At 47.2% G+C, this 94,278-nt stretch carries 66 protein-coding genes (1 of these 66 cut by a window edge); 34 read left to right on the forward strand and 32 right to left on the reverse strand.

Annotated elements, in window-relative coordinates:
- The 3 genes from DW096_RS12795 to DW096_RS12810 form a co-directional block, all read right to left on the reverse strand.
- Positions 1-289, reverse strand: the beginning of a protein-coding gene (locus tag DW096_RS12795) for a DNA translocase FtsK (protein WP_120028710.1). It extends 2,216 nt beyond the left edge of the window; 289 of the gene's 2,505 nt are visible here — the first part of the coding sequence; the start codon lies at positions 287-289; the stop codon falls past the left edge of the window.
- Between the two features lie 271 nt (positions 290-560).
- Positions 561-1,172, reverse strand: coding sequence for a winged helix-turn-helix transcriptional regulator (locus DW096_RS12800; RefSeq protein ID WP_005832923.1), 612 nt, complete (start codon positions 1,170-1,172; stop codon positions 561-563).
- Positions 1,173-1,499: 327 nt separating this feature from the next.
- Positions 1,500-2,843: an ATP-binding protein gene (locus tag DW096_RS12810; protein WP_005832925.1), complete on the reverse strand. Its 1,344-nt coding sequence runs from the start codon at positions 2,841-2,843 to the stop codon at positions 1,500-1,502.
- A 427-nt stretch (positions 2,844-3,270) separates the two neighbouring features.
- Here DW096_RS12810 and DW096_RS12815 point away from each other — a divergent pair, with 427 nt between their 5' ends.
- The 13 genes from DW096_RS12815 to DW096_RS12875 all read left to right on the forward strand — a co-directional run bounded on the left by DW096_RS12815 (position 3,271) and on the right by DW096_RS12875 (position 21,844).
- Positions 3,271-6,090, forward strand: a complete 2,820-nt coding sequence (locus DW096_RS12815; RefSeq protein ID WP_118930901.1) for a glycoside hydrolase — start codon at positions 3,271-3,273, stop codon at positions 6,088-6,090.
- A gap of 89 nt (positions 6,091-6,179) precedes the next feature.
- Positions 6,180-8,270 carry a BT4734/BF3469 family protein gene (locus DW096_RS12820; RefSeq protein WP_016272917.1) on the forward strand — a complete coding sequence of 697 codons (2,091 nt, stop codon included), beginning with the start codon at positions 6,180-6,182 and terminating at the stop codon, positions 8,268-8,270.
- A gap of 64 nt (positions 8,271-8,334) precedes the next feature.
- The gene (locus DW096_RS12825; RefSeq protein WP_008665189.1) at positions 8,335-8,889 is read left to right on the forward strand and encodes a DUF5063 domain-containing protein; all 555 of its coding nucleotides are present in this window, start codon (positions 8,335-8,337) and stop codon (positions 8,887-8,889) included.
- Between the two features lie 3 nt (positions 8,890-8,892).
- The gene (locus tag DW096_RS12830) at positions 8,893-9,516 is read left to right on the forward strand and encodes a 3'-5' exonuclease (RefSeq protein ID WP_005826911.1); all 624 of its coding nucleotides are present in this window, start codon (positions 8,893-8,895) and stop codon (positions 9,514-9,516) included.
- A gap of 39 nt (positions 9,517-9,555) precedes the next feature.
- On the forward strand, positions 9,556-10,737 hold the full coding sequence (locus DW096_RS12835; protein ID WP_057097518.1) for a class I SAM-dependent rRNA methyltransferase: 1,182 nt from the start codon (positions 9,556-9,558) through the stop codon (positions 10,735-10,737).
- A 314-nt stretch (positions 10,738-11,051) separates the two neighbouring features.
- Complete coding sequence (locus DW096_RS12840; protein WP_117962711.1) at positions 11,052-12,308, forward strand: nucleoside permease; 1,257 nt, start codon at positions 11,052-11,054, stop codon at positions 12,306-12,308.
- A gap of 26 nt (positions 12,309-12,334) precedes the next feature.
- Positions 12,335-12,919 carry a bifunctional nuclease family protein gene (locus DW096_RS12845; RefSeq protein WP_098031961.1) on the forward strand — a complete coding sequence of 195 codons (585 nt, stop codon included), beginning with the start codon at positions 12,335-12,337 and terminating at the stop codon, positions 12,917-12,919.
- Position 12,920: 1 nt separating this feature from the next.
- The gene (locus DW096_RS12850) at positions 12,921-13,619 is read left to right on the forward strand and encodes a 16S rRNA (uracil(1498)-N(3))-methyltransferase (RefSeq protein WP_009038062.1); all 699 of its coding nucleotides are present in this window, start codon (positions 12,921-12,923) and stop codon (positions 13,617-13,619) included.
- A 22-nt stretch (positions 13,620-13,641) separates the two neighbouring features.
- Positions 13,642-15,195 (forward strand): DUF4836 family protein, encoded by a 1,554-nt coding sequence (locus DW096_RS12855; RefSeq protein WP_098031960.1) that lies wholly within the window; start codon positions 13,642-13,644, stop codon positions 15,193-15,195.
- Positions 15,196-15,236: 41 nt separating this feature from the next.
- Complete coding sequence (locus DW096_RS12860) at positions 15,237-15,881, forward strand: ATP-binding cassette domain-containing protein (protein WP_117962709.1); 645 nt, start codon at positions 15,237-15,239, stop codon at positions 15,879-15,881.
- Between the two features lie 11 nt (positions 15,882-15,892).
- A complete protein-coding gene (locus tag DW096_RS12865; RefSeq protein ID WP_061411322.1) occupies positions 15,893-17,098 on the forward strand; it encodes a hypothetical protein in 1,206 nt (401 codons plus the stop codon).
- A gap of 2 nt (positions 17,099-17,100) precedes the next feature.
- Complete coding sequence (locus tag DW096_RS12870; RefSeq protein ID WP_369904480.1) at positions 17,101-19,407, forward strand: helix-turn-helix domain-containing protein; 2,307 nt, start codon at positions 17,101-17,103, stop codon at positions 19,405-19,407.
- An 85-nt stretch (positions 19,408-19,492) separates the two neighbouring features.
- Positions 19,493-21,844, forward strand: a complete 2,352-nt coding sequence (locus DW096_RS12875; protein ID WP_199711489.1) for a TIM-barrel domain-containing protein — start codon at positions 19,493-19,495, stop codon at positions 21,842-21,844.
- Positions 21,845-21,991: 147 nt separating this feature from the next.
- Here the strand turns inward: DW096_RS12875 and DW096_RS12880 are convergent, their stop codons facing one another.
- Positions 21,992-23,851, reverse strand: a complete 1,860-nt coding sequence (locus DW096_RS12880) for an SLC13 family permease (protein WP_005832990.1) — start codon at positions 23,849-23,851, stop codon at positions 21,992-21,994.
- 163 nt (positions 23,852-24,014) lie between these two features.
- On the opposite strand from DW096_RS12880, the gene DW096_RS12885 reads away from it, so the two are divergent.
- Entirely contained in the window at positions 24,015-24,308 is a 294-nt protein-coding gene (locus DW096_RS12885) for a YtxH domain-containing protein (RefSeq protein ID WP_005826938.1), read from the forward strand.
- A 169-nt stretch (positions 24,309-24,477) separates the two neighbouring features.
- Here DW096_RS12885 and DW096_RS12890 read toward each other — a convergent pair whose 3' ends face one another.
- The gene (locus DW096_RS12890; RefSeq protein WP_005832992.1) at positions 24,478-24,828 is read right to left on the reverse strand and encodes a helix-turn-helix domain-containing protein; all 351 of its coding nucleotides are present in this window, start codon (positions 24,826-24,828) and stop codon (positions 24,478-24,480) included.
- A 213-nt stretch (positions 24,829-25,041) separates the two neighbouring features.
- Here DW096_RS12890 and ung point away from each other — a divergent pair, with 213 nt between their 5' ends.
- Entirely contained in the window at positions 25,042-25,704 is a 663-nt protein-coding gene (ung, locus tag DW096_RS12895; protein ID WP_005826944.1) for a uracil-DNA glycosylase, read from the forward strand.
- A 4-nt stretch (positions 25,705-25,708) separates the two neighbouring features.
- Here ung and DW096_RS12900 read toward each other — a convergent pair whose 3' ends face one another.
- The gene (locus tag DW096_RS12900; RefSeq protein ID WP_005826947.1) at positions 25,709-26,416 is read right to left on the reverse strand and encodes a TIGR02757 family protein; all 708 of its coding nucleotides are present in this window, start codon (positions 26,414-26,416) and stop codon (positions 25,709-25,711) included.
- A gap of 193 nt (positions 26,417-26,609) precedes the next feature.
- Here DW096_RS12900 and DW096_RS12910 point away from each other — a divergent pair, with 193 nt between their 5' ends.
- A complete protein-coding gene (locus DW096_RS12910) occupies positions 26,610-27,467 on the forward strand; it encodes a GyrI-like domain-containing protein (RefSeq protein ID WP_008665173.1) in 858 nt (285 codons plus the stop codon).
- A 342-nt stretch (positions 27,468-27,809) separates the two neighbouring features.
- On the forward strand, positions 27,810-28,706 hold the full coding sequence (locus DW096_RS12915; protein WP_005826953.1) for a DMT family transporter: 897 nt from the start codon (positions 27,810-27,812) through the stop codon (positions 28,704-28,706).
- A gap of 6 nt (positions 28,707-28,712) precedes the next feature.
- Here the strand turns inward: DW096_RS12915 and DW096_RS12920 are convergent, their stop codons facing one another.
- Positions 28,713-29,729, reverse strand: a complete 1,017-nt coding sequence (locus DW096_RS12920; protein WP_008665171.1) for an N-acetylmuramoyl-L-alanine amidase — start codon at positions 29,727-29,729, stop codon at positions 28,713-28,715.
- A gap of 137 nt (positions 29,730-29,866) precedes the next feature.
- On the opposite strand from DW096_RS12920, the gene DW096_RS12925 reads away from it, so the two are divergent.
- Positions 29,867-31,147, forward strand: coding sequence for an O-acetylhomoserine aminocarboxypropyltransferase/cysteine synthase family protein (locus DW096_RS12925; protein ID WP_005826957.1), 1,281 nt, complete (start codon positions 29,867-29,869; stop codon positions 31,145-31,147).
- 111 nt (positions 31,148-31,258) lie between these two features.
- On the opposite strand, the gene DW096_RS12930 is transcribed toward DW096_RS12925, so the two are convergent.
- Positions 31,259-33,763 (reverse strand): family 20 glycosylhydrolase, encoded by a 2,505-nt coding sequence (locus tag DW096_RS12930; protein WP_005826959.1) that lies wholly within the window; start codon positions 33,761-33,763, stop codon positions 31,259-31,261.
- 175 nt (positions 33,764-33,938) lie between these two features.
- Here DW096_RS12930 and DW096_RS12935 point away from each other — a divergent pair, with 175 nt between their 5' ends.
- The 3 genes from DW096_RS12935 to DW096_RS12955 all read left to right on the forward strand — a co-directional run bounded on the left by DW096_RS12935 (position 33,939) and on the right by DW096_RS12955 (position 39,296).
- Positions 33,939-36,227: an NADP-dependent malic enzyme gene (locus tag DW096_RS12935; protein WP_005826960.1), complete on the forward strand. Its 2,289-nt coding sequence runs from the start codon at positions 33,939-33,941 to the stop codon at positions 36,225-36,227.
- Positions 36,228-36,590: 363 nt separating this feature from the next.
- On the forward strand, positions 36,591-37,928 hold the full coding sequence (locus DW096_RS12950; protein ID WP_016272954.1) for an NADP-specific glutamate dehydrogenase: 1,338 nt from the start codon (positions 36,591-36,593) through the stop codon (positions 37,926-37,928).
- Positions 37,929-38,114: 186 nt separating this feature from the next.
- On the forward strand, positions 38,115-39,296 hold the full coding sequence (locus DW096_RS12955) for a GTP-binding protein (RefSeq protein WP_005826968.1): 1,182 nt from the start codon (positions 38,115-38,117) through the stop codon (positions 39,294-39,296).
- A gap of 95 nt (positions 39,297-39,391) precedes the next feature.
- On the opposite strand, the gene DW096_RS12960 is transcribed toward DW096_RS12955, so the two are convergent.
- From DW096_RS12960 to DW096_RS12980, 5 genes are all read right to left on the reverse strand, one after another.
- Positions 39,392-41,596, reverse strand: a complete 2,205-nt coding sequence (locus DW096_RS12960; protein WP_117865939.1) for a beta-N-acetylglucosaminidase — start codon at positions 41,594-41,596, stop codon at positions 39,392-39,394.
- A 120-nt stretch (positions 41,597-41,716) separates the two neighbouring features.
- The gene (gene nadD / locus DW096_RS12965) at positions 41,717-42,295 is read right to left on the reverse strand and encodes a nicotinate (nicotinamide) nucleotide adenylyltransferase (protein ID WP_117865940.1); all 579 of its coding nucleotides are present in this window, start codon (positions 42,293-42,295) and stop codon (positions 41,717-41,719) included.
- Positions 42,296-42,317: 22 nt separating this feature from the next.
- A complete protein-coding gene (locus DW096_RS12970; protein ID WP_005833018.1) occupies positions 42,318-42,554 on the reverse strand; it encodes a hypothetical protein in 237 nt (78 codons plus the stop codon).
- Positions 42,551-43,114: a guanylate kinase gene (gene gmk / locus DW096_RS12975; protein ID WP_005826973.1), complete on the reverse strand. Its 564-nt coding sequence runs from the start codon at positions 43,112-43,114 to the stop codon at positions 42,551-42,553. The genes DW096_RS12970 and gmk overlap by 4 nt, the downstream gene beginning before the upstream one ends.
- 36 nt (positions 43,115-43,150) lie before the next feature.
- On the reverse strand, positions 43,151-44,035 hold the full coding sequence (locus DW096_RS12980) for a YicC/YloC family endoribonuclease (RefSeq protein WP_005826974.1): 885 nt from the start codon (positions 44,033-44,035) through the stop codon (positions 43,151-43,153).
- Positions 44,036-44,126: 91 nt separating this feature from the next.
- Here DW096_RS12980 and tsaB point away from each other — a divergent pair, with 91 nt between their 5' ends.
- From tsaB to rseP, 7 genes are all read left to right on the forward strand, one after another.
- Positions 44,127-44,819 (forward strand): tRNA (adenosine(37)-N6)-threonylcarbamoyltransferase complex dimerization subunit type 1 TsaB, encoded by a 693-nt coding sequence (gene tsaB, locus DW096_RS12985; RefSeq protein ID WP_005833019.1) that lies wholly within the window; start codon positions 44,127-44,129, stop codon positions 44,817-44,819.
- A 121-nt stretch (positions 44,820-44,940) separates the two neighbouring features.
- Positions 44,941-45,561, forward strand: a complete 621-nt coding sequence (locus DW096_RS12990) for a DUF4290 domain-containing protein (RefSeq protein WP_005826977.1) — start codon at positions 44,941-44,943, stop codon at positions 45,559-45,561.
- A gap of 84 nt (positions 45,562-45,645) precedes the next feature.
- A complete protein-coding gene (gene murA / locus DW096_RS12995) occupies positions 45,646-46,953 on the forward strand; it encodes a UDP-N-acetylglucosamine 1-carboxyvinyltransferase (protein ID WP_117865941.1) in 1,308 nt (435 codons plus the stop codon).
- A 1-nt stretch (position 46,954) separates the two neighbouring features.
- Complete coding sequence (gene rimM, locus DW096_RS13000) at positions 46,955-47,491, forward strand: ribosome maturation factor RimM (protein WP_005826980.1); 537 nt, start codon at positions 46,955-46,957, stop codon at positions 47,489-47,491.
- Positions 47,488-48,345 (forward strand): M23 family metallopeptidase, encoded by an 858-nt coding sequence (locus DW096_RS13005; RefSeq protein WP_005826982.1) that lies wholly within the window; start codon positions 47,488-47,490, stop codon positions 48,343-48,345. Before rimM ends, DW096_RS13005 begins: the two co-directional genes overlap by 4 nt.
- Positions 48,346-48,381: 36 nt before the next feature.
- The gene (locus tag DW096_RS13010) at positions 48,382-49,527 is read left to right on the forward strand and encodes a 1-deoxy-D-xylulose-5-phosphate reductoisomerase (RefSeq protein WP_035449079.1); all 1,146 of its coding nucleotides are present in this window, start codon (positions 48,382-48,384) and stop codon (positions 49,525-49,527) included.
- Positions 49,528-49,639: 112 nt separating this feature from the next.
- Entirely contained in the window at positions 49,640-50,971 is a 1,332-nt protein-coding gene (gene rseP, locus DW096_RS13015; RefSeq protein ID WP_005826988.1) for an RIP metalloprotease RseP, read from the forward strand.
- 133 nt (positions 50,972-51,104) lie between these two features.
- Here rseP and DW096_RS13020 read toward each other — a convergent pair whose 3' ends face one another.
- Positions 51,105-52,004, reverse strand: coding sequence for a diaminopimelate dehydrogenase (locus DW096_RS13020; protein WP_005826990.1), 900 nt, complete (start codon positions 52,002-52,004; stop codon positions 51,105-51,107).
- 195 nt (positions 52,005-52,199) lie between these two features.
- Here DW096_RS13020 and ruvA point away from each other — a divergent pair, with 195 nt between their 5' ends.
- On the forward strand, positions 52,200-52,802 hold the full coding sequence (gene ruvA, locus DW096_RS13030; protein WP_005833022.1) for a Holliday junction branch migration protein RuvA: 603 nt from the start codon (positions 52,200-52,202) through the stop codon (positions 52,800-52,802).
- A gap of 23 nt (positions 52,803-52,825) precedes the next feature.
- Entirely contained in the window at positions 52,826-53,818 is a 993-nt protein-coding gene (locus DW096_RS13035) for a DUF3843 family protein (protein WP_005826997.1), read from the forward strand.
- Positions 53,819-54,013: 195 nt separating this feature from the next.
- Here the strand turns inward: DW096_RS13035 and DW096_RS13040 are convergent, their stop codons facing one another.
- From DW096_RS13040 to DW096_RS13075, 8 genes are all read right to left on the reverse strand, one after another.
- Entirely contained in the window at positions 54,014-55,177 is a 1,164-nt protein-coding gene (locus DW096_RS13040; RefSeq protein ID WP_005827001.1) for a Xaa-Pro peptidase family protein, read from the reverse strand.
- 137 nt (positions 55,178-55,314) lie between these two features.
- Positions 55,315-56,652 (reverse strand): NADP-specific glutamate dehydrogenase, encoded by a 1,338-nt coding sequence (gdhA, locus tag DW096_RS13045; protein WP_098031949.1) that lies wholly within the window; start codon positions 56,650-56,652, stop codon positions 55,315-55,317.
- A 377-nt stretch (positions 56,653-57,029) separates the two neighbouring features.
- Positions 57,030-59,177 carry a glycoside hydrolase family 97 protein gene (locus DW096_RS13050; protein WP_016272962.1) on the reverse strand — a complete coding sequence of 716 codons (2,148 nt, stop codon included), beginning with the start codon at positions 59,175-59,177 and terminating at the stop codon, positions 57,030-57,032.
- Positions 59,178-59,180: 3 nt separating this feature from the next.
- Entirely contained in the window at positions 59,181-60,518 is a 1,338-nt protein-coding gene (locus DW096_RS13055; RefSeq protein WP_117719932.1) for an alpha-amylase family glycosyl hydrolase, read from the reverse strand.
- 310 nt (positions 60,519-60,828) lie between these two features.
- A complete protein-coding gene (locus tag DW096_RS13060; protein WP_117703655.1) occupies positions 60,829-62,007 on the reverse strand; it encodes a hypothetical protein in 1,179 nt (392 codons plus the stop codon).
- 22 nt (positions 62,008-62,029) lie between these two features.
- Positions 62,030-63,823, reverse strand: a complete 1,794-nt coding sequence (locus DW096_RS13065) for a RagB/SusD family nutrient uptake outer membrane protein (RefSeq protein ID WP_005833034.1) — start codon at positions 63,821-63,823, stop codon at positions 62,030-62,032.
- A gap of 32 nt (positions 63,824-63,855) precedes the next feature.
- Positions 63,856-66,816: a SusC/RagA family TonB-linked outer membrane protein gene (locus DW096_RS13070; protein WP_005827017.1), complete on the reverse strand. Its 2,961-nt coding sequence runs from the start codon at positions 66,814-66,816 to the stop codon at positions 63,856-63,858.
- A gap of 206 nt (positions 66,817-67,022) precedes the next feature.
- Positions 67,023-68,687, reverse strand: a complete 1,665-nt coding sequence (locus tag DW096_RS13075) for a DUF6377 domain-containing protein (RefSeq protein ID WP_057252386.1) — start codon at positions 68,685-68,687, stop codon at positions 67,023-67,025.
- A 231-nt stretch (positions 68,688-68,918) separates the two neighbouring features.
- Here DW096_RS13075 and DW096_RS13080 point away from each other — a divergent pair, with 231 nt between their 5' ends.
- Positions 68,919-71,384, forward strand: a complete 2,466-nt coding sequence (locus DW096_RS13080; RefSeq protein ID WP_098031946.1) for a glycoside hydrolase family 9 protein — start codon at positions 68,919-68,921, stop codon at positions 71,382-71,384.
- Between the two features lie 42 nt (positions 71,385-71,426).
- The gene (locus DW096_RS13085; protein WP_022401156.1) at positions 71,427-72,230 is read left to right on the forward strand and encodes a ThuA domain-containing protein; all 804 of its coding nucleotides are present in this window, start codon (positions 71,427-71,429) and stop codon (positions 72,228-72,230) included.
- Between the two features lie 601 nt (positions 72,231-72,831).
- Here DW096_RS13085 and DW096_RS13090 read toward each other — a convergent pair.
- From DW096_RS13090 to DW096_RS13120, 7 genes are all read right to left on the reverse strand, one after another.
- On the reverse strand, positions 72,832-74,394 hold the full coding sequence (locus DW096_RS13090) for a RagB/SusD family nutrient uptake outer membrane protein (RefSeq protein ID WP_044468636.1): 1,563 nt from the start codon (positions 74,392-74,394) through the stop codon (positions 72,832-72,834).
- A 21-nt stretch (positions 74,395-74,415) separates the two neighbouring features.
- Complete coding sequence (locus DW096_RS13095; RefSeq protein WP_120028845.1) at positions 74,416-77,526, reverse strand: TonB-dependent receptor; 3,111 nt, start codon at positions 77,524-77,526, stop codon at positions 74,416-74,418.
- Positions 77,527-77,779: 253 nt separating this feature from the next.
- Positions 77,780-79,504, reverse strand: coding sequence for a glycosyl hydrolase family 18 protein (locus DW096_RS13100; protein ID WP_118930904.1), 1,725 nt, complete (start codon positions 79,502-79,504; stop codon positions 77,780-77,782).
- A gap of 15 nt (positions 79,505-79,519) precedes the next feature.
- Positions 79,520-80,785: an MFS transporter gene (locus DW096_RS13105; RefSeq protein WP_008665144.1), complete on the reverse strand. Its 1,266-nt coding sequence runs from the start codon at positions 80,783-80,785 to the stop codon at positions 79,520-79,522.
- A gap of 53 nt (positions 80,786-80,838) precedes the next feature.
- On the reverse strand, positions 80,839-81,570 hold the full coding sequence (locus DW096_RS13110; RefSeq protein ID WP_005833056.1) for a 6-phosphogluconolactonase: 732 nt from the start codon (positions 81,568-81,570) through the stop codon (positions 80,839-80,841).
- 22 nt (positions 81,571-81,592) lie between these two features.
- Positions 81,593-82,534 carry an ROK family protein gene (locus tag DW096_RS13115; protein ID WP_035449096.1) on the reverse strand — a complete coding sequence of 314 codons (942 nt, stop codon included), beginning with the start codon at positions 82,532-82,534 and terminating at the stop codon, positions 81,593-81,595.
- Positions 82,535-82,664: 130 nt separating this feature from the next.
- Positions 82,665-86,597, reverse strand: coding sequence for a hybrid sensor histidine kinase/response regulator transcription factor (locus DW096_RS13120; RefSeq protein ID WP_120028844.1), 3,933 nt, complete (start codon positions 86,595-86,597; stop codon positions 82,665-82,667).
- A gap of 125 nt (positions 86,598-86,722) precedes the next feature.
- On the opposite strand from DW096_RS13120, the gene DW096_RS13125 reads away from it, so the two are divergent.
- A complete protein-coding gene (locus DW096_RS13125; RefSeq protein ID WP_119957927.1) occupies positions 86,723-89,692 on the forward strand; it encodes a PEP/pyruvate-binding domain-containing protein in 2,970 nt (989 codons plus the stop codon).
- A gap of 1 nt (position 89,693) precedes the next feature.
- On the opposite strand, the gene DW096_RS13130 is transcribed toward DW096_RS13125, so the two are convergent.
- A complete protein-coding gene (locus tag DW096_RS13130) occupies positions 89,694-90,761 on the reverse strand; it encodes a metallophosphoesterase (protein WP_199711490.1) in 1,068 nt (355 codons plus the stop codon).
- A gap of 70 nt (positions 90,762-90,831) precedes the next feature.
- Between DW096_RS13130 and menA the strand changes: the two genes are divergently transcribed.
- A complete protein-coding gene (gene menA, locus DW096_RS13135) occupies positions 90,832-91,743 on the forward strand; it encodes a 1,4-dihydroxy-2-naphthoate octaprenyltransferase (RefSeq protein ID WP_005827044.1) in 912 nt (303 codons plus the stop codon).
- A 46-nt stretch (positions 91,744-91,789) separates the two neighbouring features.
- Here the strand turns inward: menA and rfbB are convergent, their stop codons facing one another.
- A complete protein-coding gene (rfbB, locus tag DW096_RS13140) occupies positions 91,790-92,932 on the reverse strand; it encodes a dTDP-glucose 4,6-dehydratase (protein ID WP_005827045.1) in 1,143 nt (380 codons plus the stop codon).
- An 87-nt stretch (positions 92,933-93,019) separates the two neighbouring features.
- Positions 93,020-93,892, reverse strand: a complete 873-nt coding sequence (gene rfbA, locus DW096_RS13145) for a glucose-1-phosphate thymidylyltransferase RfbA (RefSeq protein WP_005827046.1) — start codon at positions 93,890-93,892, stop codon at positions 93,020-93,022.
- Between the last annotated feature and the right edge of the window lie 386 nt (positions 93,893-94,278).

Raw genomic sequence — 94,278 nt, forward strand, 5'->3', positions numbered from 1 at the left:
AATCATTTATCAGATAGCTGGCCAACTGCGCACCGCGGCTACCGGCGTAGTTCTTCACCCCATTGTTGGTGGAAATCAGCTCCTGCGCACTGCCTCCGTCAATGATGCTCTGGTCTGCCGCTCCCGTGAAAAAGAATGATGTGAAAGCAAGCAACAAATAAACCGAAAAGATTACCAGCACCAAGCCGATAACGAAATGAACCGTTTCACTTCTAAATAACGCTGCCACTTTCCCCAAAAACGAGAGTGACAGCTCCGTATCTTTAGCTGTTGAATTTTTCTTTGCCATATTTTTTAAATAACTATTGAGAATTGATTGCAAAAATAATAAAAACTATCCTTCTGCCGCGTTGTTTTCATTCTTTAATTTCTCGTCTGCCGATTATAGGTATTCCTAATCTACAACTGTAGTTTTATCGCATGTTTTACTTACATGCTTGCATGAAATGACATATCGCACTAATTTACAACAAATTGCGCCATGCAAGCAGACCTCATGCAAGCATGCAGGCAGATTTTGCCTACATGACGCAATCCATGCAAGCCCTATACGCATCAACCTACTCTTTTTCCTTCAAAAAATAAATCGGCTGTTTCTGCAACCCTTTGTTCACCAACACATTCTCCTCACAAAGACGACGAATCTGCCGCGTCGCAGTCGTGCGGGTCATGCCGCAAATCGACTGTACAACACTGCGGGTGATGAACTCATTCTTACGTAGATAGTTCACCACTTTTTGCTTCACCTCATCATCCGTCAGCCTCTTTTTCGTGAGATTCCGCAATTTCAGCGGCTTTACCTTCAATACTCCTATCTCACTGCGCAGCGCCTTGTCCGGTCTGAAAGTGATGTTTTTCAACTTCACCTTAGTACTTTTCCGCTTTGTCTCCAGTGTCACCGGTTCCGTGCAGGTCAGCGTGGGAACAAAGTAACCGATGCCGTCCAAATGTACCTGCCTGCCCTCCCCCAGCTCGCGTCCCACAAAATGCGACAAAGCATCGAGTACCGCCAGTACATCCGTCTCGGTCAGCGAGCAGTATTCTTGTATATGCCTGCGCAGCTCATCGGTCGTCGTGGAGCCGTTCAGTTTAATCCGGGGATGCAGGGTCAGTTCTTCCCCTTGTTTATCCTTCGTTTTCGGGTTTTCGTACCAATCAAATAAAATTGCCATATTCTTTCCTCCATTTTTAGATTCATTTCTGTTGCTGTCTGCAGGTTTCGCTCATGCAAAGTACCGGCTTTCATTAGGCAGAGCATGGGTCTTCCTTACGCAAAGAAGCGTTCTTCCTTCTGCTGAAAGCTTATCAAAAAAAGATGCGCACAGCTGTGGTTTACCTTCTTCATATTTGTGATACACCTTCTTCACAACTATGAGAAAGACATTCCACGACTGTGCGCAACTACAAACTACAGAGGCAAAGATAATGAAAAGCAGGGGGCTTGGCAAAGGAATGCTAATCTTTTTCAATAGCAAGCATTATTTTCCGAATAGAACACTTTACAGTCCCGATAAATCCACTTTATAAAAAGTCGGAGCAACATTGCTTTTCTCGAAGAACATCGCCATATAGATCGGGGCATAGATAATCTTACCTGCGACGCGTAGATTACCGTTGTTGAACACAACTGCTTCGGAGAAGTCGTATTCCTCGCAATCCATGATGTTGGACAAAGCGCGGTGTGTCTCGTAATCTTTACCTGATTTTACCTCAATAGGCAGTACCTTACCCTCAAGCTCAATAACAAAATCCAATTCACCGCGCTTCTTGTTGTTGTAATAGTAGGGAACAATGCCGTGAGCCACCAACTCCTGCGCTACGGCATTCTCGTAAATTGAACCGAAATTGATGTCCTTATCACCTTTTATAATCCGCATCTGAATGCCCTCGGCATATTGGCTGGCCAGCAGTCCGATATCACTTTGGAAGAGTTTGAACAGATTGCGTGAACGTGCAAGCAGGAGCGGCATTTTCGGCTCCTCCACATTATAGACGGGTAGCGCCACGCCCGCGTTCGTCAGCCATAAAAAACTGTTCTCGACCCGGTCGAACTTTGCGTGCTCATTCAATCGTTTCAGTATGAAGCGTTTGTTTTTAGCGTTTAGCTCAGGGGGAATAAGATTAAAAATCTCCTCGATGTAGAGTTTGTTATTAGGATCATACTGGGCGATGTCACGTTTGTACAGACGAATGATATCCTGCTGCACAGTCATCACCTCTTGCAGGTTGTTACTCTCGAGATATTTGCTCACGACCGCAGGCATACCGCCCACAACAAGATAGAGCCGGAACAGCTCCATAATTTTGCCGTGGACAAACTCATCGACGGCAGTGCGATTCCGCCATGCCTCATGCAATGCCCCGATAACGGCGTCATTTATACCCACACACGAAATAAACTCCTCGAAATCGAGTGGGAACATATCCTTTACACCCATGTAGCCAACCGGTTCCGAGCGCAGGTCTTTCAATTCTACGCCCAGCAACGAACCGCTCAAGATGTAACGATACGAACCGTCATCCACCAGAAACTTAATTGCCGTAACAATATCGGGACATTGCTGTACTTCGTCGAAAAAGACGAGCGTTTCACCCTTGATGAGCGGCACGGAGGTGATTGCCGATAGACGGAGCAGAATATCACCGCTGCTCTTTGCTCCCTTGAACAAATCCACCGCTTCGGGCATCTCGACGAAATTGACTTCAATGAAACTTTTAAACGTCTTACCGAACTGACGAATGGAATATGTCTTACCTATTTGTCGTGCTCCGGTAATAAGCAGGGCGTTACGGTTAGTTTCGTAGTAATTGCGAATGTAATCATCTATCTTTCTTTTTATCATAACCTATTCTTGTTTATTCGATTATTAAATGCAATAATCACACTATGCCTCTTTTCCATTGCAAATATAAAGGATTTATGCCACTTTTCCAAGATTTACGCCTACACAAATTGCCGTTTTTCCAATTTAGTAACAGTATCCAAATGCATGCTTTATATGCCCACCGAAGAGGAACTGCAGAACAAGATTGAAAGACAGAAAAACTTTTACCGGTTGCAGCACACGGAAAAATCAATAGAGTAACGACGTATGGTGAAAAGATTGGTTATAATGACGAACACTCAACAACACTAATATCAAGCATGAAGATAGCAATAAAAAACATCCCGTCACATAATTGGAAACATTTTGTATACAGAGAGACGGGAGCAATGCCCTATATTTGCAACCGGTCAATCAATCACCGGCCATGAAAAACAGGTAGTTTATGAGAAATTTCATTGTATTATGCTTATTGGCATGTCTGGCATCATGTACAGACAAAAAAGAATTCCAGACAATAAGAGAACGAATCGATTTATCAGGAAATTGGAACAGTTCATTAGGGAACTGCACATTGCCCGGTACGACGGATGAAAACAAGTTGGGAGACGGCAGGCATCCCACCAATGTAACCTCCCAGTTGACACGGACTTATCCCTACTCCGGCATCGTAGAATATGAAAAAGATGTTGAAATTCCCGTACAGATGGAAGGGAAACGCCTGATACTCTTCATGGAACGTACAAAGCCCAGTACTCTCTGGATAGACGGGGACAGCGTCGGCACGTTGGGACATATCTATGCACCTCACTGCTATAGCCTGCCGGCCTTGGCACCCGGCAGCCACCATATAAAGATACGCATTGACAATTCCCCCAGCTCCGTACCAGCCGAAATCCAAAGCTCGCATGCCTGGACCGACGGCACACAAACCAACTGGAACGGCATTCTGGGCGATTTCTACATCGAAGCGACCCCGCACACCTATCTCAAGCAGGTACAAGTCTACCCGTCTGTAAAGGAGAAAAAGGCCCGCATCCATGTAAACATATACAGCGATTCGGAGCAATCGGGCATAGTGGCCCTTTCCGCCAAGACGTGGAACACCCAACAAGAACACCGGTTGCCGGACATGGAAAAACAAGTCGGCTTGAGCAAAGGCGAAAATAAGATAGAACTGGTGCTCGACATGGGGAACCGAATGCAGACATGGAGCGAATTCCACCCCACACTTTATGCACTGAACGTGTCCCTTGCCACAAACGAGGGCAAAGACAATATAATAACAGATTTCGGCATGCGCGACTTTGCCACCGAAGGTACTCAGTTCACCATAAACGGCTTCAAGACCTTCTTGCGCGGCAAACACGACGCTTGCGTATTCCCACTTACCGGATATGCGCCGATGGATGTAAAGTCCTGGCGAAAAGTTTTTCAAACAGCCAAGAGCTATGGCATCAACTACTACCGTTGCCATTCCTACACCCCGCCCCGCGCCGCTTTTGCCGCTGCCGACATCGAGGGTATCTATTTCCAAGCCGAGTTGCCTTTATGGGGAAGCATTTCACCGGACAACCATCGCCTGAATGACTTCTTGCTGAACGAAGCCTATATGACCCTCGACTACATGGGCAATCACCCCTCATTCACCATGTTGGGACTGGGCAACGAGTTGGGTGGCGACGTTGACCTGATGCGCAATTGGCTGGACGGATTCAGAAAACATGACAACCGCCATCTCTATTCGTTCGGTTCCAACAACTTCCTGGGTTGGGGAGGTGCCATAGACGGTGAAGATTATCTGACAACCTGCCGGGTAGGAGGAGGCGAAGGCTATACAACGCACGTACGCAGTTCGTTTGCCTTTGTCGATGCCGAAAAGGGAGGTATCTTGAACAACACCCGTCCCAATACCCGTGCGGATTATACTGCTGCCATAGCGAAATCTCCCCGACCGGTCATCAGTCACGAAACCGGACAGTTCCAAATTTATCCCGACTACAAGGAGTTGGAGAAATACACCGGCGTATTGCATCCATATAACTTGGAGATATTCCGTGACCGGCTCAATGAAAATGGACTGCAGAACCAGATTGACGCATTCCATCAGGCCACCGGCCGGTTTGCCGTCGAATGCTACAAGGCTGATATTGAATACGGCCTGCGCACTGCCGGTTTAGGCGGATTCCAGATGCTCGACCTTCAAGACTTTCCCGGACAAGGCTCGGCACTGGTAGGCATTCTGGATGCTTTCATGGACAGCAAAGGCATTGTCACTCCCGAAACATTCCGCGGCTTTTGTGCTCCGGTGGTACCGCTGGCGCTTATGGACACCTACTGTTACAGCAACAAAGAAGAGCTGAACATAGGACTCGCCCTGACAAATTACGAAGAGCAACCATGGTCTGATGCATTATGCTGGCGTCTGGAAAGCCTGAGTGACAGCGTAACTTTTGTTCGCGAAGGCAAAGTCCCCGCCCATGTAGAGCAAGGAAAAGTAATGCAGGTGGGCGAGTTGAAAAGCACCCTTACCGAAATAGACAAGCCTGCCCAATTGCGACTGACACTGACCACCGGGAATTATCATAACTATTATAACTTATGGGTATACCCCGACCGGACACTGGAAAGCGAAGCGGACATCTTCATCTGTCAGTCCTTGGATGACGAGGCGCGAAAGAGACTGAGCCAAGGAGGGAAGATACTGCTTATACCCGACCACAAAGCCATTGAAGAACAGAGTGTAGGTGGACTTTTTACTCCTGACTACTGGAACTATGCCATGTTCAAAAGCATTTCGGAAAACGCCGGCCGCGAAGTTTCGCCGGGCACCCTCTCCTTGCTGATGGACGAGAAACATCCCTTGTTCCGGCAGTTCCCCACCGAGTGCCATAGCAACTGGCAATGGTGGAGCATCGTACGCCATGCCCGCCCCTTTATTCTGAACGCTACACGCCACGAATACAAGCCGCTTATCCAAGTAGTAGACAATGTGGAACGGAACCACAAGTTAGGCTTGCTGTTCGAATTTGCCGTAGACAACGGTAAGGTATTGGTTTGTATGAGCAACCTCGAAGCAATTCGCCACACTCCGGAAGGAGGTCAGCTGCGCAATGCCATTTTAAACTATATGAAGTCGGCTGAGTTCTCTCCCACCGAGACGCTGACCTCACAGCAGTTGCAGCACATATTAACAACCGAGGTGAGGAAGCAAGACATTGTCGGCGTGAAAAACCAGTCGGATTACGACGTACAGCCGGAATAAATATGAGAAGTTTCATCATAATTCCACTTTTCCTCGGCTGTCCCGTCATTTTTCAGTAGCTTTGCGGACTTTAATACAGCAAGCACCCCATGAAACTTACCCTTATACGCACCGCTCGTGAAACCGGCAAAGAGACATTCAGCACATGGCCCAGCGACACCTTGATGGAGAAGATGAAAACCGAGAACAAAGCCGGACACATATCCGCCTTGCGCAGCCTCATTCCCCACATCACCGGAAGCAACGGACACTACCCCTGCATAGACAAACTACCACGCATCTGCCCTGCCGCAGAATATGCCCGCAGCAAAGAGGGGGAAAGATACCTGAAAACCTACAACGGACTGGTACAGATTGAAGTCAACCACCTGGCCAATGCCGTGGAAGTGGAGCAAGTAAAGCGCCAGGCGGCCCTGCTGCCGCAAACTTTTGCCGCCTTTTGCGGAAGCAGCGGACGAAGCGTAAAAATATGGGTACTGTTTGCCACCCCCGACGGTTCGCGCCCCAGGCAGGAAGAAAAAATCAGGCTGTTTCATACCGCTGCCTACCGGCTCGCCGTAAACTGTTACCAGCCCCTGCTCCCCTACCCCGTCACACTGAAAGAACCTGCCGTGGAGCAAAGCTGCCGCATGACGCTCGATGACCGTCCCTATTACAATCCGTCTGCCGTCCCTTTCTGTCTGGAACAGCCTTTGTCCGTGCCCGACGAGCCCACCTTCGGCCAACGGAAACAGACCGAAGCAAACCCGCTGATGCGCATTGCCCCCGGCTATCCGGCCTCCCAAACCTTCTCCATCCTCTTCGAAGCCGCCCTGAACCGTACCTTCGAAGAGCTGGAAAACTGGAAACGGGGCGATGACCTACGCCCCCTGCTCTACCTGCTTGCCGGGCATTGCTACAAAGCCGGCATTCCCGAAGAAGAGGCAGTACGTCAAGTCATGATGCACTACTACCGCGAAGCGGATGAACAACTGGTGCGCATGACCCTGCACAACCTCTACCGCGAATGCAAAGGCTTCGGCACCCGCAGCAGCATGACCCGCGACCAAATCACCGCCTTCCGCCTGGAAGAATTCATGAACAGACGCTATGAGTTCCGCTGGAACACCGTACTGGGAGAATTGGAATTCCGCCAACGGGACTCCATACACTTCCATTTCCGCCCTGCCGACCAGCGGGTAAGAAGCAGTATCGGACAGAATGCCCTGAAAGAAGGAATCAGCGTATGGGACAGAGATGTGGCACGCTACCTCAACTCGGACGCCATTCCCTTGTACAACCCCATCGAAGAATATCTGAACAGCACCGGACATTGGGACGGCAAGGACCGTATCCGCGCATTGGCCGACCTCGTCCCCTGCAACAATCCGTACTGGCGGGAACTCTTCTACCGCTGGTTTCTCAGCATGACGGCGCACTGGCAAAACATCGACCGTCAGCATGGAAACAACACGTCTCCCCTACTGGTCGGAGCCCAAGGCTATCGTAAAAGTACCTTCTGCCGCATCCTGCTGCCACCCGAACTGCGCTTCGGATATACCGACAGTATCGACTTCAAAAGCAAGCAGGACGCAGAGCGGAGCCTCGGCCGCTTTTTCCTGATAAACATCGACGAATTCGACCAAATCAGCGTCAATCAGCAAGGTTTTCTAAAGCATCTGCTGCAGAAACCCGTGGCAAACCTGCGCAAGCCTTACGGCACCGCCATCCAGGAAATAAGACGCTACGCCTCCTTTATAGCCACCAGCAACCAGAAAGACCTGCTGACAGACCCCAGCGGCAGCCGCCGTTTCATCTGCATCGAAGTCACCGGCCCCATCCATACCAATGTCACCATCAACTACCGGCAACTCTACGCACAAGCCATGGATGCCATAGCCAAAGGTGAACGCTACTGGCTGGACGATTCCGACGAAGCCATCTTGAAACAGACCAACCGGGAGTTTGAACAGCCCACACCGTTGGAACAGCTCTTCCTCTGCCACTTCCATCCCGCCGAAAATGAAGAGGAAGGAGACTGGATGACCCCTATGGAGATTCTCTCCTTCTTGCAAACCAAGACCAAAGACCGGCTGTCCATCAATAAAGTGGCTCTGTTCGGACGTGCACTCCACAAACTGGGCATCAGCAGCCGCCGGAAGACAAGAGGAACAGAATATCATGTAGTGAAAAAAGAATAATCCTGCCAATTAATTTGCTTCTACTTTCGGTTTGCGCTATCTTTGCGTTTCAAATCAAGAAGATATGAAAAAAGAAAGTCAAGTGATATTCGACCGGAATGCCGTAGAGTTTGTGACCGTAGCCGCCGAGTTTTGCAAGTTTCTGGAACAAGCGGAAGGGGTGAAACGTTCCGCGTTCGTCGATACCTCCTTAAAAATACTTCCGCTGCTCTACCTGAAGGCCTCCATGCTGCCCGAGTGCGAAACCATAGGAGACGAGGCGCCGGAAACATTCGTCACCGAAGAGACCTATGAGGTACTCCGCATGAACCTCGCCAATATCCTAGCCGAGAAAGACGACTACCTGGACGTATTCGTATCCGACATGAAGTATAGTGACCAGCCCATCACCAGGAACATTTCCGAAGACTTGGCCGACATATACCAGGACATCAAGGACTTTATCTTCGTATTCCAGCTGGGTTTCAACGAGACGATGAACGATTCGCTTGCCATCTGCCAGGAAAACTTCCGCCTCCATTGGGGACAAAAGCTTGTCAACACCCTGCGTGCCCTGCACGAGGTGAAGTATGCGCAAGGCGAGGATGAAGAGGAGGAAACCGCAGACTTTGAATATTAAATTATGGTTATCAAAAGAACAATAGATAAAGAAACAGTGAAAGACCTGCCCAAAGCCGCCTTTCCGGGACAGATACATGTCGTACAGACACCGTGGGAAGCGGAGAAGGCAGTCGCCTATCTGAAGTCCTGCCCGTTGCTGGGCATAGACAGCGAAACCCGTCCATCGTTCACAAAAGGACAGATACACAAGGTGGCCCTGCTGCAGATTTCCTCAGAGGAACATTGCTTTCTGTTCCGCCTCAACCTGACGGGACTGACTCTGCCGGTTATCACATTGCTGGAAAACCCAAGTGTAACGAAAGTAGGCCTTTCCTTGCGGGATGACTTCATGATGCTGCACAAGCGTGCTCCTTTCGAACAACATGCGTGCATTGAATTGCAGGAATACGTCCGCGCTTTCGGCATCCAGGATAAAAGCCTGCAAAAGATATATGCCATCCTCTTCGGGGAAAAGATTTCGAAAAGCCAGCGCCTTTCCAACTGGGAAGCCGAAACCTTGACCGAACCGCAGAAACTGTATGCCGCCACCGATGCCTGGGCATGCCTCAACATCTACAACAAGCTGCAAGAACTGAAACGGACAGGAGATTTTGAGATAGAAGCCAATAATAATGTGGTAATGTAATGCACATTATCACATTACCACATTAATCACATTATATATATGTACAAAGTATACCTTAAACCCAATAAAGAGGAGTCATTAAAGCGTTTTCACCCGTGGGTGTTTTCCGGCGCCATCGCACATTTCGACGGAGAGCCCGAAGAAGGGGAAGTAGTTGAAATCTATACATCCAAAAAGGAATTCATAGCCAAAGGGCATTTTCAGATTGGCAGTATCGCCGTACGCGTACTGACCTTCCGCCAAGACGAAGAAATCAATGCGGACTTCTGGAAACGCAAACTCAGCATAGCATACGACATGCGCCGCAGTATCGGCATAGCCGGAAACCCGACAAACAACACCTATCGCCTGGTGCACGGGGAGGGAGACAACCTGCCGGGGCTTGTTATCGACATTTATGCCCGCACCGCAGTGATGCAGGCACATTCTGCCGGCATGCACCTCGACCGCATGGCCATTGCCGATGCCCTTACCGAAGTGATGGGCAACCAGATTGACAATATCTATTACAAATCGGAGACGACCCTTCCCTTCAAGGCCGACCTCTATCCGGAGAATGGTTTCTTGAAAGGCGGTAGCACGGACAATGTAGCCATGGAGTACGGCCTGAAGTTCCACATCGACTGGCTGAAAGGCCAAAAGACCGGTTTCTTCGTAGACCAACGCGAGAACCGTTCGCTACTGGAACGTTATGCCAAAGGCCGCAGCGTACTGAATATGTTCTGCTATACCGGCGGCTTCTCCGTATATGCTATGCGTGGAGACGCCAAACTGGTGCATTCCGTGGACAGCTCCGCCAAAGCCATCGACTTGACCAACAAGAACATCGAACTGAACTTCCCGGGTGACACCCGCCATGCCGCCTATGCAGAAGATGCCTTCAAATACCTTGACCGCATGGGCGACCAATACGACCTGATAGTTCTTGACCCTCCTGCTTTTGCCAAGCACCGCGATGCTCTGCGCAATGCCCTGCAAGGCTACCGCAAACTCAATGTCAAGGCTTTCGAAAAAATCAAGCCCGGAGGTATTCTTTTCACTTTCTCGTGCTCGCAAGCCGTCAGCAAAGAAAACTTCCGCACCGCCGTGTTCACAGCCGCTGCCATGTCCGGCCGCAGCGTACGCATCCTGCACCAACTGACGCAACCTGCCGACCACCCGGTCAGCATCTATCATCCGGAAGGGGAATACCTGAAAGGACTGGTTCTATATGTAGAATAAAGGAAAAAGCAGGCTTTGTTAGCCTGCTTTTCTTAAATAGAGTTAATAAAAAGCAGAAATACGCCAAAACAGCATGTTATATAACATAAACCGTGTATATTTGCACTGTGTTTTTCATGGTATTAGATTTAAGGTTAATAAAGATTGGGTGTCTGGGATAGATACCCTTCTTTTTTTATAATACATTCCTTCCCAAAACCCATCCCTCATTAATCTCTTTCGTTGAAGAAAAAGCCGTACAGAACTTGTTTTTCTCCTAGTCTCATTGTACATTTGCATCTATTACATAATTCAAAACATAAAAAGCTAATATTATGAGCATCAAATTCCGACTCACTGCCATGCAATTCCTGCAATTCTTCGTTTGGGGAGCATGGCTGATTTCATTAGGTGGTTACATGGGCGGTACGTTACATTTTGAAGGCGGACAAATCGGAGCAATCTTTGCAACCATGGGTATAGCCTCACTGATAATGCCCGGACTGACCGGTATCATCGCTGACAAATGGATAAACGCCGAACGCCTTTACGGCATACTTCACCTCATCGGTGCCGGTGCTCTGATTTATGCTTCCACTGCCACTACGTACACTCACATGTACTGGGCCATGCTGCTCAACATGCTTGTTTACATGCCCACGCTATCCCTGGCTAACACCGTGTCCTACAATGCGCTGGAAAGATATAAAATGGATTTGGTGAAAGACTTCCCCCCCATCCGTGTATGGGGAACGGTAGGCTTTATCTGTGCCATGTGGGCTGTGGACCTCACCGGGTTCAAGGCAAGTTCGGCACAGCTCTATGTGGCAGCCATATCGGCAGCCATGCTGGGACTTTATGCTTTCACTTTGCCAGCCTGCCCCCCCATGCGCAGCGAAGGAAAAACGATGCTCTCTGCTTTCGGACTGGATGCACTGGTGTTGTTCAAGCGCAAGAAGATGGCTATCTTCTTCTTGTTCTCCATGCTGCTGGGAGCCGCCCTTCAAATAACAAACACATACGGCGACCTTTTCCTGGGTTCGTTTGCTTCCATACCCGAATATGCAGATTCGTTCGGTGTAAAACACTCCGTCATCCTGCTCTCCATCTCGCAAATGAGTGAGACGCTGTTTATCCTTGCCATCCCCTTCTTCCTGAAACATTTCGGAATCAAGCGTGTTATGTTAATAAGTATGTTTGCATGGGTATTCCGTTTCGGGCTCTTTGCCCTCGGAGACCCGGGAAGCGGACTCTGGATGCTCATTCTCTCGATGATTGTCTACGGCATGGCATTTGACTTTTTTAATGTATCGGGCTCGCTGTTTACAGAAATGGAAGCACATCCCAGTATCCGTGCCAGCGCACAAGGCTTGTTCTTCATGATGACGAACGGTGTGGGAGCCATCATCGGAGGTTATGCCAGCGGAGCCGTGGTGGATGCCTTCTCGGTATATGCCGAAGGCGGAGGACTGGTAAGCCGCGACTGGACACCGGTATGGTTTATCTTTGCAGGATATGCCTTAGTCATTGGTCTGTTATTTGGAATAGTATTCCGCTATAAGCATAATCCGGAGAAAATAGAGAAAAACTGATTGAGAATCAGGTTGATTTAATAGGTATGAATAAGAAGAAGATAGAACTACAAGTACTAAACATTTCCAACAGCCAGGCGCAAGTGGGCGCCTATGCCCTGGTACTGGGTGAAGCGGGCGGCGAGCGCCAGCTTCCGATTATTATAGGTGCCACCGAAGCACAAGCTATGGTCATCGAGATGAAAGGTATTGTACCGCCCCGTCCGCTGACGCATAACCTATTTGCTTCCGTTCTTGAGGTGCTGGGTGTAAAACTGATGCGTATTCTTATCTATAAAGTAGACAACGGAGTATTCTACTCCTACCTTTACATGAAAGCCGAAGAGACTATTCTCCGGATTGATGCCCGTACCAGCGATGCCGTCGCCCTGGCATTGCGCATGAATGCTCCTATCTTTGTCTACGAAGAGATTCTCGAAACAGAATGTCTGAAAACCGGCGAAAGCACCACCGACCCTATGGGAGGCAGCGAGCCGGACAAAGACGAACTGTTGCAGGAAGACACAATAGGCATATTGAAAACAGCCCTGCAGAAAGCAATCGAAGAAGAGGATTACGAACGAGCCGCACAGATAAGAGACCAAATCAACCAACTCAAAAACAATTTGTAACATGCACGTATTCTATACTCCCGACATACAGACCCACGCAGAACTGCCCGAAGAGGAAGCAGCACATGCCGTACGGGTCTTACGCCTGCAAGCAGGCGACGAGGTTATGCTGACAGACGGAAAGGGCTGCTTCTATCGCGCCGAAATCAGTACGGCTACCAACAAACGCTGCCTGGTGAATATTCTGGAAACCCTTCCGCAAGCCCCCTTGTGGAAAGGTCATCTGCACATTGCCATGGCACCTACCAAGAACATGGACCGTACTGAGTGGTTTGCCGAGAAAGCGACGGAAATAGGGTTTGATGAACTGACATTCCTGAACTGCCGTTTCTCGGAACGGAAAGTCATCAAGACGGAGCGCATCTCCAAAATTCTGGTTTCTGCCATCAAGCAGTCGCTCAAGGCACGCCTGCCCCAACTGAATGAAATGACAGACTTCAACAAGTTCATCACACAGCCTTTTCCGGGTCAGAAATTCATCGCCCACTGTTATGAAGGCGAAAAACCGCTTTTGAAGGATATGGTACATCCCGGAGAGGACGCTCTCGTACTAATCGGTCCTGAAGGAGACTTCAGCGAAGAGGAAGTCCGGAAGGCGACGGAAAACGATTTTATCCCCATCAGCTTGGGAAAATCAAGGTTGCGTACAGAGACGGCGGCACTGGTTGCCTGCCACATCCTCAATTTACAGAATCAATGATACTCACTAAAACAAAAACTATATGAAAAAGAACCTATTCTTCCACTTCTCAGTACTGGCAATGCTCATCGTGCTGATAAGCGCTTGTTCGTCCAAAAAGCCAGAATACACCAACGTTATTCCTTCCGATGCCTCGCAAGTCATCGCTGTCAATTTAAAATCATTGGCAGACAAGGCCGGTACCAAAGATAAAGAGACTAAAGAAGCACTGCAAAAGCTGACAGATGCCTTGAAAAGCGATATGAATACAGCTACTTTCCAACAATTGGAGGCTGTACTGAAAGACCCTGCCAAATCGGGAGTGGACGTCAATGCGCCGATTTATGTCTTCAATGCTCCCTCGTTCCCCTACACCACCATGGTAGCCAAGGTTCAAAGTGAGGATGATTTGCTGAAGCTTCTGGAAGTTACGGAGAAAGAACAGATAATCAGCCATGTGGCAGAAGCGGACGGTTACAGTTTTGCACAAATCAACAAGCGGGCATTGCTCGCTTTCACTCCTACCACGCTTATGGTGGTGAACTACACCGGCACATCGCAACTGGAAAAAGTCAAAGAAGGAATTCCCGCCTTGCTGAAACAGACCGGAGAAAACAGCATCAACAGTAACACCGCTTTCAAGAAAATGCAAAAGCAGGATGGAGACATCAATATGCTCATCTCTCCTTCCAGCCTGCTGAGTGCATACGCCAATCCGCTGAATTACGGAATATCCCACAATATCGACCTGAAAGACTTGAAGATGCTGGGAAGTCTCTCCTTCGAAAAAGGGAAAATAGAACTGAAAGTAGAGAGCTATACCGAGAACACAGAATTGAAAGCACTTTTCGAAAAGCAAATCAAAAGTACTTGTCCCATCGAAAACACGTTCTTGAAGTATTTCCCAAAATCTACCCTGGCGCTATTCAGCATAGGTATCAATGGAGAAGAGTTCTACAATGTGCTGCAAGAGAATGAGCAGTTCCGCAACGATTTCTCCATTACCAAAGCCGCTGAAGTAAAAGACTTGTTCAGTGCTTTCCACAACGACCTGACCATAGGCCTTATCAATGTAACCATGAACAGCAATCCTTCTTTCCTGGCCTATGCCAGCGTAAAGAACGACGCTCCCTTGAAAGCCCTTTATGAGAAAAAGTCCGAACTGGGACTGAAACGCGGCGAAGACATCGTGAAATTGAATGAGAATGAATATGTCTATAAATCACGCGCTATCAACATATTCTTCGGCATACGAGACAAACAGATGTACGCCACCAATGACGAACTGCTGTATAAGAATGCATGCAAGACCGCTGACCCGTCTGCCAAAGAGACGGACTTCGCTTCCAGTCTGAAAGGCAAGCGCACAGCCTTTGTCATCAATGCGGAAGCCGTACTTGACCTGCCCGTTGTAAAAATGCTAGCTGGATTTGGCGGACAAGAGTATAGCACCTATTACTCGCTGCTCGGCAATATCTCGTATCTGGAAGCTGTCGGCAACGAGGACAAGGCAACCGTCACCCTGCAGCTGAAGAACAAGAATGTTAATGCACTGAAACAGATTGTGGACTTTATCAAGCAGTTTGCAGGAATGTAATTTAAGGATTAAGGATTAGAGATTAAGGATTAATACCACTCATGAATAGGATTCACCTACGGCAAACACTACCTCAAGTGTTTGCCGACCGTGATGCCATTACCTCAGACGTATGGCATCGGGACATTACGTTCCACAAAGGGAAACGTTATCTCATAGAAGCCGCTTCGGGCACCGGAAAATCATCGCTTTGCAGCTATGTTTACGGTTACCGCAACGATTATCAGGGAATCATCAACTTTGATGAGCTCAATATCCGTTCACTCTCCGTCAATGACTGGACAGATATACGCAAACACTCCCTCAGCATTCTTTTTCAGGAGTTGCGTATCTTTCCCGAACTTACCGCCATCGAGAACATACAACTGAAGAACCGGCTTACCAACTTCAAAAAAAGGAAAGAAGTCCTTACCCTATTCGAGGCAATCGGCATTGCCGACAAGGTAAACGAAAAAGCCGGGAAGCTATCTTTCGGCCAGCAACAAAGAGTCGCCTTTATCCGCAGCCTCTGCCAGCCTTTCGACTTCATCTTCCTGGACGAACCCATCAGCCATCTGGATGACGAGAACGGAACAATCATGGGCAGGCTGCTGACAGAAGAAGCCAGCCGCCAAGGAGCGGGAATCATAGTGACTTCCATCGGCAAACATCTGGAATTGGATTATGATGAAATTTATCAATTATAAATGTGGCTAATATGAACCGACTTGTTTGGAAACTTCTCCGCCAGCACATCAGTGTCGGACAGTTGGCAGGCTTTTTCCTCGCCAATCTCTTCGGCATGATGATTGTATTGCTGAGCGTACAATTCTATCGTGATGTCCTTCCCGTTTTTACGGAAGGGGACAGTTTCATGAAGAAGGATTATATCATTGCTACCAAGAAAATCAGTACTTTGGGCAGCTTTGCCGGGAAAAGCAATACCTTCTCCAAAGATGAGATAAAAGACCTGAAAGCCCAACCTTTCACCAAAGGGGTAGGCGCGTTCACTCCTTCCTTGTTCAAAGTCTCTGCCGGACTCGGTATGCAGGAAGCCGGTATCCGCTTGTCGACAGAGATGTTTTTCGAGTCTGTACCCGACGAATATGTGGATGTCAGTCTGGACAAATGGCATTTTGATGAAGATACCCGGATAATTCCCATCATCGTTCCGCGCAATTATCTGAACCTCTATAACTTTGGCTTTGCACAAAGCCGGAGTCTGCCGAAACTCTCCGAAGGTTTGATGAGTCTGGTACAGATGGATATCATGATGCGGGGCAACGGACGTGTGGAACAATATAAAGGCAACATTGTAGGATTCTCCAACCGGCTGAATACCATTCTCGTCCCCCAATCCTTCATGGACTGGGCCAACAAGAATTTTGCACCGGAAAAAGAAGCTGAACCGTCCCGACTTATTGTGGAAGTGAAGAATCCTACCGACACAGCCATCACCGACTATTTCCAGCAAAAGAATTACGAAACCGAAGGCAACAATCTGGATGCCGGAAAGACAACTTATTTCCTGCGCCTCATTACAGCTATTGTCATGGGAGTAGGACTGTTCATCAGCATTCTGTCATTCTACATCCTGATGCTGAGTATCTTCCTGCTTCTCCAAAAGAATACGGTAAAACTGGAAAACCTGCTGCTGATAGGATATAGCCCGACGCGGGTAGCCACGCCTTATTATATACTGACAGTAGGGCTGAATGTACTGGTACTGCTCCTCGCCATCGGCTGCGTGGCATGGGTACGCAGTTACTATATAGAAGTAGTCCAAAACCTCTTCCCGCAACTGGAGAGCGGTTCACTGCTTCCATGCATATTGACCGGTTGCCTATTATTTTTTGCTGTATCACTGCTGAATATTTTGGCAATAGGCAAAAAAATTATCAGTATCTGGAAAGGGGGAAAATAAAGATGGGAAAAATCCATCCAACAGATATAAAGTTCATGGTAGTGTTGGTATTATGTCTCAGCATGGCATTTCCCAGCTCTGCCAATAACTTTCTATTCACTACCATTGACACCTCGCACGGTCTGAGTGATAACCAGATACGCTATATCCTCCAACTTCCGGACGGAAGAATGGTATTTACCACCACCCGGAACGTCAATCTGTATGATGGAGCCAACTTCACCTCCCTGCAGCCCACCCCCGAAGATATATATCCGCTGAAACAATACAAGGGCTTCTACCATGTCTATCTGAGCGGCGATTCCCTCTTGTGGATAAAGGATTACCAACGGCTGATGTGCATCAATCTCCATAACGAGCGATACATTGCCAACCTGGACTCCGTCTTTCAACAGAAAGGCATGCAGCATCCCATAGAGGATTTGTTTGCGGACGAACGGGGGCTTGTCTGGGTAATCAGCCATGGCGAGCTGTTACAGCCGGAACTTTCCTTCCGATTGAAACTGCCTGAAGACCGGGGAACGATACAAGACCTGACTGCAGACGAAGAATCTCTGTATCTGTTCCATGACACGGGAGAAATCGTGTGCTATGATGTAAAAAACGGAAAACAACAGTATGACATTGCCGCATATCCCCGGACGGAACAAGAGAAGTTCCAAAACACCTCCCTCATACTCAGAGGAAAAAACGGGTTCTATCAACTGCGCAACGGCTCTAAAGGAGGATTTTTCCATTTCGACCTCCATAAGCGAGCATGGGAGAAGCTGATGGAAACAGAGTATACCCTCAATACACTGATGATCTCCGCAGATGAGAAAGCATACATCAGCTGCATCCGTGGCTTTTGGATTATTGACCCCGAAAAGAGGACACGCCACTACATGCCCACCTTGAGGACCCGAAAGGGCAACGTCCTTGCTACAGAAATCAGTACGATTTTCCAGGACCGGCAAGGAGCTTTATGGCTCGGAACATTCAACAGAGGATTGCTGTACTACCATCCGGCCTTATATAAGCACATCCACATAGACAAGAAGGATTTCCCCCTATCACTTGAAAGAAATACAGCCGTAGCAAACTTTACGGAAGACCGGGACGGCAACATATTCATAAAGGACCGGACAGCTATCTATAAGCTCGACCCGCAGGAAGACGGCAACCGGATACTCATACCGGTAGAAGCATCCACCCTGCCCAAAGAGCTACAAGGGGAGTACGGTTCGGAAGCGGCATTCGTGTCACATGACGGAACGCTCTATTTCGGAGACGCCGACGGATGCAACATCTTTTCCCCCAATCCGGAGCCCCCATCTTCCAGTCTGCCCTATCCACCGGTTTTCACGGCAATCCATGTGCATGGAGAATGCATCCTCCCGGGCAGAAGCTATGAAAACCGGACTATACTACCCGAAGCCTCTCCTTATGTGAAAGAAATATCATTGAGCCACAACCAGAACTTCCTTACTCTCGAGTTCTCCGCATTGAATTACTTCAACCGCGAGCACACCCATTACCGCTATCAGCTGGAAGGTATCGACGCACAATGGGTAACCGCCGGCAACATGAAGCAGAGCAACGGCATTCTCCAAGCTCCCTATACCAACTTGCCACCGGGAAGCTACACCTTCAAGGTAATGGCCTCTAACGATGGAAAGCATTGGAATGAAGAGCAAACGGCCCGGATAAGCCTGACAGTCCATGCTCCCTGGTGGAAAACCGGCGTTGCATACGTCATCTATATAGTCTTGTCAATCGCCATCATTGCGGCAAGTATCCGCCTCTACATACACCGCACCCGGAAGGAGATGGAACGGAAACACAAAGAAGAAATCCTTTTGCTCCGCATCCGCAACTTGATAGAACAGTGCAACCGTTATGAAGCGGAACAAAAGAAATCACCGGAAGGAAAAAACATAACTTGTGTACATAGCCATACCGAACCTCACCAAACAGAAAACAAGCAAGACGCATCCGAATCTGTTTTCCTGACAAAAGCTATCGAACTGGTGGAAAAGAACCTGCATGTACCCGGCTACTCCGTAGAGCAGCTAAGCCGCGACTTGTGTATGGAACGCACCGGACTTTACCGGAAACTGGTAGCCATGCTCGACCAGTCCCCCAGCCTCTTCATCCGCAACATCCGCTTGCAACGTGCGGCACAACTCATCCTGGAAGGCAGCCTCAGCATTACGGAAATCGCAGAGCGTACCGGCTTCAGCAGTTCCAGCTATCTCAGCAAATGTTTCCAGGAAATGTACGGCTGCCGTCCCTCGGAATATGCGGAGAAAATGCAGAAATCAACCTGAGTATTGTTCCGTTTCAACAAGATTGTTGCCACCTAAAGGGGATTCAAGGCTACTTTTGCAGCATAATTTTAAAAGAACCATGAAAATGAATTTTATGAAAAGAGCCGGCTTCGTGCTGACTTGTGCAACCATGCTTGCAAACTTGTGTGCCGCCCAGAACACAGAGCGCACACCTCAAGGAATGAAATGCACCACACAAGGAATGGACATCCGTGTGGAATTCTATTCGCCTTCCATTGTGCGGGTTTACAAAACTCCCGAAGGCAAACCCTACAACAAAGAAAGTCTGGTAGTGGTCAAATCACCCGAAACGGTCAAAGTGGACTTTTCGGAGGAAGCAGGACAAACCGTGCTGAAATCTTCTATATTGAAAGTTCTTGTCAATCCGGCAACCGGAGGCATCAGTTTCCATACCATCGCCGGCAACGAGCTGCTGAAAGACAAGGACTACGGCACCTCTTTTGCCGATAAGAATGATGCCGGCACTCCCTCCTATCAAGTAAGGGGCTCTTTCCTATTGGATAAAGACGAACCCATCTACGGAGTAGGACAAGTGATGGACGGCAAATTCAACCGCCGCAACTCCATGCACCACATGCAGAACGAGAACATGTTCACCTATTCTCCTTATTTCATGTCGCCCGTGAAAGGCTATGCCGTATATTGGGACAACTACTCCATTTCAGAATTCATGGATACTCCGCAGGAACTCGCTTTCCAGAGCCTGGGACACTGTGCGGACTATTATTTCATGTATGGCGGAAACGCCGACGGCATCATCGCCCAGGTGCGCGACTTGACGGGACACTCCCCCATGCTTCCACTGTGGGCATACGGTTTCTTCCAAAGCAAGGAGCGCTATCATACGCAGGAAGAAAGCCTGAATGTCTTGAAGAAGCATCGCGAACTACAAATTCCCATTGACTGTATGATTCAAGACTGGCGCTACTGGCCCGAATATCAGAAGACGGACAGTGCGTGGAACTCACACAGCTTTGACCCTGAACGCTTTCCCAACCCCAAGAAGTGGGCCGACGAAATACACAAGCTGAATGCCAAGCTGATGATTGTGGCATGGCCCGGCTTTGGCACCCACACAGAGCAACGCAAGGAGCTGGATGCCAAAGGCATGATTATCAATTTTGATACCTGGCCTCCACAAAGTGGCGCACGCCCCTACGACGTCTACAATCCCGAAGCAAGGGATATTTATTGGAAATATCTGAATAAAGGCATTTTCAGTTACATCGGCAACGACGGCTGGTGGCTCGATTCTACAGAGCCCGACCATATCAACCGACAAGAATCGGACTATGATCTCCCCACTCACTTGGGATCTTACCGAAGTGTAAAGAACGCCTACTCACTGATGCACAACAGCGGAATAGCCTCGCATCAAAAGGCTTTGAGCAAAGACAAACGCGTTGTCATCCTAACCCGTTCCGGATTTATCGGACAACAACATTACGGCTGCAACACCTGGAGTGGTGACGTGACCTCCACTTGGGACATGCTGGAGAAACAGATTCCTGCCGCACTGAACTACACCTTAATGGGCATTCCGAACTGGAACAGTGACATAGGCGGCTTCTTTGCCGGACGCTGGAACAAGGAGGGAGGAGCCAAGAACCCCAAATACCAGGAACTGTATGTACGCTGGATGCAGTTCGGCACTTTCTGCCCGATGATGCGTTCACATGGTACGGAGTTGCCCCGTGAAATCTGGAACTTCGGCAAGCGTGGCGAGTGGTGTTTCGATGCCCAGGAGAAGATGATTAATCTGCGCTATCACCTTCTGCCCTACATTTACAGCACTTCCTGGGATGTGTCCCACAATGACGGTACATTCATGCGTCCTTTAGTGATGGATTTTGCAGCGGACTCTAAAACACATGAAGTTGGCGGCGAATTTCTTTTCGGACGCTCCCTACTGGTAGCACCGGTCACCCGGCCGGAAGTGACGGAATGGCCGGTTTACCTCCCTCAAGGCGCAGACTGGTGGGACTTCTGGAGTAACGAAAAACAGCAGGGCGGACAGACCTTGAACCGCAGTGTATCGAAAGAGATTCTGCCCGTCTATGTAAAAGCCGGCAGTATCCTGCCGTTCGGTCCCAAAGTACAGTATTCCACCGAAAAGAATTGGGACAATCTGGAGATACGCATCTATCCGGGTGCCGACGGCACATTCACCCTCTACGAGGACGAAAATGACAACTACAACTACGAAAAAGGAGCTTATTCCATCATCCGCTTCCATTGGGACGACAAGGCCCGTCGTCTGACAATAGAAGAGCGAGAAGGTAGTTTTCCGGGTATGCTGAAAAGCCGCAAGTTCAAGGTTGTCCTGGTCGGTCAGGACTCCGGTACGGGAGACCGGCCGATGAAAGGTGGAAAAACAATAAGCTATGCAGGAAAGAAAAAGAGTATAAAGCTGTAACAGTAAAAAGGAGGAACGTGTCAAAACTACCTTACTATTTTTTAGGCGCGGATTACGCAAATTTCAAGAATTCAATTTGCATAGTCCGCGTTATTCCGCGTAATCCGCGCCCAATATTACAGCATAATGAAGTGGTCATATACTTTGCTAAAAAGGAAACAGCAACGGCAACACAAATACCATCACCACTCCCATAATAATCTGCAACGGGAGCCCCACTTTTATATAATCCATGAATGTATATTGTCCTGCCGGCATCACCAGTGCATTGGGCGGTGTAGAGAACGGAGAAGCGAAACACATGCTTGCCGCAACCGTCACGGCAAACAAGAACGGAACGGGACTTACTCCAATCTGAATCGCACTTTGAAGAGCAATAGGGGCCATCAGCACTGCCGTCACCGTATTGCTGATGAACATGGTCATCAATGAAGTGGTGAAATAGATACCTGCCATCAACACAATAGGACCATAACTGCCCAATCCGCTCACAAGACTGTTGGATATATATTCCGAGGCACCGGTTTTTTCGAGTGCAAGAGACATGGGGAGCATGGCTGCAAAGAGTACAATTGTTTCCCAGTTTATCGTTTTATAGGCGGCTTCCACATTCCTGAAACATCCCGTCAGCACCATCAGCAAGCCGGCAATCATCACCGCTGTCACCGGGGCCACGGGAATAAAGTCGAAGACCATCATGGCAACCATCAGCACCATGATAGCGGCAGCTATGGGCGCTTTATAATCCAGCGTCACTTTGGCGGCTTCTGCCAAAGGCTGCCCCAATACCACCCAATCGGAATCTTCCCTGCTTATCCGTGCGATGTCCTGCCACGCACCCTGCACCAGCAAAACATCGCCACTATGCATACGCTCACGTCCCAATTCACGTAATATATATTCCTTCTTACGACGGATGCCCAATACATTTACATTAAATTTATCACGGAACCCCGCTTCCTTCACCGTCCGGTTCACAATATTGGAAGAGGGCATCAACACGATTTCGGCAATTCCGATGTCATAAAAGTCAAGGGACTTGTCGGCTTTGGAGGCTTCTTCAGTGGTATGCCCGTCGAGCATTTCCATTAAAAAGTCTTCAGCAAAACGATTTACGTTCGATACCTCTCCCGTAATATAAAGCACGTCGCCCACCCAAATAGTCGTATCGGGTGATGCCAATTTCTGGGTAATAGTTTTCAGGAATCTATGTTGGGAAGAGTCTACACGCCGTACTTCAATGATATTCAGACCATACTTGCGGCGTACATCCAGGTCTATGATGGTTTTTCCTATCAGACGGGAATCATTGACAGCCCTCAAACGGAACAGGTTGCTGGAAAGTCCGTACTCCTGTACCAGTTGGTCCAATGATTTACCCGACAATGTTCCGTCATTCTTTTTGCCTTTCTTGGAGAGAAACCATTTGGTCAGAGGCATTAAAACCAAAGTTCCCACTATCACGCACACAATGCCCACCGGCAAGAAGGAGAAGAAAGACAGCGGTTCAAAGCCCGCTCCCGTCAATGTATTCTGAATGACCAAGTTAGGAGGCGTACCGATAAGTGTCATCATACCGCCCATACTGCTGGCAAAAGCCAAAGGCATCAATAGACGGCTGGGATTCATTCCGGCACTCAGCGCCAAGCTCACCACGATAGGCAGCATCAAAGCCACCGTTCCCGTATTGCTCACAAAAGCACCAATGGCAGAGGTAACCAGCATCACCAGCAAGAAGAGTTTCAGTTCGCTCTTGCCCGCCAGCTTTAAAATGCGCGAACTTATCATTTTAGCCAGCCCGGTCTGAAAAATGGCGCCGCCCACAACGAACAAGCCCACCATCATAATCACCACCGAGTTGGAGAAGCCGGAAAGGGCCTCTTCAGGAGTAAGAATCTGAAATATCAATAAACCAATCAGCGCACAAAGCGCCACAATGTCCGAACGGACTTTGCCTGCTACAAAAAAGGCAGCGGAGAGAACAAGGATAATAAGGGTAATCAGCATAAATATGTATATTAAGAATGCACAAATTTAAGCAGAATAAATCTCTCCACCAACAAAAGTAAATTGTTATTAATTCCTTTCCCGCCGGATGAACCAATCTTTGGCTAGTATGTTGTCTCATCAGAATTGATTCTAACTTTAACTATTAAAAACTGACTTGATTATGAAATGTAAAGATTCTAATTTCTGGATCGGACTGGGAATAGGTTCGGTTGCCGGTGCATTGGCCTACCACTTCTCCCGTACGGAGAAAGCTAAAAAGCTGGAAGATGCCATATGCCGTGCCATCCACAAAGCAAATGGCGAAGCCAAGGAGTTCATCAACACTGCTGAAGAAGAAGCATTGCACGTTGGCACCAAAGTAGCAGACAAGATGGCCCATGAGGCCCATGAGGCCGCAGAGAAAGCTGACAATCTGAAAAACAAGGTTCACAATTTTGCCGATGCTAAGAAATAAAACAAGCACTTGGAAACTTCTGAAGGGGTGTGTCAAAATTCACCACAGATTACACGGATTAACACAGAATGAGCTTAATCTACTGATAATCAAAGATGCTTATCTGTGCAAATCTGTGTAATCTGTGGTGAATACCAGTTTCGACACACCCTCTTTGCATATCGACCCATCAGTTCTGCAGACTGCGCCGATTCAAAATATCATTCATATGCTCCAATGCCCATCCTACCAAAGATTCAATATGCGGCATCAGGCTACATCCGATTTCTGTAAGGTTATACTCCACACGGGGAGGAACTTCCGCATAGACTTTCCTAACAATCAGCCCGTCCGTCTCCAATGAACGCAATGTAACCGTCAGCATCCGCTGGGAAATATCCCCTATGGTTTTCTGTATATCGCAAAAACGCATCGTTCCATTCGCTTTCAGTGTGACCAGCACAAGCATTGTCCATTTGTCTCCCAACCTGCTCAGTACATCCCGTACCGGACAAGCATCCATACGATGAAAATTTTCCATTCCTTTATTTTACCAATCAGTTCAACCTCAGCAATGGCGACTCTATGCTTAGTGTCCGGCATTGCACCACAAAAGTAATAAACTTACTCAAAATAACTATCGTTTCATACGATAATTAAAACATTCTTTATACTCGTAAATGCATCTGCCTCATCCGGATTATTTGTATTTTTGCAACATCGTTTCCTATTCATATGTAACTGCAAGACTCTTATGAACGTAAAAATAGAAGAAAGCTGGAGAAAACGCCTACAAGAGGAGTTTGACAAACCTTATTTTGAGAAGCTGGTAGCATTTGTAAAAAGTGAGTATGGACATGCCAACGTGCTACCTCCCGGCCATCAAATTTTCCACGTCTTCAACTCTTGCCCGTTCGAGAAAGTGAAAGTCGTCATACTCGGACAAGACCCTTATCCTAATCCCGGTCAGTATTATGGAGTCTGCTTTTCCGTACCGAAAGGAGTAGCCATTCCCGGTTCTCTGGCAAACATATTCAAGGAAATACATCAGGACCTGGGAAAGCCCATTCCGACTTCCGGAAATCTGGACCGTTGGGTAGCGCAAGGCGTGTTTCCTATGAATTCCGTCCTCACAGTACGTGCCCACGAAACCGGCTCGCACCGGAACATGGGATGGGAAATCTTCACAGACGCTGTTATCAAGAAACTGAGTGATGAACGGGAGAATCTTGTATTCATGCTTTGGGGAGCGTACGCCAAAGAAAAAGCCGCTTTAATCAATAGCAGCAGACACTTGATTCTGACTACCGTCCATCCGTCCCCACGTTCTGCCGAATACGGATTCTTCGGTTGCAGGCACTTCAGTAAAGCCAACGATTTCTTACGGAGCAGAGGGATACAAGAAATTGACTGGTAACACGCTACAATACTCCGCTGACTCCGCTTCCAAACAAAGCAAAGTCCCCCAGGCACGGGTCGTCCGGAAAGGCCTCTGCCAGAGCTTCAGTAATCCGGCGGGCATTCTTCAAAGAAAATGTTTCTGTCTCGGTGAGTCCCAAAGCATAGGCCACACGGCAGACATGCGTGTCCAAAGGCACAATCAGGTCCCTGCAATCAAATCTCTCCCAAATACCAAAATCCACTTCCGGACCTTTCCTTATCATCCAGCGCAAAAACATGTTCAGTTTCTTTTGGGGGCTCTTTGCCGAGACTTCCAAAAATGCACATAACCTTTCCATCGGATTACCGGCATACGTACATAAGGCATCCTCCAGACTGTCAAAAGCAGAATAGGCAGCATGCAAACGCCTGAAATAGGAATGAAAGTCAGCATAAGAAAGCATTCGGTAAAAACAGCTTCTGTCCGTAGCAGGGAAGTCATTCTTCCATCGGCAGGACAACACGTATTGATGAGGTGATACCCCCATCAACCTATGCAACTCTTCAGCCTTTTTCAATATCTGTTTACGGTTGCCGAAACTCATGATGGCAGTCAGCAGCCCACTGATTTCAATATCCTGCTTCCGTTCATAGCGATGTGGAAACTGTACGGGGTCGTTCTGAATGAAGCCGGCGCAATGATAGGCCGCCGCCCACTCCCAAAGTTGTCTTTTAATCTCCTCGGTCATCTGCAAGCATTTGTTTTTTCATCTGAAATGCAAAGATATTGCAAATCGAATGCAAAACTTTCATGCTTGCACGAAAAAGTTGTGCCGGGATATAGCTTATCTTATTTAAAGATATTGCATTTATAGCAACATCGGACAAGTAACCTATTTCTTTTCCTCCTATTTTTGCAACATGAAAAAGCCCAATAGAGCCATGCAGCAGAAAAAGACAACCCAGGAGGAATACCAAAAGTGTGTGAACGCAGTAGTGGATTATATAAATCTGCACCTCGGAGAAGAAATTGACCTGAAATCTTTGGCCAGGATTTCCCATTTCTCTCCCTTCTACTTCCACCGCATCATGAAAGCTTTCCTGGGTGAACCCGTCGGTACGTTCATTGTCCGGACGCGTACCGAAGCCGCTGCCCGGTTGCTTCGTTACTCGGACATGCCGATAGCGGACATAGCCTACCGTATAGGCTACTCTTCGCCTTCGTCACTGTCGAAAGTATTCAAGCAGTTCTACGGCATTTCACCATTAGAATACCGTAACAATAAAAACTTTGTAATTATGAAACCAGCCATTATTCGTCCGGAACTGGAACTGAAACACGAAATCAAAGAAGTTCCTGCCAGAAATGTGATTTACATCCGCCTCTTTGGCGACTATAAACTGAACGACTATTGCAGCGCATGGATGCGCCTTTGCCAGTTCATCCAGGAAGAAAAACTGCCTATGGGAGAAGTGATGCCCTACTGTATCTATCACGATGACCCCAAAGTGACGCCCGCTGAAAAGCTGCGTACCGATGTATGTATAGTCCTACCCTCATCTGCAACGGCCAAAGGAGACATAGGATTTAAACAGCTCGCGGCAGGCCGCTATGCCATATTCCTATACAAAGGTCCATACGAACATCTGCAGGCCGTATACGATACCATCTACGGGAAGTATATCCCCGAAATGGAATGTAGCTTACGGGATGAGTCCAGTGCGGAACGTTACTTGAACAACCCCGCAGATACGGCGCCGGAGGAACTGTTGACAGAGATTTATATTCCGGTAGAGTAGGCAAACTGTTCTGCCGGAGCCATCAGGATTTCTCCCCGGAAGAGTTTAGGAACCGGGCAGCGAACAAGTATTCGTTCCTCCATGGAGTAAAAATCGTTCCACCATGGTGGAACGATTTTTACTCCGCGGTGGAATGATTTTTACCTCATGATGGAACGAATAAATATTAGGCAAGCCGGTCGATACTATATTAGATACCCATATCTATACTGTATTGTAAAAAAGGGACACTCCCTTGTCTGTATGCTTGTTTTTATTCATTAATTTTGCACGACGCAATGCGAATCAAGCAATTGACGCAAACAGATAATTTTAAAATCTCCATTAAAATCAAGATAAAAGATGCAAAATGTTTCCATAAAAGGGTTTATATATGCGGCTCTCTCCTCTGCCACCTTCGGGCTGGCTCCTTTTTTCACCATTTCATTACTCCTTGCGGGCTTCTCCTCTTTCGAAGTATTGGCCTACCGATGGGGAATAGCTTCACTTGCCTTGGTCGTTTTCGGCATTATGCTGGGCGAGACATTCCGCATCAGCAGGAAAGACTGGGGAACGGTGTTCATCCTCAGCCTGCTCCGGGCAGCTACCTCCTTCAGTCTGGTCATCGCCTATCAGAACATAGCCAGCGGAGTGGCATCCACCATTCATTTCATGTATCCGCTGGCCGTGGCACTGGCCATGATGGGCTTTTTCGGAGAAAAGAGGTCATTCGCCATTCTGTTTGCCGTGTTGGTGTCACTAAGCGGAGCTGGACTTTTGTCATCCGGCAAAATAGACTTTGAAGGAGGAAACACGACCATCGGGCTGATTGCTGCCGGTCTGTCCGTATTCTTTTATGGAGGATATATCGTAGGAGTAAGGAAGAGCCGTGCCGTGCAGATTCCCTCCACTGCATTGACATGCTACGTAATGGGGCTGGGAGCCTTGTTCTTTATTATAGGAGGATATCTGACCGGAGGCATCCGGCTGGCCAATGATACCCACACATGGCTGAATATTCTCGGACTGGCGCTGCCGGCAACAGCTATATCCAACATCACCCTGGTAAAAGCCATTAAATACATAGGGCCTACACTGACTTCCATTTTCGGGGCCTTGGAACCTCTGACAGCCGTAGTTATCGGTTGCCTGATATTCAATGAAAGCTTCACACCGGCCAGCGCCATCGGCATGGCGCTGATAATAACGGCCGTTACAGTCGTGGTGGTACACGAAAAGAAAAAGGAGAGTGAGAGTTGATTGTCCTTATTTCGCCTTTTTATAATCCGTGATGAAACCCTCCATCATCCACTTGGCCAAGGCCTGGCGGTTCGAACTGATTACAAAACGGCGCTGGTCAAAAGTGTTCTGGATATTTCCCAATTCCACGAATACGGAAGCGGGAGAAGTATTGGCTAACACATAAAGATTGCGTGCGCTGACAGTTCCGGTAAACCCACGGTTGGGCTGGTGCTTGTCATATTTCGATTCGAAAGTTTTCTTCATGGTCTTAGCCAGACGCTTGCTGTCGGGCTTGCTTTTAGAGTGGTAAAAGAACACATCGGTCTGATGGCTCTTACTGCGACTGTCCACATGAAGAAAAATGGCACGGCAATATTTATAGTTCTTGCGGTCCTTCTTGTAAAACTCATTGATTTTGGCGCAACGTTGCCGGAGACGTGCCACTTGGTTCAAGGGTATGGGAGCTCCCATGCACGTCTCACGTTTGCTGTTGGAAAGGTACTTGTCATCACGGATTCCGTCTTTAGCATCCTGGATAATGATACGGACTTCCGCCCCCTCTTGCATCAAGTTACGGGCAAGGCGCAAAGCCACATCATACGCATACTCATCTTCATGCAGTTCTATTTTGCCGATTCTGCCGATAGCTCCGGGGTCGGGGCCTCCATGCCCGCTCACTACATAAAAACAAGCGCCCTGCAAACGGTTGGATGTCACTTTTACACTGGCAAGCGCTTTCCCGAACAAAGGTTCATTGATTGTCTTCTTCCCATTGCCAACCGGCTTTGATAATGGGGGCAGTACATACTTCACTCCCAGCCGCAATTCCTCCTTCCCTTTAAGAAGTTTCTTGTTCAGCTCCAAAAACTCCTTATAATAGGCTCTCCCCGGGCGCTTGTTACGTTCCAGGAAAACAGAGATTCCTTCTCCACGTCTCGGACTATCCCGCTCTTCCTGAGCCGAAGCATTAAAAGCAAACAAAGTACAAAAGAGGATGGTCAGTAAACAAAATATGCGTTTCATATTCCAATTATTCATCATTTATTCGGTTCGCTACAAATTTCCAGCCGCTAATTTATAGCATTTTACCATACTTAAGCACAAAATTATAATTTTTTCCCTACTTTTGCGACAACTTACGCGATAATAGATAAGAAACTTTTAAAACAGATAACATTATGGCAAAGCAATTCAAGCCGGAGACGCTGTGCGTACAAGCCGGATGGACTCCTAAAAAGGGCGAGCCCCGTGTACTCCCCATCTATCAAAGTACAACTTTCAAATATGATACCAGCGAACAGATGGCACGCTTGTTCGACCTTGAAGACAGCGGCTATTTCTATACCCGCCTGCAGAACCCTACGAACGATGCTGTAGCCGCCAAGATTGCCGCCCTCGAAGGTGGTGTGGCCGCTATGCTGACATCCAGCGGACAAGCAGCCAACTTCTATGCCATTTTCAATATCTGCCAGGCAGGAGACCATTTTGTTTGCTCCTCTACCATCTATGGCGGAACATTCAACCTCTTCGGAGTAACTTTGAAGAAATTGGGCATCGACGTCACTTTCGTCAACCCGGATGCCAGCGAGGAAGAAATTTCCGCTGCTTTCCGCCCCAATACCAAGGCCCTATTCGGCGAAACCATCTCCAACCCTACGCTCGAAGTGCTCGATATAGAGAAGTTTGCCCGCATTGCCCACAGCCACGGCGTGCCCTTGATTGTGGACAACACCTTCCCTACCCCTATCAACTGCCGCCCGTTTGAGTGGGGTGCCGACATCGTAGTACACTCTACCACCAAATACATGGACGGACATGCCACCAGCGTAGGTGGAGCCATTGTAGACAGCGGTAACTTCGATTGGGATGCACACGCCGACAAATTCCCCGGACTGTGCACACCGGACGAGTCTTACCACGGACTGACTTATACGAAAGCCTTCGGCAAAATGGCTTACATCACCAAGGCTACAGCCCAACTGATGCGCGACCTGGGCAGCATCCAGTCTCCACAAAACGCATTCCTACTGAACCTGGGTCTGGAAACACTGCACCTGCGTATGCCCCAACATTGCAAGAATGCACAAGCGGTAGCCGAGTATCTTGCCCAGAACGACAAAGTGGCTTGGGTGAATTATTGTGGTCTGCCGGGCGACAAATACTACGAGCAGGCACAGAAGTACATGCCGAACGGCTCTTGCGGCGTTGTCACCTTCGGCTTGAAGGGCGGACGGGAAGAGTCTATCAAGTTTATGGATTCACTGAAACTGGCAGCCATCGTGACTCATGTGGCCGATGCACGTACTTGCGTGCTGCACCCAGCCAGCCATACACACCGCCAGTTGACAGACGAGCAACTGATGGAGGCAGGTGTACGCCCCGACCTGATTCGCTTCTCGGTAGGTATAGAGAATGCAGAGGATATTATTGCGGATATAGAACAAGCGCTGAACGCTTGATAAGGATAGAAATTTTAAAACTTTCTTGATATTTTTTTAGGTGCGAATTACGCGGATTTCACGGATTTAGTCCATTACATCCACGTAATTCGCGCCTAAATATTACAACAATTATTTTACCTGCCACGTTATCGGCAAACTTTCCTTTCCTTGATAGAATGTCTTTACCTTCAATACCGAAGCATCGCATTTCACCGGCTCCTGCCACAAAGCAGACTGGGCAGTAGGTTCCGACCCATCAGTCGTATAACGTATCTCAGCCCCATCAATGGCCACATTAGCAAACAGATTTCCCTCTTCTATCCATAAACCCGGCTGAGGCAAGCGGAAGTTAATCCCATGCTTTGCCCAATAAGGCATTTCACTCTTGCTGATTTTCTCATAATAAAGTGCCAAAGCCTGATTGAAAGCCTGCTCCTCCCGTATACCGGATAAATTTTCCCATGCCGGATGGGCATTCCAGCCACGTTCTGCCAGCCCTAATATTTTTGGGAAAAGAAGATATTCCACGCCATCAAAACTACGGATAGTTTCGGCAAACAATTGCCCTTGTACACCCATAATATGCTTCTTGCCTATCTCTGTCAAAGCAGTCTTCCCCTTTTCCGCATTATTCAAATCAATGGGATTGCCTGCCATATCCACACGCAGCGAACGATAAATGCTGAAAGGAAGCATAGAGAAAGAGACAGACTCATCCACATAACCTCCCCAATCGAGTCCACGCTCGTCCGGATGACCATTGTAAGCCATATCCATATAGAAATTGCCCACGTTGCAAAGGATGACCGGGTAACCGTTATTGGCTGTCTGATAAACCACTTCATCAGAGCCCGGTACAGTATTCCAGCAATACACACCGGCAGCCTGGCCCCTCAACTGTTGATGAGCCTCTTCAGTATGCCCCAAAGCAACTTCCTGCCAACCACTGAATTTCAGTCCGTTCTTCTGCATCACATCCGCCATTTGCGTAATGAAATACTCCGACAAATCATGAGCTTTCGTCATGCCTTTTTCCTTCATCAGTTCCTGGCATTTCGGGGAGCCCATCCACACACCGCGAGGCACTTCGTCACCACCCAAATGCACTGTGTACAGTGAAAGACCAGCTTCCTGATACATCGCATTAAGTTCCTGAATCACCTTCTCCATAAAACGGTAGGTAGAAGGCAAGGCGACATTCATCACATTGTCCGTATAATATTGTACAGAAACATAACGTGAAGTATCTTCCGGTTCACTCAATATATATTCTGTAGCTTTCCCCGGATCAGTTTCAAAATATTTGTTATAGCGTGCCTTCATGGAGACAATGGCAGCGCGGGCATGCCCCGGAGATTCTATTTCCGGAACAATGCGGACATGTCTTTCGGCAGCATACTTCAGCAAATCAATAAATTCCTCGCGGCTATAATATCCATTGCCTACAGTCTTTGCATCAGGGTCATAGCCACCGTCATAACATGGGTAGAGGCACTGGCTTTCGTCAGTGGTATGCCCGCGACGGCTACCCACAGCAGTCAGTTCCTCCAAACCGGGAATCTCCAAACGCCAGGCTTCATCATCACAAAAATGGAAATGCAGGACATTCAATTTATAAGATGCAAAAATATCCACCAGTTTCTTCAAGTTCTCCGGAGCGGTGAAATTACGGGCAATATCTATCATTTGTCCACGATATGCCAAGTCCGGATAATCCCGAATGGAGACTGCCTCCAGCAAATAAGGTGTCTGCTTGCCCTTCAACATTGACAAAAGTGTCTGTGTACCATTAAAAATGCCATGAGGAGTGGCAGCACTGATTTTTATCAGGTTGTCACCTATATTGATAGTATAATATTCATCATTTACGGCCTCCTTCCTATCAAGCAGTTCTTCCAGCACAATCTTCACGGAAGCATTTCCGACAACTTCCAAACCATACAAACCAGTCAGTTTCTCTTTCAGCAACTTGGCTTCACCGGCAAAGTTCTCCGGAAATGCCAAAGCTACCTTACCTTCCAATACGACATTATCGCCTTCAATGGCTACCACTTTCTTTACAGACGGAAGAATGTCTGACTGCACCAAAGCAGGAGCACCAGCCAAGCGAAGATTGGATTCATAAATCTTAGTCGCATCCGGATAGCCGCTCATTGACTCGGGAGAAGGAAGCGGCAGCGCCTTCAAAGCCACGGGCAACGGACTGCCCTCTTTACCATCCACAGTCTCCACCCAATAAGTTCCTTCCGGTACATGGGAGTTCCGGTCCAGCTTGTAAGTACAAAGGAAAGTGATCCGCATGGAATCACCGGGAGCCAGCGGAGCAAATTCGTCTGTCGGATACATTTTGAAAAAATTACCGTTCACTACCTCTACCTTCACTTCAGAGGCTCCTTCCTGCTTCACCCCTCGGGGAAGCTGTGAATAGTAAATCGTCCAGTTCTTTTTTAGAGGTTTTTGAGAGATATTCTTGAGAATAAAGGTATTCTCATAATATCCGGGTTCGATGTCACTTGCACCCATTTCCCAGGTCAGAGCAACCGGTGCCTTAGGTTCATTACTCGTTTTACATCCAGCAAATAGTGCCATTACACAAAATAATAATCCTGCCAGAGGAAGTTTCAAAATTCTCATGCAACTCATGTGTTAAGTTAATAAATGGGGGTAATTTCTAAAATCTGATGCCAAAAATAAGCATTTTAAGCTAATTAACTGATAAAAGTAATAGATTTTATTGACAGCGAGCTACAATTTAGAACTTTTATACCTACATTTGCAGCCAAATTATAACCAATTTAACTATTCTACCATGGCTAAAATAACCAAAGAAGCAGCCTTGCTCTACCATTCGCAAGGCAAACCGGGTAAGATTGAAGTAGTACCCACCAAGCCTTACAGTACACAAACCGATCTTTCTCTCGCCTACTCTCCGGGCGTTGCAGAACCGTGCCTCGAAATTGAGAAAAACCCGCAAGATGCATATAAATATACAGCAAAAGGCAATCTGGTAGCTGTCATCTCCAACGGAACCGCCGTGCTCGGCCTGGGCGATATTGGCGCCCTCAGCGGCAAACCCGTCATGGAGGGTAAAGGTCTGTTGTTCAAAATTTATGCAGGTATCGACGTATTCGACATCGAAGTAAATGAAAAAGACCCCGACAAGTTCATCGAAGCTGTCAAGGCTATTGCCCCAACATTCGGAGGTATCAACTTGGAAGACATCAAAGCACCCGAATGTTTCGAAATAGAACGCCGCCTGAAAGAGGAATTGGACATCCCCGTGATGCACGACGACCAGCACGGCACCGCCATCATCTCCAGCGCAGGATTGCTGAACGCCCTGGAAGTGGCAGGCAAGAAGATAGAGGAAGTGAAAATCGTCGTAAACGGTGCCGGGGCTTCCGCCACCTCATGTACCAAACTGTATGAAGCGCTCGGTGCACGCCGTGAGAATATCCTGATGCTGGACAGTAAGGGAGTCATCACCAGCGACCGCGAGAATCTGACCGAGCAGAAACGTTACTTTGCCACCGACCGTCGCGACGTACATACACTGGCAGAAGCCATCAAAGGTGCCGATGTATTCCTTGGACTGTCAAAAGGTAATGTGTTGACCCAGGACATGGTTCGCAGCATGGCAGACCATCCCATCGTGTTTGCCCTTGCCAACCCTACTCCGGAAATCTCTTACGAAGACGCCATGGCAGCACGTCCGGACGTACTGATGTCCACCGGTCGTTCCGACTATCCTAACCAGATTAATAATGTAATCGGTTTCCCCTACATCTTCCGCGGCGCCCTCGACACGCAGGCAAAAGCCATCAACGAAGCCATGAAAATTGCTGCCGTGCACGCCATTGCCAACCTTGCCAAGCAGCCCGTGCCCGATGTTGTGAATGAAGCATACCATGTAAACAACTTCACCTTCGGTCCCGAATACTTCATCCCGAAACCGGTTGACCCGCGCCTCATCACCGAAGTGTCCTGCGCTGTGGCCAAAGCTGCCATGGAAAGCGGTGTAGCTCGCAAAGACATCGAAGACTGGGATGCCTACCGCCTGCAACTGCGCGAGCTGATGGGTTACGAAAGCAAACTGACCCGCCAACTCTACGACACCGCCCGCCGCAACCCACAACGTGTGGTATTTGCCGAAGGCATCCACCCCAATATGCTGAAAGCTGCTGTGGAAGCCAAGGCTGAAGGTATCTGCCATCCTATTATATTGGGCAACGACGAAGCCATCGAGAAGCTGGCAAAAGAACTCGACCTTAGCCTTGAAGGTATCGAGATAGTAAATCTGCGTCATCCGGATGAAGCGCCGCGCCGTGAACGCTATGCCCGCATCCTATCTGAAAAACGTGCCCGCGAAGGAGCCACTTACGAAGAAGCCAACGACAAAATGTTCGAACGTAACTACTTCGGTATGATGATGGTGGAGACGGGTGAAGCAGACGCTTTCATCACAGGTCTTTACACCAAATACAGCAATACCATCAAGGTTGCCAAGGAAGTCATCGGCATCCGTCCGGAATACAAGCATTTCGGCACCATGCATATTCTGAACTCCAAGAAAGGCACATACTTCCTGGCAGATACGCTGATTAACCGTCATCCCAATGCCGAAACGCTGATTGACATTGCCAAGCTGTCGGAATATACCGTCCGCTTCTTCAATCATACACCGGTAATGGCCATGTTGAGTTACTCCAACTTCGGTGCGGATAAGGAAGGAAGTCCGGTAAGTGTACACGAAGCAGTGGATTATATGCAACAAAACTATCCTGACCTTGCCATTGACGGAGAAATGCAGGTGAATTTCGCCATGAACCGCGAAATGCGTGATGCCAAGTATCCGTTTACGCGCTTGAAAGGAAAAGACGTAAACACACTGATTTTCCCGAACTTGAGTTCTGCAAACTCTGCTTACAAGCTGCTGCAGGCGATGGATACGGACTCCGAACTGATTGGTCCTATCCAAATGGGGCTGAACAAGCCTATCCACTTCACCGATTTTGAAAGCTCCGTGCGAGATATCGTGAATATCACCGCAGTGGCAGTTATCGATGCTATCGTAGACAAAAAGAAAGCAGCCAAATGAAACGACCGTTATCAAAATTCCAAATAGTTTGCATTATGCTGCTTTGGGCAGCACTTTGCTACATTGTTTTGATATCTGTCGAACGAATTGACGGTCCAATCATCCTAACGCTTGCCATTTCGGCGGCTTTAGTATTTATTCCCGTCATAAAGTCTCTAAAAAGAGGATAAATAATATCTTTTTATTCCATTTTGCGGTATAAAACAATAAAATTGTTGTTTTATACCGCATTTTCTTTATAAAATGTTTGCCCGTTTCATTTTTATGTGTACTTTTGCAACCGCAATGAGAGGAAAAGGAAACAAACCGAAAATCGAATTGTTTTAGGTAACATATAGTAGCAACCAATAAAAGAAATAGATTATGAATGCAGCTAAGGTATTAGAAGACCTGAAAAGACGGTTCCCCAACGAACCGGAGTATCATCAAGCAGTAGAAGAAGTTCTTTCTACGATTGAAGAAGAGTATAACAAGCATCCGGAGTTTGACAAAGCCAATCTGATTGAACGTCTTTGCATCCCCGATCGCGTTTACCAATTCCGTGTTACTTGGGTAGACGATAAAGGTAACGTACAAACCAACATGGGCTATCGTGTGCAGCACAACAACGCTATCGGCCCATATAAAGGCGGTGTTCGTTTCCACTCTTCTGTAAACCTGAGCATCCTGAAATTCCTTGCTTTCGAGCAGACATTTAAAAACTCATTGACAACTCTGCCTATGGGTGGCGGTAAAGGCGGTTCGGACTTCTCTCCGCGCGGCAAGTCGAATGCTGAGGTTATGCGTTTCGTTCAGGCTTTCATGCTGGAGTTGTGGCGTCATATCGGTCCTGAAACAGACGTACCTGCCGGTGATATCGGTGTAGGTGGTCGCGAAGTAGGTTTCATGTTCGGTATGTATAAGAAGCTGGCTCATGAATTTACGGGTACTTTCACCGGTAAGGGCCGTGAGTTCGGCGGTTCGCTGATTCGTCCGGAAGCTACCGGCTACGGTAACATCTACTTCCTGATGGAAATGTTAAAGACTAAGGGTACTGACTTGAAAGGCAAAACTTGTCTGATTTCCGGTTCCGGTAACGTAGCTCAATATACGGCCGAGAAAGTATTGGAATTGGGTGGTAAGGTATTGACCATGTCTGATTCTGACGGTTATGTATACGATCCGGACGGCATTGACCGCGAAAAGTTGGATTACATCATGGAGCTGAAAAACCTCTATCGTGGACGTATCCGCGAATATGCTGAACAATATCCGGGTGTCAAGTACGTAGAAGGTGCACGTCCTTGGGGTGAAAAGGCAGACATCGCCCTGCCTTCTGCAACTCAGAATGAAATAAATGGAGATGATGCCAAAAAACTAATTGCTAATGGTGTCATGGCTGTGTCCGAAGGTGCAAACATGCCTTCTACCCCTGAAGCAATCCGCGTATTCCAAGATGCAAAGATTCTGTATGCTCCGGGTAAGGCAGCCAATGCCGGCGGTGTATCAGTATCCGGTCTCGAAATGACTCAGAACTCCATCAAGTTGAGCTGGAGTGCAGAGGAAGTGGACGAGAAATTGAAGAGCATCATGAAGAACATTCACGAAGCTTGCGTGCAATATGGTACGGAAGCCGACGGTTATGTAAATTACGTGAAGGGTGCCAATGTGGCCGGATTTATGAAGGTGGCAAAGGCGATGATGGCGCAAGGGATTCTGTAAGAACTAAAGCCATAGTACAACTACAACAGAAGAAAGGTGAGGGGCTCAATGCTTTTCACCTTTTTTCTGTTTAATAATATAGAAGAAACAAAATTTTGTTTTTTTCAATCCATTATCACATAAATCAGATAACTTTGCGGAAGTTAATAAAAGAAGACCATTATCATTGAAGCAAACCAAACGATTATGAATACAATAGAAATCCCCGTACTGCTGTTGACCGGTTATCTAGGCAGTGGCAAAACGACGTTGGTAAATCACATTCTTTCTAATAAACGTGGCATTAAGTTTGCCGTTATCGTCAATGACATAGGCGAAGTGAACATTGATGCAGACCTTATACAGAAAGGTGGCGTGGTGGGAAAGAAAGACGACAGCCTGGTAGCTCTGCAGAATGGCTGTATCTGCTGTACGCTGAAGACAGACTTGATAGAGCAGATGTTCGAAATCATGAAGATGCAACGCTTCGACTACATCGTGATTGAAGCGAGTGGCATCTGTGAACCGGAGCCTATTGCCCAAACACTCTGCTCCATTCCTCATATGGGAGGAGCGTATACTAAATACGGTATTTGCCGCTTAGACTGCATTACCACCGTGGTGGACGCCTTACGTCTGCAAAGTGAATTTTCTTGCGGAGATGATTTGACACGCAAAGGCATTGATGAGGAAGATATAGAAAACCTCATCATTCAGCAGATTGAGTTCTGCAATATTATCCTGCTGAACAAAGCAGCAGAAGTACAGCCCGAGGAATTAAAACGTATCAGGCAGATTATCCACACCTTGCAACCCGGTGCCCAAATTATAGAGTGCAACTATGCAGATGTAGACCTGGATAAGATTATCCATACCCACCTCTTTAACTTTGAACGTGCCGCAACTTCCGCCGGATGGATTCGTGGCATAGAGCAACAAGTAAGCGAAGAGGAGGAAAAAGAGGCGCATTACCATCATGAAGAGGGTCATCATCACCACCATCATGAAGGAGGTGAAGTAGAAGAATACGGTATTGGCACATTTGTCTACTACCGCCGTCCTGCATTCGACATTCATAAGTTCGACCACTATGTCGCTACCAAATGGCCCCGCAGCGTTATCCGCGCCAAGGGTGTCTGCTACTTCAGCCACAACCGCGACATGTCCTTCCTCTTTGAACAAGCAGGTATACAGAAGAAAATAACTGAAGCCGGACAATGGTATGCCACCGCTCCCGAAGAAGACATGATAGAACTGATGCGCCAAGAACCGGGATTGCTAAGAGACTGGGACGAACAATACGGCGACCGCATGCTGAAGATAGTATTCATCGGACAAAATATGGATAAAGAGCAAATCATCCGCGACTTGGACAAATGCCTTGAATAACTTCCTAAAAAAGTGCTCCCCGTCATTCCGATCTTAAGAACAACGGGGAGCATCGTCCCACGCGCGTAACTCTATTTTAAGAATCAGGAACCATATCAATTCTCCGTAAAACGGAACATTTTGAAATACACCTTCTGCTCTGTGTCGGATACATTCACCAGCCTCATCTTCGCAACGCTCAAATCCTTGAGAGATGCCTTCACCTGCGTTCTGTATCCCGGCTTCAAATCCACCGCCTGCCAGTTTGTGCCATCCGAAGTTACTTCCAGTTTAAACTTCGAATCAGCAACCTCCGCATCTCCCAAATCGATAAGCACCGAACTCAACTGGCGGGCATAATCCATCGAAATGGTCAGCACACCGCCTGCCTGCCAGTTGATGACTTCATTGGACGGAATAATTGTATTCACCTTTCCCTTCTGCTGAATAGGAAGCGAAGCCAACTGATTCACGTCGCTCTTCAACGTGTAGGGAGAATAAACAGCCTTTGTATCAAGCCCGGCATGGAACGCTGCATTATAGCCCGTTGTCGCCGCTTCGAACAAAGCATTGAAAGTAGGCATCAGATGCAGGCTGCCGCTCTTTATGCCCGCTTTATATTGGGCATCCGTCTCACCCATCAGCACCAGCAGGGCGCGGGCGTGTTCGTAGCTACCTATAAATGCATCCTTCTGCTGGCGCAGGCGTATCATGTTCAGCACCTCTGCACCATACTCTCCCACTTGTTTGAACTGAATGAGCCAAGGCCTTATTTCAGTTATCAACGGACGATTCTCATTTCCCGACGCAAGCAATCCATCAGCGGCAACGATTATCTTCCGGCATTCCTCAGCTACCTGCCGATAGGCATCTTCATCTATCTCGTTTTTCTCTTGATAGGCTTTCAACAAGGCAGAGAGAGCAGGCTGAATGGCAACGGACTCTTCACGACGGAAGCGATGTCCATTCTGTCCCGGGTCGGAATTATGAGTAGCGAAGATTTCCAAATATTCGGCATGAAGTGGCATAAGGTCTCTGACTGCATGTTTCCAAGAAGTTTCACTATCATAATTCTCCATATTCCAAGTATAATCAGCTACACTGTACAGAGAGATTTTGGAAGCCTCGGCATGTTCCATCGGATTGGAAACAAAAGCAGACATATCATCTTTTATATCAAGCCCGTTTCCATAAACCGGCCCTAGCAGCAAATGGTCTTGTACATAATCCGAAACGGGGAAATTCCACCAAATGTACGCCTTACGTTTCAGCAGCGGATTGACGAAGTCCAGCGTAGACTTATCTATAGTAGCAACTACCATATCACCGGTCCACATCACCTTGATACCCTCGTTCAACTTATCACCAAGCGTAGTGAGATAGCCTCCCTCCACATTGGCCCATGACTTGTTGTACTCTGTGGGACACAATATCAATGGTGCAACATCCCGCTTGACTTTTACAAAATGGTCGTCAATATAGTTCAACAGCTCAGCCTGCTTGTCCGCCTTTGTCCCCTCACCCGAAATATCATCAAAGAAAACGGCAAAACCACGCACACCCAACTGGTACATGCTTTCGAACTTCTGCAACAATAACGAGCGGTCTTCTTCATTCCAGCGAATATCCTGGCCCGGATGAATGGCCCAATAGAAAATGACATTGTTCTCCTTCGCCCTATTCACCAATACTTTCAACTCTTCTCCTTCTCGAGCAGGATAAGGCTTGCGCCAGTTGGGAGTCCGGTGATAAGGATCGTCTTTCGGTCCATAGATATAGACATTCATTTTGTTCCGACCATAAAAATCAAGCTGGCGTATACGCGCCTCCTGACTCCAAGGAGCACCGTAAAACCCTTCCACCACACCCCGATAGGGAACATCGGGATAGTCCGTCACTTCAGCCAAAGGCAGCTTGTCTAAAGCAAGCAACTGCGCAAGAGTCTGTACACCATAGTACGCTCCCCGTTCGTCAGCACCGGCTATGACGATGCAGTCTTTTTCTATTTTCAGGAAATAACCTTCGGATTTGCGTGGAATCCGATGTTGGTATTTCTTAATAATCTTATCTCCTTTCACTCCTATATATACACGGAAAGAAGCGCCAAGCACCTCTTCCGGCATCAATGAACGGAGTAAAGGCAACGCAGGTCCGTCCTGCACGGAATTGCCGGAAAGGATCTGGTATTGTCGGGGAATATCAACAGAATCTTTTTGCGTAATATATTCTTGGGGAGTAGGTTGCAAATGAAACTCTTGCGCACAAAGCGTCGCTGTCGTCAGCATACCGAATGCTCCCAGTAACAGTAGTTCTTTTCTCATAAGCGGATTATTAAATTAAGGAATATCTATGTATTAAGAAAACTCTTCCATGCATTCAAGGTTGATACGTTCAAAAATAAGAAATAAATATGAAAACACGTACAAATACAGACATTTATTTCAGTTTAAAGATTCATTCTGCATCCGTTTGAGTTCATCGCACACTGCCGGATGCAGGAAGTAGCGTACGTCTTTCCCCTCCTCTATGGCCCGACGGATAAAAGTGGAGCTGATTTCGAATACCGGAGAAGAAACTGTCCGCACATTTTGAGGTAAAGAGGCGGCCTCTACCGGATAGCCGGGGCGAGGATAGACCAGAAGATGATTTTCGGCAAGAATACGTTCCGACTTGTACCAACGGTGGAACAGCCTCCAGTTGTCCGAACCAATGACAAGATGGAAAGTGTGTTGAGGATAAGTTCGTTTCAGCGCATCCAACGTATGAACTGTATAAGAAGGCCGAGGCAGATGGAATTCAAAATCGGAAGCGCGAAATTTGGGATAACCCTCAGTGGCTAGCTGCACCAGCTTCAAACGTAACTTGTCATCCATCAGTTCGTTTTCTTCCTTCAGCGGATTGTGGGGGGTGACCATAAACCACACTTCGTCCAGGTCCCCGTATTCGCAAAGATAGTTGGCGAGGGCCAAATGTCCGATGTGTATCGGGTTGAACGAGCCGCTGAAGATTCCTATATTCATTTATTCTTATTCATATACAACCTTACAAAGGACGTCTTTGCAACGCACGCCAGGCAGCCCAAGCATTGAAAATCGTCACTACAGAGATAAGAAACATTGAAATACTGGAACGAGGCTCGCCATGCTGTATATACAATACACCCACAACAAGGGAGCAGACGAACAAAACGCTATTAATAATTAGCAATGCCTTGTTCAGCTTCGGGCTGTTCTTCCTCCTCGGTGCCAACTGGTTGTACACTCCTCCACGTTGTTTCATTCGTTCAAGAATTGAGAGATTACTTTCAATGCTTCCGCTTTGGCTGTCTCCAGGTCATCGTTCACAATCACGGTATCGAACTTCGGTGCAAAGCCCAGTTCGTATTCGGCTTTCGCCACGCGGCTCTCTATCACTTCGGGAGCATCTGTTCCGCGCCCCACCAAGCGTTTGCGCAATTCCTCCACTGAAGGTGGCTGAATGAAAACAGACAAAGCACGCTCACCATAGAATTTCTTGATATTGCAACCACCCACTACATCCACATCGAACACTACATTCTGTCCGGCAGCCAATTGCTTTTCCACCTGCTCCTTCAGTGTTCCGTAAAAACGGTCCTGATATACCTCTTCATACTCCAGGAATTCATCATTGGCTATGCGACGACGGAACTCGTCAGGAGTCAGAAAGAAGTACTCCACTCCATCTTTCTCCGTTCCGCGGGGCGGACGGCTGGTCGCTGAGATGGAAAATGCCAAGTTCAGATTTTGAGTCAGCAGATAGTTGATAATCGTTGACTTGCCGGAGCCCGAAGGGGCTGAAAATATGATAAGTTTTGCCATCAAATTATTTACGATTTGACGATTTACTATTTGATACTACATGACGTTCAATACTTGTTCCTTGATTTGCTCCAATTCATCTTTCATCTGAACGACAATCTTCTGCATCTCCGCATGATTGGACTTACTGCCCAAGGTATTGATTTCGCGTCCCATCTCCTGGGCGATGAACCCTAACTTCTTGCCTTGTCCGGTTCCGGTTTCCAGCGTATTGATAAAATATTTCAGATGATTGCCAAGACGCTGTTTCTCTTCGTTCACATCCAGTTTTTCGATGTAGTAGATGAGTTCCTGCTCCAGACGGTTCTTGTCATAATCCACGCTCAAGGTCTTTTCCAGTGCATCAGTAATACGCTCCTTCACTTTGGCCACACGCTCTTTCTCGTAGGGAGCGATAGTCTCCAACAAATGGGAGATATTGGCGATCTTCTCACGGAACTTCTTTTCAAGGGCAGCTCCTTCCTGCTTACGGAAGTCCACCAGCGCACCGACAGCCTTTTCCACAGCCGAATAGACCACAGCCCATTCCTCCTCACTCAGTTCCTGCGTATCATTCTTCGTCATCACATCCGGCATACGGAGTAACGTGGCAAACCAGTCCGTCGCATCCGGCACAGGTATTCCTAGATTTTCTGATATAGCACAAATCTGCTTGTAATATCCCTCAACCAATGTCTGGTTGATGGGAGTGGCGCTTTCCGCACTCTCTTTCTTTTCTATCCAAAGGCTGAAATCCACCTTTCCGCGCTCCAGTTTCCGTGATATTTCATTACGGATTTCCATCTCCTTCTCACGATAAAGCGGAGCAATGCGGGCAGATAGGTCCATTGCCTTACTATTGAGCGACTTTATTTCAACGTTGATTTTCTTATCAGGCAGTTCGACGGTTGCTTTGCCGTAGCCTGTCATAGATTGTATCATAATGTTATAGTTTTGCGCAAAATTACACGATTATTTTAATTAGTGAAAATAATCACGTAAATTTGCCACAATAAAATCAAGAATAAAAGTTATGTCATGTATCTTGCATATTGAAACGTCCACTTCTGCCTGCTCCGTAGCCGTGAGCGAGGATGGACAGAACGTTTTCAAGAAAGAGGACCTGAATGGCCCTTCACACGCCGTTTCATTGGGAATCTTTGTGGACGAGGCGCTATCCTTTGCCGATAGCCATGCCATGCCGTTGGATGCAGTCGCCGTGAGCTGCGGCCCTGGTTCGTATACCGGGTTGCGTATCGGCGTGTCGATGGCAAAAGGTGTCTGCTATGGACGTAACCTGCCACTTATCGGGCTGGAAACCCTGAAAGTCCAGTGTGTACCGGTATTGCTCTACCACGATGAGTTACCCGACGACGCATTACTCTGCCCGATGATTGACGCCCGCCGTATGGAAGTCTATGCTGCCATCTACGACCGTGCCTTGAAATCGGTGCGCGACATTGCAGCCGATATTGTGGACGAAAACTCCTACCTGGAATTTTTAGAGCAACATCCCGTCTATTTCTTCGGTGACGGTGCAGCCAAATGCAAAGAGAAAATCACGCATCCCAATGCACACTTCATCGACGGCATCCGCCCGCTTGCCGGCATGATGTTCCCGTTGGCAGAAAAGGCAATAGCCGAACAAGATTTCAAGGATGTGGCCTATTTCGAACCCTTCTATTTGAAGGAATTCGTAGCCGGCACGCCAAAGAAACTTATTTAGGGTTTAGCGATTAGGGATTAGGGATGAATACCATGCGGTATCACTACGTAGCCCATTAATCACTAACCACTAATCGCTAAACCCTAATCACTAATCGTTGAACATTAATCACTAATTAAAGATGCAATATAACACTCAACAAAAACGGATGCCCCTACCCGAATATGGTCGCAGCATCCAGAATATGGTAGACCACGCGCTGACAATCGAAGACCGTGCAGAACGCCAGCGTTGCGCAAACACAATCATCAACATCATGGGAAACATGTTTCCCCATCTGCGCGATGTGCCCGACTTCAAACATAAGCTATGGGACCACCTTGCCATCATGGCCAACTTCCAATTGGATATAGATTATCCGTACGAAATTATCCGCAAGGACAATCTGAATACCAAGCCGGAGAGCATCCCCTACCCCAGTACCAAAATCCGCTACCGCCACTATGGCCGTACACTGGAAGTACTGATAAAGAAAGCCATCGAATTTCCGGAAGGAGAAGAGAAGCAGAACTTGATAGCGCTCATTTGTAACCACATGAAGAAAGACTACATGGCATGGAACAAAGATACCGTCGATGACCGTAAGATTTCAGATGACCTCACCGAACTCTCTGACGGAAAACTGCAAATGACAGACAGTATCGTCCGTCTCATGGCCGAACGTATTGACCAGAACTACCGTCCGAAAGTGAACAACCAGAATAACCGGAACAACAACCGGAACAATAAACGGAAATACTAAAATTGAATGATTAGTGGTTAGTGATTAATGCCATGCGGCATCACCATGCTAATCACTAATCACTAACCCCTAATCACTAATTTCATGGCATCATTTGTAATCGAAGGAGGACACAGCCTTTCCGGTGACATCTACCCCCAAGGAGCGAAGAACGAAGTGTTGCAGATTATCTGCGCCACGCTGCTCACTGCCGAAGAGGTGACTGTGCACAATATCCCGGACATACTGGACGTCAACAACCTTATCCAATTGATGCGGGATATGGGAGTCAGCGTATCAAAAAAGGACATCGACACTTACAGCTTCCAAGCTGCCGATGTCGATTTCGCCTATTTGGAAAGTGACGCGTTTCTGAAGAGATGTTCCAGCCTGCGGGGTTCCGTCATGCTGGTGGGGCCGATGGTTGCGCGTTTCGGCAAGGCCATGATTTCCAAGCCGGGCGGAGACAAGATAGGACGCCGCCGTCTGGACACGCACTTCATCGGCATCCAGAATTTAGGAGCCGACTTCATCTATAATGAGGAGCGTGGCATCTACGAAATATCAGCCAAACAACTGCATGACAGTTATATGCTGCTCGATGAGGCATCTGTAACGGGAACCGCCAATATCGTAATGGCAGCCGTCCTTGCCAAAGGCAAGACCACCATCTACAATGCCGCCTGCGAACCCTATGTACAGCAACTTTGCAGAATGCTGAACCGAATGGGAGCCAAGATAACGGGTATCGCCTCCAACCTCCTAACCATCGAAGGAGTGGACGAGTTGCACGGTACCGAGCATACCATCCTCCCCGACATGATTGAAGTGGGCAGTTTCATCGGTATGGCAGCCATGACCCGTAGTGAACTGACCATCAAGAACGTCTCCTACGAGAACTTGGGAATTATCCCCGACAGTTTCCGCCGCCTCGGCATCAAAATGGAGCAGCGGGGAGACGACATTTACGTGCCGGCACAAGAAACATACCAGATAGAGTCCTTTATCGACGGCTCCATCATGACCATTGCAGATGCACCCTGGCCCGGACTGACGCCGGACTTGCTCAGTGTACTGCTGGTCGTTGCCACTCAGGCAAAAGGCAGTGTGCTCATTCACCAGAAAATGTTCGAAAGCCGCTTGTTCTTTGTGGACAAGCTGATAGATATGGGAGCGCAAATCATCCTCTGCGACCCGCACCGTGCCGTTGTCATCGGACATGACCACGGCTTCAAACTACGCGGCGGCAACATGACCTCGCCCGATATCCGTGCCGGTATCGCCCTGCTGATAGCTGCCATGAGTGCGGACGGCATCAGCCGCATCCATAATATAGAGCAGATAGACCGGGGGTATCAGAATATTGAAGGACGACTGAATGCGCTCGGAGCAAGAATAACAAGAATAGAATAAGATGATAAAGAGAGAAGAAGTATATAAGATAGGTATATTCAACAAGCCCCACGGCATTCACGGAGAACTATCGTTCACTTTTACGGATGACATCTTCGACCGGGTGGAAGCCGAATACCTAATCTGCCTGCTGGATGGTATACTGGTGCCTTTCTTCTTGGAAGAATACCGTTTCCGCTCCGACACCACCGCCCTTGTCAAACTGGAAGGCGTGGACACGGCAGAACGCGCCCGCATGTTCACTAATATTGAGGTCTACTTCCCCGTAAAGCATGCAGAAGAGGCAGGACCAGGTGAACTGAGTTGGGACTTCTTCGTCGGTTTTCGTATGGAGGAAGTACATCACGGCACGCTGGGAGAAGTGACGGACGTGGACACATCGACCATCAACACACTGTTTGTGGTAGATTATCAGGGAGAAGAACTACTGGTGCCGGCACAAGAAGAGTTTATCATAGACATTGACCAGAAGCACAAGGTCATCACCGTAGACCTGCCGGAAGGTTTGATAGCTTTGGACGAAACAGAAGAGGTATGAAAAAGAAACGAAGAAAAGCATTTTGGAGTAACATCAAGTTCAAGTACAGACTGACGATTACGAACGAGAATACCCTTGAGGATATCATCACGTTGCGCGTATCCAAGCTGAACGGACTGTCCGTATTGCTCTCCGTGCTGTTCGTATTGTTTCTCATCGCCTCCCTGATCGTAGCCTTCACCCCGCTGCGCAACTACCTGCCGGGATATATGAACAGTGAAATCCGCGCCCAGGTAGTGGAGAATGCCTTACGCGTAGATTCCCTCCAGCAACTGGTGAACAGACAGAACCTCTATATCATGAATATCCAGGACATCTTCCAGGGCAAGATAAAGGCAGATACCATACATTCCATCGACTCGTTGACCCACCTGCGCGAAGATTCGCTCATGGAACGTACACAACGGGAAGCCGAATTCCGCAAACAGTACGAGGAGACAGAAAAGTACAACCTGACGAGCATCACCGCTCGCCCCGAAATAGACGGACTGATTTTCTACCGCCCCACACGCGGCATGATTTCATCTCCCTTCAATGCCGAAACAAAACACTTCGGCACGGACATTGCCGCCAATCCGGGCGAAAGCGTATTGGCCACCTTAGACGGTACCGTCATACTGAGTACCTACACTGCCGAGACGGGTTATCTGATAGAAATACAGCACAACCAGGACTTCGTGTCAGTCTACAAGCATTGCGGCTCTCTGCTGAAACGGGAAGGAGATGCGGTGAAAGGGGGTGAAGCCATCGCACTGGTAGGAAACACCGGCGAGCTGTCCACCGGTCCCCACCTTCACTTCGAGCTGTGGCATAAGGGCAGGGCCGTAAATCCCGAGCTTTACATCGTATTTTAGTCTCCAAATAGTAAATTGTAAATAGCATAATAGTAAATGAAACAGATTGCCATACTCGGTTCTACCGGTTCCATCGGTACACAAGCGTTGCAGGTCATCGAAGAACATCCCGACCAGTACGAAGCATACGTATTGACCGCCAATAACCGCGTAGAGGAACTCATAGCCCAGGCACGCAGATTCAAGCCTGAGGCAGTGGTAATAGCCAACGAATCGAAATACACGCAACTGAAAGAAGCGCTTGCCGACCTACCTATCAAGGTATATGCCGGCGCAGATGCCCTCTGCCAGATTGTGACCGAAAATCCCATTGATATGGTATTGACCGCCATGGTGGGATATGCAGGGCTGAAGCCCACCATGAATGCCATCCGAGCCCGTAAGCCGATAGCCCTTGCCAACAAAGAGACGCTGGTGGTGGCGGGAGAGCTCATCAATAACCTGGCACGCTTCAGCGGTGTCCCCATCCTACCCGTCGACTCCGAGCACTCCGCCGTTTTCCAGTGCCTGGCCGGTGAGATAGGCAACCAAATAGAAAAAGTGATACTGACTGCCTCCGGAGGTCCGTTCCGCACCTGCACTATGGAGCAACTAACAACCGTCACCAAAGCGCAAGCACTGAAACACCCCAACTGGGACATGGGCGCCAAAATCACGATAGACTCTGCTTCCATGATGAACAAAGGGTTCGAGGTAATCGAAGCCAAATGGCTGTTCGGTGTACGTCCCGACCAGATAGAAGTCGTGGTACACCCGCAATCCGTCATCCACTCCATGGTACAGTTTGAGGACGGTGCCGTGAAAGCACAACTGGGAATGCCGGACATGCGCCTGCCCATCCAATATGCCTTCTCCTATCCCGACCGGTTGAAAGCCTCTTTCCCGCGCCTGGACTTCAAGCTGTGCACGGAACTGACGTTCGAGCAACCGGACACCACCCGTTTCCGTAACCTCGCCCTGGCCTACGAAGCGCTACATCGTGCAGGCAATATGCCTTGCATTGTCAATGCCGCCAATGAAGTGGTGGTAGCTGCCTTCCTGCAGGACAAAATTTCGTTCCTTGGCATGAGTGAAGTAATAGAAAAGACCATGTCGCGCGTATCCTACTTACAGAAGCCCACCTATGAAGACTATGTGGCTACGGATGCCGAAGCCCGACGGATAGCAGAAGAGCTGATTTGATAGATACACCGGAATGAAAAGAATTATAAAAAACATCTACTCATTTGATACGTTAAATAAGAAAACGTACCTTTGCGAAAATTATAAAAATCGTAAAACAGCAAATAATTAGATGGAAACATTCTTGATTCGTGCCCTGCAACTCATTATGAGCCTCTCGTTGCTCGTTATTGTTCATGAGGGGGGGCACTTCCTTTTTGCGCGTCTGTTCAAGACGCGGGTAGAAAAGTTCTGCTTATTCTTTGACCCTTGGTTCACATTATTCAAGTTCAAGCCCAAACACAGTGACACGGAATATGGTATCGGGTGGCTACCCTTAGGTGGTTATGTAAAAATAGCAGGTATGATAGACGAATCTATGGATACCGAACAGATGAAGCAACCCATGCAGCCATGGGAGTTCCGTGCCAAGCCGGCATGGCAGCGCCTGCTAATTATGGTAGGCGGTGTATTGTTCAACTTCCTGCTCGCATTGTTCATCTATTCCATGATACTTTTTACTTGGGGCGACGAATATATACCAGTACAAAAAGCCCCATTGGGTATGGATTTTAACGAAACAGCCAAAGCCATAGGCTTCCGCGACGGCGATATCCTAATATCTGCCGACGGGGTACCATTCGAACGCTATGACGGCGACCTGCTGACCAGTATTGTCGATGCCCGCCAGGTAAGCGTATTGCGTGACGGGGAAGCTGCTTCAGTCTACATCCCCGAAGACATGATGAACCGCTTGCTGGCAGACAGCGTGCGTTTCGCCAGTTTCCGTTTCCCTTATGTAGTCGACAGCCTGATTGTAGGATACCCTGCCGCTTCCGCCGGTCTGCAAGTAGGTGACAGCATCACCCACTTGGATGGAAAGTCAATAGCCTACTACGACTTCAAAGAAGAGATGCTGAAGCGCAAGAAAGCCAATGCATCCCATGAGGTAACCTTGACATACGTCCGTAACGGTGTGACAGACACCTTGAGCATGATGACCAATGCCGACTATGAAATAGGCGTAGCAGCACGTACGGCAACCGACAAACTGCTGCCCGTTGTCCGCAAGGAATACAGTTTCCTTTCCTCTTTCCCTGCCGGCGTATCTTTGGGGGTAAAGACTCTGAAAGGCTACGTAGGCCAGATGAAATATCTCTTCTCCAAGGAAGGAGCCAAGCAACTCGGAGGTTTCGGAACCATCGGCAGTATTTTCCCCGCCACGTGGGACTGGCACCAGTTCTGGTACATGACGGCATTCCTCTCCATCATCCTTGCCTTTATGAATATTCTGCCCATCCCTGCACTGGACGGCGGACACGTGTTATTCCTCATTTACGAAATCATTGCACGCCGCAAGCCCAGCGACAAGTTTATGGAACGTGCGCAGATGGTGGGCATGTTCCTCTTGTTCGGTTTGCTGATTTGGGCAAACTTCAATGATATACTGAGGTATTTCTTTTAAAGAACAAGACATATAAAAAACGCATCATCCATTCGCGGTAGAACGGATGATGCGTTTGCATCAAACAGATGATGTATTCGGGGCAAGCAGACGATGCGTTTGAACCAAACACATCATCTGTTTTTTCTGTGTCTTATACCAAATGGCCAATCCACTCTTCGCGGTCGCCTGGAAGCAAGTCTATTACCGGAACTTCAACCATTGTATAGCAACCCGGCTGCTGACGCATAGCGGCACGCGCCACACATACCAGCACTTGTGCCGTGAGGGCAGGATTGTTGATACGCATGTTGAACTCAAATAGCTGGTTCTGCGTCTTGCCGGACACACCTTTACGGGTCAGGTTTACCCCATGACCCATATCGAGCAGTGCATCCACACTCGGAACCAATTTTACATGTGTTTCGTCATTCACAAAGTACGGGTCGGCTTTGATGGCTGCAGTCACCTTGTCAAATTCGTAGCCATCCTTCAACTCGATGTACACCATACGACGGTGAATGCCGGTTCCTGTAGGAATAGTCATGGAAAGGGCGGCTTTCACACCTTCGATGGCCTTTACAGCCACGGTATGTCCCATGCTCATGCCCGGACCAAAATTAGTATAGGTAATGCCTTTCGGAGCAATGGCTTCCAGCATGGTGCGGACAATGGAGTCACTACCCGGGTCCCAGCCGGCAGAAATGATGGATACCGTATTATGCTTTTTAGCCTCTGCATCCAGTGTGCGGCGCAAGGCAGTGATACCCGTATGGATATCGAAACTGTCCACAGTATGAATGCCTAAAGCAAGGATCTCCTTTGCATACTCTTCCACTTTGCGGGTAGGCGTACAAAGGATAGCAACATCCACGCCTTTCAGTTCCTTGATATTCTTCACAACGGGATATGCACTCAGTTCCGCAGGACAGTTTTCAGCTCCGGCACGGCGTACTACACCGGCAATTTCGAAATCGGGAGCTGCTTGCAGGGCTTCGAGCACATAATGCCCGATATTACCATAGCCAACGATGGCTGCTCTTACTTTTTTCATTCTTTTTATGAATTTATTTATCAGTTTTCTACTTTATCGGCGCAAAAGTAAGCATTTTAATTTATTATATCGGCAGAACTCCCTGCTGTTTCACACAGTTTTTCTTTTTTTAGTGAGTGAAAGTCCAATAATAATTCATACATTCGCAGATGATATGTACGCAAGGCACATTTGGGGCCAACAAGCAAAAGAATTATGATAGAATACATCAGAGGCGGAATTGCCGAACTAAGTCCGGCAACCGCAATAATAGACTGCAACGGACTGGGATACGGCGTCAATATTTCATTGAATACGTATGCCGCCATCCAGGGCAAGAAAGAATGCAAACTATATATATACGAAGCTATCCGTGAAGACGCCTATGTCCTCTACGGGTTCGCTGACAAGCAGGAACGCGAACTATTCCTGTTGCTCATCTCCGTTTCAGGCATCGGCGGAAATACAGCTCGCATGATTCTCTCGGCACTCTCGCCATCCGAACTGATAAATGTCATCAGCACGGAAAACGCCACTCTACTGAAAACAGTCAAGGGTATCGGGCTGAAAACAGCCCAACGGATAATTGTGGATTTAAAAGACAAAATCAAGACCGGCAGCGTTGTAGCCGGCAACGCAGGGACCATAGGTACACTGGTATCGGCAGCCAACGCACAAGTACAAGAAGAAGCCGTAGCCGCCCTTACCATGCTGGGCTTTGCACAAGCCCCCTCACAAAAAGTAGTGCTTGCCATTTTGAAGGAAGAACCAAGCGCACCGGTGGAACAAGTCATCAAATTGGCATTAAAAAGACTATAATATTTATCTAAAACAAACAAATCATGACAACAATCAACATGCAATATTGGTTGGGGGCCAATGAACGCACCCACGTACTGCCAACGGACAAATGGTACCTCGACTTTGCCACAAGCATCCTGCCCCTCGTCAAGACCTCTCCCTTGTTCAACAAGGAAGACCTGCGTACCCAAATTGACGCAGCCATCTCCCTCGGCATGTACTTTCAAGATGCCATTGCCCAAAGCGGAGGCTGGAAACTTTTCTCCGAAGCCTTTCAGGGAGTATACGGAACTTACCTGCCGTTCTATCCACTGGGTGACGATTATACGCCCGATGAAATAAATCAGGAAGACATTGCATTCGTACTGTGGACATTGAAATCACAATTCAGTATTTTTGACAAGGAATACACCTTGTTCAGTCCTTATGACAAAGACCTGCTTGCATTAAGCCAAAGCGCCTATGAACTGATGGATGCACGTTTCGAAGAAGCTCCCATCAGCGAGGGAGAATCTTCCTTCCTTTGGGTAATGGGACTTGATTTACTGGATATGCCCATTACTCCGCTGCCGGAAGTCACTCCGGAAACCAAACTGAGCAAAGATGCCGCCCGCTGTCTGGAATACAGCCAGGGGAAACCGCTGCTATACTTCACCGATTACAAGGAGCTTTGCACTTTCTTTGTCGATGTCTTGGGATGGGAAAACAAACGGTCCGCATTATTGCCCGACCTGGAATACCAAAAAGAGTTCGTGATTTATGCCAACGCCAAAGGTATGCTTGTAGCCCACAACGTGGCCGCCTATTTCTGTGAAGAACATAACCCGATGTACGATGCCAAACGCGCTGCTGCAGAGGGTTACAAGATGTTCTGCCAACCCGGAGAGTGTCCGTTCGACCTGCTGAAATACGGAATGACCAAAGGAATTCTACCCGATGTGGAACTTCCCTTCTTGAAAGGAAAAGAAACACTGCATCAATATTGGGACTTTATAGCCCGCTACTACTTATGTGAATATTATGAAGGCGAGTAACCATTCCGGCATAAAGCCCAAACGGAGCAACAAGGCCAAGCCAACCGGAAAACGGATTGGTAAATCCAAACCTTCGAAAGCGAATAATCAGCTTAACAGAAGGGTAAAATAATTGAAAATGGATAATGGAAAAATAAACAGTGCAGCGTATTTATTGAAACCGCATGGCAATTTTCCATTATCCATTATCAATTTTCAAAGTTCCACAATCTCTTCCTTACACAACGTCAGTTTCTCCACTCCTTCCGCTGTTACAACCCAAGAGTTTTCGATACCGACGGGACCAATGCCTGGCAAAACAATCTTCGGTTCCAAAGCAAAGACCATGCCCGGTTCCAGCTCCTGCTTCATGCGTGGAGCCAGCACCGGCATTTCATTGATTTCCAGTCCGATGCCATGACCGATAAACTTGGCTTTTTGAGTGGCTCCCATAAAGTTGTCGGCAAAGCCCGCTTTGGTGACAATATCGATAGCGAGATTGTAAAGGTCCTCACAAACAGCACCCGGTTTCGCTTTTTCTACAACAGCCTCTTGTATGTCCAGGCAAACCTGATGGGCAACATATGCCTTTTCCGGCAACTTTCCGATAGAGAATACACGGCTCATGTCTCCCATATAGCCATAGAAGTTACCCCCCATATCGACCATAAAGCTCTGGCCGGGCTGCAACAGTGCACCGTTCACACTGATAGGCAGTGACGGATCAAGTCCCTCGCCTCCCAGAGCAAAATCATAGGGGGCAGGCGCAGTAGCATTATCTCCTGCCAGCAGACTTCCCATAAAAATCTCCATACTTTGTCCGAAGGTACGGAAAATACCCAGACAACCTTCCAAACGCATCAGGCGCTCTATTTCGATGGATAACTGGCGGTCTGTCATTCCTGGTCTATAAACCGAGGGTATTTGTTCGTAAGCTTTAGCATGTGCAATGCCGGAACGGCGGAACATCTCAATCTCTATTTCAGTCTTGACACTTCGGGCCTTCCGGATAAGTGCCGTACCACAAGGAAGCACCTCCGTTTCAGGGAAACACGCAGCCAAACGGTTATATTCCGTAAAAGACAACTCATCCCCCTCCAGCATCAACCTCGCAGGTATGGGCAAACCACATTCCTTTAGTAAGTCAGGCAGTTGTTCCGGTTTACGGATAGGATGAATATGTTCCCCTTCAATATTGTTGGGACGTTTGATGAATAAACGAGCGGGAGCATTCAACGGCAGATACAAGTAACCGCTGACGACACGTCCGTACGTATAGATTAAATTTACATTGCAAGCGATAAGAGCGGCATCAATCTCTTGTTGAGCCATGAGAGAGCGTATTTTATCACGTCTCAGTTTCAATTCAGGTAGTAACATCTCTTTGTCATTTATGGTTTCTCGGATACAAAGATACAACTTTTTTAATTGAGAATAAAAAAGTACTGCCCCATACCTTCACAGGCGTAGGGCAGCACAAACCACAAATACAAATACAACTAAACAAAGTTTCTCTCTTAGATAATTCCCTGACCCATCATGGCATGAGCCACCTTCATGAAGCCGGCGATATTCGCTCCCTTCACGTAGTTGATGTAGCCATCAGGTTCTGTCCCATATTTTACGCATTGAGCATGAATTCCGTGCATGATGGCGTGGAGTTTTTCATCCACTTCGGCTGCACTCCAGCTGAGGTGCATGGCGTTCTGCGACATTTCCAGTCCGCTGGTAGCCACACCACCTGCATTGACAGCCTTACCCGGTGCATACATAATCTTATTTTCAATAAAAAGGTCGATAGCTTCGGGCGTACATCCCATATTGGAGATTTCGCCTACACATGTCACCTTGTTGTCAATGAGGTGTTGTGCATCTTCGCCGTTCAGCTCGTTCTGGGTAGCGCAAGGCAGAGCGATGTCCGCTTTCACTTCCCACGGGCGTTTGCCTGCTACGAAAGTAGAGCCGGGGAATTCGTCGGCATACGGTGCTACGATATCGTTGCCCGATGACCGGAGTTCCAGCATATAATCTATCTTTTCGCCACTGATACCGTTCGGGTCGTAGATGTAACCGTCGGGACCGGAGATGGTAACCACCTTGGCACCCAATTCGGTAGCCTTGGTAGCAGCACCCCAAGCCACATTTCCAAAACCGGAGATAGCCACGGTCTTGCCCTTGATGTCAATGCCTTTTGTTTGTAACATTTGGTTTACGAAATACAAGCCGCCGAATCCTGTTGCTTCGGGACGAATCAGCGAACCGCCAAATTCCAATCCTTTACCGGTAAATGTGCCCGTAAATTCGCGAGTCAACTTCTTATACATACCGAACATATAGCCCACTTCGCGACCGCCTACACCGATATCACCGGCAGGAACATCCATATCCGGACCGAGGTGACGCCACAATTCCAGCATGAAGGCCTGACAGAAACGCATGATTTCAGCATCGCTCTTTCCGCGCGGAGAGAAGTCGGAACCACCCTTACCACCGCCCATAGGCAATGTAGTCAAAGCATTCTTGAAAGTCTGCTCAAATCCCAGGAATTTGAGGATAGAAAGATTTACGGAAGCATGGAAACGAATACCGCCTTTGTACGGGCCAATGGCATTGTTGAACTGCACACGATAGCCGAGGTTCGTCTGAACTTCACCCTTATCATCCACCCACGTTACACGGAAAGTAAAGATACGGTCAGGTTCAACCAGACGTTCTATAATTTTCGCTTTCTCGAACTCGGGATGTTGGTTATAGATATCTTCGATGGAAAGAAGAACTTCCTTTACGGCTTGAAGATACTCAGACTCGCCGGGGTGCTTTGCCTCTAAAGAGGTCATGATACGTTCGATATTCATAATATTACGTTTTAAAGGTTATTACCTTGTTGACTTTACGCTATTCAAACAAAATGTCAATGAATAACACCGCAAATATAAGAAAACTTTTCAAAACAGCTAAATTTTACGGTTATATTTTGATTAAAGAATGATAAAATGTCAAATCCCCGGCATTCTCTATTCATACCTAAATGGTCTATTCTTTTCCTATTCTGTCAACAATTCGCCATAACGGCATAAATATAGAAAAATTATAATAAAGAAAATAAGAAATGACGAATAATTTACGAAAAAAGACACAATCCTCACGGACTATGCCTTTCCAATTGCTAACTTTAATTCTTAAATGCTTGTATTAAATCCGCAACATAATAATTACTATGTACGGACAAGCTTCATAATTTCTTCAATCCTTTTACCTCTTCTTTTGTTGCTTCTCGAACACTGATAGCCACCCCTCCACTACTTGCCAAAGGTTGACGCAGCACACTCTTTGACGTTACTATGCCACGACGGATGTCATAGCTCTGCGGATTATCTTTCCAGTCCGCATCCCGACCATCTGCATAAACGGTAACAATATATTTCCTTCCTTCGGGTAAGAAAGAGAAAGGAATAGTTGCCGTACGAGGATGTTCGTCGGTAATAGCACCTACATACCACTCTTGTTTTCCTTTGGCTTGACGAGCCACTGTGATATAATCACCCGGTTCGGCTTCCAGATACCAAGAATTGCTCCAATCCACCGCTACATCCTTAATAAATTGAAACGCATCGGGAAAACGGCGATAATTATCCGGCAGGTCTGCTGCCATCTGTAACGGAGAGGGCATCGTTACATATAGAGCCAATTGTTTTACCAATGTAGTACCCGCCTGACCTTTAGGTTTCGAACTATTATAATACGAAAGTTTTGTCTGGAAAATACCAGGAGTGTAATCCATCGGACCACCCTTCAACCGAGTAAACGGCAAGATACAAGTATGATCCGGATCATTGCCCCCCATAGATTCAAACTCACCACCACGGGCAGATTCTTGCGCTACCCAGTTGGGCCAGGTCCGACACAAGCCGGTGGGACGAACAGCCTCGTGACTATCTACCATAATCTTATAATCAGCAGCACGCTTCACCACATGTATATAATGATTGTTCATCCATTGTGAGGAATGATATTCACTACGGGGAATGATTGAGCCCACATATCCTGTCTTTACAGAATTATAGCCATTATCTACCATAAATTGAAAGGCTACATCCAGCTGCCGCTCATAATCGGCAGCATTAGCAGCCGTCTCATGATGCATGATAATCTTTACCCCCTTTGATTTGGCATAGGCATGTAGTACCGCAACATCAAAGTCCGGATAAGGTTTGTCAAAAAGGAACTGACGATCCTTACGATAGGATGCCCAATCTTCCCAACCTTCATTCCAACCCTCAACCAATACCGCATCAATACCATTCTCCGCCGCAAAGTCTATGTACTCTTTCACATGTTCAGTATTGGCCGGATGATGTCCATTAGGAGTTAACTTTGAATAGTCGGTTATGCCGGGTTTAGCCTTATAATAGTCGCTATATGCCCATGTACCTCCTCCACCAGTAAACATCTCCCACCAGACACCGATAAATTTCTGTGGCTTAATCCAAGAAGTATCTTCCAGCTTACAAGGTTCATTCAGATTAAGAATCAACTGAGAAGCAAGGATGCTACGTGCATCGTCACTAACCATAATTGTACGCCACGGGGTATGCAACGGTAATTGCAGATATCCTTTCTTTCCTAATTTATCGGGAGTAAGATGAGCAGAAAAGTTAAACTCTTTATCATCCACATTCAGCAACATGGCAGAATAATCTACCAAGGCAGCTTCATGAATATTGATATAAAGTCCTTCGGTAGTCTTTATCATAAGGGGTGTTTGTACTGTGAATGAAGTCGCTTTAGCTTCATATCCTTTTTTACGTAGATTACGTTCCATAGCTTCGCGCACTTCGGAAATGGCCGCAGTAGTATAGGCAAACTCATTCGTATCATAATCACCGGGAATGCAATAGAGTGTATGATTACCGGTCAGATTGAATTCCGTCAGTTCGTCTTTTACCGTCAGATAATTCATGGTTTTCTGCTCCGGCAACTCATAACGGAATCCGAGTCCATCGTCAAACAATCGAAAACGTACAATCATCGTACGGTCGTGCTTTGCCGGTTGTGAGAAAGTGACAGTAAGTTCATTGTAATGGTTACGGACTTTTTCATACTCTCCCCATACAGGCATCCAAGTTTCATCAAAAGTAGAATTTGTTGCATCAAGAATCCGGAAGCCATTTGACAAATCCGCTTCTTCCATAAGTATTCCCAAGGCAGAAGGTTCTACAACCGGCTCTCCTTTGTAATATAAGCTATAGACCGGCCCCCCCTCGGAATCAAGCACAACATTGAGTTTCAGATTCCCATTGGGAGATAACAATTCGTGTGCCATCGCCACACAAGCAATTCCCAGAAATACAACTGTTAATAATACATGTTTCATATACATCCGTTATTGTTGATATATAAAATATTGATAAGGTTCCATCGTCATTACTGTAGGCAACTCCACATCCACACCGGCAATCACATCGGTCATGGTCTTGCCAGCATGCTCCATAGGTACTTTCACTTGTACAGACTCATTGGCGGTATTCACCATGACCAACATGCCATGACTGCCTGCTGCCCGATAAAATGAAGCGGCATCTCCGGTAGTATAAACTTCCAGTTCACCACCACGTACACTGCTCGTAGCTTTATAGGCTCTGATGATTTCTGCCATCTCTTGCGCAAAGACTTCATTGGACTTCAAGTCTATAACTCCGTAATTGAAAAAGTTAAGTGACCGCGGATAGGCTACTTCCTGCGAACTATAAATAAGAGGTATCCCCTCGAGCATAGTCGTCAATACAAAAGCAGACATGGCACCACGCTCACCGCCATAACATTCTATCGGTGAAGCCTCACTTGCCTGGTCATGATTAGTAGAATAGCGTAACCGTAACGTACCCTTCGGCATTCCCTCCAATTCGGAAGTATTCATAGCATAAAGGTCAGTAAGTGAGCATTTACCGGCATAATAGTCTTTCAGTTTACTATGGAAGTTCCAGCCGTAGAGCAGATTGAAACCATTGTTCATTAAAGACGTTTTTCCGCCTTCGGCAAGCATCAGCAAATTATTGTCAAGTGTACGGAGCTCGGCGATTGCTTTCTTCCAGAAAGCATCTGGTACCCCCTCGGCATAATCACAACGGTATCCATCAATACCAATTTCTGTTACCCAATACTTCATGGCATCAATCATGGCTTGCTGCATGGTTTCGTTGTCAAAATTCAAGTCAGCAACATCCGCCCAAGGCTGTTCTTGAGGTTGTACCACATTGCCATTTGCATCCTGTGTATACCAATCCGGATGCTCAGTCACCCAAGCATTGTCCCACGAAGTATGGTTGGCAACCCAGTCAAGAATCACTTTCATTCCTTTGGCATGGGCAGCATCTACCAGTTCTTTCAAGTCTTTTTTTGTTCCGTAACGTGTATTCAGCTTTTTATAATCCTTTATACAATAAGGTGAATTCACACTTTTCAGTACTCCCGGCTCATTTACAGGCATCAGCCAAAGCACGGTAGTTCCCAGGCTTTGAATACGGTCAAGCTCTGCTTTGATGGCAGAGAACGCATTTTCTTCGGCAAAAATGCGGGGATTTGCCTCATAAATCACCATATCCGAAGCCATGTATTCTTCCTGTGGGACGGGAATCGGTTCCATGTCACTCTGACTATCACTACACCCCATACAAGAATGTAGCATCGTAAAGAGCAGTGTCGCAATTATTACTTTTTTCATATTTCTACTTTTTATCTATACTTATACTCATTGGCGGAACTGATATCTGCAAAAGGAGCATCCAAACTCTCCAGTGATGGGCATTGGCAGAAAAGATACTAAGACTTAATACTAAAAATCCCGGAAGCCAATACTAAAAAACAAAAGAGCTAAGAGATAACTTCTTCCCAAGGCTTGGGTTTTTTATCCCCAGAATTGGGGTAGAAAAAACAAGACCTGGGACATATATCCGCAAGATTGAAAAGAGATATCCTATCCCCAATCTCATTCCACCAATAGGTCATTTAACATCTTCATTACTATACAAAACTCATTTCAAGAAATTATTCTGATTAGAAACAAAAGCCGCTTCAGATTCCGGTTCAGAGTCTCCGTCCGGATTGTTAGGGTCAATCTCCTCACCAGCTATGTCCGTAATACGGAAATAATAATCTCGATCAAGCGTCACTGCTGCGAGGTCAAATTGTGAGCCTCCATTGTTATTATTCATTATCAGATTGTAAGTCAATCCCTTATTTGCTTCACCTGTATCGTAATAATTATACGTGACACCTTTTATCTCAACACTACCGGTTGGTAATATTCCTGGCCAACTGCCAAAGAGTTCCGGTATATCATTTCCCCACGCATATATGGTTGTTTCTGCCCATCCGGACTGGTCTTCAATAAATATGGCATAACCATCATGGATAACCACTGCATCCGGATCTATTTCCGTCCAACCGCTTTCTGTGATTTCCAAATATATGTCACGGTCAAGAGTAAAGTTCTGTGGTCCATCAAATTGTGAACCTACTCCATTATCGTTAAATATCAAATTGTAAACCAATCCCTTATTTGCTTCACCTGTATCGAAGTATTTATAGGTAATTCCTTTTATCTCAACGCTACCAGTAGGTGAAATACCGGGCCAACCTCCAAAAAGTTCCGGCAAATCATTTCCCCACGCATAAAGTGTCAGTGCATCCCAACCTGTATTGTCCATCACGAACACAGCATAACCGTCATGAATCACTTCACTTGGGTCTTCCGGCTCCTCAAAATAAGCATTCCAGCGGGTTACCGTTATATCAGTGCGAGTACCTACCTTAGCCGAAATTTGATGTAAAGCATCCCCATTCTGCAAAGTACGCTCTATACCTTGTGTCTTAGAAACGAAATAAAAGCCATCGGCAAGTGTCTTTCCATTAACAAAATCTTCCGGATAGAGGTATATGCCCCATTTAACATCATTGTTTGCAGCTTTCTCCATCTGCCACTTAAGGTCTCCGGAAGCAGCATCCTGACCTCCATTGAAATCGCCTGCAATATAAATTATTTCATCGGCACCAGTTCCTTGGGGCATAATCACCTCCAGCAAGATAGCATCGCTACGAAGTTCAAATTGCGGCAACTCATGGTCAAACACAATTTCCTCCTTGTCACAACTACTGATGAAAGCTACAAAAAGCAACAAAAGCCATAGCGGATTACATATATATTTTTTCATTGTTACTATTATTATAGGATGATTAATAATTAGGATTCTGTACCAGTCCCGGATTTACCATAAGGGCAGACTGGGGCAAGGGATACCACTCGTATTTGCGGTCACGTTTAGCCGGATAGCTTAAACCGTCGTCCGTGGCACGGCCAAAGAACCACCATTGCCCTTGCGTAAACTTATCGAAACGACGCAAGTCTGTACGACGACGACGCCCCTCTCCCAAGAATTCAAGTCCCCATTCACTCAACATCCAATCCATATCAAAGGATGTAAAACCAGGACCGGGCTGCTCGAGAGCCGATTTATCTGTAAAATAGCGTGTTTTAACTCTATATACCAGTTCTTTAGCACCTTCCGTATCACCTGCACGCATTTTACATTCAGCAAGAGTATAGACCACTTCACTCAAACGGAATTCCACCTCATCGATGTTTTGGAAATCAATGCCTGCACTCTCCGGATAAACCGGATATCTTACCAAACGGACACCTGAATTCGTTTCACCCCAGCGAGGTGACATGACAGTCTCCAGATTACGTCCTAAATTAAGGAATGTACCCACCTGATCCACATAAACCAAATCCTGACCGTCACGGTCGGCATCTGCTTTCAAAGCCGCACCCTTACCATAGTTGGCTTTAATAGCCCCTTTCAAAAAAATGCCTTGATAGTTTCCTGTTGTTTCATTATACACATAGTTCTGCTTACGGATATCTTTATCGTGGAAACGTTCATAAACTGCTCCTAACTTATCACCGTAGTCAGTAAGAAAGCTCTTAGGATTGTCAGTACCACCATACGGCTGTACATTTCCAGAATTATCCCATGAAGGTGCCAAGCATACACAATTCCATCCGCTCTGGCTGTATGTACCTCCAAAGTAATCCCAACAATTGTAAGGCATGAAAGGCATGTTACGCATCCAACCGGTATTGACCTGACCGACTTCCATCGCCAATGCCATTACAACTTCCGGACATTCTACATTGTTTATCGAATAAATATCGCGATAGTCATCGGTAATGCTGTAAGTACCATAATCGCCATTCAGAATTTTTTGGCAAAGAGTGGCACACTCATTATAACTGTTTTGTTTGATAAACACCTCAGAATTCAGCAACAAGCGCATCTTAATCATACGATTGGCAGCTTGGTTCATGCGGTTGCGAGTCTTTCCAGAACCATCTTCTTTCATAAGATCTGTAACTGACTCATCTAATTCCTGACTGATAAAATCGTAGATAATCTTGCACCCCTTATCAAAATCAGTATCTGCAGAACCAGGGATTTCCGCACCCGAAGAAATGTTCAAGGGAAGTGCTCCACCCCAAATCTCAAAGATATTGTAGTATGCCCAAGCACGCAGGGTACGTACTTCGGCAATATAACTATTCAAAGCATCCTCAGTCATGCGTATAGATGCGGGGCTGATTGCCTGCAAATCTGTAATAAGCGTATTGCAAAGCCCAATAGTGGTCCACGCATTCTCCCAAGTTTGGCGAATAATGGTTGATTCTGACGTCCAGGTATGTGAAGACAAAGCAAACTTCAATGCCTCATCCCATCCCCAAAGTCCACCGTTCCAACTGCGCCATGCCACCTGGTCGGCAGAAAACTCCTGCAAATACCAGAAGTATTCCAAATAACTATATGCAGCTTTCGAATAGATGGCTGCCACTGCCCCCTGAACACTCGTCTCATCTTGATAATAAATTCCGGCATCCACACGATCGAACACTTCCTCGTCCAAATTAGTACAAGAGAAAAGTGAACATGACATAATCATCGCCAATAACCAACGACATTTTATATATTTCATATCTTTCATATTTTTAATAATTTGTTTCTCATTTATTTGAAGCGAAGAGTCACACCTAAACTCAATTGAGTTGCTGTAGGATAAGCACTATTACTATCTACTCCCGGCTGGATACCATTCACGTCTATAATTGAAGGGTCATTACCAGAATATCCGGTCAAGGTAAACAGATTCTTGGCAGACAGATATATGCGCATATTATCCAGTAACTTACGGTTCTTAGGAGTAAAATTATATCCCAAGGTTACATTTTCCAGTTTTATGAAGCTACCATCCTCCAGGAAATAGGAAGATATTACTCCACCACCGGTACGGATATTCTTATCTTCCAGATACGCAGAGCGAAGAACATTATCTGTACCACATCCCTGAAGCCCCATACCATATTTACGCATATTGAATACATCAAAACCGAATGTACCGCGGAAGAATACACTCAAATCAAAATTTCTCCAAGTCAGGTTGTTACTCCAAGACAAGAAGTGCTTGGGAGCACCATTGCCAATATAACGTTTATACTTGGCATCAGCCTGAGAAATCGGTATTTGCTCATCTTTATCATTCAAAATAAGCATATTGCCATTTTCGTCAACACCTGCATATTCATAACCGTAGAACTGCCCTATCTCTCCCCCTTCCTGCACACGGAAGAAATATTCGCTGGAACCAGTACCCGGTTTTAAGTAAAGGTCGAGATAAGATGCCTTGTAAATATCGTTAGAAAGTTTGGTCAACTTAGTCTTCCCATAAGAATAATTGATTCCGCTCGTCCACTTCACTGCTGTTTTAGTAAGGATATCACCATCCAAAGATACTTCTATACCGGTATTTTTCGTTGTTCCAACGTTAACCAAAATAGTGGAATAGACAAAAGGCGGTTGAGGTGCCGTGTACGTATAAAGTAAGTCTTTAGAACTACGGTCAAAATACTCCACTGAACCACGTAAACGATTCCATAGAACAAAATCAACACCCAGATTAATCGCAACGCTCTTTTCCCAAGCCAAATCAGGATTAGCATTACTAGAGGGAGCATAGCCCGTTACCCAACGCCCGTCAAAGAGATAACTACCATTGGTATTGTAAGTAGAAAGTGATTTATAAGCATCAAAATCCGAACGACCGGTAATTCCGAAAGAAACACGCGGTTTCAAACTGGTCAACACTTTCCGGGTATTCTTCATAAAGCCCATCTCCATCATTTCCCAAGCCAAAGAAGCTGCTGGGAAGTACCCCCACTTTTGGTTAGCACCAAATTTGGAAGAGCCTTCATAGCGCAACGAAGCCGATGCAAAAAGCATATCCTTCCAATTATAGTTCAACCGACCAAAGAAGCCAATAAGTGTCGATTCAGAGCGACCGCTATATAAACTTGCCAAACCATCCTTCAGATAAGAGCCACTGCCCAAATCCCAATATTTCGTATTATCAAAAGAGAAGTCGTTGTTACTACCACCAATCTGTTCCCAGATAGACTTCTCATAAGTATAGCCCACTACAGCCTTAATATTGTGGTCGCCCAAGTTCAGTGCATAATTTCCCAACCACTCCAATCGATTGGTGTACCATTTCTGATACTTCATTTCCGCACGTCCTTTATAACCATTCCAATAGGACTCCGAACCGGCAGACGAAGCATAATATTGTTGCTTCATGTCATTGTAATGCAATGAGTAACTTAATGTTGTATTCAACAAATGCTTTTCTGTCTGCAAAATATTCAGTTTAGCCTCAGCCGTACCCAACAAATACATACGCTGGCCGTTGTTATCTCTCAAAGCAAGCTCCGCAACCGGATTGGTTGCACCCGTAGGAGAAGTAGGCTGATAATACGAACCGTCTGCATTATATACCGGCATTGTAGGATTCATTGTGAGTGCCCTATCGAAGAAACCATCATTTCCCCAGGTTTCATTTACACGACGTGCACTCAACGAACCGTTGAATTGTAAGCGATTCTCCAGTACACGCTGTTCCATAGAAAAACGACCTCCAAATTCTTCACGACCACTCACGATGTCAAGTCCATTGGCACTTTTGTAATTGAAGGAAGCACCATAGAAACCATTCTTTGTGCTACCATCAATAGATATATATTGGTTTGTGTCGTATGCTACATCACGAGTAATCAGTCCATACCAGTCAGTGTCGGCTCCATAGTCTGTACCTCGTCTCGAACGACGGAATTCATCAGCCGACAGAATATCCGGAGAGGGCTTAGCTACATTAAAAGCGATGTAACTGTCATATGTGACTACCGTTTTTCCAGCTTCACCCGAGCCACGTTTCGTTGTAACTAAAATCACACCATTAGCACCTCGCGTTCCGTAAATAGCAGCTGAACCCGCATCTTTCAATACCGTAATAGATTCAATATCCTGTGCAGCGATGTTACGGATATCGCCACCTGCCACACCATCTATAACAATCAAAGGACTATTACTTGCTGAAACAGATGTTGCACCACGTACTTGTAATGAAGAACTGGAGTTAGGATTGGCAGCTGCCTGCGTATTGACATTCAAGCCCGCGACTTTTCCCGATACCATTTCCATCGGGTTATTCATAGCCCCCAAATTAAAATTTTTCTTATCCACTTGTACAATGGAACTGGAAACTTCTTTTTTACTCAATGAACCGTAACCCACTACTACAACTTCTTCCAACACCTGCTGGTCATCATGCAAGACAACATCAATCTTGTTTCTACCGGATACGTTCAGTTCCTGCGTTTGGTAACCTACATAAGAAAAAATAAGTATTGCATCAGGATTGACATTCAATAACACATAGTTACCGTCAATGTCAGTTATCACCCCCGAAGTTGTACCCTTTACCAATACACTTGCACCGATAAGACCTTCACCCGTTGCATCGGTCACCTTTCCTTGTACCTGAAGTTGTTGCGCAACAGCAACACCAGTCATCATAAGAAAACCCAGTAAAAGGATCATGCGCTTTTTAAGGCATCTCTTTAGACTTTTCTTTTTCATCTTATTAGAAATTAGTTAAACAATAAATAGATTGATGCAAATGTATTATCAAAACAAACGCACGATTTGGGCTGAGATAAAAATCTAAAGTCCTACAACAGGCAATCAACTATAATACAACGCATTACAAAAATGCTATTGCTACTAATTTCTAAATCATTTCTAAACTTTTTAAGGCAGAAGAAAGCCTCAAAAGGAGGATAAAATCAAAAAGAAGTTATTTTCATCACTCGTTCTTCAAAGTCCTCTTTACAAAGAGACTTGTTTTTTAGCTTGGAACGATAAGTATAGATGGTAGTTATGGAATAACGCAAAAATTCTGCAATACGCGCACTGTCTGTAATACCTAAACGAATCAGTGCAAATATGCGCAGTTCGGTAACAAGCAATTCTTCATTTTTAGGATGCAATTGTTCTTCAACTGGCAACAAACGATTAAATTCTTCTACAAAGTTAGGGAATATCTTAAGAAAAGATACATCGAAATTGTGATAGAACTCTTTCAACTCTTGATTTATGAAACGGCCGGACTTCAATGTACGATATAACTCCTCAAGTTTACCGGCAGCAGCCTGCTTGTTCAACATGCGGCGATATTCTTCCATCTTACTTATATAGGAGGAACTTAAACTGAGGAAACGTCCCAAATACTCTTCCTTAATGTGGTTGGCTTCCGTAAGAGTCTGATTAGTATGCAATAATCGTTCATTAGCCTCATGTTGAGACTTGTTCAGCTTCTTCAATTCACTATTCAATATACTCAATTGGGAATTGGCAGCAACAACTTTTTTACGGGCATAAGACAATTTTTTCATTTGCCATAGCACACACAGTACTGTCAATAGAAGGAAAACAGAAAGGATACATATGCCTGTAATAAACATTCTCTGCCGCTGTTGCTGTATTTCCTTTTCTTGCTGATAAGCACGATCTATGAGCGGAAGCATCTTGGAATTCTGCGAACTACGCAACCGAGTAGTATAATAATTAGCATCTTCCATACTAATCTTGATATAGTGATTAGCACGTTCCAAATCGCCCATTCCATAAAGTAATTCCGCTAATGCGCACAAAGAATAATTTTCTTTCACCACTGCCCTAATGTCAGCAATGGCACTGCTAATACGTGCTTCCATTTCTTTCTGCTTGTTCCCCACGACATGATAAGCAAAAGCCAGAATTGAAGTAGCTACTGCATACTCACGCGTATTGGATTTCAACCGAGGTAAAAAATTCTTCAATAAACATATAGCCTCCTGACTTTTTCCCTGGTCAATGAGCTGAGGTGCATGCACGACTACATATCTATAAGTATCTTCCGGTACTAGGCTGATTATAGAATCCCTATACAAATTTGCTATCCGAAGATAATTGTTCACGTAGTTCCGATCAGTGGCGTACTCTGCCTGATAGAGATATAGGTTTTCAAAACATACATAATAGTCCACTATATTTTCACCCTCCAACGTGTTACGAGGAAGCGATTTCAGCAATTCCATTGCTTCAACAAAAAGGCCCGAAGTATTTAGAATATGTACTTTATTTAATATAGAACTATTTATCCATTGCCTATTATTTAGCCGTGTGGCAATAAGAATATTTTCATTTATATAATGTAATGCAGAATCACTAATATAAGAATTATATTCGGCAAAAAGACGATTTTGTATCAGATAACGCTCCATGTCAGTAAGCCTCCCTTGCTTCAACTCATCCTTTATCAAAGAAATATACCGTTCTTTTTCTTCCTCGTATTGTCTACGCATCACGATAGTCTTATCCAGAACAGACAAAAGGCTATCTATTGCAGATGCATACATACCAAGCGAACATGGCAACAGCATTATTATTAAAATCAAGATACGCATCATAGGTTAACATTGTGACATAACTTCGCAAAGTTACAATTTTCTTCTGTTATGAAAATACGATTTTAGTATTTTCTTTGGCATTATAAGTCGTACATCATAGGGATTATACATCTACCGAAATTCATATTTCCTCTACTTCGGATAGCTTTTAAAGCTTTTATGGCAGTTTTCAAACCTCCTTCTGCCTAATAATGGCTAACATTGCAACCGAAACCAAAGGTTGACATCAACATGAGAAAGACATTATTATTTTTATACCTTTTATCTCTCGGCAGTATTGCCGCATACGGTCAGACACGTCTGACCCAAGACCCCAAACTGGAACGACAACTCCACGAAAGCGGACTGATACATCAACCCCTCCCCCTGGATATTGAAAACTCTTTCGAAACCAACGGATGGAAAAAGGAGGTCTTGCAAAGCGCTCCTCTCACCCGCTCGGCAGGTACAGAGGGATGGAGTCATTCCGGCGCAGGAAGCATGTCCTTCAGTACGGAAAAGACCGTTTCCGGCAAAGGCAGCATCAAACTGCAATTCCCCACATTCACCGGGAAAAGGGCGACCGGCTCTCCTTCCGACCCAGACTATGCCACCTACGGAAACAGCAGTGTTACCTATCATCTAGACGGCGCCAATCTGGAGAAGTACAACCGCATCGTATTCTCCATCTATCCCGATTGCGACGGCGCGCGCATCGTCAACATGAACCTCACGTTTCGCAATGCAGATACTCCTGCCAAGAAAGGATATAATCAGCCTTCGGGTTCACACCTCATTAACCTTATTAATAAGGAGTGGAACCAATGCTTCCTCGAAATAGACGAGTATCAGCGCGACAAGGTGATATCCATCACCTTCAGCACAGCCCTCAAAGGCAAAGACCGGACTACAGGAGATTCAGCTATCTACTACCTGGACAATCTACAACTGCAAACGGTGAAAGCCCCTGAGAAAGTCAGCGGATGGATACCTGCCGATGGAAAAATCTCCTACTCGACAACCGGCTATGCCGTCAACCACCCCAAAACCGCCCTCATCAACACAAACCTCACCATAGACGCCGGAAAGCGCTTCCAACTGCTTACCCCAACCGGAGAAATAGCTTACGAAGGAGACATCCGAAAAGAGAAAACCACTCTCGGAGAATTTGGCCTTATTGATTTCACCTCCTTCAATAATCCCGGAGAGTATCAGCTGAAGGTCGGAACATCGCTAACTCCCACCTTCCGGATTGGAGAAAGACTTTGGGAAGATTCACAATGGAAAGTGCTGAACTTCATCTTCTGCCAGCGCTGTGGACATCCGGTTCCCGGCAAGCATTCCACCTGCCACGTAGACCTCATGTCCCGACATGACGGACGCAGCATCTCCTACTCCGGCGGATGGCACGATGCAGGAGACTTGTCCCAGCAAACCTTGCAGACGGGAGACGTGACCTTTGCTCTGCTCGAAGCCTATAATAAACAAAGAAATATCAACCCAGCCCTCGCCGCCCGCCTGCGTGAAGAGGCGGAATGGGGAGTAGAGTTCATCCTAAAGAACCGCTACGGCGATGGTTACCGCGCCAGCAGCATGGGATTGCTTATCTGGCAAGACGGTGTGTTCAATACATTGGACGACATATCTTCCGTACGTGTACAGAACATGGCATTTGACAACTTTCTCTATGCCGGATACGAAGCTTACGCCTCCATGACGCTGGACAACGACCCGATGCTGCAGGAATACCTATTGCGCGTGGCCGAAGAAGATTTCGCTTTTGCTATGGAGAAGTTCAAAAAAGATGGCTTCGACCAGTTCGTCCAGCCTTACGAACACAGTTACAACACTTCGAAAAGTCAGTATATGGCTACCATCTCCTGGTCGGCAAGCCAATTATACAAGCTGACCGGAAAACCTTCTTATGCGGACATCGCCGCCGAATACATCCGCTACACCCTCGACTGCCAGCGCACGGAACCGCTGAAAGACAAAGACGGGACACGCGGATTCTTCTACCGGGACAAATCCCGCAAATCCATCGTACATTACATACACCAGTCGCGCGAGCAGGTCTATATGCAGGCCATGGTGATGCTTTGCGAAACCCAGAAGGAGCACCCCGATTATCCTAAATGGGTGAATTCCATACAACTATATGGAGAGTATCTGAAAGGAATGATGAAGTATACCCATCCCTACGGTATGATTCCAAGCGGTGTTTACCATGCAGAGGAATATAAGGATACCACCAACTTCTACGCCCTCCATCTGTTTCCCCCTGCCAATGCCAAGGAACTGTACACGGAACAGATTAAACGAGGAGTACAACTGGACAAAGAGCACTACATGAAACGTTTCCCCGTGTGGTTCAACATTTTCAACGGCAATACCGCCATCCATCTTTCCAACGGAAAGTCCGCCGCCATCTGCGGAAACTTCCTGAAGGACAAGGAACTGCTCAACATCGGTCTGGAACAGTTGTACTGGACCGTAGGCAAGAATCCTTTCGGACAATCCTTGATTTATGGAGAAGGACACAACTATCCGCAACTGAATACCTTCTCTTCGGGAGAAATGACAGGAGAGATGCCCGTTGGTATCCGTACCCTGGGTAACGACGATGTCCCCTATTGGCCGCAAACCAACAATGCCTGTTATAAAGAGGTATGGATTACCTCGGCAGGCAAATGGCTGTCTCTGATTGCGGAATATTAGATAATGGAGAATTAATAACTTATAAATTATAAATTACAAATTATGAAACATCTGTTTATTTTATTGTTTACGGCTTGCACCCTGCTGACGTACGCACAAGTCCCCGAAGGTTATCCGGCAAACTATGCCAAAGCTCCTCGCTTCAAGGCCTTGATTTATTACACGCAACATGCGGAAGAAGCACACGTACAATTTGCAGAACAAGCAACCACTTTCTTCAAGAAGCTCAATTACGGTGACGGCTTTGTTCTGGATATTACTACCGATTTTTCAAAATACCCATACGAGAAACTGAAAGAATACAATGTCATTATCATGCTTAACACATCCCCCAACACCAAGGCCGAACGCGATGCTTTTGAGCAATACATGGAAAACGGAGGCGGTTGGGTAGGTTTCCACGCAGCTGCCTACAACGACAAAAACACGCATTGGCCCTGGTTCGTTAAGTTTCTTGGTGGTGGGGTGTTCTATTGCAACAACTGGCCTCCCCAGCCGGTATTGGTCGAAGTCGACAACGAAGAACATCCCGTTACCAAGAATCTGCCTGCATCATTCGTGGCTCCCGCCAGCGAATGGTACCAATGGACTCCCAGCCCCCGCCAGAACAAGGACGTAGAAGTACTCTTGTCCCTATCTCCCAAGAACTATCCACTGGGTATCAAGGATGTAGTGAATTTTGGCGACTTCCCCATCGTATGGTCCAACAAGAATTACAGAATGATTTACCTGAATATGGGACATGGTGACGAAGAGTTTATCGACGGTACACAGAACCTGCTATTGGTTAATGCTTTCCGCTGGGTAGTGAGCAAAGACAAGAACGGTGACCCGTTCCTCAAATGAAACAACTCCCATAACAGTAATCAAAAGAATAAAATAGGATAGTATTCTTCAAATCTTCTCCAAAATACAACACTTTTATGCCGAAACAGATACTTTTCGAAGGAAAAGGTATCTGTTTCGGTTGTTTCATATAGATACCCTTGCTGGTCCCGACAAGTTGGAATGATAGTTTCCTATAGTCGAAACCAAGAGTTTTAACCTTTGAAACGAATGGTTTTATCGAAAGAAACTTTTGGTTTTGCTTGTTGAAACCAATAGTCTTACTTGTCGAAACTTTTCGTATTTAGTCTTGAAACTAAAAGTTTCATGCTGAGAACTAAGATTATAACTATTTCAACGACCCACGAAACAAGTATGCATACCATCTTTTACAAAAATTGGAAAGCGTGATGGATGGTTGTAATGTTTTTTATCTATCACAGGTATCCATCACATTCTAATTAACTTATAATCAAAAGAATAATCTCTTCGCGTGACAGCATGACAGATGTTTTGCCGAAATAAACTTTAGTGAGAGATACCGCCACTGCCTACACATAAAAATCCCCAGTATTTCAAAAGGAAATACCGGGGACTCTTCAGAAAGAAAACCAATCTAAACTTATAACCAGCCAGGGTTCTGTGTCAAGCCACCTTTAGCTCTATCCATTTCCGACTGGTCAATCGGGAAGTACCTAAACTTCTCCGTCCAACCTTTGTTACCTAAAATCTCTGTTCCTTTATCGAAACGCAGAATGTCAAACCAACGCTGCATTTCATCCATAAACTCATACCCACGCTCTTCAAAAAGAATATCCAACAACTCCTGCTTGCTCTTTCCCGCCAAGTTGATACGATGCTCTTTGTCTTTGAAAGCGCGGTCTCTGACCTGGTCAAACCAGCCTTGCGCATCGGCACTGGCAGTTCCGTTGATGCGTACATCAAGCTCCACAGCCAGCAGCAAAACATCGGCATAACGGTAAATACGCCAAGAGTTATAATAGTTATCCGTAGGGTTCACCGTAGACGTCGTCTCCTTTCTCGGATGAATCTTATAGTGCCCCAGGCCTTCGTAATTTTCCTGCTGGTCACTGACTTGGAAAGCACTTCCTGCCGGCAGTTCACCTTTGGCCACCATTTCTGCCACTTTCTTAGCCTCGTCCGCATAGACAATGACTGTTCCTTCTCGGCGCGTATCGCCTTCCTTAAACATGTTGTAAACGGAACTCGGCATGGTATTCTGCCCATAACCTTCGCCCAAGCCGCCCTGCTCGGCACTTCTCGGGTCAACAATGTTACGACCACCCAAAGAACGTGCAAGACCAAACCCTTCACCGGAGTTATTGCCGGCATAACATACCTCAAAGATAGATTCCGCACACCATTCTCCGTCTTTCACCCATAAGCTTTGATAATCAGGGTTCAACTGGTATCTTCCACTGGTGATTATTTCTTTCATGTCATTCAATGCCACCTGATATTTAGTCTCATCACGATGGAACAAAATAATTTTAGCACGAAGCAGCTTGGCAGCATCCCGGCAAACGCGTCCCTGCTGTGTAGCACTGCGCTGGGGCAGATACTTAGTCACTTCGTCATCCAAGTCACCCATCATAAACTCATAAATTTCTTCACGGGTTCCTTTGGCAACGCTATACATTTCACTGGCTGCCAGATAATGTTTGATAAGCGGGAATTGCTCATACCCCATAAACAGATGGTAATAGAAAATGGCACGGTAAAAGCGCGCTTCGGCAGAAATGGAATTGACAAAGTCTGCACTGAGGTTGCATCCAGCCAATTTGTCAATCAACAGATTGGCAGCAATGACTCCATTGAACAAGCCAAAATCCCACTCATTCCACCAAGAACCATATCCCCATGCACCGAAACAAGAAGTCGCGTCATAGGTAAAAGTATCCCATTTCGTCTTGTAAGACCCCTCACCGATACCACCGCCGGTTTCGGACTCATCACCCAGCAAAGAAGAGTAAGACCAAACCTCCGGCATACGGGTCTGCATTTCATTCATCACGGCATACAAGCCCTTCATCATATCGTCTTCCGTCTTATAGAATTCGGTTTCCGACACCTGAGTTCTCGGATTCACTTCCAGAAAATCTGAACAAGCTGTGGTCGACAAAGCCATCGCACCCAAAGCCAATACCTTTAATATCTTATTCATTGTATCTAATTTTTAGGTTAATCAAAATGTAATATTCGCACCGATAGTATAAGTACGTGCTTGCGGATATGTTCCCCCGTCAAATCCATCACGTGTTCCCACTTCAGGATCATAACCGCTATAATTGGTGATTGTAAACAGATTCTCGCCCTGCACAAAGAAACGCAGCCCCTTGATGCCGACACGCTGCAACATCTGTCCGGGCAGACTGTAACCTATCTGCAACACTTTCAAACGCATATACGATCCATCTTCTACAAAGAAGTTTGAAACCTGATAGTTATTGTTGTCACCATCTATGATACGTGGTACCCAATTGGAAGTTCCTTCACCGTGCCAACGGTTCAACCAGGATTTGTCGTAGTTACCAAAAGTCACGTTGGAACGTCTGTACAGTTTATAAATATCGTTTCCGATACTTCCTTGAAAGAATGCACTGAAATCCAGCCCCTTCCAATCGGCAGAGAGCGTAAATCCATATGTCCAGTCGGGATTCGGCTTACCTATCATAGTACGGTCATCGCCATTAAGACCATTTTTACCGTCCAAATCTTTAAAACGGATATCTCCGGGCTTGGCATTCGGTTGTATCAACTGAGTCTTTCCGTTAGAATCTACGTAAGTATAGCTGTCTATCTCCTGCTGATTCTGGAAAATGCCATCATGCAAGTAACCGTAGAAGAAGCCGTACGGACGCCCGTTCTCTCTCCAACTGACCTGACCGCCCATACCACCACCGATATTATTGAGACCGACGCGGTCGGGGCCTTGGTCTGTTACGGTATTCTTCACATAAGAAGCATTTCCATTGATACCCAGATTCACTTCACCCACCTTAAAGCGATAGGACGCTTCGAACTCGATACCTTCGTTCTTCACTGTACCCGAATTGACCGTCATACTGCCATAACTGGTATAAAGAGGAATTGGCATGGAAAGCAGCATGTCCTTCGTCTTCTTCACGAAATAGTCGGCAGAGAATGTCAATGCACTGTTGAAGAAACGCAAGTCAATACCCAAGTCGGTCTGTTCGGAGGTCTCCCATTTCAAATCAGCATTGGCATAGCCACTGGGCAGCATGCCCGTATATACCTTTCCATTTATGACTGCATTCTTACCCTGACTCATCATACTTGTATAGGCAAAGGAGCCGATGCGTTCGTTACCGTTCTGTCCCCAGCTCAGACGTATCTTGGCAAAATCCAACCAGGAAGGTCTGTTCTCCATGAACTTCTCACGGGTCAACACCCAACCCAAAGAAACCGAAGGGAATGTAGCATACTGGTGGTCACGACTGAAGTTTGACGAACCGTCCCGTCTCACTACCGCTTCGAACAAATACTTTTCATCATAATTATAATTGATACGTCCGAATATGGATGCAATACGGTGATCTTCCGCCCCACCCCATACTTTGGACTGTTCTTCGGGCGCTGTGGCCGTGTCTATATATCCCTTGTCTATATCCACCACCAGCAGATTATAATCTTCCGCTTCCAAATTGGAGTAATGGTAGGAAGACATACTTGTACCGAACAGTGCACCTATATTATGACGGCCGAAAGACTTTGTATACGACAGTACATTTTCCCACTGCCAATAGGAAGACTCCCTTTTCTTATCCTCTACCTTGGAAGTGGCATTCTTACTGGTAGCATTTAGCTCGTAGACCGGAGTTACATTCTTGATGGAATTGAACACCCATTCCGCACCATAGGTAGTCTTGAACTTCAAGCCTGGCAACAAGTCGACATCAAGGTTAAAGTTCGCACCGAAATTCTGAGGCATAGTCCTCTGGTTATGACTGACCTGCATGGCTGCCAGCGGATTGGTTATTTCACGCATCTCGATGATATTGTATGCCAGGCCGTTGGGAGCAATGACATGATTTGGATAAGTTACGGCATATTGCTCCAGTATAGCAGGGTCGGTCTGATAAACCGGCTCGGTAGGAGGCAACATATTCATGGAAGTAATCAAGCCCGCTGCTTCACTATTGCCAATAGTATTACCAGTCTGGATTGACTTGGAATAGCTTGCAATTGCACCAAAACTAATCTTATTCAACCAATTTCGTGATTTCGTGTCCAGTAATACATTATTGTAATTCAAGCGTACATTGTAGCGTTCATAATCAGTATGTCCTTTGGCATAAATACCTTCTTGCTTTACATAACCGAAAGAAGCATAATAGGTAGAGTTGTCCGTACCTCCACTCAACGAAACCTTGTGGTTCATAATAGGAGCATTCTTGTTCTGCAGTTCCTTTTGCCAGTCGGTATTGACGCTGGAAACAGTCGGGAAATAAGGGTCTTTACCTGCATTGGCAGCCATTTCATTCATCAACATCTGATAATCCGCACTACCCAGCAAATCCACCTTCTTGGAAGGATTCTGAATACCATACGTAAATTCATAGTTCAAAGTAGCCTTCCCTTTAGTACCCTTCTTCGTAGTTATTAGCACAACACCGTTAGCACCACGGGCTCCGTAAATAGCGGCGGAAGCTGCGTCTTTCAGCACTTCAATAGACTCAATATCAGAAGGATTCAAATGACTGATACCACTTTCAGACGGCATGCCGTCTACTATATAAAGCGGATCGGAGTTGTTGACCGTACCGGTACCCCGAATACGAATCTTTGATTCCGCACCGGGCTGACCTGAATTAGAGATAATCTGTACACCGGAAACTTTACCTTTCAAAGCATTCTGAATATTTGTAGGATTACCTTTATCCAACTCTTCACTGGTAACACGGCTCACAGCAGACGAAAGTACACTCTTCTTTTGTACACCATAGCCTACTACAACTACCTCGTCCAGCAACTCAGAAGAATCAGTAAAACGGACTTTCAGATTTGTATCTGCAGCAGTCAGTTTATACTCAATAGGCTCATAACCGATAAAGGTGAAGACCAACACATCACCCACAGAAGCTTTCAGACTGAAATTCCCATCAATATCCGTCACAGTACCCACAGCCGGATTACTTTTCATACTGACATTAGCACCCGGAACCGTTTCTCCGGAAGGGTCATAAACGACACCCTGCACATTAATTTGTTGTGCGAAGAGCTGCAAAGTGCAACTGAGAATGCAAAGCAGCAAAAGGACTCTTTTTCTTTTCATGATAATAGTATTAGTTTATAAAATAGGAAGTTATTCATATTGTATTGATACAAATTCCAATACTTCGATAAGCGAAATTACGTACTAAACAAGAAATGGAAGTTGAATATTTCTCATAAGGAGTTCATTTACTAACACATCCATAAAAAACGTTTTATTTTAAACTTAAAGTGATAAAGTTTAAACCCATAAAAAAACGGATACGTTTCTGTACGTACCCGTTTTCTTCCAAATCCATTGATTATAAAAAGTATTACCTTTCTAAAGTCCAGTTAATGGCATTTCTGAACATGGTCGTAAACCCTTCCGTTTCGTACAACTTACTACTATGCCCTATCTGGAAATAAACATTGCGTGCCTTTTTGTTTTCATTGACCCAAACCACCGGATGATCGCCCATCTTGATGTCCGACGCAGGCGTGTAGCTCGACTCATCCACATTGGCCAGTACATGTACATTGGGACGCGGACTCTTGTCATAAATATACCACTCGTCATCGGGCACAACGAAAGAGGCCGGAACACCCTTCATTACCGGATGCTGCTCATCTTCTACAATCAGCGTACCGTCGGCCAGCGGAGCTATGTAATTCTTGAAACGCACGCCACCCATAAAATCAGAGAACCATTGCCACATGGGATAACCGTCAAACTCGCCCAGCAAAGTGGCATGATGGAAACCAATCCAGCCGCCATGCCCTTCTTCTATATACTTGACGAACGCATCTTCCGCTTCCTTCGGCCAAGTATAAGGCGGGAAATCCAATTGAATAACCAGGCTGAACTGCGACAAGTAAGCCTCCGTTATGTTCCTGGCATTGTTTATCTCGGTAATACTGAAATTCCCCTTTGCACCTTCGGCCGCCAACCACCTCAAACCGGCATCCGTAAATCCTCCGTGCTGTCCGCCACGTTCCGTCAACACCAGTACCTTCGCCTTGTGCGGCTTGCCCAACAGGTTTTCTGCTACCGTACGGCGCAAATCACCCTGCTCATTGTCTCCGCTATAATCCCAATACATGCCTCCCAGCAAATCTTTATCCAGAATATACTGACACTTGATGGCAAGTGAACGGGGATTCTCAAAACCAAATACCAACGTATCATTCTTATCGGCCAGATAAGGCACTTGAGCCACCTCATCCCACTTTTCAGTATATTGGGTATCCGTATTCCCTACCTTATTATAGTCTTGGAAGCTGGGATAACCGTCACCTCCACGACCATAGAAGGGCATACCCATCACCAGCTTGGAAGGCGGTACGCCCGCTTTCAAGTGTGCAGTAACGGCACCGTCCGAAGTAATGTCACCGCTATGTCCCGACGGATAAAGCGCCGAATGGTGCTTGGGAGCAGAAGCCATGTCATAAGCCATGATATTCACAAAATCGACGGAAGGCAAGATAGCCTTGAAGTCAATGTAACGGGCAGAAGCTACGGTGGCAAGTGTCAGTTCCTTTTCATTGCCGATGGCAGCTCTGATATCCTGCATCAGAAGTGTAAAATTCTCCGTATCGTCCGGTGACGAAGATATATTTGCCATAGAGCTGGTGGGATATTCCCAATCGATGTCAATGCCATCCAAAGCGAACTCCTTCACCACACGGGCACAGTCCGCGACAAAAGCACGGCGATATTCATCATTGGCAGCCATCTCACTGAAACGTCCGCTTCCCCAGCCGCCGATGGAAAGCAGCACTTTCAGTTCCGGCTTCTGTTTCCTCAAATCAACAATCTGTCTCAAACGTTCCTCATTATCAATCTTGACACCGTTAAAGCTCTCGTTTACATGACCGAACGCATAGTTGATATGCGTCATGTACTGCGGGTCGGGCATCACCTCACTCCACGAAGTGACATAAGCAACCACAACCTTTGAATCGCGGGAAGCCGCAACGACCTCTTCTCCCGACTTAACGCTACCGCATGAAACCAATACGCCCAAAGCGGCAGCCATCATCATTCTAATTTTTTTCATAAGTACTATCTTTAATTACAAATTATCGCAGGTCTGACGGACCCGTGAACCTATCAATGCATAATACAGCATAAACGCTTCTCCAAAAAGAACGATGAGCCATGACCATCTCCAGCCTCCAAGAACATCGGCAAGCACTCCTTGCAACAAGGGCAATATGGCACCGCCTACCACTCCAATCATGAACACACCCGAAGCCACCGAAGTGTATTTTCCCAAATGGGCAACGGACAAAGTAAAGATAGCTCCCCACATGATGGAATGGAACAGACCTACTGCCGTGAGCAGCCACGGATTATTCAGAAGAATGGCCAGTAGGGCGAGTAGTCCTGCCGATACCGTAGTAACCGTCAACTGCACGCGGGGAGAAATCCTGCTCAGGCTGCTCCCCACCAGGCGGCCCACAAGCATACCACCCCAATAGAGCGTAGCCATCAGTGCCGGAGAAGCATAATCCATCTCGATGGCATACAGATTGATATTGGCCCCGATACAGACTTCCACTCCTACATAAAAGAAGATAGCCACCACGCCCAATGTCAGATGACGGAAGGACCATACACTTTTTTCCAGCTTTTCTCCCTTCTCTACCCTGGTTCCTTGGATATCGGGCAAAGACAATTTCATCAACAACAATACAATCAAAGAAATAACAGCCATCAATGCCAGGAACGGAACCATCAGCTGGTCAATCTGAATGTCCTCCATAGACAGACCGCCGAACACGACACCGGTCACGAAATAAGGAGCAAGCGTAGTTCCCACAGAATTGGCGGAACCGCCTATAGCCAAACGCTGAATGGACTGGGTACCCTTGACATGGCAAGCCGTCAGATAAGGATTTATAACCACTTGCAGAATGGTGGCCGAAGCCCCTACCACGAAAGAACCCAGTAAGAAAATCAAGAACCCTCCAGGGATAACATTATTTCCTGCATGCCAATTCGCTTCAGGAAAGTGTACTGTGAAATAGGAAGAGGCAAAGAACAAACCAAGTCCCACAATCATCACCAGCAATCCACGCATCAATGTTCCTTTATATCCGTATTTGCTAATCCACGACGAGCCTACCCCTCCACAAACCGGATAAGCAAGGAACCAGGAGAAAGTAATCAAAGTAGCAAAAGTATTTTTCAACCCGCCCACTTCCGAAAGAAAAGTTTCTTTCAGAGGACCCTGAAACTGAGTATTGGCAGTCGTAAGGAAACCTACAATAAAGAACAAGAACACCATCGTGATGAATGGCCCCATATAGTTTATTTGTTTTTCTTGTTGTGTCATAGTATTTTGATTATTAATTCAAATAATTAGTTATCAGCCGCCTGCAAGGCGACTTAGCAGTTAAGCATGCTTGCCGCCGCCTCATCCAGCAGAAATTCACAGTTGGGATGAAGCTGAAGGATGGAAGCAGGAACATCTGTTGTCACAGGCCCTTCAAGCATCCGCTTGACAATATCCGCTTTATTAGTCCCTTTGGCAACCAGTACAATCCGGCGTGCCTGCATAATGTTCTTTATTCCCAAAGTAGCCCCTCCCAACTCTTTATCGGGAGGAGTACCCGTTTCTCTACGGATGCGTTCTTCCAGTTCCACATTCATCCGGGTCACCCATGCTTCACCGCCAAAGGGAGATTCCGGCTGGTTGAATCCCAGATGTCCGTTCTCACCCAACCCTAAAATCAGCAAATCAATGCCGCCACGGTTCGCAATTTCCTGCTGGAAATCCCTGCATGACTGTTCAAAATCACCAGAAATGGTAGGCAGCATCAAGAAATTCTCTTCCTTGATGCCCAATGTATCCATCAACTCCGTTTTCAGCATCGTGTAGCATGCTCCGGCATATTCGCGCGGCACATTCGTTACCTCATCCAATCCGAAGAAAGTAACGGTATCCACCTTAAACGGATATTTAGTATAGATTTCTCCCACCAACCGATGAAGATTGCCGGTAGTACGTCCCGTCGAAAGTCCTATCACACTCTCCGGTTCATTCAACATCTGCCCGATGATGCGCCATGCAGCCGTGCAGTCAAACTCCTTTTCATTCTTTGTTATTGTTATTTTCATATTCTTAATCATTAATTCCTAATCACATATTCATCGCCACCGCGCCGGCCCCCAGAAGCCCGATAAATCCGGGATTCAGTTTCGTAATGACAACCCCGTTGCTGACAAAACGCATGGTCGTAGGATGAAGTTTCTCCAGAATCTTCTCGTGCATATACCCGTCGGCCACAATGCCTCCACCCAACACCACCGTGTCCGGGTCAATCACACGTACCAGATTCATGATAAGATTGGCAAGCGCCTCAGCTGCATTCTCCACCAGCACCGTACAGAGAGGGTCACCTTTCTGACTAAGTGCAAACACCTCACTCACAATCACCCGTTCCCCTTTTTCAGCCGGAATATGCAGGCCGGTCTCATACTGGTTGCGGAGCAGACGGGCACAATTGTCAAAACCTATGCCGGCAGCAATCGCCTCCACACAGTCCATCCGTCCACAACCGCATTTAATGCCTATGTTCACACCTACACGCACGTGTCCCACTTCGCCGGCATTGAAATGGCTGCCACGGATTTGTCTCCCATTTATCACCGTACCCACGGCAATGCCTGTACCTACATTTACGTATATAAAGTTTTTGGAAATTTGTCCGAATCCCCAGACGCGCTCGGCTCTTGTAGCGCTCTTCACATCATTGTCTATATGGCAAGGCATGCCATATATGTCCGACAGTTCCTTTGCCAACTCAATCCGCTGTGTCCTGCTCGGGTCAATCTGCAGCCAGACACCTTCGTTGGAATCTACACGCCCTATCAGGCCAACACCCATCGCTACCGGTTTCTGGTCATACCAGCCCACGGTACGGATATAATCATCGAGCGACGACTTGATGATTTCCAGCGCAGCCTGCTGATTAAAGTAACCGGAGTCATATTTCTTATACCTCAAAATGTTGCCACGGCTATCCATTTCGCCAATCAGCAACTTCGTGCCTCCTAAATCAAGACCTAAATACGTTTCCATTTTTTATATGCGTTTTTTAATATTGTTTACTGTCCACAATATTACGCACTATCAGGGAGACAAGGGTTTATTCTCTGACAAAAAAGGTTTAATACTTGTCAGCGGTGGTTCAAAAGCAGTCTTCATGGCTCTAAATTTTGCTGGGACTGGTACCAAACTGCTTTTTGAAGCATGTACTGAAATATTTCGGGTCAGAAAATCCGACCATATTCGCCACTTCCCCTATCGAATATTTCCGGGAAACCAGCAGCTCTTTTGCCTTGTTCAAACGGACAATGCGGATGAAGTCATTCGGTCCCTGCCCGGTCAGCGTCTTTATCTTATTGTAGACAGAAGTGCGGCTCATGCCCAGCATCCGGCAGAAGTCATTGATGGAGAATTCCGAATCGGACAACTCCTCCTCAATCACTTTCATAACCTTGTCCAGGAACTCCTTGTCCAACTGGCTGGTATAGTCTGTCTCTTCGGGCTGCGCATCCATCGCCAACACGGTTTCGCGCAAATGCTGCCTATTCTGAAGAATATTCCTGATACGCACTTTCAGCACAGACAAGTCGAAAGGCTTGATGATGTAGTCATTGGCACCGGCCTCCAGTCCGAAGATGATATTTTCCCTCTCACTCAGTGCGGTCAGTAATATAATAGGTATATGGCTTGTATCTACCGATGATTTCAGAATCCGGCACAATTCATCACCTTCCAGTACCGGCATCACAATGTCCGAGATAATGATATCAGGATTGATTTCCCTTGCCGTCTCCAATGCCTTTCCGCCGTCGGGCACGGCAACTACCTTATATTCGGAAGACAAGCTGTCCACCAGATACTCCCTCATATCCGCATCGTCCTCCGCCAGAAGAAGGACATTCTTCCTGGCACGTTCCGTTTCTTCATGCACAGCCCCGGTAGCGGCCTGAGCTTCTTCCTGGCCGTCAGCCTTCGCTTCCACCGCCACGCTCGCCTTTATCCTCTGCGGGAAAGTTACCGTAAACGTAGTTCCCTGCCCTTCCACGCTACTGAAAGAGATGGTGCCGTGATGCTGTTTCACAATGCGGCGCGTAATCATCAGACCGATACCCGAACCGGTTTCCTCAAAGTTCATGGCATTCTGGGCTCTATAATATTCGTGAAAAATATTGCCCTGCTCCTCTTTCGGAATGCCGATACCCGTATCCTTCACTTCAATAGTCCACTTCTTTCTTGCAGTCTTCACCAGTATGTGAATGACCCCCTTCTCTGTATACTTCAAGGCATTGGAGAGCAGATTGTCTATGATATGATCCATCTTCTCCCGGTCAATCCAAACCTTGGGCATATCCGGCTCCACCTCCAACTCTATCCCGACGCTCTTCTGCATGGCAGCTAAGTGAAACTCCGCCATTTTTTCCTCCAGATAAGCCTTAATGTCGTATGGAGAAACCTTCAGACACTCCTCGGCATGCAGTTCCGTTTTCTGCAACTCAAGCAGTTGAGTAATCATTCCCATCAGTTTTTCCACATTCTTCATAGCCACCGCAACGGTTTTCTTACCCTGCTCCGGAAGTCCCTCCTGCGCTTCGAGCTCGCTCAGCGGAGCCTTTATTAAAGTAACCGGTGTACGGATATCATGGGCTATACTGATAAAGGAACGTATCTTGTCCCTTATACGCCCCTCGTTCACCTTATGCCTCCTATACTGCACAAACATGTACACAAAGACAGACAACAAGATGAAATAGATGAGCAGCGCCCACCACGAAACCCAGTAAGGGTTATGAATGACAATGTCCAGACTTCTTTCTCCCACCTGCTGCCCGGTGTATTTATCAAATGCCCGCAAGCGGAATACATACTTACCGGACGAGAGATTCATATAGCTCACGTTCCGCACTGAATTGGAGTGTTCCCACTCTTCATTGTGATTTTCGAGCCTATACTCATACCTAATACGATGCGGGACTGCAAAGTTGATGGCAGAGAAGGAAATTGAGAAGGAGTTTTGATTATACTTCAAATCTATTTTCCGGGTATCATTGATATTCGTTTGCAAAAGAGAGCCTTTCATTCCCGCTTTGACCGATTCATAAAGCAGTTTAAAGTCTGTCAGAATCAGCTCAACGGGTGCATGAGTCCCCAAGTCCAAAGACGGGAGAAAGGAAAGAACCCCTTCTGCGGTGCCGAAAGCAAGACATCCATTCTTCAACTTAAGGGCAGCATTCGGATTGTAATATCCCCAGCTGACATCCAAAAAATCATTGGCACTGATGATAATATCCCGGGAGCAGTCCAAGCAATACAATTCCTTCTCCGTACTGAACCAGATACGCCCTTCGTTATCCTCCAGCAGGCTGTTGATGGAATTGGAAACCAGATTGTCATCTACGGTATAGGCATGCGCCTCTTTCCCATCCGGCCCAACACGTATAAGGCCTTCCCCGTCTGTAGCCAGCCAGGTATCGCCGGATGAGGACTGCATCAGGCAACGGACAGGATAATGCAGAGAGATGTCTCCAAACGTCTGATGCCACTGCGTGTCTCCCGACTTCTTATCAAAGACGGCCAACCCGCTGCAACCGGCAATCAGTAATGAGCCCCCCTTACCCGGCTTTATGTCACCTATGCAATCAATCGGGTAATATGTATAAGTATCCGTCCGTATATCGTAACGGGTAAACTCTCCTTCAATACCACCGAACCAGACATAATCCCCTTCCGCATAAATGGCATAAACATAGTCGGTGGCCATTCCCTTCTCCGGATGTGCATTTCTTTTCTCTTTCTTCTGTACCCGTCCGGTCTGTTTATGAATACAATAGACACCGATACCATAGCCACCTACCCAGATGTTTCCCCCGGAGTCTTCGGCAAGTGCCAATACCACTTTGCCACTATATTCCGTACCGTCCAGATAGTGGGTCCATTTGCGTGACCGAGGTTGATAGAGGCTGACGCCGTTGTTTGTACCATACCAATAATCTCCCTCCGAGTCCTGAAACATCACATTTACATGGTCCGACTTCAGGGAATTATCATTATTGCGTTCGTGCCTGATTCTATAGACATCCGGCATCTCCGGATCCAGATAGCTGATGCCATTCGTAGAAGTGCCAATCCATACAACTCCGGATTCATCCACACAAATATCGGATACCGTATTACCACTCAAGCTTTTGTCATCATCCCCGTTATTCATATAATGGTTCAAAAGTTCTCCGGTAGCGACATCCATGCAAAAAACACCTGCACCGTCGGCTCCCACCAGCAGCAAATTATCCTTTGTCCTTGCAAACGAACGGATAGGTACATGAGGAATCCGGTCATTCAAGGAATGTATTTGCCCTTCGGGACCGTCAAGCACAAATACGCCGTTTGAAAAGGTACCGATGAACAGCTTCGCTCCGAAGACATAGAGCGATTCCACATGCATCTCTGTATGCAGGTCAACCGGCCTCGTCTCAAAAGACGAAGAACCTGCCGCTCCTGCCTTCGTCAGCCGGAAGACACCCTTGTCGGTGCCTGCAAAAAACACTTCATCTTCCATTTGGACTATGCAACGGACAGATTGCCCCTTCAATCCGGCAAAAGACAGCCCTGCACTTTCTTCCCAAGAATAAATCCCCTTTGACATACACAACCACAAACGGTTTTCGTCATCAAACAGCATATTATACAATACCGGAGAAGGCAGGTAATCGGCCAAGTCCACACGCAATTGGAAAGAGTCCGTCAGTTTGTTGTATGCATAGATTTTTCCATTCTTCAATGCAACCCAGACAATACCCTCCTTATCACACATCATGGTAGTGGAAGACTGGATATTGTCCCTGGAATCAACCATTCCGTCCAGCTTGTAATGCTTGATTTCATTCCCGTCATAACGATCTATCCCGACATGAGTATACACCCAGACAAATCCGGCTGAATCCTTGTTTATCTGGAATACTTGCCGACTGCCCAATCCCTCCTTGATACCCAAGGTGCGGAATGAACCGGCAAACAAGTCAGCGGACAAAAAAACGAACACCCATAACAGCAGAAATGTACATGCAACGGATTTATATGGAAACGGATATGGAGCAGACATAGGTCATATATTGTTTTTCGGATGCAATATTACGCATAAATATAAAAAAAACGGTCGAAAAACTATCCGAATAGGTTCGATTTCTATTACTTTTGCCTTCCGAAACCAACAAATCATGAGAAGCCATGCTCAGTAAGTTCAAATTAAACCAGCTCTATTTCAAGGACACACAGTTTGCCAACCTCATGACACGGCGCATTTTCAACGTCCTTCTGATAGCCAATCCTTACGATGCTTTCATGCTGGAAGATGACGGCCGCATCGACGAAAAGATATTCAATGAATACACTTCGCTCTCCTTGCGCTACCCTCCCCGTTTCACGCAGGTTTCCACTTGCGAGGAGGCGCTGACACAGCTGTCCTCCATCTCTTTCGACCTCATCATCTGCATGCCGGGCACGGGAGACAACGACAGCTTCGACGTGGCACGATACATCAAAAACCTGTATGAACAGATTCCGATGGTGATACTTACCCCTTTCAGCCACGGCATCACCAAGCGTATTGCCAATGAAGACCTCAGTCCCTTTGAGTATGTGTTCTGCTGGCTGGGAAACACCGACTTGCTGGTTTCCATCATCAAGCTGATAGAGGACAAGATGAACCTGGAGCACGACGTCAACGAAGTGGGTGTGCAGCTCATCCTGCTGGTGGAAGACGGCATCCGCTTTTACTCCTCCATCCTGCCCAATCTGTATAAATTCGTATTGAAGCAGAGCCAGGAATTCTCTACTGAAGCACTGAATGCCCACCAGCGCACACTGCGCATGAGGGGACGTCCCAAAATTGTACTGGCACGTACCTATGAAGAAGCCTTTGGCATCTACCAAAAATATAAGAATAATATATTAGGTGTCATCACCGACGTACGCTTCCCCCGCGTAGAACGGGGCGAGAAGGACGGACTGGCCGGTATCAAGCTCTGTGCCGCCATCCGCAAGGAAGACCCGTTTGTACCCCTTATCATACAGTCCAGCGAATCGGACAACGTAGCGTATGCAGCCAAATACGATGCCGCCTTCATCGACAAGAATTCCAAAAAGATGGATGTGGACCTGCGCCGTATTGTATCAGACAATTTCGGCTTCGGCGACTTTATCTTCCGCAACCCGGACACGCTGGAAGAGATTGCCCGCGTAAAGAATCTCAAAGAGCTGCAGAACATTCTTTTTGCTGTTCCGGCAGAATCATTCCTTTACCACATCAGCCGCAACCACGTCAGCCGCTGGCTCTACTCGCGTGCCATGTTTCCCGTGGCAGAGTTCCTGCGGCCCATCACCTGGAATAGCTTGCAAGACGTGGATGCCCACCGTAAAATTATCTTCGAGGCTATCGTGAAATACCGCAAGATGAAAAACCAGGGAGTAGTGGCAGTCTTCAGGCGCGACCGCTTTGACCGATACTCCAACTTTGCCCGTATTGGAGACGGTTCGCTGGGAGGCAAGGGGCGCGGACTGGCTTTCATCGACAACCTGGTGAAGCATCACCCCGAGTTCGAAGAGTTTGAGAATGCCCGTGTCGCCATCCCCAAGACCATCGTGCTCTGTACCGATGTGTTCGACGAGTTTATGGATACCAACAATCTGTATCAGATAGCCTTGTCCGATGCCGACGATGACGTCATCCTGCGCTACTTCCTCAAAGCAAAGCTGCCCGACCGCCTGGTGGAGGACTTCTTCACCTTCTTCGACGTGGTGAAGTCGCCCCTTGCCATCCGTTCGTCCTCGTTGTTGGAAGACTCGCACTACCAACCCTTCGCCGGCATCTACAACACCTACATGATTCCCTATCTGGACGACAAGTACGAGATGCTGCGCATGCTGAGCGATGCCATCAAGGGAGTATATGCTTCGGTCTACTTCCGCGACTCGAAGGCATACATGCAGGCAACGAGCAACGTTATCGACCAGGAAAAGATGGCTGTCATCCTGCAAGAGGTAGTGGGCAACCAGTATGGTGACCGCTACTACCCCAGCATGTCCGGCGTGGCACGTTCGCTCAACTACTACCCCATCGGCGACGAGAAGGCAGAAGAAGGTATCGTCAATCTGGCGCTCGGTTTAGGTAAATACATCGTGGACGGTGGCATGACGCTCCGCTTCTCGCCCTATCACCCCAACCAGGTGCTGCAAACCAGCGAAATGGAGATTGCCCTCAAAGAGACTCAGACCCGCTTCTATGCCCTCGACCTGCGCAATGCCGGTCACGACTTCTCCATCGACGACGGCTTCAACCTGCTGAAACTGCACGTCAAAGAAGCGGAAAAGGACGGAGCACTGAACTACATAGCCTCCACCTACGACCCTTACGACCAGATTATCCGCGACGGGCTTTATCCCGGCGGACGCAAAGTCATCACCTTTGCCAACATCCTGCAACACGACGTATTCCCCCTGCCACGCATCCTGCAACTGGCTTTGAAATACGGAGAGCAGGAGATGCGCCGTCCCGTAGAGATAGAGTTTGCCGCCACCATGAGCCGCGAGAAGGACAAAACCGGCACCTTCTACCTGCTGCAAATCCGCCCGATAGTCGACACCAAGGAGATGCTGGATGAAGACCTTACCGCGATTCCAGACAACCAGGTACTACTCCGTTCCAACAACTCATTGGGACATGGCATCATGAACGAGATACATGACATTATCTATGTGAAGACAGACGACTATAGTGCCTCCCACAACCAGGAGATTGCCTGGGAGATAGAGAAGCTGAACCAGCAGTTCCTGGACGAAGGCCGCAACTATGTCCTTGTAGGTCCCGGACGCTGGGGTAGCAGTGACACCTGGCTCGGCATCCCCGTGAAGTGGCCGCACATCAGCGCCGCCCGCGTGATAGTGGAAGCCGGACTGACCAACTACCGGGTAGACCCCAGCCAGGGAACCCACTTCTTCCAGAACCTGACCTCCTTTGGAGTGGGATACTTTACCATCAACGCCTTTATGAATGACGGCGTATACAACCAGGAATTCCTGAATGCACAGCCTGCCGTACACGAGACGAAGTACCTGCGGCATGTACATTTCCACCAGCCAATGGTGGTAAAGATGGATGGCAAGAAGAAACTGGGAGTGGTGCTGATGCCCGAAGAATAAATCAGTCCGTCAGCCGGTGCAGCACAATCATCACCACCTCTGCGGGAGCAAACATGCGGATGGCTTTCTGCGAAGTGCCGATGCCGTTGGTGACAATCATCGGGATGTTCTTTGAGTTGTACTTCAGCCCGGAGAGGAACCGCTGCCCGTAGTGCGAGGGGACTATCGGTGCATAAAGCCCGAACAGCGTCACCTGCCCGCCATGCGTGTGTCCGGCCAGGATGAGATCGGAGTTTGTCACCGGGACGTCCTCGGCATAGTCTGGCGTATGCGTCAGCAGGATTACGAAATCGTCGGGCGAAAGGCCGAGTGTGGGCGATGTGCCGTTCTTGCCCAAGTCGAAAGGATTGCGCACGCCCGCCACAAGAATCCGCTCGCCGCCACGCCGCAGGGTGTCCACCTTATGCTCCAGCAGATGCATGCCATAATGCCTCATTTCGCGCACGATGTCGTCATAGCAAGCCTCGTAGTCATTGTTGCCAAGCACGGCATAGGTGCCCAACGGCGTCTTCACTTGCGCCAGGGCAGCCATGACGGGCGGCACGTACTGGCAGCCTTCGTGAAAGTCGCCGCCAATCAGCAGCACGTCGGCCTTCTGGTCTATGAGCAGGCGGACCAGGTCCTTCAATCCCTCCTCCTTCAGCAGGCTTTTGTAGTGCAGGTCGGAGACAAAGGCGATGCAGAAGCCCTCGAAGGCGGCAGGCACGTCGCGATGCGTGAAGTCGTACGTCTTAATGCGGCTGACGCCCTTATAGGCCGAGCCTACGTGGGTGGTTTTCGATGTGATTCTTGTACCTCGCTGCACAATTACCTTTTGTACCGGTGCCGTTTTCTTTATCTGCTGTTTCTTTACCTCGCCCTTCGCCGGCTGGCGGCGGACATTACGCAAATCAGACTGGTCAAAGGTGAACATCGGCGAAAGGCGGGCGGGCAACCCGATAGTATCGCCAAGCTGCGTGCTGTCTGCCTGCATGACTGACTGCGGCAACGACACGGTAATCATCCGCTTGGAACGGCAGGAAGACAAGAGCAGCAGAGAAAGAATGGATATGTAGACTAACTTCTTCATCATAAGTGGGTACAAATATAGGGATTTTCAGTATTTTTGCTGGCAGATGCCGAACTAAATTGGAACTACGATGAACGAGATTAAACAGAATTCACCCTACGCATGGTTTCTCGCCGCCCGCCCCAAGACGTTGACGGGAGCCATCATCCCGGTATTGCTGGGCAGTGCCCTTGCCTTCAGCGACGGACAGTTCAAGACCGCACCCGCCCTGCTGTGCGCCCTCTTTGCCTGCGGCATGCAGATTGCCGCCAACTTTATCAACGACCTCTTCGACTTCCAGAAAGGGACCGACCGTCGGGAAGACCGGCTGGGGCCGCAGCGCGCCTGCGCCGAAGGTTGGATTACGCCGGCAGCCATGAAAACCGGCATCGGCATCGCACTGACACTGTCGTGCCTGGCAGGGCTGGCAGTGCTGTTCACCGTCTGGGGGCAGCTGCCCCACGGAGGCTGGGAACTGGTGGTGCTGGGCGTGGTGTGCATACTGTTTGCTTTCCTCTATACCACGCTGCTCTCCTATCGGGGCTGGGGCGACGTACTGGTGCTGGTGTTCTTCGGCTTCGTGCCCGTATGCGGCACCTACTACGTGCAGGCCTATACGCTGAATATGGATGTGGTGGTGCTGTCGCTCGTCAGTGGCCTCGCCATAGACACCTTGCTGATGGTGAACAACTATCGCGACCGCGAGCAGGATGCCGTGAGCGGCAAGTGTACGCTGGTGGTACGCTACGGCAAGAAGTTCGGTGAGAATATGTATCTGGCACTGGGCATCGCCGCCGTGCTGCTCTGCTTCTGGTTTGTCTACACGGGCAAGCTGACTCCGCTGGAATTTATCTGGGCTCCCTGCGTCTATCTCTATATGCACGCACTGACGTGGCGCAAAATGATACAGATAGGTAGCGGTAAAAAGCTGAACAGCATACTGGGCGAGACGTCGCGCAATATGCTGTTCTTAGGATTACTGTTAGCGGTGGCGCTGAATTGAGGGGTTAGAGGTTAAGGATTAGCGGTTAGACCCTAATCCCTAAACCTTAACCTCTACCTCCATACATCTGTTCGTAATACTTCTGATAATCACCGCTGGTCACTTCTTCCACCCACGGCTGGTTGTTCAGGTACCATTCAATGGTCTTGACGATGCCGACCTCGAACTTCGTCTCCGGATACCAGCCCAGGGCATTGGTAATCTTTGTGGGGTCGATGGCATAACGCTGGTCGTGACCTAGGCGGTCTTTGACGAAGGTGATAAGGTCTTCGTTTATCCAGCTGATGTCAATCGTGCCGTCGGCGGCTTTTACTTGTTTCTTCAGCACTGCACGGTAACGGGGTTCTTCCTCCATCAAGCGGCGGACGGTGGCAATAGTCAGCTTCACGATTTCAAGATTGGTCTTTTCGTTGTGACCGCCTACGTTGTAGACTTCGCCTTCCACACCCTCGCGGACAACCAGGTCGATAGCTTTGCAGTGGTCTTCCACGTAGAGCCAGTCACGCACGTTACTGCCGTCGCCATAGACGGGGAGGTTCTTGCCTTCGAGAATATTCTTGATGATAAGCGGAATCAGCTTTTCGGGGAAGTGATAAGGACCGTAGTTGTTGGAACAGCGGGTGATAGTGACGGGCATCTTATAGGTATCGTGATAGGCCATCACTACCATATCGGCACTCGTCTTGCTGGCGCTGTAAGGGCTGTGCGGGCAGAGCGGGGTTTGCTCTGTGAAGTAGCCTTCGGCACCAAGTGAGCCGTAAACTTCGTCGGTAGACACTTGATGGTAACGAACGCCTTTGCGCCAAGTGGGATAACCGGACTCGTCCTTACCCGTGACCCAGGCACGGCGGGCGGCATCGAGCAAGTTTTGTGTACCCAGGATGTTGGTCATCAGGAAAAGCTGGGGATTCTCTATGCTACGGTCTACGTGGCTCTCGGCAGCAAAATTCACTACGTAATCGAATTTATACTTGGCAAACAGTTCGTCGGCAAGCACGCGGTCGCAGATGTCACCTTTTACAAAAAAGCAACGTTCATCGTCAATGTCATTGGCAATGGTGCCCAGATTGCCTGCGTAGGTCAAGGCATCCAGTATCACCACTTTAATATCATTATGTTTTGCCAGGATATATTTAATATAGTTGGCGCCGATAAAACCGGCGGCACCGGTTACGAGATAAGTCTTCATGAGAATTAAAAATTATAAATTAAAAATTAAAGTCAGCGGGCCTTTATAGGAGAACTATTCTCCTTCTCTTTTTGGGGAACAAAGAGTTCATCGCTTCGATTCAGCCAGTTCCATCAGGTATTTGCCATATTCGGTCTTGCCAAGCTGTTCACCCAAGCGATACAGCTGGTCTACATCTATCCAGCCCTTGCGCCAGGCAATCTCTTCGATACAGCTCACGCGGAAGCCTTGACGGTTCTGGATGGTGGCGACAAAATTGCTGGCTTCCAGCAGGCTGTCGCAATTGCCGGTGTCGAGCCAGGCAAAGCCACGGCCGAAGAGCTCCACTTTCAGCGTGCCCTCGTCCAGATAGAGACGGTTGAGGTCGGTAATTTCGTATTCGCCGCGAGCAGAGGGCTTCAAGGAGGCGGCTTTCTCTGTCACGGTGGAGTCGTAGAAGTACAGTCCGGGGACGGCATAGTTGCTTTTAGGATTGGCAGGCTTTTCTTCCAGCGAGACGGCTTTGCCGTTGGCATCAAACTCCACTACACCGTAGGCACGGGGGTCCTTGACGTAATAACCAAAGATGCAGGCACCCTTGTCTATGGAAGCGGCACGCTTCAGCATGGCGGAGAAGCCTTGACCGTAGAACATGTTGTCGCCCAGGATGAGGCAGCCCGGTCCGCCGTCCAAGAACTCTGCACCCAGCACAAAGGCTTGTGCCAATCCGTTGGGATTCTCTTGTATCTTATAGGAAAAGGACATGCCGAGTTCTTCGCCGGTTCCCAGCAGTTCGCGGAACATGGGTAAGTCACGTGGAGTAGAGATAATAAGCACTTCGCGAATTCCCGCCAACATCAGTGTAGAGAGCGGGTAGTATATCATCGGCTTGTCGTAGACGGGCATTATCTGCTTGGAGATAGCCTTGGACAACGGATAGAGACGAGTGGCACTGCCACCTGCAAGAATAATTCCTTTCATATTTCAGTTCTTTTTCGGTGATACTTCAAAATGGAGAATAAAATAAGAAGGAGGACGATGCCCCACGGCTCTACTTGCTATTCGGGCACAAAGATAATGGAAAAATTCGATTAAGTGAAGGCTTGGTTTCATCTTTTTACTTCATTGCTTTGCTTACTCCGGTACATTGTTTTGCTTACTTCAGTGCGTAACGGCCGTCACCCCTTGATGAAACGGTCTTTACCTCAGCGTGTAACGACCTTTACCAAATAGTGTAACGACCTTTACCCAATAGCGTAACGACCTTTACATTAGCATGTAACGGCTTTTACACTATAGCGTAAACAATCGGTAAATACAATCCATTGTCTTTTCCTGATTTAGCTAGACGCTTTTTCTTTTTATAA

This window comes from Bacteroides sp. AM07-18 (genome assembly GCF_003602695.1).
In the GTDB taxonomy this organism is placed as follows: domain Bacteria; phylum Bacteroidota; class Bacteroidia; order Bacteroidales; family Bacteroidaceae; genus Bacteroides; species Bacteroides uniformis.

Bases quoted from the DNA above. Each gene is read 5' to 3' on its own strand.
- DW096_RS12800 (WP_005832923.1), bottom strand. From the start codon at position 1,172: ATGGCAATTTTATTTGATTGGTACGAAAACCCGAAAACGAAGGATAAA.
- DW096_RS12810 (WP_005832925.1), bottom strand. From the start codon at position 2,843: ATGATAAAAAGAAAGATAGATGATTACATTCGCAATTACTACGAAACT.
- DW096_RS12815 (WP_118930901.1), top strand. From the start codon at position 3,271: ATGAGAAATTTCATTGTATTATGCTTATTGGCATGTCTGGCATCATGT.
- DW096_RS12820 (WP_016272917.1), top strand. From the start codon at position 6,180: ATGAAACTTACCCTTATACGCACCGCTCGTGAAACCGGCAAAGAGACA.
- DW096_RS12825 (WP_008665189.1), top strand. From the start codon at position 8,335: ATGAAAAAAGAAAGTCAAGTGATATTCGACCGGAATGCCGTAGAGTTT.
- DW096_RS12830 (WP_005826911.1), top strand. From the start codon at position 8,893: ATGGTTATCAAAAGAACAATAGATAAAGAAACAGTGAAAGACCTGCCC.
- DW096_RS12835 (WP_057097518.1), top strand. From the start codon at position 9,556: ATGTACAAAGTATACCTTAAACCCAATAAAGAGGAGTCATTAAAGCGT.
- DW096_RS12840 (WP_117962711.1), top strand. From the start codon at position 11,052: ATGAGCATCAAATTCCGACTCACTGCCATGCAATTCCTGCAATTCTTC.
- DW096_RS12845 (WP_098031961.1), top strand. From the start codon at position 12,335: ATGAATAAGAAGAAGATAGAACTACAAGTACTAAACATTTCCAACAGC.
- DW096_RS12850 (WP_009038062.1), top strand. From the start codon at position 12,921: ATGCACGTATTCTATACTCCCGACATACAGACCCACGCAGAACTGCCC.
- DW096_RS12855 (WP_098031960.1), top strand. From the start codon at position 13,642: ATGAAAAAGAACCTATTCTTCCACTTCTCAGTACTGGCAATGCTCATC.
- DW096_RS12860 (WP_117962709.1), top strand. From the start codon at position 15,237: ATGAATAGGATTCACCTACGGCAAACACTACCTCAAGTGTTTGCCGAC.
- DW096_RS12865 (WP_061411322.1), top strand. From the start codon at position 15,893: ATGAACCGACTTGTTTGGAAACTTCTCCGCCAGCACATCAGTGTCGGA.
- DW096_RS12870 (WP_369904480.1), top strand. From the start codon at position 17,101: ATGGGAAAAATCCATCCAACAGATATAAAGTTCATGGTAGTGTTGGTA.
- DW096_RS12875 (WP_199711489.1), top strand. From the start codon at position 19,493: ATGAATTTTATGAAAAGAGCCGGCTTCGTGCTGACTTGTGCAACCATG.
- DW096_RS12880 (WP_005832990.1), bottom strand. From the start codon at position 23,851: ATGCTGATTACCCTTATTATCCTTGTTCTCTCCGCTGCCTTTTTTGTA.
- DW096_RS12885 (WP_005826938.1), top strand. From the start codon at position 24,015: ATGAAATGTAAAGATTCTAATTTCTGGATCGGACTGGGAATAGGTTCG.
- DW096_RS12890 (WP_005832992.1), bottom strand. From the start codon at position 24,828: ATGGAAAATTTTCATCGTATGGATGCTTGTCCGGTACGGGATGTACTG.
- ung (WP_005826944.1), top strand. From the start codon at position 25,042: ATGAACGTAAAAATAGAAGAAAGCTGGAGAAAACGCCTACAAGAGGAG.
- DW096_RS12900 (WP_005826947.1), bottom strand. From the start codon at position 26,416: ATGACCGAGGAGATTAAAAGACAACTTTGGGAGTGGGCGGCGGCCTAT.
- DW096_RS12910 (WP_008665173.1), top strand. From the start codon at position 26,610: ATGCAGCAGAAAAAGACAACCCAGGAGGAATACCAAAAGTGTGTGAAC.
- DW096_RS12915 (WP_005826953.1), top strand. From the start codon at position 27,810: ATGCAAAATGTTTCCATAAAAGGGTTTATATATGCGGCTCTCTCCTCT.
- DW096_RS12920 (WP_008665171.1), bottom strand. From the start codon at position 29,729: ATGATGAATAATTGGAATATGAAACGCATATTTTGTTTACTGACCATC.
- DW096_RS12925 (WP_005826957.1), top strand. From the start codon at position 29,867: ATGGCAAAGCAATTCAAGCCGGAGACGCTGTGCGTACAAGCCGGATGG.
- DW096_RS12930 (WP_005826959.1), bottom strand. From the start codon at position 33,763: ATGAGAATTTTGAAACTTCCTCTGGCAGGATTATTATTTTGTGTAATG.
- DW096_RS12935 (WP_005826960.1), top strand. From the start codon at position 33,939: ATGGCTAAAATAACCAAAGAAGCAGCCTTGCTCTACCATTCGCAAGGC.
- DW096_RS12950 (WP_016272954.1), top strand. From the start codon at position 36,591: ATGAATGCAGCTAAGGTATTAGAAGACCTGAAAAGACGGTTCCCCAAC.
- DW096_RS12955 (WP_005826968.1), top strand. From the start codon at position 38,115: ATGAATACAATAGAAATCCCCGTACTGCTGTTGACCGGTTATCTAGGC.
- DW096_RS12960 (WP_117865939.1), bottom strand. From the start codon at position 41,596: ATGAGAAAAGAACTACTGTTACTGGGAGCATTCGGTATGCTGACGACA.
- nadD (WP_117865940.1), bottom strand. From the start codon at position 42,295: ATGAATATAGGAATCTTCAGCGGCTCGTTCAACCCGATACACATCGGA.
- DW096_RS12970 (WP_005833018.1), bottom strand. From the start codon at position 42,554: ATGAAACAACGTGGAGGAGTGTACAACCAGTTGGCACCGAGGAGGAAG.
- gmk (WP_005826973.1), bottom strand. From the start codon at position 43,114: ATGGCAAAACTTATCATATTTTCAGCCCCTTCGGGCTCCGGCAAGTCA.
- DW096_RS12980 (WP_005826974.1), bottom strand. From the start codon at position 44,035: ATGATACAATCTATGACAGGCTACGGCAAAGCAACCGTCGAACTGCCT.
- tsaB (WP_005833019.1), top strand. From the start codon at position 44,127: ATGTCATGTATCTTGCATATTGAAACGTCCACTTCTGCCTGCTCCGTA.
- DW096_RS12990 (WP_005826977.1), top strand. From the start codon at position 44,941: ATGCAATATAACACTCAACAAAAACGGATGCCCCTACCCGAATATGGT.
- murA (WP_117865941.1), top strand. From the start codon at position 45,646: ATGGCATCATTTGTAATCGAAGGAGGACACAGCCTTTCCGGTGACATC.
- rimM (WP_005826980.1), top strand. From the start codon at position 46,955: ATGATAAAGAGAGAAGAAGTATATAAGATAGGTATATTCAACAAGCCC.
- DW096_RS13005 (WP_005826982.1), top strand. From the start codon at position 47,488: ATGAAAAAGAAACGAAGAAAAGCATTTTGGAGTAACATCAAGTTCAAG.
- DW096_RS13010 (WP_035449079.1), top strand. From the start codon at position 48,382: ATGAAACAGATTGCCATACTCGGTTCTACCGGTTCCATCGGTACACAA.
- rseP (WP_005826988.1), top strand. From the start codon at position 49,640: ATGGAAACATTCTTGATTCGTGCCCTGCAACTCATTATGAGCCTCTCG.
- DW096_RS13020 (WP_005826990.1), bottom strand. From the start codon at position 52,004: ATGAAAAAAGTAAGAGCAGCCATCGTTGGCTATGGTAATATCGGGCAT.
- ruvA (WP_005833022.1), top strand. From the start codon at position 52,200: ATGATAGAATACATCAGAGGCGGAATTGCCGAACTAAGTCCGGCAACC.
- DW096_RS13035 (WP_005826997.1), top strand. From the start codon at position 52,826: ATGACAACAATCAACATGCAATATTGGTTGGGGGCCAATGAACGCACC.
- DW096_RS13040 (WP_005827001.1), bottom strand. From the start codon at position 55,177: ATGTTACTACCTGAATTGAAACTGAGACGTGATAAAATACGCTCTCTC.
- gdhA (WP_098031949.1), bottom strand. From the start codon at position 56,652: ATGAATATCGAACGTATCATGACCTCTTTAGAGGCAAAGCACCCCGGC.
- DW096_RS13050 (WP_016272962.1), bottom strand. From the start codon at position 59,177: ATGTATATGAAACATGTATTATTAACAGTTGTATTTCTGGGAATTGCT.
- DW096_RS13055 (WP_117719932.1), bottom strand. From the start codon at position 60,518: ATGAAAAAAGTAATAATTGCGACACTGCTCTTTACGATGCTACATTCT.
- DW096_RS13060 (WP_117703655.1), bottom strand. From the start codon at position 62,007: ATGAAAAAATATATATGTAATCCGCTATGGCTTTTGTTGCTTTTTGTA.
- DW096_RS13065 (WP_005833034.1), bottom strand. From the start codon at position 63,823: ATGAAATATATAAAATGTCGTTGGTTATTGGCGATGATTATGTCATGT.
- DW096_RS13070 (WP_005827017.1), bottom strand. From the start codon at position 66,816: ATGAAAAAGAAAAGTCTAAAGAGATGCCTTAAAAAGCGCATGATCCTT.
- DW096_RS13075 (WP_057252386.1), bottom strand. From the start codon at position 68,687: ATGATGCGTATCTTGATTTTAATAATAATGCTGTTGCCATGTTCGCTT.
- DW096_RS13080 (WP_098031946.1), top strand. From the start codon at position 68,919: ATGAGAAAGACATTATTATTTTTATACCTTTTATCTCTCGGCAGTATT.
- DW096_RS13085 (WP_022401156.1), top strand. From the start codon at position 71,427: ATGAAACATCTGTTTATTTTATTGTTTACGGCTTGCACCCTGCTGACG.
- DW096_RS13090 (WP_044468636.1), bottom strand. From the start codon at position 74,394: ATGAATAAGATATTAAAGGTATTGGCTTTGGGTGCGATGGCTTTGTCG.
- DW096_RS13095 (WP_120028845.1), bottom strand. From the start codon at position 77,526: ATGAAAAGAAAAAGAGTCCTTTTGCTGCTTTGCATTCTCAGTTGCACT.
- DW096_RS13100 (WP_118930904.1), bottom strand. From the start codon at position 79,504: ATGAAAAAAATTAGAATGATGATGGCTGCCGCTTTGGGCGTATTGGTT.
- DW096_RS13105 (WP_008665144.1), bottom strand. From the start codon at position 80,785: ATGACACAACAAGAAAAACAAATAAACTATATGGGGCCATTCATCACG.
- DW096_RS13110 (WP_005833056.1), bottom strand. From the start codon at position 81,570: ATGAAAATAACAATAACAAAGAATGAAAAGGAGTTTGACTGCACGGCT.
- DW096_RS13115 (WP_035449096.1), bottom strand. From the start codon at position 82,534: ATGGAAACGTATTTAGGTCTTGATTTAGGAGGCACGAAGTTGCTGATT.
- DW096_RS13120 (WP_120028844.1), bottom strand. From the start codon at position 86,597: ATGTCTGCTCCATATCCGTTTCCATATAAATCCGTTGCATGTACATTT.
- DW096_RS13125 (WP_119957927.1), top strand. From the start codon at position 86,723: ATGCTCAGTAAGTTCAAATTAAACCAGCTCTATTTCAAGGACACACAG.
- DW096_RS13130 (WP_199711490.1), bottom strand. From the start codon at position 90,761: ATGAAGAAGTTAGTCTACATATCCATTCTTTCTCTGCTGCTCTTGTCT.
- menA (WP_005827044.1), top strand. From the start codon at position 90,832: ATGAACGAGATTAAACAGAATTCACCCTACGCATGGTTTCTCGCCGCC.
- rfbB (WP_005827045.1), bottom strand. From the start codon at position 92,932: ATGAAGACTTATCTCGTAACCGGTGCCGCCGGTTTTATCGGCGCCAAC.
- rfbA (WP_005827046.1), bottom strand. From the start codon at position 93,892: ATGAAAGGAATTATTCTTGCAGGTGGCAGTGCCACTCGTCTCTATCCG.